Annotated in this window: 81 protein-coding genes, 1 pseudogene and 1 riboswitch (1 of these 83 running past the window's edge); of the genes and pseudogenes, 34 read left to right on the forward strand and 48 right to left on the reverse strand. The window is 72.3% G+C overall.

Going from position 1 to position 92,487, the window contains the following annotated elements; all coding sequences use genetic code 11:
• Positions 1-726: the 3' portion of an esterase family protein gene (locus ABH937_RS26150; protein WP_280691531.1), read on the forward strand. The gene continues 435 nt to the left of window position 1, outside the view; only the last 726 of its 1,161 coding nucleotides appear in the window; its start codon lies beyond the left edge, outside the window; the stop codon is at positions 724-726.
• 43 nt (positions 727-769) lie between these two features.
• Here the strand turns inward: ABH937_RS26150 and ABH937_RS26155 are convergent, their stop codons facing one another.
• Positions 770-2,362, reverse strand: coding sequence for a PucR family transcriptional regulator (locus ABH937_RS26155; RefSeq protein ID WP_280691532.1), 1,593 nt, complete (start codon positions 2,360-2,362; stop codon positions 770-772).
• Between the two features lie 486 nt (positions 2,363-2,848).
• On the opposite strand from ABH937_RS26155, the gene ABH937_RS26160 reads away from it, so the two are divergent.
• The 9 genes from ABH937_RS26160 to ABH937_RS26200 all read left to right on the forward strand — a co-directional run bounded on the left by ABH937_RS26160 (position 2,849) and on the right by ABH937_RS26200 (position 14,012).
• Positions 2,849-3,736 (forward strand): xanthine dehydrogenase family protein subunit M, encoded by an 888-nt coding sequence (locus tag ABH937_RS26160; protein ID WP_370219676.1) that lies wholly within the window; start codon positions 2,849-2,851, stop codon positions 3,734-3,736.
• Positions 3,733-4,218 (forward strand): (2Fe-2S)-binding protein, encoded by a 486-nt coding sequence (locus ABH937_RS26165; protein WP_280691534.1) that lies wholly within the window; start codon positions 3,733-3,735, stop codon positions 4,216-4,218. Before ABH937_RS26160 ends, ABH937_RS26165 begins: the two co-directional genes overlap by 4 nt.
• Entirely contained in the window at positions 4,215-6,575 is a 2,361-nt protein-coding gene (pucD, locus tag ABH937_RS26170) for a xanthine dehydrogenase subunit D (RefSeq protein ID WP_280691535.1), read from the forward strand. Before ABH937_RS26165 ends, pucD begins: the two co-directional genes overlap by 4 nt.
• Positions 6,576-6,837: 262 nt before the next feature.
• Positions 6,838-8,334: an NCS2 family permease gene (locus tag ABH937_RS26175; RefSeq protein WP_280691536.1), complete on the forward strand. Its 1,497-nt coding sequence runs from the start codon at positions 6,838-6,840 to the stop codon at positions 8,332-8,334.
• Positions 8,335-8,445: 111 nt separating this feature from the next.
• Entirely contained in the window at positions 8,446-9,627 is a 1,182-nt protein-coding gene (locus ABH937_RS26180; protein WP_370219677.1) for an XdhC family protein, read from the forward strand.
• A gap of 194 nt (positions 9,628-9,821) precedes the next feature.
• Entirely contained in the window at positions 9,822-10,562 is a 741-nt protein-coding gene (locus ABH937_RS26185) for an RNA polymerase sigma factor (protein ID WP_370146168.1), read from the forward strand.
• Entirely contained in the window at positions 10,559-11,656 is a 1,098-nt protein-coding gene (locus ABH937_RS26190; RefSeq protein ID WP_370219678.1) for a hypothetical protein, read from the forward strand. The genes ABH937_RS26185 and ABH937_RS26190 overlap by 4 nt, the downstream gene beginning before the upstream one ends.
• A 497-nt stretch (positions 11,657-12,153) precedes the next feature.
• On the forward strand, positions 12,154-12,774 hold the full coding sequence (locus ABH937_RS26195) for a pyridoxamine 5'-phosphate oxidase family protein (RefSeq protein ID WP_280691539.1): 621 nt from the start codon (positions 12,154-12,156) through the stop codon (positions 12,772-12,774).
• A 17-nt stretch (positions 12,775-12,791) separates the two neighbouring features.
• Positions 12,792-14,012 (forward strand): globin domain-containing protein, encoded by a 1,221-nt coding sequence (locus tag ABH937_RS26200; RefSeq protein WP_370219679.1) that lies wholly within the window; start codon positions 12,792-12,794, stop codon positions 14,010-14,012.
• A gap of 31 nt (positions 14,013-14,043) precedes the next feature.
• Here ABH937_RS26200 and ABH937_RS26205 read toward each other — a convergent pair whose 3' ends face one another.
• From ABH937_RS26205 to ABH937_RS26225, 5 genes are all read right to left on the reverse strand, one after another.
• Positions 14,044-15,762, reverse strand: coding sequence for an SDR family oxidoreductase (locus ABH937_RS26205; RefSeq protein ID WP_280691541.1), 1,719 nt, complete (start codon positions 15,760-15,762; stop codon positions 14,044-14,046).
• A complete protein-coding gene (locus ABH937_RS26210) occupies positions 15,759-16,592 on the reverse strand; it encodes a M24 family metallopeptidase (protein WP_370219680.1) in 834 nt (277 codons plus the stop codon). The genes ABH937_RS26205 and ABH937_RS26210 overlap by 4 nt, the downstream gene beginning before the upstream one ends.
• Positions 16,593-16,595: 3 nt before the next feature.
• Positions 16,596-17,780, reverse strand: a complete 1,185-nt coding sequence (locus tag ABH937_RS26215) for a 2Fe-2S iron-sulfur cluster-binding protein (protein ID WP_370219681.1) — start codon at positions 17,778-17,780, stop codon at positions 16,596-16,598.
• A gap of 20 nt (positions 17,781-17,800) precedes the next feature.
• Positions 17,801-18,685: a metal-dependent hydrolase gene (locus ABH937_RS26220; protein WP_370219682.1), complete on the reverse strand. Its 885-nt coding sequence runs from the start codon at positions 18,683-18,685 to the stop codon at positions 17,801-17,803.
• A 215-nt stretch (positions 18,686-18,900) separates the two neighbouring features.
• A complete protein-coding gene (locus ABH937_RS26225) occupies positions 18,901-19,635 on the reverse strand; it encodes a polyprenol monophosphomannose synthase (RefSeq protein WP_280691545.1) in 735 nt (244 codons plus the stop codon).
• A 232-nt stretch (positions 19,636-19,867) separates the two neighbouring features.
• Between ABH937_RS26225 and ABH937_RS26230 the strand changes: the two genes are divergently transcribed.
• Complete coding sequence (locus ABH937_RS26230; RefSeq protein ID WP_280691546.1) at positions 19,868-20,302, forward strand: CBS domain-containing protein; 435 nt, start codon at positions 19,868-19,870, stop codon at positions 20,300-20,302.
• Between the two features lie 114 nt (positions 20,303-20,416).
• Here ABH937_RS26230 and ABH937_RS26235 read toward each other — a convergent pair whose 3' ends face one another.
• The 7 genes and pseudogenes from ABH937_RS26235 to ABH937_RS26265 all read right to left on the reverse strand — a co-directional run bounded on the left by ABH937_RS26235 (position 20,417) and on the right by ABH937_RS26265 (position 29,050).
• The gene (locus ABH937_RS26235; RefSeq protein ID WP_370146179.1) at positions 20,417-21,169 is read right to left on the reverse strand and encodes an IclR family transcriptional regulator; all 753 of its coding nucleotides are present in this window, start codon (positions 21,167-21,169) and stop codon (positions 20,417-20,419) included.
• Positions 21,170-21,440: 271 nt separating this feature from the next.
• On the reverse strand, positions 21,441-22,901 hold the full coding sequence (locus ABH937_RS26240) for a catalase (protein ID WP_370219683.1): 1,461 nt from the start codon (positions 22,899-22,901) through the stop codon (positions 21,441-21,443).
• A gap of 308 nt (positions 22,902-23,209) precedes the next feature.
• Positions 23,210-24,271: pseudogene (gene alc, locus ABH937_RS26245) on the reverse strand (allantoicase); the annotation flags it as partial.
• A gap of 30 nt (positions 24,272-24,301) precedes the next feature.
• Complete coding sequence (allB, locus tag ABH937_RS26250; protein ID WP_280691549.1) at positions 24,302-25,654, reverse strand: allantoinase AllB; 1,353 nt, start codon at positions 25,652-25,654, stop codon at positions 24,302-24,304.
• A gap of 138 nt (positions 25,655-25,792) precedes the next feature.
• Positions 25,793-26,938, reverse strand: coding sequence for a glycerate kinase (locus ABH937_RS26255; protein WP_280691550.1), 1,146 nt, complete (start codon positions 26,936-26,938; stop codon positions 25,793-25,795).
• A 319-nt stretch (positions 26,939-27,257) separates the two neighbouring features.
• Complete coding sequence (locus tag ABH937_RS26260) at positions 27,258-28,151, reverse strand: 2-hydroxy-3-oxopropionate reductase (RefSeq protein ID WP_280691551.1); 894 nt, start codon at positions 28,149-28,151, stop codon at positions 27,258-27,260.
• Positions 28,152-28,192: 41 nt separating this feature from the next.
• A complete protein-coding gene (locus ABH937_RS26265; protein ID WP_370219684.1) occupies positions 28,193-29,050 on the reverse strand; it encodes a TIM barrel protein in 858 nt (285 codons plus the stop codon).
• A gap of 173 nt (positions 29,051-29,223) precedes the next feature.
• Between ABH937_RS26265 and ABH937_RS26270 the strand changes: the two genes are divergently transcribed.
• From ABH937_RS26270 to ABH937_RS26300, 7 genes are all read left to right on the forward strand, one after another.
• Positions 29,224-29,496, forward strand: a complete 273-nt coding sequence (locus tag ABH937_RS26270) for a thiamine-binding protein (protein ID WP_280691648.1) — start codon at positions 29,224-29,226, stop codon at positions 29,494-29,496.
• The gene (locus ABH937_RS26275; RefSeq protein WP_370219685.1) at positions 29,493-29,876 is read left to right on the forward strand and encodes a helix-turn-helix domain-containing protein; all 384 of its coding nucleotides are present in this window, start codon (positions 29,493-29,495) and stop codon (positions 29,874-29,876) included. The genes ABH937_RS26270 and ABH937_RS26275 overlap by 4 nt, the downstream gene beginning before the upstream one ends.
• Positions 29,877-30,062: 186 nt before the next feature.
• A complete protein-coding gene (gene uraD / locus ABH937_RS26280) occupies positions 30,063-30,593 on the forward strand; it encodes a 2-oxo-4-hydroxy-4-carboxy-5-ureidoimidazoline decarboxylase (protein ID WP_280691554.1) in 531 nt (176 codons plus the stop codon).
• 81 nt (positions 30,594-30,674) lie between these two features.
• On the forward strand, positions 30,675-31,010 hold the full coding sequence (gene uraH / locus ABH937_RS26285; protein WP_280691555.1) for a hydroxyisourate hydrolase: 336 nt from the start codon (positions 30,675-30,677) through the stop codon (positions 31,008-31,010).
• A 17-nt stretch (positions 31,011-31,027) separates the two neighbouring features.
• The gene (gene pucL / locus ABH937_RS26290) at positions 31,028-31,948 is read left to right on the forward strand and encodes a factor-independent urate hydroxylase (protein ID WP_280691556.1); all 921 of its coding nucleotides are present in this window, start codon (positions 31,028-31,030) and stop codon (positions 31,946-31,948) included.
• Between the two features lie 194 nt (positions 31,949-32,142).
• Positions 32,143-33,525: an 8-oxoguanine deaminase gene (locus ABH937_RS26295; RefSeq protein ID WP_280691557.1), complete on the forward strand. Its 1,383-nt coding sequence runs from the start codon at positions 32,143-32,145 to the stop codon at positions 33,523-33,525.
• Positions 33,526-33,745: 220 nt separating this feature from the next.
• Positions 33,746-35,386 carry an MFS transporter gene (locus ABH937_RS26300; protein WP_280691558.1) on the forward strand — a complete coding sequence of 547 codons (1,641 nt, stop codon included), beginning with the start codon at positions 33,746-33,748 and terminating at the stop codon, positions 35,384-35,386.
• Between the two features lie 125 nt (positions 35,387-35,511).
• Here the strand turns inward: ABH937_RS26300 and gcl are convergent, their stop codons facing one another.
• The 3 genes from gcl to aceB form a co-directional block, all read right to left on the reverse strand.
• Entirely contained in the window at positions 35,512-37,299 is a 1,788-nt protein-coding gene (gcl, locus tag ABH937_RS26305; RefSeq protein WP_280691559.1) for a glyoxylate carboligase, read from the reverse strand.
• A gap of 327 nt (positions 37,300-37,626) precedes the next feature.
• Positions 37,627-38,016: a gamma-glutamylcyclotransferase gene (locus ABH937_RS26310; RefSeq protein ID WP_280691560.1), complete on the reverse strand. Its 390-nt coding sequence runs from the start codon at positions 38,014-38,016 to the stop codon at positions 37,627-37,629.
• 82 nt (positions 38,017-38,098) lie between these two features.
• Positions 38,099-39,748, reverse strand: a complete 1,650-nt coding sequence (gene aceB / locus ABH937_RS26315; protein ID WP_280691561.1) for a malate synthase A — start codon at positions 39,746-39,748, stop codon at positions 38,099-38,101.
• Positions 39,749-39,942: 194 nt separating this feature from the next.
• On the opposite strand from aceB, the gene ABH937_RS26320 reads away from it, so the two are divergent.
• Complete coding sequence (locus ABH937_RS26320; RefSeq protein WP_280691562.1) at positions 39,943-40,740, forward strand: IclR family transcriptional regulator; 798 nt, start codon at positions 39,943-39,945, stop codon at positions 40,738-40,740.
• Between the two features lie 88 nt (positions 40,741-40,828).
• Here the strand turns inward: ABH937_RS26320 and ABH937_RS26325 are convergent, their stop codons facing one another.
• The gene (locus tag ABH937_RS26325) at positions 40,829-42,043 is read right to left on the reverse strand and encodes a glycoside hydrolase family 16 protein (protein WP_280691563.1); all 1,215 of its coding nucleotides are present in this window, start codon (positions 42,041-42,043) and stop codon (positions 40,829-40,831) included.
• A 2-nt stretch (positions 42,044-42,045) separates the two neighbouring features.
• A riboswitch (cyclic di-AMP (ydaO/yuaA leader) is annotated at positions 42,046-42,236 on the reverse strand.
• A gap of 245 nt (positions 42,237-42,481) precedes the next feature.
• On the opposite strand from ABH937_RS26325, the gene ABH937_RS26330 reads away from it, so the two are divergent.
• The gene (locus tag ABH937_RS26330; protein ID WP_280691564.1) at positions 42,482-42,874 is read left to right on the forward strand and encodes a ribonuclease domain-containing protein; all 393 of its coding nucleotides are present in this window, start codon (positions 42,482-42,484) and stop codon (positions 42,872-42,874) included.
• Positions 42,875-43,396: 522 nt separating this feature from the next.
• Here ABH937_RS26330 and ABH937_RS26335 read toward each other — a convergent pair.
• The 3 genes from ABH937_RS26335 to ABH937_RS26345 form a co-directional block, all read right to left on the reverse strand.
• Positions 43,397-44,146, reverse strand: a complete 750-nt coding sequence (locus ABH937_RS26335; protein WP_280691565.1) for a helix-turn-helix transcriptional regulator — start codon at positions 44,144-44,146, stop codon at positions 43,397-43,399.
• 73 nt (positions 44,147-44,219) lie between these two features.
• Positions 44,220-45,278 carry a class I SAM-dependent methyltransferase gene (locus ABH937_RS26340; RefSeq protein WP_280691566.1) on the reverse strand — a complete coding sequence of 353 codons (1,059 nt, stop codon included), beginning with the start codon at positions 45,276-45,278 and terminating at the stop codon, positions 44,220-44,222.
• 200 nt (positions 45,279-45,478) lie between these two features.
• Positions 45,479-45,673: a DUF1059 domain-containing protein gene (locus ABH937_RS26345; RefSeq protein WP_280691567.1), complete on the reverse strand. Its 195-nt coding sequence runs from the start codon at positions 45,671-45,673 to the stop codon at positions 45,479-45,481.
• A gap of 189 nt (positions 45,674-45,862) precedes the next feature.
• On the opposite strand from ABH937_RS26345, the gene ABH937_RS26350 reads away from it, so the two are divergent.
• Positions 45,863-46,198 (forward strand): MoaF N-terminal domain-containing protein, encoded by a 336-nt coding sequence (locus ABH937_RS26350; protein ID WP_280691568.1) that lies wholly within the window; start codon positions 45,863-45,865, stop codon positions 46,196-46,198.
• An 86-nt stretch (positions 46,199-46,284) separates the two neighbouring features.
• On the opposite strand, the gene ABH937_RS26355 is transcribed toward ABH937_RS26350, so the two are convergent.
• From ABH937_RS26355 to ABH937_RS26365, 3 genes are read right to left on the reverse strand one after another with little or no spacing between them, the layout of a single operon-like run.
• Positions 46,285-47,244, reverse strand: a complete 960-nt coding sequence (locus tag ABH937_RS26355) for a phosphotriesterase (protein WP_370219686.1) — start codon at positions 47,242-47,244, stop codon at positions 46,285-46,287.
• Complete coding sequence (locus ABH937_RS26360) at positions 47,241-47,651, reverse strand: carboxymuconolactone decarboxylase family protein (RefSeq protein WP_280691570.1); 411 nt, start codon at positions 47,649-47,651, stop codon at positions 47,241-47,243. The genes ABH937_RS26355 and ABH937_RS26360 overlap by 4 nt, the downstream gene beginning before the upstream one ends.
• 59 nt (positions 47,652-47,710) lie before the next feature.
• Entirely contained in the window at positions 47,711-48,289 is a 579-nt protein-coding gene (locus tag ABH937_RS26365) for a DUF4865 family protein (RefSeq protein WP_370219687.1), read from the reverse strand.
• A 401-nt stretch (positions 48,290-48,690) separates the two neighbouring features.
• Here ABH937_RS26365 and ABH937_RS26370 point away from each other — a divergent pair, with 401 nt between their 5' ends.
• Positions 48,691-49,587 carry an NAD-dependent epimerase/dehydratase family protein gene (locus ABH937_RS26370; protein WP_370219688.1) on the forward strand — a complete coding sequence of 299 codons (897 nt, stop codon included), beginning with the start codon at positions 48,691-48,693 and terminating at the stop codon, positions 49,585-49,587.
• A gap of 64 nt (positions 49,588-49,651) precedes the next feature.
• Here ABH937_RS26370 and ABH937_RS26375 read toward each other — a convergent pair whose 3' ends face one another.
• From ABH937_RS26375 to ABH937_RS26400, 6 genes are all read right to left on the reverse strand, one after another.
• Positions 49,652-50,455, reverse strand: coding sequence for an ABC transporter permease subunit (locus ABH937_RS26375; RefSeq protein ID WP_280691573.1), 804 nt, complete (start codon positions 50,453-50,455; stop codon positions 49,652-49,654).
• Positions 50,452-51,399, reverse strand: a complete 948-nt coding sequence (locus ABH937_RS26380) for an ABC transporter ATP-binding protein (RefSeq protein WP_370219689.1) — start codon at positions 51,397-51,399, stop codon at positions 50,452-50,454. The genes ABH937_RS26375 and ABH937_RS26380 overlap by 4 nt, the downstream gene beginning before the upstream one ends.
• Positions 51,400-51,453: 54 nt before the next feature.
• On the reverse strand, positions 51,454-51,921 hold the full coding sequence (locus ABH937_RS26385; protein WP_280691575.1) for a GbsR/MarR family transcriptional regulator: 468 nt from the start codon (positions 51,919-51,921) through the stop codon (positions 51,454-51,456).
• A 98-nt stretch (positions 51,922-52,019) separates the two neighbouring features.
• Positions 52,020-52,514: an LURP-one-related/scramblase family protein gene (locus ABH937_RS26390; RefSeq protein ID WP_370219690.1), complete on the reverse strand. Its 495-nt coding sequence runs from the start codon at positions 52,512-52,514 to the stop codon at positions 52,020-52,022.
• A gap of 494 nt (positions 52,515-53,008) precedes the next feature.
• On the reverse strand, positions 53,009-53,359 hold the full coding sequence (locus ABH937_RS26395) for an ArsR/SmtB family transcription factor (protein ID WP_370219691.1): 351 nt from the start codon (positions 53,357-53,359) through the stop codon (positions 53,009-53,011).
• Positions 53,356-53,802, reverse strand: a complete 447-nt coding sequence (locus ABH937_RS26400; protein ID WP_280691578.1) for an SRPBCC domain-containing protein — start codon at positions 53,800-53,802, stop codon at positions 53,356-53,358. Before ABH937_RS26400 ends, ABH937_RS26395 begins: the two co-directional genes overlap by 4 nt.
• A 261-nt stretch (positions 53,803-54,063) precedes the next feature.
• Between ABH937_RS26400 and ABH937_RS26405 the strand changes: the two genes are divergently transcribed.
• From ABH937_RS26405 to ABH937_RS26425, 5 genes are all read left to right on the forward strand, one after another.
• Entirely contained in the window at positions 54,064-54,564 is a 501-nt protein-coding gene (locus tag ABH937_RS26405; RefSeq protein ID WP_280691579.1) for a pyridoxamine 5'-phosphate oxidase family protein, read from the forward strand.
• Positions 54,565-54,806: 242 nt separating this feature from the next.
• Complete coding sequence (locus ABH937_RS26410) at positions 54,807-55,583, forward strand: hypothetical protein (protein WP_370219692.1); 777 nt, start codon at positions 54,807-54,809, stop codon at positions 55,581-55,583.
• 1 nt (position 55,584) lies between these two features.
• Entirely contained in the window at positions 55,585-57,267 is a 1,683-nt protein-coding gene (locus tag ABH937_RS26415; RefSeq protein ID WP_370219693.1) for a DNA polymerase Y family protein, read from the forward strand.
• Positions 57,268-57,338: 71 nt separating this feature from the next.
• Positions 57,339-60,617, forward strand: a complete 3,279-nt coding sequence (locus ABH937_RS26420) for an error-prone DNA polymerase (protein WP_370219694.1) — start codon at positions 57,339-57,341, stop codon at positions 60,615-60,617.
• Positions 60,618-60,763: 146 nt separating this feature from the next.
• Positions 60,764-61,753 carry an aldo/keto reductase gene (locus ABH937_RS26425; protein ID WP_370219695.1) on the forward strand — a complete coding sequence of 330 codons (990 nt, stop codon included), beginning with the start codon at positions 60,764-60,766 and terminating at the stop codon, positions 61,751-61,753.
• A 91-nt stretch (positions 61,754-61,844) separates the two neighbouring features.
• Here the strand turns inward: ABH937_RS26425 and ABH937_RS26430 are convergent, their stop codons facing one another.
• From ABH937_RS26430 to ABH937_RS26450, 5 genes are all read right to left on the reverse strand, one after another.
• Positions 61,845-62,579 carry a winged helix-turn-helix domain-containing protein gene (locus ABH937_RS26430; protein ID WP_370219696.1) on the reverse strand — a complete coding sequence of 245 codons (735 nt, stop codon included), beginning with the start codon at positions 62,577-62,579 and terminating at the stop codon, positions 61,845-61,847.
• 500 nt (positions 62,580-63,079) lie between these two features.
• Positions 63,080-63,691: an ATP/GTP-binding protein gene (locus tag ABH937_RS26435; RefSeq protein WP_280691585.1), complete on the reverse strand. Its 612-nt coding sequence runs from the start codon at positions 63,689-63,691 to the stop codon at positions 63,080-63,082.
• Complete coding sequence (locus tag ABH937_RS26440) at positions 63,672-64,142, reverse strand: DUF742 domain-containing protein (RefSeq protein WP_370219697.1); 471 nt, start codon at positions 64,140-64,142, stop codon at positions 63,672-63,674. The genes ABH937_RS26435 and ABH937_RS26440 overlap by 20 nt, the downstream gene beginning before the upstream one ends.
• Positions 64,139-64,546, reverse strand: a complete 408-nt coding sequence (locus tag ABH937_RS26445; protein WP_280691587.1) for a roadblock/LC7 domain-containing protein — start codon at positions 64,544-64,546, stop codon at positions 64,139-64,141. The genes ABH937_RS26440 and ABH937_RS26445 overlap by 4 nt, the downstream gene beginning before the upstream one ends.
• Positions 64,543-67,254: a nitrate- and nitrite sensing domain-containing protein gene (locus ABH937_RS26450; RefSeq protein ID WP_370219698.1), complete on the reverse strand. Its 2,712-nt coding sequence runs from the start codon at positions 67,252-67,254 to the stop codon at positions 64,543-64,545. The genes ABH937_RS26445 and ABH937_RS26450 overlap by 4 nt, the downstream gene beginning before the upstream one ends.
• A 446-nt stretch (positions 67,255-67,700) precedes the next feature.
• Here ABH937_RS26450 and ABH937_RS26455 point away from each other — a divergent pair, with 446 nt between their 5' ends.
• On the forward strand, positions 67,701-69,527 hold the full coding sequence (locus ABH937_RS26455; protein ID WP_370219714.1) for a long-chain fatty acid--CoA ligase: 1,827 nt from the start codon (positions 67,701-67,703) through the stop codon (positions 69,525-69,527).
• Positions 69,528-69,728: 201 nt separating this feature from the next.
• Entirely contained in the window at positions 69,729-71,039 is a 1,311-nt protein-coding gene (locus tag ABH937_RS26460; protein WP_280691590.1) for a carbohydrate-binding protein, read from the forward strand.
• A gap of 126 nt (positions 71,040-71,165) precedes the next feature.
• Here ABH937_RS26460 and ABH937_RS26465 read toward each other — a convergent pair whose 3' ends face one another.
• The 4 genes from ABH937_RS26465 to ABH937_RS26480 all read right to left on the reverse strand — a co-directional run bounded on the left by ABH937_RS26465 (position 71,166) and on the right by ABH937_RS26480 (position 74,474).
• Positions 71,166-71,960: an SGNH/GDSL hydrolase family protein gene (locus tag ABH937_RS26465; RefSeq protein ID WP_370146155.1), complete on the reverse strand. Its 795-nt coding sequence runs from the start codon at positions 71,958-71,960 to the stop codon at positions 71,166-71,168.
• Positions 71,961-72,202: 242 nt separating this feature from the next.
• On the reverse strand, positions 72,203-72,562 hold the full coding sequence (locus tag ABH937_RS26470; RefSeq protein WP_280691591.1) for a glyoxalase: 360 nt from the start codon (positions 72,560-72,562) through the stop codon (positions 72,203-72,205).
• A 182-nt stretch (positions 72,563-72,744) separates the two neighbouring features.
• Complete coding sequence (locus tag ABH937_RS26475) at positions 72,745-73,353, reverse strand: hypothetical protein (protein ID WP_280691592.1); 609 nt, start codon at positions 73,351-73,353, stop codon at positions 72,745-72,747.
• Between the two features lie 182 nt (positions 73,354-73,535).
• Entirely contained in the window at positions 73,536-74,474 is a 939-nt protein-coding gene (locus ABH937_RS26480) for a hypothetical protein (protein WP_370219699.1), read from the reverse strand.
• A gap of 171 nt (positions 74,475-74,645) precedes the next feature.
• Between ABH937_RS26480 and ABH937_RS26485 the strand changes: the two genes are divergently transcribed.
• Both ABH937_RS26485 and ABH937_RS26490 read left to right on the forward strand, forming a co-directional pair.
• On the forward strand, positions 74,646-75,815 hold the full coding sequence (locus ABH937_RS26485; RefSeq protein WP_370219700.1) for an exonuclease SbcCD subunit D: 1,170 nt from the start codon (positions 74,646-74,648) through the stop codon (positions 75,813-75,815).
• Positions 75,812-78,856 (forward strand): AAA family ATPase, encoded by a 3,045-nt coding sequence (locus tag ABH937_RS26490; RefSeq protein WP_370219701.1) that lies wholly within the window; start codon positions 75,812-75,814, stop codon positions 78,854-78,856. The genes ABH937_RS26485 and ABH937_RS26490 overlap by 4 nt, the downstream gene beginning before the upstream one ends.
• Before the next feature lie 81 nt (positions 78,857-78,937).
• Here the strand turns inward: ABH937_RS26490 and ABH937_RS26495 are convergent, their stop codons facing one another.
• From ABH937_RS26495 to ABH937_RS26505, 3 genes are all read right to left on the reverse strand, one after another.
• Entirely contained in the window at positions 78,938-79,159 is a 222-nt protein-coding gene (locus ABH937_RS26495; protein ID WP_370219702.1) for a hypothetical protein, read from the reverse strand.
• Positions 79,160-79,167: 8 nt separating this feature from the next.
• A complete protein-coding gene (locus ABH937_RS26500; protein ID WP_280691597.1) occupies positions 79,168-79,590 on the reverse strand; it encodes a YjbQ family protein in 423 nt (140 codons plus the stop codon).
• Between the two features lie 111 nt (positions 79,591-79,701).
• Positions 79,702-79,968, reverse strand: coding sequence for a hypothetical protein (locus ABH937_RS26505; protein WP_280691598.1), 267 nt, complete (start codon positions 79,966-79,968; stop codon positions 79,702-79,704).
• A 779-nt stretch (positions 79,969-80,747) separates the two neighbouring features.
• On the opposite strand from ABH937_RS26505, the gene ABH937_RS26510 reads away from it, so the two are divergent.
• Positions 80,748-81,785 (forward strand): glycosyltransferase family 2 protein, encoded by a 1,038-nt coding sequence (locus ABH937_RS26510; RefSeq protein WP_370219703.1) that lies wholly within the window; start codon positions 80,748-80,750, stop codon positions 81,783-81,785.
• A 15-nt stretch (positions 81,786-81,800) separates the two neighbouring features.
• On the opposite strand, the gene ABH937_RS26515 is transcribed toward ABH937_RS26510, so the two are convergent.
• Entirely contained in the window at positions 81,801-83,378 is a 1,578-nt protein-coding gene (locus ABH937_RS26515) for a Na+/H+ antiporter (RefSeq protein WP_370219704.1), read from the reverse strand.
• A 104-nt stretch (positions 83,379-83,482) separates the two neighbouring features.
• Between ABH937_RS26515 and ABH937_RS26520 the strand changes: the two genes are divergently transcribed.
• The gene (locus ABH937_RS26520; protein ID WP_370219705.1) at positions 83,483-84,151 is read left to right on the forward strand and encodes a lysophospholipid acyltransferase family protein; all 669 of its coding nucleotides are present in this window, start codon (positions 83,483-83,485) and stop codon (positions 84,149-84,151) included.
• Here the strand turns inward: ABH937_RS26520 and ABH937_RS26525 are convergent.
• The 6 genes from ABH937_RS26525 to ABH937_RS26550 all read right to left on the reverse strand — a co-directional run bounded on the left by ABH937_RS26525 (position 84,124) and on the right by ABH937_RS26550 (position 91,488).
• Positions 84,124-86,025 (reverse strand): ABC transporter ATP-binding protein, encoded by a 1,902-nt coding sequence (locus ABH937_RS26525; protein ID WP_370219706.1) that lies wholly within the window; start codon positions 86,023-86,025, stop codon positions 84,124-84,126. The genes ABH937_RS26520 and ABH937_RS26525 overlap by 28 nt on opposite strands.
• 114 nt (positions 86,026-86,139) lie before the next feature.
• The gene (locus tag ABH937_RS26530) at positions 86,140-86,913 is read right to left on the reverse strand and encodes an SDR family NAD(P)-dependent oxidoreductase (RefSeq protein WP_370219707.1); all 774 of its coding nucleotides are present in this window, start codon (positions 86,911-86,913) and stop codon (positions 86,140-86,142) included.
• Positions 86,914-86,959: 46 nt separating this feature from the next.
• Positions 86,960-88,009 carry a glycosyltransferase family 2 protein gene (locus ABH937_RS26535; protein WP_370219708.1) on the reverse strand — a complete coding sequence of 350 codons (1,050 nt, stop codon included), beginning with the start codon at positions 88,007-88,009 and terminating at the stop codon, positions 86,960-86,962.
• A 115-nt stretch (positions 88,010-88,124) separates the two neighbouring features.
• Positions 88,125-89,021 carry an SDR family oxidoreductase gene (locus ABH937_RS26540; RefSeq protein WP_370219709.1) on the reverse strand — a complete coding sequence of 299 codons (897 nt, stop codon included), beginning with the start codon at positions 89,019-89,021 and terminating at the stop codon, positions 88,125-88,127.
• Positions 89,018-89,950, reverse strand: coding sequence for an alpha/beta fold hydrolase (locus ABH937_RS26545; RefSeq protein WP_370219710.1), 933 nt, complete (start codon positions 89,948-89,950; stop codon positions 89,018-89,020). The genes ABH937_RS26540 and ABH937_RS26545 overlap by 4 nt, the downstream gene beginning before the upstream one ends.
• On the reverse strand, positions 89,947-91,488 hold the full coding sequence (locus ABH937_RS26550) for a flavin-containing monooxygenase (RefSeq protein ID WP_370219711.1): 1,542 nt from the start codon (positions 91,486-91,488) through the stop codon (positions 89,947-89,949). Before ABH937_RS26550 ends, ABH937_RS26545 begins: the two co-directional genes overlap by 4 nt.
• A 153-nt stretch (positions 91,489-91,641) precedes the next feature.
• Between ABH937_RS26550 and ABH937_RS26555 the strand changes: the two genes are divergently transcribed.
• Entirely contained in the window at positions 91,642-92,397 is a 756-nt protein-coding gene (locus tag ABH937_RS26555; RefSeq protein ID WP_280691608.1) for a MerR family transcriptional regulator, read from the forward strand.
• The last annotated feature ends 90 nt before the right edge of the window (positions 92,398-92,487 follow it).

Below are 92,487 nucleotides of genomic sequence, written 5' to 3' on the forward strand. Positions count from 1 at the left end.
GAGGTCAACGTCTGGCTGCCGCCGCAGTACAACGACCCGGCCTACAAGAACACCAAGTTCCCGGTGGTCGAGCTCTTCCCGGGCTTCCCCGGCTCCTCGAAGACCTGGTTCGGCTCGCTGAACGTGTCCGAGCAGCTCAAGCCGCTGATGCAGTCCGGTCAGATCACCCCGTTCATCCTGGTCTCGCCGCGGACCCAGCTGATCAGCACCACGGTCGACACCGGCTGCGCCAACGTGCCGGGCAAGGTCAACGCCGACACCTGGCTCTCCACCGACGTGCCGCAGATGATCCTGGACAACTTCCGGGCCGACCCCTCGCCGAACAGCTGGGCGGTGGCCGGCTATTCGGCCGGGGCGCACTGCGCGGACCGGATGGCGCTGCTGCACCCCGATCGCTACCGCGCCGCGATCAGCCTTTCGGGGTACAGCGACCCGGGCGCGCTCTCCTCCTCGCTCACCGCGAAGGACTCCAAGCTGCGCCAGACCGCCAACCCGCTCTACATCCTGGAGCACGCCCCGACCCCGCCGAAGGTGGCGCTCTTCCAGAGCGGCGACAAGGGCGACGGCTACGAGGACGGCCAAGCGCTGGCCACGGCCGCCAAGGCGCCGACCACGGTGCAGGTGCAGCTGACCACCGGGCCGCACACGCCCTCGACCTGGCGGCCGATGGTGCCGAGCGTCTTCAAGTGGCTGAGCGGCATCATCCCGGCGCCCAAGCCGTCCTGACGGTGCATCATCCCGAGGACGGTGCCGCCGGCCTGACCGACCGTCAGGCCAGCTCCAGGGCAAGGTAGAAGTCCACCCGGTCCTCCAGCCGGGACAGGTCACGCCCCGTCAGCTCCTCGATCCGGCCGATCCGGTAGCGCAGCGTGTTCACGTGCACGTGCAGCTGGGCGGCGCAGCGGGTCCAGGAGCCGTCGGAGCGCAGGAAGGCCTCCAGGGTGCGGACGAGGTCGGCCTGGTGCTCGATGTCGTAGCCGATCACCTTGTCGAGCAGCCGGCTGCGGAAGGCCCGGCGCACCTCGTCGGGCACCGCGGCGAGCAGCAGCACGTGCGAGGCCAGCTCCTCGGGGCCGGCCACGCAGACCCGGCCGACGCGGGCGGCGGCGATCCGGCGGGCGTGCCGGGCCTCCTCCAGGGCGCCGCGCAGACCGCCGGCCTCCAGCGCGGGGGCCGAGACGCCGACGGTGATCCGCCCTTCCGAGCCCAGGCCCGCCTCCAGCGGCGCGAGCAGCTCGCGCAGCGCGTCGGCGGGCACCGCGGTGCCCGGTGCGGGCAGCACGATCACCGCTCCGGCGCCGGTGCCGGCCACCAGCGCGCGGTCCGAGGTGTCGGTGAGAGCTTCCTCCAGGATTGAACGCACCGCCCCGTCGGGTAGACCTGTTCCTTCGGCGCTGAGCACCAGCCAGGAGCCCTGCGCCTGCTCGCCTTCGGGCGTGCTCCCCTCGTAGCGGGCGGCCATCGCCGAGGAGGCGAAGAGGGTGCGGCTGATCTCGGCCGGGTCGGCGTCGCGCTGAAGCAGCGTCAGCACCTCGTCGGCCAGCCGGCGGCGCAGCCGTCGGCTCTCGTCGCGCCGGTTGCGCTCGGCGGCCACCAGCCGGGCCAGGTTCTCGGCGAGCTGCTGGCGCTTGGTGGTCCACTCGGTGACGTCGCCGGCGACGGCGAGCACCCAGTCGGCCAGCGGCGCCTCCTCCTCGGGGTGCGCGGGCGCGGGCAGCAGCGAGTAGGAGCCGGAGACCAGGCGGGCCCGGTGCGGGGGGCGGCGGCGCTGGCGCTGGGCGGCCAGATGGGCGCGGACCAGCTGGTCGCGGTCCTCGGCGCTCAGGTGCTCGGCGGGCCCGGCGACCACCCGGCCTGTGGGGGTGAGCACCCAGCAGTCCAGGTCGAGGTCGCCGCCGAGCAGGTCGAGCACCGCGTGCAGGCCGCCACCACCGGCCGCCGAGACCAGCATCCGGTGCCGGTCGACCAGCGCGGCCAGGTCGGCGGCCCGGTCGGCGGAGACCTGCCGGCCGATGAACTCGGTCAGGGTCGAGAAGGCGATGTCGTCGGGCACCGCCAGCAGCGGCATCCGGTGCCGGCGGCAGGCCTCGATCAGGTCCTCGGGGATCGGTCCGACCTCGGCCTCGCCGGCCGCCAGCGCGACCGCCCCGCCGGCTGCCAGGGTGCGCACGAAGCGCTCGGAGTCCTCCGGCCCGGTGCGCCAGAGCATGCCGGTGAGGACCAGCTCGCCACCGTGCAGGTAGCGGCCGGGGTCGTACAGGTCCGTGGTCATCACACCGCTGACCTGTCGGTCGAGCTCGTCCTCGGCCGCGAGCAGCCGAAGTCTCGGGGCACCGGGGGCGAGTAGGTCACGGACGCGCATCCGCTGACTCCTTCGTCAGAACCGAAACGTGCGGGCAAGGAAACACCTGGGGCGGATCCGCGCAGGTCGGGGTGACAGTGTGCCCGACTTCCAGTCGTTCGGCGGTATGTATCAGCGCCCATCCGGGTCACGGGCCCGTCGCTTCGTCGTCACGGCCGGATTACGGTCGTAAGCGGCGGTTGGCAGACCGCTCAGCAGCAGTTTCATCGCCCTTAGAGGAACGTACAGGATGCCGGGCGGCACCGGCGCACGGGCTTCATGCCATCGGTGACTGCCAGTGGGCCCCGTCACAGCGGTTCACTGGCAAACACGCCGCCGGACACACCCCGGTGACCAGGACTCAACGCCCCGGCAACGCTTCGGAGGCCAGTCCGAGCACCGGAGGTTTGCGAATCCCGCGCCGACGCCCCCAACCGGGCGATGATCCGTGGATTCCGGGCACAGTGCCCACTGGTTCGATTGGCGACGACTTGAGGAGACACCCGCATGGAGTTCCTGCGGCCCGCTACCTGGGACGAGGCTCTCGCGGCTAAGGCTGAGCACCCGACCGCGCTGCCGATCTCGGGTGGCACGGATGTGATGGTCGAGATGAACTTCGACGTCCACCGGCCATCCGCGTTGCTCGACCTGAACCGCATCACCGAGCTGACCGAGTGGTCGATCACCGACGGTGTGGTGAGACTCGGGGCCGCGGTCCCGTATTCCCGGATCATCGACGAGCTGTCCGAGCCCCTGCCGGGGCTGGCGCGTGCGGCGCACACGGTCGGCTCACCGCAGATCCGCAACCGGGGCGGCGTCGGCGGGAACCTGGGCGGCGCCTCGCCCGCCGGTGACGCCCACCCCGCGCTGCTGGCCGCCGGGCGCGACGTCTTCGTCGAGGCCTGCTCGGTGCGCGGCACCCGGCTGATCCCGATCGACGAGTTCTACGTCGGGGTGAAGCGCAACAGCCTGGAGAAGGACGAGCTGATCCGCTCGGTCTTCATCCCGGTGGCGGACGGCCCGCAGCAGTTCTCGAAGATCGGCACCCGCAACGCGATGGTGATCGCGGTCTGCGCCTTCGGCTTCGCGCTGCACCCCAAGAACCACACCGTCGGTACCGGTATCGGCTCGGCTGCCCCCACGCCGCGTCGCGCCGTCGAGGCGGAGCAGTACCTGCAGGGCGTGCTCGAGGAGCGCGGGCTGTGGGAGTCCGGTGACCTGCTGGGCACCGAGGTGATCCAGAAGTTCGGTGAGCTGGTGAAGGCCGCCGCCTCGCCGATCGACGACGTGCGCGGCACCGCCGACTACCGCCGGCACTCGCTGGCCGTGATGGCCCGCCGCACCCTCACCTGGACCTGGAACGACTACAGCAAGCAGATCAGGAGCGCGGCATGAGGGTCACTTTCACCGCCAACGGGAAGCCGGTCGAGGCCGACGACGTCTGGGAGGGCGAGAGCCTCCTGTACGTGCTGCGCGAGCGGGTCGGCCTGCCGGGTTCGAAGAACGCCTGCGAGCAGGGCGAGTGCGGCTCCTGCACGGTCTACCTGGACGGCACCCCGGTCTGCTCCTGCCTGGTCGCGGCCGGCCAGGTGCAGGACCGCGAGGTCCGCACCGTCGAGGGCCTGACCGACGGCGAGGAGCTGGGCCTGGTCCAGCAGGCGTTCGTCGACGCCGGCGCCGTCCAGTGCGGCTTCTGCACCCCGGGTCTGCTGGTGCAGACCGACGCGCTGCTCGACCGCAGCCCGCAGCCCAGCGACACCGACATCCGCGAGGCGCTCAGCGGCAACCTGTGCCGCTGCACCGGCTACGAGAAGATCATGGACGCGGTGCGGCTGGCGTCCGCCCGCAAGTGCCAGAAGGTGGGGACCTCCGAATGAGTGCTCGTACCATCCAGGGTCAGAAGAACCTTCAGGACATCACCACCGGCAGCCCGCACGGCATCGGCGGCTCGCCGCTGCGGCCGGACGGCACGCTGAAGGTCAAGGGCGAGTTCGCCTACTCCTCGGACATGTGGCACGAGGACATGCTCTGGGGCATGGCGCTGCGCTCGCCGCACCCGCGGGCCAACATCCTGAGCGTGGACATCTCCGAGGCGCTCAAGACGCCGGGCGTCTACGCGGTGCTGACCCACGAGGACATCCCGGGCTCGAAGTACTACGGCCTGGAGATCCAGGACCAGCCGGCGCTGGCGATCGACAAGGTCCGCTACCACGGTGAGGCGATCGCGCTGGTCGCGGCCGACCACCCGGAGACGGCCCGCCGCGCGGTGAAGAAGATCAAGGTCGAGTACGAGGTGCTCACCCCGATCACCACCGAGGAGCAGGCGCTCAACCCCGAGGTGCACGGCTACGTGCACGAGCCGCACGAGTACAAGTCGCACGGCTCGGGCAACATCTGCCACTCGCAGAAGCTGGTCTACGGCAAGGGCGTGACCGACGAGGTCAAGGCGCTGGCCGACGTGGTCGTCAAGGGCGAGTACGAGGTCGGCATGCAGGACCAGGCCTTCCTCGGCCCGGAGTCCGGCCTCGCGGTGCCCGCCGAGGACGGCGGCATCGACCTCTACGTGGCCACCCAGTGGCTGCACGTGGACCGCCAGCAGATGGCCCCGGTGCTCGGCCTGCCCGAGGAGAAGGTCCGCCTCACCCTGGCCGGCGTCGGCGGCGCCTTCGGCGGTCGCGAGGACCTGTCGATGCAGATCCACGCCTCGCTGCTGGCCCAGCGCACCGGCAAGCCGGTCAAGATCGTCTACGCCCGCGACGAGTCCTTCTTCGGCCACGTGCACCGCCACCCGGCCAAGATGAGCTACGAGCACGGCGCCACCCGCGACGGCAAGCTGGTCTACTCCGACGTGCGCCTGGTGCTGGACGGCGGCGCCTACGCCTCCGCCTCCCCCGCCGTGGTCGGCAACGCGGCCTCGCTGGGCAACGGCCCGTACAACATCCCGAACGTGCGGATGGAGGCCATCGCCCTCTACACCAACAACCCGAGCTGCGGCGCGATGCGCGGCTTCGGGGCGGTGCAGGCCTGCTTCGGCTACGAGACCCAGATGGACCGGCTCGCCGCCGAGCTGGGCATGGACCCGGTCGAGCTGCGCCAGCTGAACGCGATGTCGGAGGGCGACTACCTGCCCACCGGCCAGCAGATCGACTCGCCCGCCCCGGTCGCCGAACTGCTGCGCCGGGTCAAGGACATGCCGCTGCCGCCGCCGCTGGACCTGACCAACCTGGACATCCGCGAGCTGCCCGGCGCGCTGTCGAACACCTCGCACGGTGAGGGCATCGTGCGCGGCATCGGCTACTCGGTCGGCATCAAGAACGTCGGCTTCTCCGAGGGCTTCGACGACTACTCCACCGCCCGGGTCCGCCTGGAGGTCATCGGCGGCGAGCCGGTCGCCATGGTGCACACCGCGATGGCCGAGGTCGGCCAGGGCGGCGTCACCGTGCACGCCCAGATCGCCCGCACCGAGCTGGGCGTCGAGCAGGTCACCATCCACCCGGCCAACACCGAGGTCGGGTCGGCCGGTTCCACCTCCGCCTCGCGGCAGACCTACATGACCGGCGGCGCGGTCAAGCTCGCGGCCGAGGCCGTGAAGTACGCGCTGATCGAGAAGGGCCGCAAGCGCTACGGCTGGGCGCAGAACGACCTGAACCTGGTCGGCGGCAAGGTGGTCTCCGAGTCGGCCGGTGTGCTGGTCCCGATGGTCGACCTGCTCGGCGACGAGGCGATCGACCTGACCCGCGAGCACCACCACCGCCCGACCGAGGCGTTCGACAAGGAGACCGGGCAGGGCTTCGGCCACGTCCAGTACACCTTCTGCGCCAACCGCGCCGTGGTCGACGTGGACGTCGAGCTGGGCCTGGTCAAGGTGGTCGAGCTGACGGCGGCTCAGGACGTCGGCAAGGCGCTCAACCCGCTCTCGGTGGTCGGCCAGATCCAGGGCGGCTGCACCCAGGCGCTGGGCCTGGCGGTGATGGAGGAGATCATCGTCAAGGACGGCAAGGTGCGCAACGCCTCGTTCACCGACTACCTGATCCCGACCATCCTGGACGTCCCGCCGATCCCGGTGGACGTGCTGGAACTGCCGGACCCGAACGCCCCGTACGGGCTGCGCGGGGTCGGCGAGGCGCCCACCGTCTCGGCCACCCCTTCGATCGTCGCCGCGATCAGGCAGGCCACCGGCATCGCGCTCAACCGGATCCCGGTCCGGCCCGAGCACCTCACCGGGACGCTCTAGCCGCACCCCCACAACCTCCCCGGGGCGGTGACCACGTCTTCCCCACCGCCCCGGGGCGCACCAAAGGAAGTACCGAGCAAGTGTCCGTGCACCATCCCGCTGCCTCTCCCACGCCGGGGCTCTGCAGCGGTGCGCACCACCCCACGCACCGCACGCACACCGAGTGCACCTCGTGAGTCGAGCAAGTCCCCCTGCGCCGTCACCCCTCTGACGGGCGGGTCGGCTCGCCCACCCCAACCCCCTATGAACCTTGGGAGTGGACATGACCCGGATCCCCACGGAGCCCGGCACCACTGAATCCCCCACGACCGTCGACGGGCCCGACGAGGCCGGCACCCCCACGCCGCCCCCGACACCCGCGACCAGAAACGCGCTGGACGCGTATTTCAAGATCTCGGCCAGAGGTTCGACCTTCGGCAACGAGATCCGCGGCGGACTGACCACCTTCATGGCGATGGCCTACATCGTCCTGCTCAACCCGCTCATCCTGAGCGGCGCCGACGTCACCGGCGTCAAGCTGGACCACGCCCAGCTCACCACCGCGACGGCGCTCGCCGCCGCCGTGACCACGATCCTGATGGGCGTGGTGGGCAACGTGCCGCTGGCGGTCGCCGCCGGCCTGTCGGTCTCCGGGGCGGTCTCCGCACTGGTCGTACCGCACACCACCTGGGCCCAGGCGTTCGGCCTCTGCGTCATCTACGGTCTGCTGATCGTGCTGCTGGTGCTCTCCGGACTCCGCGAGAAGATCATGAACGGCATACCGCTGCCGCTCAAGCACGCGATCACCATCGGCATCGGCCTCTTCGTCTCGCTGATCGGCCTGCACAAGGCCGGTTTCGTGCAGAGCGGCGGGCCCACCCTGGTCTCGCTCGGCCCTGAGGGCGAGCTGGCCGGCTGGCCGGTGGTCTGCTTCGCCGTCACGCTGCTGATCATCTTCGTGCTGCTGGCCCGCAACGTCCGCGGTGCCATCCTGATCGGCATCACGGCCGGCACGGTCTTCGCCTTCATCGTCAACGCGGTCGGCCACATCCCCGGCAAGTCCTGGGGCAGCGCCCCGCCGGTCTGGCCGGGCAGCCCGGTCGCCGCGCCCAACTTCGGACTCTTCGGCCACGTCGACCTGTTCGGCGCCTTCGGTTCCAAGGGCATGGGCGCGATCAGTGCCTCGGTCGCGGTCTTCACCCTGGTGCTGGCCGGCTTCTTCGACGCGATGGCCACCATCATCGGCGTCGGCACCGAGGCCGGCCTGGCCGACAAGCAGGGCCGGATGCCGGGCCTGTCCAAGGCACTCCTCATCGACGGCTCCGGCGGCGCGATCGGCGGCCTGGTCGGTGCCTCCGGCCAGACGGTCTTCGTGGAGTCCGCCACCGGCGTCGGTGAGGGCGCGCGGACCGGTCTCGCCTCGGTGGTCACCGGCGGCGTCTTCGTCCTGATGCTCTTCTTCTCCCCGCTGGCCGGCATCGTGCCGGTCGAGGTCGCCTCCGCCGCCCTGGTGGTGATCGGCTCGATGATGATGAGTCAGGCCCGGCACATCGACTGGGCCGACCGCGACGTGGCCATCCCCGCCTTCCTGACCTGCACCATGATGCCGTTCACCTACAGCATCACGGCGGGCGTCGCCGCCGGTGTGATCTCCTACACGGTGATCAAGGCCGGCAAGGGGCAGTGGCGCGAACCAGGTCCGCTGATGTGGATCCTGACCGCCGTCTTCGTCCTCTACTTCGCCCTCACCCCGGTCAAGGAGTGGCTGGGAGTCCACTAGGAGTTCGCCGGCGCGGCGCGCGGGGCCGTCGGCCTCCCCGCGCCGCGCCAGACCGGCTGCCAACCCCCGACATCACCGACACCCTCGACACCACCGATAGGAGCCACGGACATGCAGGACATCGCCGAGCAGTTGCAGGCCTGGCACGCCTCCGGGCGCTCCTTCGCGGTGGCCACCGTGGTCGGCGTCTCGGGCAGCGCGCCGCGCGACCCGGGCGCGGCGCTGGCCGTGGACGCGGACGGCGAGGCCGTCGGCAGCGTCTCGGGCGGCTGCGTCGAGGGCGCGGTGTACGAGCTGTGCCGGGAGGCGATCGACTCCGGCCGACCGGTCCTGGAGCGCTTCGGCTACAGCGACGAGGACGCCTTCGCGGTCGGGCTGACCTGCGGCGGCATCCTGGACGTCTTCGTCCAGCCGGTGGTCCCCGGCGCGGATGCCGGGCTGGACGCCGGGATCACCTACATCGCCTCGGGCACGCCGGTCGCGCTGGTCCGGGCGATCGAGGGGCCTGCCGGGCTGCTCGGCGCCACCGTCGCGGTGACCGCCGGCACCCATCACGGCACCCTCTCCCCCGGCGGCCCGAGCACCACCGGGGCGCTGGAGCGCTCGGTGGTCGCCGAGGCCCGCGCGCTGCTGGACGCCGGCAAGACCGCCACGGTGACCCTGGCGCTGGACGGCCGGCCCTGCGACCCGACGGCAGCCAGCACCGTCACCTTCTTCGTCGAGTCCTACGTCCCCAAGCCGCGGATGCTGGTCTTCGGCGCGATCGACTTCGCCGCCGCCGTGGTGCGGATCGGCAAGTTCCTCGGCTACCACGTGACGGTCTGCGACGCCCGGCCGGTCTTCGCCACCGCACGGCGCTTCCCCGAGGCCGACGAGGTGGTGGTCGACTGGCCGCACCGCTACCTGGACTCCCAGCTCGAGGCGCTGGACGGCCGAACCGTGCTGTGCGTGCTGACCCATGACGCCAAGTTCGACATCCCGCTGCTGGAACGCGCGCTGCGGCTGCCGGTCGGCTTCGTCGGCGCGATGGGCTCGCGCCGCACCCATCTGGAGCGCAACGCCAAGCTGCGCGACGTCGGCCTGAGCGAAGCCGAGATCGCCCGGTTGCGCTCGCCGATCGGCCTGGACCTGGGGGCCCGCACGCCCGAGGAGACCGCCGTCGCGGTCGCCGCCGAGATCGTCGCCAGCCGGCGCGGTGGTGGCTGCCTGCCGCTGTCTTCCGGCGCCGGCCCGATCCACCACGACCTGCAGCGCGCCGACGCCGGCGCACCGAAGGCCTGGCGGGTCGCCTGACCCGTCCGACCACGCCTGACCACGCCTGACCCATGCCTGACCCATGTCCCACCCACGCCTGACACTGCGTCAGTACCCAGCGAACTCCCAGGAAGCCGCTCGTTCACGGCAGCCGGCTTCGAATGTCCCGCCCGGATGATCTCTCCGGGCGGGACATTGCATGTTCAGGCCCAGCGAGAGGGGATGATGGCCCGGTGCAAAACGCAGATCAGTTCGGGTACGCCGACGCCGCCGGCCCACCACCGAGCTCACCGACCTCACCGACCACGCCGACCGCCGATCCCTCGGAGACCGAGAGACTCGGGCGCGCGGTACGGGAGGCGCAGGCCGGCGACGAGCAGGCGTACCGGCTGGTCTTCCGGACCGTGCAGCCGCTGCTGCTGCGGTACCTGCGGGTCATGGTCGGCGGGGACGGCACGGACGCGGAGGACATAGCCTCCGAGGCCTGGCTGCAGATAGCCCGGGACCTGCACACCTTCCAGGGCGACGGCGACGGCTTCCGGGGTTGGGCGGCGACCATCGCCCGGCACCGGGCGCTGGACCACCTGCGGGCCCGGCGGCGCCGGCCGACCGCCGATCTGCCGGTGGAGGAACTGCTCGACCTGCCCGCCCGCGACGACACCGAGGGCAGCGCGCTGGCCACCATGGGCACCCGCGAGGCGCTGGACCTGATCGCCGGGCTGCCCAAGGACCAGGCCGAGGCGGTCTTGCTGCGGGTGGTGCTGCAGCTGGACGCGGAGAGCGCGGCACGGGTGCTCGGCAAGCGGGCCGGCAGCGTCCGGATGGCCGCCCATCGGGGCCTGCGCAAGCTGGCCAAGCTGCTGGACTCCCCCGCCACCGTGCCGGTCCAGCGGGGTCCCTCGAGGCGGCTCGAAAAAAAATCCGCCGAAGGTGTGACACAGCCCGGAGCTTCGACGCTGAAGGACATGAGATGAGCACCAACCGATCCCGTCGGATCGACCGCGACGCCGCCGAGCAGCTGCTGGCCGGCGCCGTGGACGATACGCAGGGCGGTCTGGACGCCCTCTCCGGATTGCTCGCCGCCGCGGCCGCTCCTGCCACGACGCGTGAACTGGCCGGGGAGGAAGCGGCCGTGACCGCGTTCCGGGAGGCCGCCCGCCTCACCGCGCCCCACCAGAACGCCGTGCCGCACCAGAACGCTGTGCCCCACCAGAACAACACCGCCCCGTCCCTGTCCCGGGCCACCAGGTCCAGCACCAACTCGCCCGCCTCGTCCAAGCCCCGGAGTCGCCCGATGGCCAGCTGCGCACCGCAGAGGTTCCGCGTGCCCACGCGGTTCCTCAGTGCGAAGGCCGCCGCGGCAGCGTTCGCGGTGACGGCGATCGGCGGGGTCGCGGTGGCGGCCGGGACCGGGCACCTGCCGGCCGCACTCGGCGGACCCGGCCTCTCGGGCAGCACCGGGCGCGCCGACAACACGGCCGCCACCGGATCGGCGTCGGCCGCCCCGACCAGCAGTTGGGCCGGTCAGGCCGCCGGGCAGCTGCCCGGTACCGGTCGAGCCTCCGCCGGCGCCCGGCCGCTGCCCGGCGGCTCGAGCACCGGTCCGAGCGGTGGCGCCGCGAGCAGCGGGTCCACCCGCGGCGGTACGGACGGTGGCAGCACGCCGGCCACGGCCGATCCCTCGGGCGCCGGGCAGTCCGGCAAGGGCGTGCCGCCCGGGCAGCAGGCGACCGGCGGGGCCGACATCCCGTCGATCCTGCTGCCGCTCTGCCAGTTGTGGCCGGGCACCAGCCAACCAGGCGCCGCCGACTCCCGGTTCGAGCCGCTGACGCGCGCGGCGGGCGGCTCGGACCGGGTCCGCACGTACTGCGCCGCGCTGCGGAGCGAGAGCGGCAAGCAGACGTCGGGGACCTCCCCGCTGCCCGTGCTGCCGGGCGGTACGCCCACCGCGGCCCACCCGCCGACCCCCGACCCCGGCACGTCCACCGCGTCCCCGCCCGGCGGGGACGGCCACGGCCACACCCCGCAGGGGCAGGCCATCGGCGGCAACGGCCCAGGGGGGTCCTGAGCCGCACCGAGCAGGACCAGTAGTACCCCTCAGACTCCGGGACGGGTGGTGGCTTCCCCGGGCACACCACCCTCCCGGAACTCCGGCGGCCCCGACTGTGCATGAGTTTCGGTCGCCGGTGCCGACGGGGTGACGGACTCCCCCGGGTCCGTCACCCCGCGGCGCGAGTTCGGGCCCGGCCAGGTTGGGGTCGGCCGGGCCGGGTCCGGACTCGCCTTCGCCGCTCTGCCCTGCCTGCGCTCTGCTGAGCAGAGCCCTGACGCCCGGGTATCGCTCACACCCTGCCTGCCCTGCCCGACCGGCGAGGAACTCGCCGCCGGTCCCGGCCGGTTGGCCGCGCGCCGACCGTCTGCGGCACGGCCGACCCACCCGCAGGTGACGCTCCATCGCGCTACGTGTAGGGTGCGCTGAGGAGTTCGAACGGGGGTGCGCTCAACGGCACTTGTGGAGGTCCGGGGGATATATTGTCATGCCCTTGACATAGACACGGAGAGTCGATGCCCGAGCACCTCCTGCACCAACCCGGTTCGGCCGGCGAGCACCGCCTGCAGCAGGCGTACGGTTCCACCGAGCGCGCCGAACGGTTCTACCGGGACCAGGTGTTGGACCACCTCAACGCGCGGATGCGGGAGTTCGTCGCCCGCCAGGAGATGGCCTTCGTCGCCAGTTCGGACGCCCACGGCGAGTGCGACGCCAGCTTCCGGGCCGGACCGCCCGGCTTCCTGCACGTGATCGACGAACGGACCCTGGCCTACCCCGAGTACCGCGGCAACGGCGTCATGGCGAGCCTGGGGAACATCAGCGAGAACGGCCACGTCGGGCTGCTGCTGGTCGACTTCGTCCATGACCTGATCGGCCTGCACGTCAACGGCCGGGCCCGGATCGTTTCGGACGCCGCATTACGCCCCGCGGCCCCCGGGCTGCCACTGGAGACCGCCCCCGGCCGAAGGGCCGAGCACTGGGTGCTGGTCGACATCGAGGAGGCCTACCTGCACTGCGCGAAGCACATCCCCCGGTTCATCCCCGCCCCCCGCACCCGGGCCTGGGGCACCGACGACGTACGACGCAAGGGCGGCGACTTCTTCGGCGCCAAGGAAACCAGCGGACAAGGAATCTGACCCAGCGTCATCAAGCCATGACTGATCAGAACGACAACCTCACCCTGATCTGCGAGAGCTTCGCGCTGGTCCAGCAGCACGCGGACAAGCTCACCGGCCACTTCTACGCCACCCTCTTCCTGCACCACCCCGAGGCCCGCGCCCTCTTCCCGCCCGCCATGGACATGCAGCGTGACCGGCTCTTCCGGGCCCTGGCGGGCGCGGTCCGGATGCTCGACCGGCCCGCCGAACTGACCACGTTCCTCCAGCAGCTGGGCCGGGACCACCGCAAGTACGGGGTGCAGAGCGCGCATTACGACGCGGTCGGCGCGGCGCTGCTGAGCACCCTGCGCCGGTTCGCCGGCGAGGCCTGGACGCCCGCCCACGAGCAGGCCTGGACCGAGGCCTACGGCCAGATCGCCGCGGCGATGAGCGGGGCCGCCGAGGCCGACGCCGCCGGCAGCCCGGCGAGTTGGCTGGCCGAGGTGGTGGGCCACGAGCAGCGCTCGGCCGACCTGGCGGTGCTGACCCTGCGCCCGGAGTCGCCGTTCCCCTACCGGGCCGGGCAGTACACCACCGTCGAGACCGCCCGCTGGCCGCGGGTCTGGCGCCCGTACTCGATCGCCAACGCGCCGCGCCGAGACGGCCTGTTGAACCTGCACGTGCGGGCCGTCCCGGCCGGCTGGGTGAGCAACACGCTGGTGCACCACACCCGGGTCGGCGACGTGCTGCGGCTCGGCCCGGGCCGCGGCGCGATGACGCTGCCCGAGCGGCCGGCCCGCCGGGTGGTCTGCGTGGCCGGCGGCACCGGGTTGGCGCCGGTGAAGGCGCTGGTCGAGGAGATGATCGCGCGCAACCGGCCGCTCACCCTGCACCTGTTCGTCGGCGCACGGCGCGAGAGCGACCTGTACGACCTGCGCAGCCTGCGGCAACTGGCCAGCGTCTTCCCCCGGTTGCTGCTGGTCCCGGTGGTCTCCGAGCAGATCGAGTACCCGGGCGTGGTGGGCCGGCTGCCCGAGGTGGTGCCGGCCCAGGGGCACTGGGTGCACCATGAGGTCTTCGTCAGCGGGCCCGACGACATGGTGGTCAGCATGGTCGAGCGGTTCCAGCGCGACGGCGTGCCGGCCGACCGGCTGCACTACGAGCTGAGCACCACGCCGGCCGAGCTGGACATCACCTCCGGACTGCTGGACGGCGGCGTCCCGCCGTTCCAGCAGCAGCCGCAGCAGCGCACCCGCACCGACGGCCCGTCGCGCTAGAACAGGGCGGCCCGGGTCAGCTGACGATCCGTCAGCCGGCGTTGATCCGGGCCGCCCGGCGCAGCAGTCCGGGCGAGATCCGGCCGGCCCAGCGCGCGAGCTTGGCCTCCACCGTCACGGGCACCACCGGCTTGCCGGTCCGCACCGCCTTGACGATCTCGGCCGCCACCTTCTCGGGCGGGAAGCCCCGGCGCGCGTAGAGCCTGGCCGCCCGGTCCTGCTTGGCCGTCTGCTCGCTCGCCGAGAGGCCGGAGAAGGTCGAGGTCCTGGTGATGTTGGTGTTGACGATGCCGGGGCAGATCGCGCTCACCCCGATGCCGCTGTCGGCGAGTTCGGCCCGCAGGCAGTCGGAGAGCATCAGCACGGCGGCCTTGCTGGTCGCGTAGGCGGCGAGCACCTTGGACGGCAGGTAGGCGGCCGCCGAGGCCAGGTTGACGATGTGGCCGCCCCGGCCGCGCGCCACCATCAGGGCGCCGAAGGCCCGGCAACCGTGGATCACGCCCCACAGGTTGACGTCCAGGACCCGCTGCCACTCCTTCTCGGTGGTCTGCAGGAAGGTGCCCGAGTGCCCGATCCCGGCGTTGTTGACCAGCACGTCCGGCACCCCGTGCTCGGTCGCCACCTGCTGCGCGAAGGCGTCCATGGCCGCGCCGTCGCTCACGTCCACCCGGTAGGCGTGGCCCGCGCCGCCGACCAGGGTGACCAGCTCGGCGGTCCGCTCGGCCGCCACCTGGTCCAGGTCGCAGACCACCACGGTGGCACCCTGCTCGCCGAAGGCCAGCGCGGTGGCCCGGCCGATCCCGCTGCCGGCGCCGGTGATCACCACCAACTTCTCGCCCGGGGCCGGTGGTTGGCCGGTGCTCTCGATCCGTGCGGTGAACTCGCGCACCAACCCCGCCACCACCGGGCCCTGTTCGAGCAGCGCGGACCAGTGGGTGGCGTTCAGCTCGCGCCGGGTCAGTCGGGGCACCCAGCGCTCCAGGCCCTCGGAGAGGAACGGGCTGACGTAGTGGTCACGGCGCAGCGTGATCAGCTGCACCGGGACCTCGGTGTGCCGCTCGCGCGGGTTGCGCAGCGTCGGGCGCATGTTCGCCCGGTACAACTCGATCCCGCGCACGGCATCCTGACGGATCGTCGGCTGGGGATGCCCGGCCCGTGGCCGCACGCCCTCCAGATCGCGCAGCACCCGCGGCCAGGCCCGGGCCAGGCCCAGCCGCCAGCCGGCGGGAGCCAGGAAGGGCAGGTGGAAGGCGGTGATGTACCAGGAGTGCGCGCCCTGGACCAGGAGTTGGCGCAGGTGCCGGGGGGTGGGGCGGCGCAGCCGGTACCGGATCCAGTGGCCCATGTGATCCAGGCAGGGCCCCGACATCGTGGTGTAGGAGGCCAGCCGGCGCTCGGCGCCGGGCTCGGTGACCGCCTCCCAGGACTGCAGCGAGCCCCAGTCGTGCGCGACCACGTGCACCGGGCGGTCGGGGCTGACCGCGTCGGCCACCGCGAACAGGTCGGCGGCCAGCAGTTCCAGGCGGTACTCGGCGCGCCCGGCCGGCACCGAGGACTCCCCGGCGCCGCGCACGTCGTAGCGGACCACGTGGTGGTCGGCGGCGAGGTCCTCGGCCACGTCGTCCCAGACCCGGTGGGTGTCCGGATAGCCGTGCACCAGCAGCACGGTGGGCGCCGCGGGGTCGCCCTGCTCGAAGACGGCCAGGTCGACGCCGGCGCTGTGCACCGTACGACGTGTCACCGGGCTCATGCGGCGGCCTCCTCAAGGCTCGTCCAGCGCCGCACGTGCGGCAGATCGTCGTCCAGCCAGTAGGCCTCGTCCTCGGTGACCACCAGCAGTTCCTCGAACTTGATACCCACCTCGCGGAACCCGATGTGCGGCTCGACCGCCCACAGGCCCGGCGTGGGCGCGTGCCGGGAGGCGCGGCCGTCGGCCCAGAGCGGGGAGCGGCCGTGCAGCCGCTCGCTGATCAGCTCCCGGCCCAGCGTCTGCAGGGTGCGCAGGCCGAAGCCGAACAGGTTGACGCCCTTGGGCGCGCGGCTGGTGTTGCGGGTCACCTGATGGCCGATCACCCGCCCAGGGTAGACCTGGTGGCGGTTGTCGTAGCCGTGCGCGGCGAGCTGGGCGTCCACCGCCGCGTAGACCTCGTCGAGCGGCTTGCGGGCCCGCACCTCGCGCAGGATCAACTCCCGGTAGACCCTGAGGTCCTGGGCGAGCCGGTCCCAGACCGGGTTGGCGCCGACCTTGCCGCCGTAGCCGATGTCGGCGGTGTAGCCGTCCACCACCGGGGCGCAGTCCAGCACGTAGGGCATGCCCTCCTGGAGCACCCGGGAGCCGGCGAAGAACTGCAGCGGGGTGTGGAAGTGCCGGAAGGCGGTGCGGTCGCCGAACCAGGCGAACGGCACGTGGAAGAAGTCGTCCACGCCCTCGGCCACCAGGCACCGGCGCAGCTTCTGGGTGGCCTGCCGCTCGGTCACCCCGGGCTCGATCCAGGCGGCGACCTGTTCGGCGCAGTGGTAGGCGAGTTGCTGGACCTCGCGGAACCGGTCGAGGTCGGCGGCGGAGTAGTCGAACGCCATCGGTCAGTCCTCCAGGACCAGGGTCTCGCCCTCGGCCGCGCGGGAGACGCACGGCAGCAGGGCACCGCTCGCGCGCTCCTCGGCGGTGAGCCGGCGGTCACGGTGTTCGGGGGTGCCGGCCAGCAGCTGGACCCGGCAGGTGCCGCAGAAGCCCTGGTGGCAGGAGTACGGCAGGTCGGGCCTCGCCTCGCGCAGCACGTCGAGCGCGGAGCGGTCGGCGGGGACGGGCAGCCGCGGTCCTTCCTGGCCGAGCTGGAGGGTGAACGGGCGGCCGTCCAGGATCGGGGCGGCGCCGAACCGCTCGTAGTGCAGGGCGGTGGCGGGTGAGGCCTCGAAGGCGGCTTGCACGGCGGCCAGCATGGGGGTCGGGCCGCAGCAGTAGACGGCGGTGCCGGGGCGGGCCTCGGCCAGCAGCTCGGCGCCGGTCGGCAGGCCCTCGGCGTCCTCGGTGCGAAAGCTCACCCGGTCGGGTGCCAGCGCGCGCAGTTCCTCGGTGAAGGGCATCGAGGCGGCGCTGCGGCCGGCGTGCACCAGGTGCCAGTCCAGGCCGCGCCGCTGGGCCTCGCGGGCCATCGGCAGCAGCGGGGTGATGCCGATCCCGCCGGCCACCAGCAGCAGCCGCGGCTCGCCACAGAAGGCGAAGCCGTTGCGCGGCCGACGGACCGTCAGGCGGGCGCCGAGGTGCAGTTCCTCGTGGATCTCGCGGGAGCCGCCGCCACCGTCGGCGATCCGGCGCACGGCGATCCGGTAGGTGGTGCGGTCGGCCGGGTCGCCACAGAGCGAGTAGTGGCGCTCGCGTCCCGAGGGCAGGATCAGCCGCAGGTGGGCGCCGGGCTGCCAGGACGGCAGGCGGTCGCCGGACGGGTCGGCCAGCCGCAGCTCGACCACCTCCTCGGCGACCGCCCGGTGTCCGGTGATCACCAGGGACAGCGGTGCCCGCGCCCGAGGCGCCGGCAGCCGCGGGTTGCGGCGCAGCAGCGGGCGGCCCATCGCCGGGGTGTAGAGGTCGCTGAAGGTGGTGACGGCGCGCATGAAGCGGTCCGGCTGCGGGCGGCCGTAGAGGTCCGGCGGCGGGTTGTCCACGTCCAGCTGGGTGGTGCGGCCGAAGACGGCGGTGGGTGCGGGCGCGGTCTCGCGCGAGGGCGTGCTCGGCTTCTTCGGGATCTTCTTCATCGGGTGCCCGTTCATCGGTCGGCTGCCTGGCGGCGTCAGCGGGCGGCGGCGCGGGCGGCCGGCGAGCTGGCGAGGTAGCTCAGCGCCTGCGCGCTGGAGCCCTCCTGGGTCGGGTGGTAGCCGCGCCTGAGGTAGCGCAGGCCCGAGCGCAGCGACGCCATCGGCTCCGGCAGCAGCCCGCGCCGGGAGATGTCCAGGGCCTCGCGCCAGGTCGGCACGAGCCGGCCGTCCAGCGTCGGGTCGGCGGCCAGCAGGAACCGCACCCCGCGCACCCACAGGTGCACCAGCAGCGGCCCGGAGACCGCCATGCCGCGCACCCGCCGCAGGTAGCCCGGGTCCAGGTGGGTCATCAGGTCGAACGCCACGCTGCGGTGCTCGACCTCCTCCGCGCCGTGCCAGCGCAGCAGGTCCAGCATCGTCGGGTCGGCCTCGGCGCGGTCCAGGCCGGGCGAGTTGAGCGCCCAGTTGCCGAGGAAGGCGGTGAAGTGCTCGATCGCGGCGACGAAGGCCACCCGCTCGATGATGTTCTCCCGGCGCTGCCGGGGGCCGAGCTTCGGCTTCTCCCCCAGCACCCGCTGGAAGAGCCAGGCGATCTGCCGCACGTACGGGCGCGGGTCGAGCCCCTGGGCGAGCAGGTGGTCGAGCACCTCCTGGTGGGCCTCGGCGTGGATGGACTCCTGGCCGATGAAGCCGAGCACCTCCTCGCGCAGCTGCTCGTCGGTGATCAGCGGCAGCGCGTCCTTGAACACCTTGATGAACCAGCGCTCGCCCTCGGGCAGCAGCAGGTGCAGCACGTTGATCGTGTGGGTGGCGAGCGGCTCGTCCGGGATCCAGTGCAGCGGCAGCCCGCTCCAGTCGAACGTGACGTCGCGCGGCTCCAACACGAGGTCGGCGTGCACCTCGGGGGCGGTTCTGGGCATGGGAGGACCCTCCTGACCTGCGGGGGTGGCGTCAGGACCTCAAACTACTGGCGGGTATCGCGGGCCACAAGGGTTTCGACCGTTCTTATCGACATCGAGTCTAATAAGCCGATCAAGGCCGGCCCTGGACCCGGACCCCGGAGGGGGCGGACACGCGGCGGGGCGGGCGACGCCCCGCGCCGTCACCCGCCCCTGCCGCGCACCCGCCCGACGGCTCAGCCCTGGGTGACCCCGCTGTGCTTGGCGCGCAGCCGCCACGGCATCCAGGCCGACTCCAACTGCGTGCTCAGCGACATCTTGGAGGTCCCGGCGACGCGCTGCCCGAAGCGGATCGGCACCTCGGCGATCCGCACCCCGGCGCGCGAGGCGAGGTACTTCATCTCCACCTGGAACGAGAAGCCGTTGGACTCGATCCGCTCCAGGCCGACGGCCGCCAGCGCGTCCCTGGACCAGAGGTTGAACCCGGCGGTCACGTCGGCGGCGGGCACCCCGAGGATCGTCTTGACGTAGAAGTTCGCCCACTGGGAGAGCAGCCGGCGGTGCAGACCCCAGGCCTCGTCCAGCGAGCCGCCGGTCGTGTAGCGCGAGCCGATGACCAGTCCGGCACCCCGCTCCGCGGCCTCGATCATGGGCGCCAGCGCCGTGGGCGGGTGCGAGAAGTCGGCGTCCATCTGGACCACCAGGTCGGCGCCGTCCTCGATCGCCTTGCCCATGCCGGCCCGGTAGGCCCGGCCGAGGCCGTCCTTGGTCGTCCGGTGCAGCACGTCGACCACGCCGGGGTGGGTGGCGGCGAGCTTGTCGGCCACCTCGCCGGTGCCGTCCGGGCTCCCGTCATCGACCACCAGGACACCGAGGCCCGGGACGTCCTGGCCGAGTATCTCCTGGACGATGCGCGGGAGATTCTCGACCTCGTTGTAGGTCGGGATCACCACGACGGTCTTGAGGGTCAAGGAACGCTCCGTTCAACGGGAAGGCAGTGGTCACGCGGTCGACTCCCAGGCGGTGCACCGCGCCGGCTAACTCACATATTCGCAAAGGCACATGAGAGCCGATCATGCCACCCCGGCCTCCCGGGCCCCGCGCCGCGGGCACCGCCGAACGGCCTCGGCTCCGCTCGCGGGCCCTCCGATCGCCACCTACCGTGAACGAGCCGGTACCCTCCGGCAGCGGAAGGAGAGAACAGTGATCACAGCGCGTGACATCATGCACCGCGGGGCCCAGTGCGTCGACGCCAGTCAGACGCTGATGGCGGCGGCCAAGATGATGCGGGACAAGGGCGTGGGCGCCCTCCCGATCTGCGGGCCGGACAAGAAGCTCAAGGGCATCATCACGGACCGCGACATCGTCACCCGATGTATCGCCGAGGGCAAGGACCCGTCGACCATGACGGCGATGGACCTGGGCGGCCACCTGCACTGCGTGCGCGCCGACGACGACATGGCGACGGTGCTCAAGAAGATGGAGCAGCACCAGATCCGCCGCATGCCGGTGATCGAGGACGGGATGCTGGTCGGCATGATCACCGAGAAGGACCTGGCCGACGCCCACAAGACGTCCAAGGGACTGACCGACAAGCAGATCATCGAGTTCATGGACAGCATGTTCGTCACGCACTGACGCGCTGTCACCCGGCGGTCGTCGCACGGGTGCGGGCCGGGTCCGGAGTTCCGGACCCGGCCCGCACCCGTGTCGCTGCCCGACCCAGGTCGCCTCAGGCCGCCTCAGGCCGCTCTACACCGCCATCGCGAGCATCAACGGGGCGGCCCGCTCGGCCAGCAGCTCCGCGGCCGCGCGCAGCCGGTGCGCGTTGTCGACCGGGAGCGACATCGCCAGGCAGCCCACCGTGCTGCCCGCGGTGACCGGGACGGCGGCGCAGACCGTGCCCAACGCGTACTCCTGGAGGTCCAGCATCGGGACGGTGGCGGGCTGCCGCTCCAGACGCTGCATCAGCTGGTCGGCGTCGGTGATGGTGCGCGAGGTGAGCCGGGCGATCGGATGCCGGGCCAGGTGGTCCAGGCGGCCGTCGTGGTCGAGCTGGCTGAGCAGGCACTTGCCGATCGCGCTGGCGTGGGCGGTGGCCTTGAAGTCGACCCACTCGTGGACGGCGGGCGCGTGCGCGGCCTCGGCCACCGCCTCCACCCGCAGCTCGCCGTCGTGGTAGCGGCTGAAGTAGACGGCGGCGCCCAGCTCGTCGCGCAGCTCGGTGAGCTTGTGCTGCAGCCGGATCCGGATCAGCTGCTCGCGGTTGTACTGGCCGAGCATCGCGAAGGTGCCGCCCAGCACCCAACCGCCGTCGCTCGGCTGCAGGTAGCCCTCGGCGCAGAGCACGCCGACCAGTTCGCGCACCACCGGCTCGGGCAGCGCGGTCTCCCGGACCAGGTCGGGCAGCCCCGCGCCGTAGGGGTGGCGGTCGGCGGCCTCCAGCACCCGCAGGGCTCGCCGCAGCGAGGTGTGCGGGCCGGACTCGCCCTGGTCCAGCATGATCTGATGACCTTGTCCGTGTGCCGGCATGGCCTCCCCTTCCGCCGTCCCCGGGTATCCTCCCCCAGCCTATCCACCGAGCCGTCGTCGTACCCGACGGTCGGGCGAGAATCCCGCAGGTGACGGCTATTGGCCGAATGGCATATGCCAGACGGTCGACCGGGGCGTGAAACAGGCGATGGGCCCCTCCCCCACTGCCCGGGGGGAGGGGCCCATCTGAGGGTGCGTCAGTCAGCCTCTGGTCCTACGCGTCCTGACGGAACCTGAGGGTGGTTCAGCCCTCATCGCCGGCACGGAGCTTGGCGACGGCCGCCTCCAGGCGGGAGCCGTACTCCTCGTCGGCGGCGTGGAAGTGCGCCAGGTTCTTCTCGATGATGTCCTCACGGCTGACCTGGGCCAGGAAGCCGGCCAGGTTGTCGATCAGGCGGCTCTTCTCGCCCTCGGACATCACCCGGTAGAGCTCGCCGGCCTGGAAGAAGTCGTCGTCCTTGGTGTGCGCCGGGGTGGTGTAGCTCCCGGTGTAGCCGTTCAGGGCGACCGGTGCGGCCAGCGCCCGGTCGGTCTGCGCCGGGCCGTCGTACGAGTTGGGCTCGTAGTTCTTGCCGCGGCCGGCCTTGTTGACGGCCGAGAAGCCGTCGCGGCCGTAGTTGTTCGCCTCGGTCGCCTTGGGGGCGTTGACGGCGAGCAGGGTGTGGTTGACGCCGAGGCGGTAGCGCTGGGCGTCGGCGTAGGCGAACAGGCGGCCCTGGAGCATCTTGTCGGGCGAGGGGCCGATGCCGGGCACGAAGTTGTTCGGCGAGAAGGCGGCCTGCTCGACCTCGGCGAAGACGTTCTCCGGGTTCTTGTTCAGGACCAGGCGGCCGACCTTGACCAGCGGGTAGTCGGCGTGCGGCCAGACCTTGGTGAGGTCGAACGGGTTGAAGCGGTACTCGGCCGCCTCGGCCACCGGCATCAGCTGGACGTAGAGGGTCCAGGACGGGAAGACGCCGCGCTCGATCGCCTGGTGCAGGTCGCGCTGGTGGCTGTCGGCGTCGCCGCCCACCAGCTCGGCGGCCTGGGAGCCGTCCAGCGAGCGGACGCCCTGGTTCGTCTTGAAGTGGTACTTGACCCAGAAGGCCTCGCCCGACTCGCTGACCCACTGGTAGGTGTGCGAGCCGTAGCCGTTCATGTGGCGGTAGGAGGCGGGGATGCCGCGGTCGCCGAAGAGCCAGGTGATCTGGTGGGTGGCCTCGGGGGCGTGCGCCCAGAAGTCCCAGACGTTGTCGGCCTCGGTGATGCCGGTGAACGGGTCGCGCTTCTGCGAGTGGATGAAGTCGGGGAACTTCAGCGGGTCCTTGATGAAGAAGACCGGGGTGTTGTTGCCGACCAGGTCGTAGTTGCCCTCGGCGGTGTAGAACTTCAGCGCGAAGCCGCGCGGGTCGCGGACCGCGTCGTTGGCGCCCAGGTTGCCGGCCACGGTGGAGAAGCGCAGGAAGACCTCGGTGCGCTTGCCGATCTCGGAGAGGAAGTCGGCGCGGGTGTACTGGGAGACCTCGTCGGTCACCTCGAAGTAGCCGTAGGCGCCGGAGCCGCGGGCGTGCACCACGCGCTCCGGGATGCGCTCGCGGTTGAACCGGGCGAGCTTCTCGATCAGCTGCTGGTCCTGGATGAGCAGCGGGCCGTACTCGCCGGCCGAGGCCGAGTTCTGGTTGTCGGCGATCGGGGCGCCGGACTCGGTGGTCAGGTTCTTGGGCATGGGGGTCCTTCAGGTACGAGAGTTGCTGGTCTGCAGACCTTGCAAAGCCACCGGAACGCGCTTGGCAAAGTCTGCAAAAGCCAAGAGAGGGAAGGTCAGACGCCCAGCAGGCGCCAGATCGCGGCGGCCCGCCGCGAGGTCTCGGTGCCGTCAGGGCCGTCGCTCGGCTGCAGCGCCGACACGGCCGTGGTCAGCTCCGCAGCGTCGGCCAGCGGGCGGACGGCGGTCAGCGTCCACGCCTCGGCCTCGGCCAGCCCGGCCTCGGTCAGCGCCTGCGCGGCCTCGGCGGCCGGCAGCGCGTTGAACCAGCGCAGCGCCAGGGCGCCGCGGCCGGCCTCGGTGAGCTTGCCGGTCAGCCGCAGCCGGGCCAGGCCGCCGTCCGGGTAGACGTTGATCCGCACATGGGTCACCGGACGGGCGGCGGACGACGCGCCCAGCCGCAGCCGGTGCCGGGTGTCCGGCTGCAGCCGGGTCCGCGGCAGCAGCTCGAACCAGCCCGCGGCGTCGGTCCGCGGGTCACCGCCGTTCGAGGCGTCGTAGCCCATCAGGTCGGCCCAGCCGGGAGCGTTGGCGACGAAGTGGGTGGTGTCCACCTCGACGGCAAGGACCTCGCCGCCCCCGGCCAGGGCGATCTGCACCCAGTCGTTGGCCTTGTCGCGCCGACGCCGGGTCTCCCAGCCCTCGCCCATGACGGAGGCGCGGCCGGGAGCGTTCAGGTTGTGCGGGGAGGAGAAGTACCGGTCCGAGGCCGCCTCGGCCACGCCGCCGTACTCCTGGGCGGCCAGGTCGAAGGTGAGCCCGTCCAGGTCGCGCGGGTCCGGCAGCACCTCGCCGTGCACCCGCAGCCGGGCCACGCCACCGTCCGGCCAGATGTTCAGCCGCACGTGGGTGTACCGGGTCGGGTCCTCGACCGCGAACTCGTGCGCGGTGTCGCCGCGCAGCGCGGTGCGCGCCACCAGGTCGGTCCACTCGGCCGCGGCCAGTTCCTCGACCGAGGGGATCCCGGGTATCGAGGCGGCCTGCACCGAGGCGGTCTCCGGGTAGTTGCCGGTGAAGTGCGCGGTGTCCACGATCACGCCGTGGATCCGGCCCGCGACGCCGAGCCGGACGATCGCCCAGTCGTGGTCCTCGTCGGTCGGGTGCGGCTGCTCGGCGCTGACGCCGCGGCGGCGCTTGCTCTCCCAGCCGTCCATGATCTGGCCCTTGTGGCCGAAGGTGTGGGCCCGGAACTCGGCGGGCTTGGCGACCAGCAGGTTCTCCGCGTCCGCGAAGGTGTCCTCGTTGGTGGCCACCACACCGGCGCCCAGCAGGCGGGAGGCCAGGTTGACCAGCTCGGTGAAAGGAGCGGCCGGGGTCTGACTGTCACTCATGTCGTCGTCGCTCCTCAGCGAGATCAGGGGTCAGCGGGTGCGCAGGAGCTGGCGGCCGAAGGGCTCGGCGTGCACGTCCACCACCCGGCCGCGCAGCCAGGTGGTGCGGACGGAGCCGGTCAGCGTCTTGCCGGCGTACGGGGTGACGGGGTTGCGGTGGTGCAGCCCGGCCGGATCGACCGAGAAGTCGGCATCCGGGTCGAAGGCGACCAGGTCGGCGTCGTGCCCGACGGCGATCGCGCCCTTGGTGCCGTCCAGGCCGACCAGCGAGGCCGGGCCACTGGACATCCAGCGCACCAGGTCGCCCAGCGTGTGGCCGCGCTTGCGGGCCTCGGTCCAGATCGCCGGCAGGCCCAGCTGCAGCGAGGCGATGCCGCCCCAGGCCTTGGCGAAGTCGCCGCTGCCGCCGTACTTCTGAAGCTGCTTCAGGTCGGGCGTGGAGGGCGAGTGGTCGGAGACGATGCCGATGAACTCGCCGCGGGCGAGCGCCGCCCAGAGCTGGTCGCGGTTGGACTCGTCACGGATCGGCGGGCAGCACTTGAAGGCGGTGTCGCCGTCCGGCACCTCTTCGGCGGCCAGCGTCAGGTAGTGCGGGCAGGTCTCCGCGGTGACCTGGACGCCGTCGGCGCGGGCCTGGGCCAGCAGCGGCAGCACCGCCGCCGAGGAGACGTGCAGGATGTGGACCCGGGCGCCGGTGCGCCGCGCGGTGTCCAGCAGCCGGGCGACGGCCGTCGTCTCGGCGTCGTCGGGGCGGGAGGCGAGGAAGTCGCGGTAGTGCGTGCCGGGTACCTGCGGGGCCGCGTCCAGCACCGCCGGGTCCTCGGCGTGGATGATCGCCAGCGCCCCGATCCGGGCCTGCTCGGCGAGCACGGCCGTCAGGTCGGCGGGCCCGACGTGCGGGAACTCGTCCACGCCGGACGGGGCCAGGAAGCTCTTGAAGCCGAACACGCCGGCCTGGTGCAGCGGTTCCAGGTCGCCGGTGTTGCCCGGGATCGCCCCGCCCCAGAAGCCGAGGTCGACCCAGGCCTGGCCCTCGGCGGTGCGCCGCTTGGCCGCCAGCCCGGCCACCGTGGTGGTCGGCGGTATCGAGTTGAGCGGCATGTCGATGATCGTGGTGACGCCGCCGGCCGCGGCGGCCCGGGTGGCGGTGGCGAAGCCCTCCCACTCGGTCCGGCCCGGCTCGTTGACGTGCACGTGGGTGTCGACCAGGCCGGGCAGCAGCGCGATCTCGCCGAGGTCGGTGAGCCGGGCGTCGCCTGCCGGGACCGAACCGTGAGCGGCGATCCGCGCGATCCGACCGTCCTGGACCAGCACGTCGGCCGGGCGCTCACCGTCGGGGAGGACCACGCGACGGGAGCGGATCACCGCGGTCGACTGCTGCATCAAGACCTCCGGACTCAACTGCTGCGGTGGGAGTGGCTCGGAGCCTAGGCCCGCCTTCAACAAAACGTCAATGTAGGAAAATACGATGAACGCTTGGGGACTTAACGACGCGGGGACTTCATGCCGGACCGCGCGTTCCTACCGACCCACGAGCAGGTCCCTGGCCAGCGTCTCCCCCGCCAGCTCGGCCAGCTCCGCCGCCTTGGTGATGCTGTCCCCCGGCTGCTCGGCCAGCTCGACCAGCGCGTACGCGGCCGCGAAGCCGGCCCCGCGCCACTCGTCCTCGGCCAGCTCGAGTCGACCGGCCACAGCGGCCACCGGAACCCCCGCCCCGGTGGCCGCCGCGGCTACTCCGGCGGGGGCCTTGCCATGGAGCGTCTGCGCGTCCAGGCATCCCTCGCCGGTCACGACCAGGCGTGCCCCACGCACGGCCTCGTCGAAGCCCAGCAGTTCGAGCAGCAGCTCGATGCCGGGCCGCATGGTGGCGCCGAGCAGGGCCAGGGCGGCGAAGCCGACCCCGCCTGCGGCCCCGGCGCCGGGGGCGTCACGGAAGTCTGTTCCGGTGCTCTCGCGCACCACGTCGGCCCAGCGGGTCAGGCCCGCCTCCAGCACCACCAGGTCCTCGCCCTCGGCCCCCTTCTGGGGACCGTAGACGGCGGTGGCACCACGGGCGCCGAGCAGCGGATTGTCCACGTCGCAGGCGACCACGACCTCCACCCCGCGCAGCGTGTCGGCCAGCGCGCCCGGATCCAGGCGGTGCAGCCGGCGCAGGGCCGCACCGCCTGGCGGGAGCTCGGTGCCCTGGGCGTCGAACAGGCCGACGCCCAGCGCCTGGACCATGCCCGCGCCACCGTCGGTGCAGGCGCTGCCGCCCAGGCCCAGCACGATCCGCTTGGCGCCCAGCTGGACCGCCCGGCCGATCAGCTGACCGACCCCGAAGGAGCCGGCCGCGAGCGGCGCGGTGCGTCCGCCGGGCAGCCGGGCCAGGCCCGAGGCCTGGGCGAGCTCGACCACGGCGAGATCGCCCTTGACGGCGATCGCGGCGTCCACCGGCAGACCGGTCGGACCTGCCACCTTCGCCGGGATCCGGACGAAGCCGGCCGCGAGGGCCGCGGCCAGGGTGCCCTCGCCGCCGTCGGCGACCGGCAGTTCGCGGACCTCGACGCCGGGGACCACCCGGCGGATGCCGGCGGCCAGCCGGGCGGCGACCTCGGCGCCCTCCAGGGTGCCCTTGAACTTGTCGGGAGCTACGACCACATGGCCCTGAGTGGGGGTGGCGGGCATGGTGCTGGCCTCACTTCCGGGATGAGCTGATGGTCTTTCAATCATGCGGACTCACACCCGCCGAAGCGGGGTGCGACCCCCTCCCCGCCGTTCCTCCCGTCCCGCTTCCGACGTACGGGAGGCTCCCCTCGGCGAGGGAGGGGGCCGGGCGGCGCGTCGCGCACGACCGAAGTGCGCTTGCGCCGCCGGTTGGCACGACCAGCAGGCGAGGGAATATGAGCCCCACGGTCGCCTGCTGGTCGAAAGTGCCCTCCTGGTGACGCGGGCACGACCGGACAGGTACACGCCACCAGGAGGAGTTCAGTGGTAACCCTGCGGGTTACTTGACCTCGCGGCCCGCCAGGCGCTCCACACCGCGCAGCAGCGCCGAGTGGTCCAGCGAGCCGTCACCGTTGGCGCGGGCCGAGGCGACCAGCTGGGCGACGAGCGAGCCGACCGGCAGCGGGGCCTCGACGGCGCGCGCGGCGGCCGTCACGATGCCCATGTCCTTGTGGTGCAGGTCGATCCGGAAGCCCGGGGCGAACTCGCGGTCGACCATGTTGGCCTTCTTGCGGTTCAGCACGGTCGAACCGGCCAGGCCGCCCGCGAGCACGTCCAGCGCGGCCTGCAGGTCGACGCCCGCGTTCTCCAGGAAGACCACGGCCTCGGCCACCACCTGGATGTTCACGGCCACGATCAGCTGGTTGGCCGCCTTCACGGTCTGGCCGGCGCCGGCCGGACCCACGTGGATCACGGTGGTGCCCAGCACGTCGAAGAGCGGCTTGGCCTCGGCGAAGTCCTCGGCCGCGCCACCGACCATGATCGAGAGCACTGCCTCGATCGCGCCGGCCTCGCCGCCGGAGACCGGGGCGTCCAGGGTGCGGACGCCCTTCTCCTTGGCGGCGGCCTCGACCTTGATCGAGGTCTGCGGGGTGATCGAGGACATGTCGATCACCAGGGCGCCGGCCTTCGCGTTCTCCAGCACGCCACCCTCACCGAGGATGACCTGCTCGACGTGCGGGTCCGCCGGGACCATGGTGATGACGACCTCGGCGTCCTTGACGGCCTCGGCGATGCTGCTCGCACCGTGACCGCCGGCCGCGACCACGGCGTCGATCGCGGACTGCTCCAGGTTGAAGCCGGTGACGTGGTGGCCGGCCTTGACCAGGTTGATGGCCATGGGCTTGCCCATGATGCCCAGGCCGATGAAGGCGATCTTGCGGGAGGCGCTCATCGCGTCAAATCCTTTTGTACGAGGGGAGATTGTCCGATGGGTCAGCTGGCGCGCAGCTCGCGCGGCAGCCACCCGAAGCTGTCGGCGCTGACGCCGCCCGCGGGCTTGTACTCCAGGCCGATCGGACCGGTGTAACCGGCGGCGGTCAGCCGGTCCAGCAGCGCGGCGAGGTCGAGGTCGCCGGTGCCGGGCTCGTTGCGGCCCGGGTTGTCGGCGATCTGGACGTGGCCGATCTTGTCCGCGTGGGCGTCGATGACGGCGTTCAGGTCCTCGCCGTTGACCGACAGGTGGTAGAGGTCGCAGAGGAACTTGGCGTTGCCGAGCCCGGTGGCGGCGTTGACCCGGTCGACCACCTCGACGGCGGCCTTGGCGGTGTGCAGCGGGTAGTCGGGCGCGTCGTTCCGGTTCAGCGCCTCGATCAGCAGGACCGCGCCGATGGAGTGCGCGGCCCGGGCGGCCAGGACGAGGTTCTCCAGCGCGAGCGCGTCCTGCTCCTCGGCGGAGACGCCCTCGGTCCGGTTGCCGTAGATCGCGTTCAGCGCACCGGCGCCGAGCGACTCGGCCAGCGCGGCGGCGACCGGGACGTTGGTGCGGAAGCGCTCGCGCTCGGCCGGGACCGAGGCGGTGCCCTTGGCGCCCACCGAGAGGTCGTCGAGGAAGTTGAGGCCGGTGAGGCGGACACCCGCGTCGCCGAAGGCCTTGCGCAGCGCGTCCAGCTCGGCCTCGGCGGGGGTCGTCTCGGTGCCGAAGGGCCACCAGAGCTCGGCCGCCGTGAAGCCGGCGGCGGCAGCCGCGGCGGGGCGCTCCAGGAGCGGGAGCTCCGTGAAGAGGATGGACAGGTTGATCGTGGCGCGTCCATTCACAGACGCGTACTCGGAAGCGGCCGTCACGTCCCTCACCTTTCAGTTCACCATCATCACAACTTCCATGATGCGGAAGAGGGATTCTGCTTGGTGGAAGCTTGCCACGAGTACCCGAGGAAGTGTCAAGGGCAATGCAACAGTTTGTTGAATCTCTTTCGCCCAACCGGTGCCACGGACCACCCGCTCGCTACAGTGACCTGGTGCGATTGATGGTGGAGTTCACGACAGAACCGTTCGAACTGGTCAACTTCCCGGACCACGCGGTCGCGGCCCGGCGGGTGGTCGACGAGGCGGGCCTCGCCGTCTCGGTCGGCCCGTTCGGGACCAGCGCCGAGGGCGACGCCGAGCAGGTGCTCACCGCGGTGACCCGACTGCTGCACGACTCCCTGGACGCCGGCGCCAGCCGGATCTCGTTCCAGGTCAGCGTGGTTCCCGATGCCGAAGCCGGCCCCGAGACCCCCGAAGGAGTGGGTACACCGTGACCGACGCCCTGGAGCACCCGCTCAGCCGAGCGATAAAGCCGCTGCTGGACGCGGTCGGGGCGACCGCCCTCGACCTCGCCGAGGCGAAGCCGGACGACGTGGTCCTCGAGTGGGACGGCGAGGCGGCACTCGCCGTCCGCCTGCCCCACCTGAGCAGTGCGCTCGACCGGCTGCTGGCCGAGATGACCCGCCAGTTCGACGGCCGACCGCTCAGCGAGCTGGACCGGCTGGAGAAGCAGCGGGTCGTCGCCCTGCTGGAGGAGCGCGGCGCCTTCACCGTGCGACACGGTGTGGAAACCGTCGCCTCCGCGCTGGGCGTCAGCCGCTTCACGGTGTACAACTACCTCAACCGTCAGGTGGACGGACCGAAGAGCGGCTGACACCCCGGCCGACCAGGCAATTCTCACCGAGGGACGAGTCCGGCACACTTGGCGGATCGCACACGAAAGCGGTCGGCGAGCACCGGCGGTTCGAAACGTAACCACCAAGGCTTCAACAAAGTGTTGACGGCCGGGGGTGGTGGATCTAGCTTGTGCGGGTGGCACCACTCTTCAGGAGGTCCACCCGTGACCAACCACCCTCACGCGTCAGTTGACGCACCCGGCGCCCTCGGGGCGCTGGCGGCGGCCCCGGCCGCCGAGCTGGAGCGGACTCTGTTGGAGGTCTGCTCCAGCCCCACCTGGGCCGCCGCCGTCGCCGGCAGCCGGCCCTGGTCCGACCGCGACGCCCTGCTGGCCGCCAACGCGGCCGCCATGGCGGACCTCGCGGTCACCGACCTGGACGACGCGATGGCCGGCCACGCCCGGATCGGCAAGCCCAGGACGGGCGACGCCACCTCGGAGCGCGAGCAGGCCGGCATCCACGGAGTGGACCAGGCACTCCTCGATGAACTGCACGAGGCCAATGCCGCCTACGAGGCGAAGTTCGGCCACGTGTTCCTGATCTGCGCCACCGGGCGCACCGCGGCCACCATGCTCGCCGCACTGCGCGAGCGCTTCCCGAACGACGCGGCCACCGAGGCCGAGATCGTCCGCGGCGAGCTGCGCAAGATCAACGACATCCGGCTCAACCGCCTGCTGGACGAGCCGGCCGTCTGACCTACCGACGCACCGTCGGCCGGCTGTCGAACCATCAGCTGACGATCCGTCACTCCTGCCACCAGTAAGGTCACTTCCGCCATGACTGGCATCTCCACCCACGTGCTCGACACCAGCCTCGGCCGCCCGGCCGAGGGTGTGCCGGTCGAGCTCGCACTCAACACCGAGGGTGGCTGGACGGTGCTCGGCACCTCCGCCACGGACTCCGACGGCCGGGCCAAGGACCTGCCGGCCGTGGAGGCGGGCTCGGTCGTCCGGCTCCGCTTCGACACGGCGGCGTACTACGCCGCCAAGTCCAGCGAGACGCCGTTCTTCCCCGAGGTCTCGATCGTCTTCACGGTCGCGCCCGCGCAGCACCACTACCACGTGCCGCTGCTGCTGAACCCCTTCGGATATTCCGTCTACCGCGGAAGCTAGACAGCAAGGAGCCGACGATGGCCCACGTGCTCGGTCAGAACCAGTACGGCAAGGCGGAGAACCGCATCGTCCGGGTCTACCGTGACAGCACCCGTCACGAGATCAAGGACCTGAACGTCTCGGTCGCCCTCCAGGGCGAGTTCGAGGACGTCCACCTCACCGGCTCGAACGCCAACTGCCTGCCCACCGACACCACCAAGAACACCGTCTTCGCCTTCGCCAAGGAGCACGGCATCGAGTCGGCGGAGGCGTTCGGCATCACGCTGGCGCGCCACTTCGTCGACAACACCGAGCGTGGCGTGGTGCACAGCGCCCGGATCCGGATCGAGGAGTACACCTGGAACCGGATCAAGACCCCGGACAACACCTCGCGTTTCATCGGCTCGGAGGAGGTCGGCCACTCCTTCGTCCGCGACGGCGGTGAGACCCGCACCACCGAGATCGTGTACGACGGCGAGACCGTCCAGGTGATCTCCGGTCTCAAGGACCTGGTCGTGATGAACACGACCAACTCCGAGTTCTGGGGCTACATCAAGGACAAGTACACCACCCTCCAGGAGGCGTACGACCGGATCCTTGCCACCCAGGTCACGGCGCGCTGGAAGTACTCCTACAGCGGCCGCGAGGACGAGGCCCAGCCGAACTGGAACCGCTCCTACCAGCACGTGCGCCGCCACATGCTGGAGGCCTTCGCCGAGACCTACTCCTACTCGCTGCAGCAGACCCTGCACGCGATGGGCACCCGGGTGCTGAACAACCGCGCCGAGGTGGACGAGGTCCGCCTGGAGCTGCCGAACAAGCACCACTTCCTGGTCGACCTGTCGCCCTTCGACCTCAAGAACGAGAACGAGGTGTACTACGCCGCCGACCGGATGTACGGCCTGATCGAGGGCACCGTGCACCGCGACGGCGTCACCCCGGTCATCCCGGTCGTCTGACACCTCCCGGCTCACGACCGGCCCCCCACCCGAGGGATTCTCGCTCCGCCGTCCCGCCCTCGGGACTCCGGTACCGCTGACGGCGGTGACACCCTGGCCGGACCGCGCGGCCTGACGGCAGGCCTCCCGCCTCCCCGGCGCGCCGTCGGATCGCGCGGTCCCGCACAACGCCCCCCACTCCACAGGAGTCACCCATGGCAGTCCAGCCCCCGCCCGCCGATCAGCGGATCGTGATCGAGAACGTCGCGATCGCCACGGTCGACGCCGCCGACACCGAGTACGCCCGCGGCCACGTGGTGATCAAGGGCAACGTCATCGAGTCGGTCGGCGACGGCCCCGCGCCGCAGTGGCTGGACAACGTGGTACGCCGGATCAACGGCGAGGGGCACCTGGTCACCCCGGGCCTGGTCAACACCCACCACCACTTCTACCAGTGGATCACCCGCGGCCTGGCCCAGGACAACATCCTGTTCGACTGGCTGGTCGCGCTCTACCCGACCTGGGCCCGGATCGACGACAAGCTGGTGCACGCCGCCACCCTCGGCTCGGCCGCCGCACTGCTCAAGTCCGGCTGCACCACCGCCTCGGACCACCACTACGTGTTCCCGAAGGACGGCGGCGACATCCTGGGCGCCTCGATCGAGGCCGTCCAGTCGCTCGGCATGCGCTTCACCGCGCTGCGCGGCTCGATGGACCGCAGCAAGAAGGACGGCGGCCTGCCGCCGGACCACGCGGTGGAGACCACCGAGGACATCCTGATCGCCTCCGAGGCGGCCGTGGACACCTACCACGACGCCTCGTTCGGCTCGATGCTGCACGTCGCCATCGCGCCCTGCTCGCCGTTCTCGGTCTCCACCGAACTGATGCGCGAGGCCGCCGTGCTGGCCCGCCGCAAGGGCGTTCGGCTGCACACCCACGGCTCCGAGACGGCCGAGGAGGAGCAGTTCTGCAAGGAGCTGTTCGGCATGGGCCCCACCGACTACTTCGAGTCGACCGGCTGGCTGGGCGAGGACGTCTGGATGGCGCACTGCGTCCACATGAACGACTCCGACATCGCCAAGTTCGCCGAGACCGGCACCGGTGTGGCGCACTGCCCCTCCTCCAACGCGCGCCTGGCGGCCGGCATCGCCCGGGTCCCGGACATGCTGAAGGCCGGCGTCCCGGTGGGTCTGGGCGTGGACGGCACCGCCTCCAACGAGTCCGGCGAGCTGGGCACCGAGCTGCGCAACGCGCTGCTGATCAACCGGCTGCACGGCCGCCCCGACGCGCTGACCGCGCGCGGCGCGCTGCGCCTGGGCACCATGGGCGGCGCCCGGGTGCTGGGCCGGCAGCACGAGATCGGCTCGATCGAGGTGGGCAAGCTCGCCGACCTGGCGCTCTGGAAGGTCGACGGGATCATGCACTCCTCGATCGCCGACCCGGTGGCCGCGCTGACGCTGGGCGCGCTGCCGCCGCTGGCCGCGCTCTTCGTCAACGGCAACGCGGTGGTGGAGAAGGGCAACCTGACGACCGCCAACGAGGACCAGATCGCCCTGGCCTGCGCCCGCGCCGCCAAGGAGCTGGCCGCCCGCGGCTGACCGCCACTCAGCAGGCTCCCAGCTAAATCCCCCAGACTCCGGGCCGCCCAGGGACGGTGCGTGACCCGGACTCCGGACGACCGTCAGGTCGGCCGGAACGCAGCCCCGGACCCACGGCGAGGGTCCGGGGCTGTGGCGTACCGTGCGGGACGGCACCGTAGGTTACTGCTACTCAGCCCAGCTGACCGCACACCGCTCCTCGACGGCCGAAAGAGACCATATGACCACCGTGGGGTCGGCGATTCCCGCTGCCCGCCTGCCCGCCGCACTGCGCCACCCGGTGTTCGCCGCCACCCTGCTGGCCGCTGTGCTGCACCTGATCTGGGCCGTCGCCCTGGCCAACGACGCGGGCGATCTGGCCGCCCAGTACGCCTGGACCGAGTTCACCCGCCAGCACCCGGACGCGGCCTACAACCTGTCCTGGTACGGCGGAATGCACACCGCCTCGTACAGCGTGCTGTCGCCCTATCTGATGGGCCTGCTGGGGGTCAGGACCACCGGCATGCTGGTCGGCACCGCCTCCGCGGCGCTGGCCGCCACCCTGCTGACCCGCTCGGGTCTGCGGCGGCCGCTGGCCCCCGCGCTGTGGACGGCGTTCGCCCTCTGGTGTGACGTCGCCTCAGGACGGGTGACTTTCGCGATCGGGGTGGCCTTCGGACTGGCGGCCACCGTGCTGGCCGTCGACCGCGGCGGCCCGCGGCGGCTGCGCGGCACCTGGCTCTTCGCGCTGGCGGCGCTGGCCACCATGGGCAGTCCGGTGGTCGGTCTCTTCCTGGAAGTGCTGGCCGCCGCGCTCTTCCTGACCGGGCGTCGCCGGGAGAGCTGTCCGCTGGCGGCGGCCCCGGTCCTGGTGGTGGCCGGCACCTCGGTGCTCTTCCCGTTCTACGGGGTGCAGCCCTTCGACTGGTGGGCGGCCGCGCCGGTGGTGGCGGCCGCGCTCGCGGTGGCCCTGCTGGTGCCGGGCGACTGGCTCGCGGTGCGGCGCGGGGCGCTGGTCTACTCGGCCGGGGTGGTGCTGGTCTGGCTGATCCCCTCGCCGGTGGGCAGCAACGTGGAGCGGCTCAGCCTGCTCTTCGCCGGCACCGTGCTGCTCGCGGTGCTGCTGAACGTCCGGCTGGCCCGGCGTCGGTCGCTGCTGGTGGGGGTCGCCTTCATCTCGGTGGCCGCCTGGCTGGCCGGGCGGACGCTGGGCGACCTGCTGGTGACCGTGCCGGTGGCCAGGGCGGCCTCCGACGGCAAGGCGCTGATCAACGAGTTGCACACGGTCGGCGCGGACCGCACCCGGGTGGAGGTGGTCCCGCTCGCCTCGCACTGGGAGGCCAGCGGGGTGGCCCCGTACGTGGACCTGGCCCGTGGCTGGAACCGGCAGACGGACGTCACCCGCAACCCGCTCTTCTACGCCGACAAGCTGGCCCCGAGCGACTACCACGCCTGGCTGCAGCGCTGGGGCGTCGGCTATGTCGCGCTCTCCAGCGACAAGCCGGACGACGCGGCGAAGGAGGAGGCGGCGCTGGTCGCCGCCGGGCAGCCCTGGCTGGACCCGATCTGGCAGCACGGCAGTTGGCGGCTGTACCAGGTCACCGACGCCACCCCGCTGGCCGCGCCGCCCGCCGTGGTGCAGCAGGCCGGCCCCGCGGCGCTGACCGTCCAGGTGCCCAGCGCGGGCTCGGTCCACCTGCTGCTGCCCTGGTCGCCGTGGCTGGGCATCGCGGGCGACCAGGGCGACGCGAACGGCTGCCTGGCCCAGCAGGGCGAGTGGACGGTGCTCTACGCGCCGGCCCCCGGCACCTACCGGATCACCGGGAAGTACTCGTTCGACCGGGGCAACCCGTGCCCGTCGGGCCTGGCCAAGGCGCGCTGAGCCGCGCCGAACCACGCACGGCCAGAAGGCCCGTCGACTCCCCCGGGAGGTCGACGGGCCTTCGGCTTTCGCTCGGTCGGACTTTCAGCCAGAGCTTCCAGTCCGACCTTCGATCAGATCCTCGATCAGACCTTGAGCGTCTTGATCGCGGTCGGGGCGTGGCCCGGCTCGGTGGCCAGCTCCTCGAACTCGCTGATGTCGCTGATGTCGGCCGTCTTGCTCATCGCGATGTTGGTGATCCGCTCCAGGATCGCCTCGACCACGACCGGCACCTGGAACTCGGCGGCGAGCTTCTTGGCCTGCTCGAAGGCGGCGCCCAGCTCGTTCGGGTCGGTGACCCGGATCGCCTTGCAGCCCAGGCCCTCGACCACCTTGACGTGGTCGACGCCGTAGACGCCCAACTCCGGGGAGTTGATGTTCTCGAACTCCAGGTTGACCTGGAAGTTGATGTCCAGGCCGATCTGCGCCTGCCGGATCAGGCCCAGGTACGCGTTGTTCACCAGCACGTGCACGTACGGGATCTTGTGCTGGGCGCCGACCGCCAGCTCCTCCAGCATGAACTGGAAGTCGTAGTCGCCGGAGAGCGCGACGACCGGGCTCTCGGGGTCGGCGGTGGCGACACCGAGGGCGGCCGGGATGGTCCAGCCGAGCGGGCCGGCCTGGCCGCAGTTGATCCAGTGGCGCGGCTTGTAGACGTGCAGCATCTGCGCGCCGGCGATCTGGGAGAGGCCGATGGTGGTGACGTAGCGGGTCTCCGGACCGAACGCCTTGTTCATCTCCTCGTAGACGCGCTGCGGCTTCATCGGGATGTTGTCGAAGTGCGTGCGGCGCTGCAGGGTCGCCTTGCGCTCCTGGGTGGCGGCCACCCACTCGCCGCGGTCCGGCAGCTTGCCGGCGGCCTTGAGCTCCTTGGCCACCTCGACGAAGAGCTCCAGCGCGGCCTTGGCGTCGGAGGCGATGCCGAAGTCCGGGGCGAAGATCCGGCCGATCTGGGTGGGCTCGATGTCCACGTGGACGAACTTGCGCTCGCCGCGGTAGACGTCCAGCTTGTAGCCGGTGTGGCGGTTGGCCCAGCGGTTGCCGATGCCCAGGACGAAGTCCGACGCCAGGAAGTTCGCGTTGCCGTAGCGGTGCGAGGTCTGCACGCCGACCATGCCGGCGTTCAGCTCGTGGTCGTCGGCGATGGCGCCCCAGCCCATCAGGGTGGGGATCACCGGGGTGCCGGTCAGCTCGGCGAACTCGACCAGCAGGTCGGCGGCGTCGGCGTTGAGGATGCCGCCACCGGCGACGATCAGCGGCCGCTCGGACTCCAGCAGGAAGCCGATCGCCTTCTCGATCTGGGCGCGGCTGGCGGCCGGCTTGTAGACCGGCAGCGGCTGGTAGGTCTCCGGGTCGAACTCGATCTCGGTCAGCTGGACGTCGATCGGCAGGTCGATCAGGACCGGGCCGGGACGGCCCGAGCGCATCAGGTGGAAGGCCTGCTGGAAGACGCCGGGGACCTGGGCGGCCTCCAGCACGGTGGTCGCGGCCTTGGTGACCGGCTTGGCGATCGAGGCGATGTCGACGGCCTGGAAGTCCTCGGTGTGCAGCTTGGCGACCGGCGCCTGGCCGGTGATGCACAGGATCGGGATCGAGTCGGCGATCGCCGAGTACAGGCCGGTGATCATGTCGGTGCCGGCCGGGCCCGAGGTGCCGATGCAGACACCGATGTTGCCGGCCTTGGTGCGGGTGTAGCCCTCGGCCATGTGCGAGGCACCCTCGACGTGGCGGGCCAGCGTGTGCTTGATCCCGCCGCCGGCCTTCAGCGCGGCGTAGAAGGGGTTGATCGCGGCGCCCGGCACGCCGAACGCGACCTCAACGCCTTCGCGCTTGAGGATCTCCACTGCCGCACGGGCGGCTGTCATTCGTGGCATCGGGGTACTCCTGCGGGTCGGCTCTTATTCCACAATACGGAATATTGCTTTTAGGATGCGAAATAAAAGGTAGGCGGCGGCCCGACGGGGCGTCAAGGGTTCCGAGCACCCATCTTCAACAACTCGTTGAATCCGTGGCTATTGGCGATCCACCCAGCGCAGCCCCCGCGACCAGCCGACTCTTCGGAGCGAACACACCATTCGTATACGCACCCCTGGGGTGTGGTGGGCCCCCGATCCACCCCGAGGCCCGCTGGCAGGCCAACGGCCACCAGCGACCCGGTCATGGTGCCCGGGTCGCTGGTGGCCGTACTGGTGGTCAGGGGGTCAGAAGGTGCGCCCCAGCGTGGCCAGGTAGGCGCGCCAGCCGCCGAACTCGGTGATCTCGCGGTGGACGCCACGCTCCAGCTCGCCGCGGGCCAGCACCATCGAGAAGCAGGCGCTGCCGTCCGCCAGCTTGATCACGCCGAACTCGAGCTCTCGCGGCTCGCCCGGGAGCAGCTCGTCCCGCAGGAGCTCCAGGCTCACCTCGTACAGCTCGCCCTCGATCGCGGTGTCCGCCTTCGGGTCGGGCAGCACGCCCGGGCAGACGTCGCGGATGGAGAAGAAGCGGTGGCCGGGCGCGGTGCGGACCACGCCGAGGAAGGGGGCGTCGGCGACCAGCGGGTGGAACTCGCCGCCGCGCATCGCCTGGCCGTTGAGGAACATCCGGACCATGGGTGGAGCCTTTCTGGAAGGACGTGCATGGTCCACCGGGGCGTGTTCGCTCCGGTGGACCGTACGAAACGGCAGTAAGTGCTCAGCCGAGCAGTGCGTAGCCTGGCAGCGTCAGGAAGTCGACGAAGTCCTCGGCGAGCGAGACCTGCTCGAAGAGGTCGCGCGCCTCGGTCCACCGGCCGGCCGCGTACGCCTCGTCACCCAGCTCGGCCTTGATCACCGCGAGTTCCTCGGCGACCAGGCGGCGGGTCAGCTCGGCGGTGGCCTTCTCCCCGGTGTCGGCGAGCACCACGCCGTTGTGGATCCACTGCCAGATCTGCGAGCGGGAGATCTCGGCGGTGGCCGCGTCCTCCATCATGTTGAAGATGCCGACCGCGCCCAGTCCGCGCAGCCAGGCCTCGCAGTAGCGCAGGCCCACGGCGACCGCGTTCCGCAGACCGGCCTCGGTGCAGGAGCCGCCCGCGCCGGCGATGTCCAGCAGCTGAGCGGCCGTCACCTGCCCGGCGGAGCCGGGGTTCTCCTTCTGGTGGGGCCGCTCGCCGAGCACCGCGTCGAAGCAGGCGCGGGCGACCGGCACCAGGTCGGGGTGGGCGACCCAGGAGCCGTCGAAGCCGCCGGCGGCCTCGCGCTCCTTGTCCGCCCGGACCTTGACCAGCGCGGCCGCGTTGACCTCGGGGTCCTTGCGGCTCGGGATGAAGGCGGCCATCCCGCCGATCGCGTGCGCGCCGCGCCGGTGGCAGGTCTGCACCAGCAGGCCGGCGTAGGCGGCCATGAACGGCGAGGTCATGCCCACGCTGTTGCGGTCGGGCAGGATGAAGCGCTCGCCGGCGTCCCGGAAGTTCTTGACGATCGAGAAGAGGTAGTCCCAGCGGCCCGCGTTCAGCCCGGCTGCGTGGTCGCGCAGCTCGTAGAGGATCTCCTCCATCTCGAAGGCGGCCAGGATCGTCTCGATCAGCACGGTGGCCCGGATGGTGCCGTGCTCGATGCCCAACTGCTCCTGGGCGTAGGTGAAGACGTCGTTCCAGAGGCGCGCCTCCAGGTGGCTCTCGGTCTTCGGGAGGTAGAAGTAGGGCCCGGAGTTGGGGTCCTGCGCTCCCTTGGCGAGCAGCCGCGCGGCATTGTGGAAGAAGTAGAGCCCGAAGTCGAAGAACGCGCCGGCCACCGGCACGCCGTCCACCATCAGGTGGTTCTCGTCCAGGTGCCAGCCGCGCGGGCGGACCACCACGGTGGCGAGTTCGGCGGCGGGCTTGAGCCGGTACTCCTTGCCCTCGGGCGAGGTGAAGTCGATCCGGCCCTCGAAGGCGTCGATCAGGTTGACCTGCCCGGAGACCACCGACTGCCAGGTGGGCGAGGTGGCGTCCTCGAAGTCGGCCAGCCAGACCTTCGCGCCGGAGTTGAGCGCGTTGATCACCATCTTGCGGTCGGTCGGGCCGGTGATCTCCACTCGGCGGTCCTGCAGCGCCCGGGGGGCCGGGGCGACCTGCCAGTCCGCAGCGCGGATCTCGGCGGTCTCGGGCAGGAAGTCGAGGGTCCCGGCCTTGGCGATCTCGGCCCGACGGGTGTGGCGTCGGGCGAGGAGTTCCTGCCGGCGGCTCTCGAAGGTCCGATGGAGGCCCACGACGAACGCGACCGCCTCGGGCGTGAGCACCTCCTCCGCACGGGGGACGCGCGGACCGGCGACAGTGACGACCGGAGCGGCGGAAGTACCGACGGGTCCCTGGTCTGCAGCCATGGGCAGGACACTCCTTGAACGGTAGAACCTGTGTAGGGAGCTCCGGTAGGGGCTTCCCTCATCTGATCTGACCCACCTACTGGCGAGTTCGATTCTGTAAGGTGGACACTAGTTTCCGCGATACAGAATTTCAACGGTTTGTTGAGGTAGATCGCTGGGACTCTACTCCTCCCCCGACAGCAAAGGGAACGCCGGTGGCAAGCACCCCCGCCGCAGCTTCGACCGGATCCGAGCGCGCCGCCGCGGGCGGCGTGCAGTCGGTCGATCGCGCCTTCCAACTCCTGGAAGCACTAGCCGACTCGGGCGGCGTCGCGACCCTCAGCGAGCTGTCCACCACCTCGGGCCTCCCGATGCCGACCATCCACCGATTGGTTCGTACCCTCGCACAGCAGGGCTACGTCCGCCAGGACACCGCGCGGCGCTACACCCTGGGGCCGCGGCTGATCCGGCTCGGCGAGACCGCGGGCCGGCTGCTCGGCAGCTGGGCCCGCCCCTACCTGGCCGAACTGATGGAGGCCACCGGCGAGACCGCGAACCTGGCCGTCCTGGAGGGCGGCGAGGTGGTCTACGTCGGCCAGGTGCAGTCGCGCCGCTCGATGCGGATGTTCACCGAGGTCGGCCGCCGGGTGCAGCCGCACTGCACCGGCGTCGGCAAGGCGCTGCTCGCCCAGCTCACCGAGGACGAGGCCCGCGCCGTGCTCGGCACCCAACCCCTGCCCGCGCACACCGAGTTCACCGTCACCGATCCCGACGCCCTGCTCGCCCAGCTCGTCACCGCCCGGGAGGCCGGCTACGTGGTGGACGACCAGGAGCAGGAGATCGGCGTGCGCTGCATCGCCGTCGCGGTGCCGGGCGCCCCGACGCCGACCGCACTCTCGGTCTCCGGCCCGGAGGCGCGGATCCGGGCCCTGGAGGAGCAGATCGCTTCGACGGCGCTGGTGCCGGTCATGCGGCAGATCGCGCAGCGGCTGGGCGGCGTGCTGGCGCCCTGATCCTTCGCCCGTCATGACCGTGGCCCGGATCCAGGAGCGGATCCGGGCCACGGTCATGACGGCACGCCATCTGACGGTGCGTCAATTGTCAGCGGTACACCCGCACGTAGTCCGCGGCGAAGCTGATCGGCGCGGAGCCGCTCGGGGCCGGGTGGTACTGGCCGGCGCTGATCGACAGGTTGAGGATCAGGTAGGCCGACCAGTTGGCGCCGACGCCGGTGTTGTCGGAGAAGACCTTGACGCCGTTGACGTAGTAGTCGACGGAGTTGGCGCCGTAGTAGGTGCCGATGGTCACCCACTGGCCCGGCTTCACGGCGTTCGCGTCGGTGTAGTACTTCTGCGCGAAGTTGACGTGGTTGGTCAGCTCAAGCAGGTTCGGGTTGTCCGGGTGGTACTCGAAGGAGTCGATCTCGCTGCCGCCGTTCGACCAGGTCCACAGCGCGGGCCAGGCACCGGGCGCGGACGGCATCTGGACCCGGGCCTCGGCGTAGTCACCGGTCTTGACCTTGAAGCCCTGCCCGCTGCCCTCGGTGGTGAGCAGACCGGTGGTCCAGGCCTGCTTGCCGTTCTCCAGGGTGTGGCTGGACGGCTGCGCGGTGAAGGTGGCCACGCCGCCCGCGACCGAGACGCCGGACGGGTCGATCCAGTCGAGCTTGTTGTCGTCCGGGTTGTGGTTGCCGTACTTGTACGAGGTGGTGGAGCTGTCGTTCCACTTCGTGCTGTCGAGCGCGCCGTTGAACTCGTCGGACCAGGTCAGCGACTTGCCGGGGACGGGCGAGCTGCTGGGGGCGGGCGCCGGAGTCGGGGCGGGGGCGGGGGTCGGCGTGGGGGTCGGCGCGGGTGCGGGGGTCGGCGCCGGGGTGCTGCCGCCGCCGGCCGAGACCGTCAGGGTCTGCGACGCCAGGTTGTGCCAGGCACCGGCCTGGTCCTGGTAGAAGCCGAACATGGTGTACGTCCCACCCGCGAAGGTCCGCGCGGCGGTGGTCAGCGACAGCCCGCTCGGGCAGATCTGCTGGTTGCTGAGGTTCCCGGGGAAGTCCAGGTTGTTGCCGGCGGCGTCCCGCACGCCCACGCCCACCGTCTTCGCGGTGAAGCAGGAGCTGGCGTGCAGCGTCAGGGCGGCGGTGGTCGCCGCGCCGGTGGTGGCGGTGGCCGGGGTCAGCCGGTCCTGGGTCACGGTGGGCGCGGCGCTCGTCGACGGGTACCAGCTGAGGGCGTTCGCCTGGCCGACCATCGGGACGGCGAGCAGGCCGAGCGCACCGGCGAGGATGCCGAGGCGCGCAGGGGTGGCGGAAGGGATCACGGAGGTTCCTCTTGCGACGCCTACGAGGTGAGCTGTCGGGTTCGGACCGCAAGATGGCCCGGCCGAGTCGGCGACTGCCGGTCGGCCTCACCCCGAGCCGCACCCTCACCCGGCCTGGCGGTACGCAGGCGAGCGGGGACACGGCAGTACTACCTGGGTCCCCCGCTCCTGCCTGGTGCGGTGCTCTGGTTCCGACCCCGGGCAGGCAGGACTAGGCGTCCCGGGACTGGGCCCGCCGCTGCGTGGCGAGCAGCCTGCAGAGTAGGCAGATGACATGATCATCATCAATGTCACACGAGTCACACCGGCCACCCCGCGCATCGAAAGCGACGCACACCTGGCGCCTGCCCCGCGCGCTAGTTACATGCACATGAAGACTCTCTCAGCCCCCTCCCAGCACCTTCCCAGGCTTCCTGACGCCCCCTCAAACTGCTGTCCATGCAGACTCTTCTACGCGCGTTGAAGTCGCGTACCGCGTCCGTCGTCACCGTCGGCCTGCTCACCCTGGCCCCCACCGCCATGTTCGCCTCCGCCGCCCACGCGGACGTCAGCGGCAACATCTGCCAGACCGCCCTGCCCAGCCAGGCCGACGACACCCTCAACCTGATCGCCCAGGGCGGCCCCTTCCCGTACTCCCAGGACGGCGAGACCTTCCAGAACCGCGAGGGCGTCCTGCCCAGCGAGCCGAACGGCTACTACCAGGAGTACACGGTCATCACCCCGGGCGCCCCGACCCGCGGCACCCGCCGGATCATCACGGGCGAGGACGGCTCGGACTACTACACCTCGGACCACTACGTGTCGTTCTACCTGATCGACACCACTTGCTGAGGTAGCAGGGCCCACCGCTGCGTGAGGCCCGCACGGCCACCCGGAACGGGTAGCGCACTGGCCCGCGGTTCGCGAGACCGCGGGCCAGTGGGTGCCTAGGGCAGATAAGTGGTGAGGTGGCCGTCCTGCGCGGGGTCGGGGATCGGTCGTGCCTGGTCGAGCGACACGGTCGGCACGGTCGGGGATCGGCGACGCGTCGCGCGCGGGGCCCGGTGGGCGTCCGCCGTGCCCGGCGGGGCTCACTGATGAGGTGAACACGTCCCCACCCCTGGGGGCGTGCCGTTCATGGTGTCGAAAACGCTGTGAACGCGATCCCAGGTACACCGCGGAGTCGCTTGATCGCCATACCCCTCGGGCTCCACGGAGCCGGCGCCCGGATGCCGGATCACGCGCGGTCGCCGTCGGGCCCCGGGGTTCGTCTCCTCCGGGTGGATGTGGCGGCCGCGGTCGCCGAAGTTCGTCTCCTTCGGCACCCCTTCACCTCCATGGTGCCACCGCGGTCAGGTCCGCTCAATGCCGCGGTCAGGCCCGCTCAATGCCGCGGCTCACGTCCCGCCACACCGCGGCGGCCGCCACCCGGCTGTGCACCCGCAGCTTGGCGTAGGCGTGCTCCAGGTGCTTGTCCACGGTGCGGGCGGAGACGGCGAGCCGGTGCCCGATCTGCACGTCCGTCATGCCTCGGGCCAGCAGGTCGAGGACGTCCGCCTCGCGGGCGGTGAGGTCGACCGGCGGCGCCGCGACAGGCGGCGCCAGGCGGTCCAGGGCGTGGGTCAGCCGGGTGCGGAGCAGCACGGCTGAGTCCAGGTCGGCGTCGGGGAAGTCGCTGCCGGTCCGGTTGACGATCAGTGCGACGGTGCGACGGCCGCCACCGGGTGCCCAGCCGGCCGGGAAGGCCATCGCCAACTGGTACTCGGCGCCGATCGGACCGAGCGTCGCACCATAGGTGCCCAGACGGTGGTACTCGGTGCGGGACATCAGGTCGGAGCGGCGCAGCGGGACGCCGCTGCCGCTGTTGGTGTGCCGGAACAGCGCGTCCTCGGGGGCGTACCGGAAGAAGTCCGCCATCGCCTGCGGGGTGAAGAGCGCGCCGGGCAGGGTGACCGGATGGCGCCCGCTGGGGGTGCGGGTGGACCAGGTGAGGCTGTCGCCCGGAACCGCGCGGAGCAGCACGGGGAACAGCGCCGGCAGGAGGGTCTCCTCGTCGACGGCGTCGAGCAGCAGGTCGATCACGGCGCAGATCCGCCGCAGCCCGGCCTCTCCGGACGGTGTCACGCAACGAGCGTGCTCCCGTGGCGGAGGCCGGGTCAAGCCGGGTCCCGACAAACCCGGCCGGAGCGGGACTGCGCTACCGGGCGGCGGCGTAGACCCGGTTGACCGGGCTCTCGGCGGCCAGCTTCCAGTGGTGCAGGCCGGCGTCGTCGGCGAGGTGGCGCATGGCCTCCTCACCGGCGTGGTTGCCCATCGCCTGCGGCCCGTGCTGGGCGAGGGCGGAGGGCAGGCAGATGGCCACCGAGGCGGAGACCAGGGCGCGGCCGACCGGATTGATGTTCTCCTCGACCTCCGCCGAGGCGTTCGGCTCGACGATCATGCAGGCGCCGTCGGTGGCCAGCGCCCGCTCGGCGTGGTGCAGCGCGGCGCCGGGGTCGCCCATGTCGTGCAGGCAGTCGAAGAAGGTGATCAGGTCGTAGCCGTCACCGGGGAAGTCCTGCGCGCCGGCCACCTCGAAGCTGACCCGGTCGGCCAGGCCCTGCTCCGTCGCGAGCTCCCGGGCGCGGTCGATCGAGGGCTGGTGGAAGTCGAAGCCGTGGAAGCGCGAGGCCGGGTAGGCCTTGGCCATCAGCATGGTGGACCAGCCGTACCCGCAGCCCACGTCGGCGACCTCGGCACCCGCCATCAGCCTGCGCTCGGTGCCGTTCATGGCGGGGATCCAGTCGGCGACCAGGGAGCCCGCGTAACCGGGGCGGAAGAACTTGGCGGTGCCGGCGAACAGGGCGTCGCTGTGCTCCTCCCAGCCCACCCCCTGTCCGGTGCGGAACGCGTCCATCAGCAGGTCCTCGGTGCCGTAGAGCGCCTGCATCATCGTGAAGAACCCGGCCGCGTAGGTGGGCGCGGTCGGATCGGCCAGCACGGCCGCGTGCTCGTCGGGCAGCAGGTAGCTGTCGGTGTCCCGGTCGTAGCTCACGTACTCACCGGCCACCTGGGCGGCCAGCCACTCGCGCAGGTAGCGCTCGTGCAGTCCGGTGCGCGCGGCGAGTTGGGCGGCGGTCATCGGCCCGGCGCCGGCCATCGCGGTGTACAGGCCGAGCCGGTCGCCGAGCGAGGTGCACAACCCGGCCACGGCGGCTCCGCCGTCGGTCACCACCCGGCCCAGGAACTCCATCACCTTGTCCTCGTCAACCGCCATCGGACCCACCTCCTCGGTGCTCCTCCCAGCCCAGCAGAAGGCGCCCGCTCCGGGCCATACGGAATTCTCCGTACGGACCCGGGGCGGGGCGTGTGCTGTTGACCGTCCGTCCCCAGATGGAACCGGTGTGCCAGGTGTTCCAGGTGCATCCGGTGTGCCAGGTGGGACAGATGTGTCAGGTGTTCCAGGTACATCCGGCGTCAGGTGTGCTGAAGGATCAGCTCGTCCTTGAGTCCGGACCGGATCTGGTCGCGGAGCTCCTTGGAGTCGGTGTGGCTGTGCACCGAGACCGCGTGCTCGGCGGCGGCCCGCACGACCTCTTCCTCCTCGCCGGAGATGGCGAGGGTGCAGTTCATCTCACTCGGGAATTCCCGGCAGTCGGCGACCTTGCGCATGATCGACCTCCCGACCGCGCCGTGCCGCACCCGTCGGCGGGCCACCCGCTGGCCGGAGGACCGGCGCGCGGCAGCACACGCGTGTCGCGGAACCATTGTCTCTCCGCCGGGCCGGTCGGATAGCTTTGGGGGCGCACGACCTCCGGGCTCCGGACCGGACACCCGCCAGAGAAGAGGACCTCCCCCAGCATGACCGAGACCGCTGCCCTGCCCGGCTTCGCCGGCCGGACCTACCTCTTCCAGGTCGACAACGGCGCCACCTTCCGCAACGCCTACTCGGCCGACGGCCGGCGGCTGCGCTGGGAGGGCCTCGGTGAGTCGGCGGGCCAGTGGGAGGACGTGGCGCTGCACGTCGCGCAGGTCGCGCCGGAGGTGTACTTCGTGAGCTGGACCGAGCAGAGCGGCATGACGATCAGCCACGTGATGGATCTGGCGGCGCTGACGGTCCGGGTGTTCTGGACCTACGAGGGCGAGGGCGGCCGGGTCGGCGAGCTGCACACCGGGACGCTGCAGCCGGTGGCCTGACGCTCCGGACAGTCCTGATGTTCCGTCAGGTCTGACCGCCCGAGCCCGCGTGCGGCTGTCGTCGCCATTGCCACTTCCGCCGCCGCTCAGCGCCACTCGGCCGCGAAGGCGCGGGCCGGGTTCTGCCGGAAGATCAGGTCGGTCCGCTCCTCGCCCAGCGCGCGGTGCAGCCTCGGGCGCAGGCCGATGAGCAGGAACGGCATCCCCGGGCCCGCACCGTCGGCCGCCCGCGCCGACCTGACCACGGTGTCCCCGCCGAGCAGCAGGCGCTCGCCGTAGCCTGCCTCGGCGAGCGTGACCAGGCAGTCGAGCAACCGCCAGTCGGTGGCGTGGTGCGCGCGGGAGGGTCCGTCGAAGGCCAGGTAGGCGCCGGTGGCGGCCAGGTCCTGGTGGACCCTCGGCTCGGGGTAGCGGTTGAGGTGGCCGAGGATCAGGCTGCTCGGCGGCACGCCGAGGCGGTCGCAGAGCAGTTCGGCCACCTCGGGGGCGGCGGTGCCGTGCTCGTGGTGGACGGCGATCGGCGCGCCGGTGGCGTGGTGCGCCTCGGCGGCGGCCGTCATGGTGCGGCGGGCGTGCGCGTCCAGGCCGTGGTAGCCGCCCGCGACCTTGATCAGGCCGGCCCGGGGAGCGTCGGGTCCGGTGCCGATGCCCACGGTCAGCTCGCGGACGAAGAGTTCGGCGAGGGTGTCGAGGTCGGGGAGCCGCTCGTAGTGCCCGGCCTGGTGCAGCCCGGTGGCCGCGACCAGGTGCACGCCGGCCGCCCGGGCCAGGGCGGGCAGTTCGGCGGCGCGACGGCCCATGCCGTACGGCGTCCACTGGATCACCGCCTGCCCGCCCGCCGCGCGGAACGCCACGAGTTCGGCGCCCGCGGCGACCGGGTCGTCCAGCTCCTGACCGGGGAGCCTGGGGCTGCGGAGGAAGAGATGGTCGTGCGCGTCGGTGACGCCCAGCTCGGCCGGATCGAGATCGCCGAGCACGGTGCGGACGGCGGCGGTGCTTTCGGCGGTGGCGGTGCTTTCGGCGGTGGCGGTGCTTTCGGCGGTCATGCCTGCTCCCGCGCGTCCAGCGCCTCGAAGGTGGCCGCCGCGACGCGCAGCGCGGCGAGCGCCTTCGGGGTGCCGAGGTAGGGCGCGAGGTGGACGAAGACCTCGACCACCTGCTGCCGGGTCAGCCCGACCCGCAGGCCGCTGCGGATGTGCCCGGTGAGCTGCGGGTCGACACCGCCGAGGGCGGCCAGCGCGGTGATGTTGATCAGCTGACGGTCGCGGTGCTCCAGGCCCGGGCGCTGGTAGGTGCCGCCGAAGAGGCTGGTCACGATCCAGTCCGGGAAGCCCGGGGCGATCCGCTCCAGCGCGGGCAGGGCGGCCTGCTGCGTCTCGCGGTCCTGCAGTTCGTCCAGCAGGCGGTAGCCGGCCGCGCGATCGAGGCGGGCCCGGGTCAGATCGAAGTCCATGGGGATGCTCCTGGCTCTTGAGGTCGGGGCGGCTGTGGCTGTGGCGGGGTGACTGTTCGTCACCAGTGCCGGCCGCGCGGCAGTTGAGCCAGTTCGGGACGGCTCAGGTGCAGGACCTGGTAGCGCTCGCCGTACTCGGGGCCGGGCGTCGCGGTCCAGAGGGTGAAGGTCAGCAGCTCCCAGCAAGTGGTGTCGACGGCCAGCGCGGTGGTGTGCGCGCCCGGGCGGTCGGCGGGCAGGTCGGCCAGCGCCGACTCGATCGCCTCGGCCGGGTCCTGGTCGGGCCCGATGGGTGTACGGAGGCGGGTGGCGGCGGTCGGGGCCCCCTCGCGCCCAGGTCCGTCCTGGACGGCCAGACCGAGCCAGGAACGGACCACCGGCCGCCCGAAGTCCTCGCTGAGGCCACGGAATCCGGGTCCCCAGAGAAAGCGGTTCGCCCCCTCGTCCGCCCGCCAGAGATAGAACGGCGCGTACTGGTTGACCGGTGAACCGGCCACCCCGCGCTCCCGGAGCAGATAGGCCTTCAGCGCCAAACCCGGGAACTGGTCCAGCAGTTGACCCTTCGTCGCGACCCGGCGGCGAATGATGTCCAGGTCGTAGTCGGCCGGCAGCGTGATCTCGTACTGCATCGCGTGCATCGGGTGCGTCCTCTCTCCTGCCTTCGGCTGCTTCGCAAGGCTACTGTACATACTGGTAGGTACAGTAGGTGCGCGTTAATGTTCGAAAAAGGCTGGACAGGGACATGCAGACACGGAATAGTGTGATCTGAATTGTTGAATCTTCACGCGTTGTTCGCCACGCCCACCCATCTGCGTGGTGCCGCTCGACGCGTTCGCCCGAACTGCTGCTCCCCCACCTGACCGCCGCCCGCCCGCACCCCCACGCGGGCGGGCGGCTCGCTGAGCGGCGAGCCGAGCCAGCTGCCGAGCAGCCGGGCTGACACATCACCAGGTCGACATGCCGTCAGACCGACATGCCACCTGATCGACATGCCGGATCGACATATCGGCATCACCGTCAAGCGAAAGAGAGCACCATCATGCGCATCCTGCTCGCCGGGGCCACCGGCGCCATCGGCCGCCGGCTGCTGCCGTTGTTGCTGGACTCCGGTCACCAGGTCGTCGCCACCTCGCGCTCCGCCGAGCGCCTGGCCCGGCTGCGCGAGCGCGGGGCCCAGGCGGTGCCGCTGGACGTCTTCGACCGGGCGGCGGTCGAGCGGGCCGTCGCCGAGGCCGCGCCGGACGCGATCATGCACCAGCTGACCGCGCTCGCCGACGTCGACCTCGCCGCGAACGCCAGGATCCGCCGCGAGGGCACCCGCAACCTGGTGGATGCCGCGCAGCGCGCCGGGGTGGGCCGGATCGTCGCGCAGTCCATCTCCTGGGCGTACCAGGGCGGCGATGCCCCGGCCACCGAGGCCACTCCGCTGGACGACACCATCGAGGAACCGCGCGCCACCACGGTCGGCGGGCTGCGCGCGCTGGAGCAGGCCGCCGCCGAGCTGCCCGAGCACGTGGTGCTGCGCTACGGCACCCTCTACGGCCCGGGCACCTGGTATGCGCCCGGCGGGCTGATGGCGCAGCGGCTGCACCGGGGCGAGCTGGCCGCCGGCGCCGCGGTGAGCTCGTTCCTGCACGTCGAGGACGCGGCGCTGGCGGCGCTCGCGGCGCTGGACTGGCCCAGCGGGACGGTCAACATCGTGGACGACGAGCCGGCCCCGGCGCGTGACTGGGTCCCGGCGCTGGCCGCCGCCCTCGGGGCACCGGCGCCCGCGGCGGTCCCGGCGACGGGGGACGCGAGCGGGGACGGCACCGGGCGGGCCGGCTGGGAGCGCGGCGCCGACAACACGCTGGCCCGGGTGACCCGGGGCTGGCGCCCGACCCGGGCGTCCTGGCGGGACGGGTTCGCCGACTACCGCTCCGGCAAGGACCGGTGAGAGGTGGTCAGAGACCGGGGAACCGCCCGGCGGTGGACGTGTGCGCCGAAGTCCGGGTCGGGCGTCAGCCTCCCTGCGCCACGTCCCGCCGGTCGAAGCCCCGGATCCCGACGGCGGCGCAGCAGAGGCTCAACCCGGCGAGCAGCGCGCAGTGCGTCCACTGGATGCCGTTCCGCAACGGGTCGCCTCCCAGGTACCAGGAGAACGGTGAGATGGCCTGGACCCAGTGCAGGCCGTTGATCTGCGGCAGGAACGAGTCGCACAGGTAGGACGCGACCGTCGCGTAGGCGCCGCCGACGACGGCGTAGAGCCGGCGGCCGGTGTAGGCGCCGATGCCGAAGGCGATCGAGGCGAAGCAGCATCCGAACAGGACCAGTTGGAAGGTCATGGCGGCCAGGTTCGCCGTGCTGATCGTGGTGAACTCGGCCGGTACCCGGATGGCGAGCTCCACGAGCAGCAGCACCACTCCGACCAGGACGATCGCGGCCAGCACGGCGAGCCAGCGGGCGGCCGCCAGCCGCACCCGCCGGACGGGGTGGGCCAGCACCAGGTCGAGCGTCCCGGCCTCCTCGTCACCGGCGATCGACTTCGTCCCGGCGGCGACGGCGAACACGGCGAGCAGGATCGGGACGAGCAGGCCGAAGACCGTGGAGCCGAAGTAGCCTGCGGCGGTGCCGTAGTCCTGGAGGTGGAACGCGTCGCGCATCGCCGTCGGGAACGAGTTGATCGCGCTGGACAGGCTCGAGTTCCGCCCCAGGACCGGCCACATCGACGAGTACATCGCCGCCACCGCGGTGATCGCCAGCGCCCAGCCCAGGAAGCCGCGCCGGTTGTCCGTCAGGTGTTTGCGGAAGACGGTGCTGCTCATGCTGCGAACTCCTTCGATCCGTTCCCGGTGGAGCCGTGCTCGTAGAAGGTGAAGAAGATCTCCTCCAACTCCGGCTCCTCGGCCAGCAGACTGGTCACCTCGAACCGGGCGGCGGCCTTCAGCAGCGCGTCCGGGCTGCCGGTCAGGATCGCGCGCAGCACGCTCGCGCCGTCGGGGGTGTCGGTGACGACGGTGTTCTGCAGTCCGGGCAGTGCCTCGAAGACCTCGGCGCCGACCCGCTCGGCGAAGGCGATCTCGACCTTGCGGTGCGCCGACTGGCGCAGCTGCTCGACATCCGCGACGGTGACCAGTTCACCGTCGCGGATGACGCCGACTCGTCGGCACGTCTGCTGCACTTCGCTCATCACGTGGGAGGAGAGGAAGACGGTCTGGCCGTTGGCGCTGGCCTCCTGGACCAGCTCGACGAACCGCTGCTGAAGGAACGGGTCCAGGCCGCTGGTCGGCTCGTCCAGGATGAGCAGTTCCGGGGCGTGCATGAACGCCTGGACGACGCCGACCTTCTGCCGGTTGCCCTTCGACAGGGTGCTGATCCGGCGGGTCAGGTCGAGGTCGAGGCGCTCGGCGAGCTCGGCTGTGCGGGCGGCGGGGACGCCGCCGCGCAGGTCGCCGAGGTACGTCAGCGCCTCGCGTCCGGTCTGGCGGCCGTCGATCCGGAAGTCCCCGGCGAGGTAGCCGATCCGGCCCCGCAGCCGCGCGTTGTCGCGCGGATCGGCGCCCAGCACGCGGACCGTTCCGGACGTGGGCCGGATGAGGTCGAGCAGGAGGCGGATCGTCGTGGTCTTCCCGGCGCCGTTGGGCCCGAGGAACCCGAACACCTCGCCGCGCTCCACGGTCAGGTCGAGGCCGACCAGGGCGGTCCTGCCGGTGCGGGCGTTCCCGTACCGCTTGGCCAGCCCGGCCGTTTCGACGGCGATGTCGGTCATCGCCACCCCCTTCTTCCTGCTTCTGGCTTCCGGCTCCGGTTCTGCCCGGTGCCGCTACAGCCCGTTGTCCCGCTTGAATTCCTCGATGAGGTCCGGCACCCGCTCGGCGATGAAGGCGAAGAAGTCCCTCGCGATGCGCACCCGCCGGGCCTCCGGCGCGTCCTCGTCCCCGATCAGCTCAACGCCCTTGGCCATCAGGACACTCAGGGCGCCCCAGATGGCCTTGCCGTTCATGGTCCCGGTGATCAGGGCGTCGGGGAGCACCTCGTAGGCATGCCCCCGCTGCCCCGGCCGGGTCACCCGCCGGGCGAGTTTGGCGCCCTCCAGCATGCGCATGCCGGTGGACACCGAGCCCTTGGAGAGCTGGAGCGCCCGGGCCAGTTCGGTGCTGGTCTGGTCCGGCGGGTCGCAGATCATCAGCCAGCCCAGGAGCTTGCCGTACGCGGGCGGCATGCCCAGCGTGGAGTAGAGCAGGCCGAACTCCTCGGCGTAGCGCTGTTTGGCTTCCCGATCCATTGCCATCGCATCCGGTTTCGAACGTTCAGAATCTACTGAACATTCAACGCCTCCGGCAAGCCCAGGGCAAGAGCTGGAGCGGCGGGGCGGATCCCGACGCCGCGTCAGCCGCCGTTCTCCTGGTGCACCAGGTGGTCGACGCAGACCGCCACCGCGAGCAGCAGAGCGGTGTCCGCCTCGTCGGCGATCCGGACTCCGTAGGTGTCGCGGAACCGGAACCACTTGCGGGAGATCTCGGCGACCTTCTCGCCGTGCCGCTCGATCCGGTAGTCCTTGTCGATCAGGTCGCCGTGGATCTCCAACTCCCCACCGTCACGCAGCTCGACGTGGTACTTGTCGCGGAACGGCGTGAAGAGCTTCTTGCGCACCGTGGCGACCACCTCCCCGTGCGCGTCCTCGATCTTCATGGCGTCCCGGATCGACAGCGCCTTCGCCTTGATCACCGCCGCCACCCGGCCGTTCGGGTCGCGCAGCTCGAAGGTGTCACGGATGCGCAGCACCTTGGCGTCCACCAGGAACGCCTTCTCGCCGTGCTCGTCCTCGATCCAGTAGTCGTCCCCGATCGCGAAGATCTTCTCCCTGACCTGGTACTTCCCCACCGGCCCGCTCCTCGTCTCGTCCTCGTCGCGCGGCACCACCGCGCCAGGGACATCCTGGCCCATCGCGCGCGGAACACCCGGCTACCACGGTGTGACCGCGATGCGCGGCGCCGCTCGGCGGTTCGCGGTCAGGGTGCGGGTGGCGGCGCAGCCGGCCGGGGGGAATCCCGGCCGGCTGCGAGCCGCTGTTCACGGTGGATCCGGTGCGCGGCTGACACCGGTGACCGCTGACGGTCACTCACCGGGACCCGTTCGGGTGCCGACGCCAGCTCGTGCGGGGTGCTGCTGAACGGTCTTCCGGCTAGGGCCTCTCGTACGGATCTTGCCGGGCGCGCGACGCCGGACATCCCGCCTGGACGCACCGGCGAATCATCCAAGTACGACCCAGTACGAGGACGATCCGCCGGCACGCCCAGCCGGGCGCCGTGGGGGCACCTCCCGGCCGAAGGCTGGGGGAGCCGCGCGCTGATCCGACAAGATCCGTAAGAGAGGCCCTAGGACGAATCCTGTTCCGCCGCCTCGGCGAGGCGCTTGATGGTTGCCAGTCGCCGATCCCAGTCGGCCGCGAGCGAGGCCACCCAACGCGCGGTCGCGTCCAGCGCTGCGGACCGCACCGCGTACCGCACCTCGCGGCCGACCCGGCTTCCGGAGACCAGCCCGGCGGTGTCCAGGACGGCGAGGTGCTTGACCACCGCCTGCCGCGAGACGGGAAGCCTTTCGGCGAGCGTGGTGGCAGTGGCCTCGCCCTGGGCGGCCAGCAGATCCAGCAGCTGACGCCGCGTCGGGTCGGCCAGTGCGGCCAGGACGCTGTCGACCGGCCCGGCGGCGCGGGGTTCCTCCGTCACGCGGACGACTCCTCCGCGCGCTTCTTGAGCGCGTCGAGCTCCAGGGGCCAGCCGCCGGTGTTGTCCGTGACCGCCTTGCCGCGCAGCTCCTCGGACCCGGCCAGCGCCGCGAACCCGCTCTCCACGACGCGCAGCCTCGTCCTGTCGCCTTCCGGGGTCAGCGTGAACTCCACGAGGGTGCTGTTGTCCTCGCGCAGCTCCGCCCCGGGGAACGCGCTGGCCCAGCGGTACGCCAGGTACGTCGGCGGTTCGACCTTCTCCACGCGCACCGGAAAATCGCCGTACTCGGAGTTCTTCGCCACCATCGACTCGCCCGCCCTGGCCACGGTGCCGGGCAGGCTGGCCTTGTCGGCCACCCAGAAACCGGGTTGGGCCACCAGCGACCAGACCCGCTCCAGGGGCGCCCCGATCAGGGTTTCGCGTTCGATCCGGTCCTCGCTCATGAGGGGATCTCCTTTCCGTCCACTACTTCCGCCATTGGATGCAACTTCAGAGTTGCACATCGTCTCTTCAGGTGCAACCTAGAGGTTGCACAGCGATCGAGAGCCGCTCTCCATCGGCCTCATCGGATGCGGCCGGCATCCGGCAGCGGGGGCCAGGGCTGCGCAGATCCGCACCAGCACTCTCGCGACCAGGGCCCGGGCTCCCGGGACCTCCTAAGCTGGGGAGACTGGTGGACGACCGTTGGAAGGTGGGTCCGAACCATGCGGCCGAGCGAGATTTCCGAGGTCCTGAACCGTCCGATCAGCCAGGAACTCCTGGCCCGCGACCTGACCCGCCTGGCCTACGTCGCCAAGGACGGCACACCCCGGGCCATTCCGATCGGCTTCGTCTGGAACGGCTCGGAATTCGTCATGTGCACAGCGAAGAACGCCGCGAAGCTACCGGCCCTGCGCCACAACCCGGCGGTTGCCCTGACGATCGACACCGAGGTGCACCCACCGAAGATCCTGCTCATCCGCGGCCGGGCCGAGCTGGACGCCGTCGAGGGCATCCCGGACGAGTTCCTCCAGATGAACGGCAGTTACACGATGACACCCGAGCAACGGGTCGAGTGGGAGGCCGGCGTCCGCTCGCTCTACGACGGCATGGTCCGGATCGTGGTGACCCCGACGTGGGCGAAACTGATCGACTTCGAGACGACCCTCCCGAGCGCGGTCGAGGAGCTGGCCCGGCAGCGGGACGAGCGCGAACGCGGCGCCTGAACACCCTCACTCACGAGTCGCGTTGACCTGTGTGGACCGGCGTCCCGTCGCAGCGGAGGTCGACCTGACCGCAGGTAGCCCCGCCGGGAGGAGACCGAGCCACCGACGACCTCACGCCCTGGTCGATCCCGGTGACAGTTTGCGCCGGCGCTGTGACACCGAGCGTGACCGCGCCCATCGAATTGGCGCACTAGTTCGATTCTGACTTGAATCTTTGCGAACGGATGTTCGATCCTGGACCCATGGCCACCCCCGTCCTCCTCCAGCCACAGGCAGCACCGGCGCCGGCGCCCGTGCCGGTGCCCGCCGCGCTGGCCGGGATGCTGCCTGCGGGCGGATTGCGGCGTGGGGTGGCGGTGTCGGTGCAGGACGACGCCGGGTTGCTGCTGGCGCTCGCCTCGGGGAACCGGGACGGGTGGTACGCGGCGGTGGGGCTGCCCGAGCTCGGGTTGCTGGCGGCCAGCGGGTACGGGATCGACCCCGGGCGGCTGCTCCTGGTGGACGCGCCCGGGCGGCAGTGGCCCGAGGTGGTGGCGGCGCTGGCGGGGGCGGTGGAGGTGATCCTGCTGCGCCCGTCCGGGGTGGTGGCGCCGCAGCTGGCGGCCCGGCTCGGGGCGGTGCTGCGGCGGAGCGGGTGCGTGCTGCTGGTGGCCGGCGAGTGGCCGGGGGCGGAGCTGCGGCTGAGCGTGCGGGAGAGCCGCTGGGTCGGGCTCGGGCCCGGGTACGGGCTGCTGGCCGGGCGGCAGGCGCTGGTTCAGGTCGAGGGCCGGGGCGCGGCCGCGCGTGGGCGGACGGCGCGGGTCTGGCTGCCGGACGAGCACGGGGTGGTCCGGGCGGCGGCGGAGGCCCCGGGGGCGGCATCTGGTGCGGCCCCGGGGATGACCTCCGGGGCGGCCTCCGGGATGACCTCCGGGATGGACGAGACGCGGGACGGTGCCCTCGGGCCCGCCGCCGTCGGGGTGGGGCTCGACGAGGAGTCGGGCGACGCGGTGGGACGGGGGCGGCTGACGGCGGTGTGAGATGACTGCTGTCGAGAAGAGTGACGCCGCCGGTACCGGTGAGGCCTTGGCCGATGACGTCCTGGTCGACCCGGTGCGCGTGCTGGTGATCTGGTACCCGGACTGGCCGATCGTCGCCACCGGCGGAGTGGCGGAGCCCGGCCAGGCGGTGGCCGTGGTGGAGGGCGGCCGAGTGCTGGCCTGTTCGAACGCGGCGCGGCTGGCCGGGGTACGACGCGGGCAGCGGCTCCGGCTGGCCCACCGGCTCTGCCCCGAGCTGCGGCTGCGGGAGCGGGACCCGGCGGGCGAGACCCGCTGCTTCGAGCCCGTGCTGGTCGCCGTCGAGTCGTTCACGCCTCGGGTGGAGGTGCTGCGGCCCGGGCTCTGCGCGATCCAGGTGAAGGGACCGGCCCGCTACTTCGGCGGGGAGCGGGCACTGGTCGCGGCGGTGCTGGCGGCGCTGGCCGAGCTGCGGGTGGGCGAGGGGGCGGAGGCGGACCGCGACACGGACTGGGGCGGGCCGGTGACGCCGGTGACGGCGCCGGCTGCCGCCCCTGAGCCCACCGCTGCCCCAGCCCCGCAGGCCGGGGTGGCGGACGGCGTCTTCGCCGCCGCGCTCGCCGCCCGCGCCGGGGTGCTGGTGCCCGCCGGCCGGACGGCCGAGTTCCTGGCCCCCTACCCGGTCGCCGCGCTGGAGGACGAACCGCTGGCCGAGCTGCTGGTGCGGCTCGGCGTGCCCACGCTGGGCGACTTCGCCCGGCTGCCGGCGGCCACCGTGGCCGACCGGTTCGGGCCCGCCGGGCGAGCCGCGCACCGGCTGGCCCGAGGCCGGACCGCCCGCCCGCCGGCCGGTCGAACGGCTGGGCCCGACCTGGCGGTCGAGCAGCGCTTCGACCCGCCCGAGTTGCTGGTCGAACCGCTGGTCTTCGTCGGCCGCGCACTCGCCGAGCGCCTGCACGAGGCGCTGGCCGGGGCCGGGCTGGCCTGCCGCCGGGTGGCCGTGGAGGTGACCTGCGCGGACGGCAGCAGCGCCGCCCGGCTCTGGCAGCACGAGGGGAGGCTGTCCGCGCCCGCGCTGGCCGAACGGGTGCGCTGGCAGCTGCAGGCCTGGCAGGGCTCGGGGTTCTTCGCGCCCACCGCCGGCGGGTTCACCGCGCTGCGGCTGGCGCCGGACGAGCTGGTGGCCGACCACGGGCGGCAGTTGGCGCTCTGGGGCCAGGCGGTGGTCGAGGACCGGGTGGAGCGGGCGGCGGCCCGGGTGCAGGCGCTGCTGGGGTACGGCGGGCTGAGCCGGGTGGAACGGATCGGCGGGCGCGGTCCGGACGAGGTGCTGGTCAGGGTGCCCTGGGGCGAGCGCCCTGCGCCGGCCGCCGACCGGGACGCGCCCTGGCCGGGACGGCTCGGCCACCCGGCGCCCGGCGTGGTGCCGTCGGCGCCGGTGCCGGTGACCGTGCTGGACACGGCCGGGCTGCCGGTCACCGTGACCGGGCGGGCCGAGGTCTCCGCGCCGCCGGTCCAGTTGGTGCTGGACGGACGGGTGACGGTGATCACCGGCTGGGCCGGGCCGTGGCCCGCCGTCGAGCGGTGGTGGGACCCGGACCTGGCGCGGCGCCGGGCCCGGTTCCAGGTCACCCTCGCCGACGGGCGGGCGCTGCTGCTCGTCCTGGAGGGCGGGGGCTGGGCGGTGGAGGCGGCCTATACCTGACGATCCATCAGTCGACGGCGAGATTTCAAACGGAACTTCCGAGCAGCACGAAGAACGAACGGCCCGGCACCATGGGATTCGACAGTCAGTCCAAGCTCCCCTGGAGCGAACTCCGGGACCGGATGCACGGCCGCGACCGGACGCACGGCCGGGACGGCGGCCACCACCCGGACCCGGGTGCGGGCGCCGACGTGCTGCGCCTGCCCGGGCCACCCCGGCCGTCCGGGCCCCGTAAGGGCGTCCCCTGGGCCGAGTTGCACGTGCACTCCGCGTTCAGCTTCCTGGACGGCGCGAGCGAACCGGAGGACCTGGTCGCCGAGGCGCTGCGGCTGGGCGTGGAGACCCTGGCGATCACCGACCACGACGGGCTCTACGGTGCGGTCCGGCTCCATCTGGCCGCCAAGGACACCGGCCTGCGCACCGTCTTCGGCGCCGAGCTCAACCTGCGGGGCTCCCCCGACGCGGCCCATTCCCCCGGCGTACCCGGCATGCCCACCGCACCTGGTGCGCCAGGCCTGCGTGGCGAGCACCTACTGGTCCTGGCCCGCTCCGCCGAGGGCTACCAGCGCCTGTCCGCCGCGATCGCCACCGCCCAGCTGGCCGGCGAGGGCAAGGGCCGGCCCGCCTACACGTTCGAGGAACTCGCCCAGGCGCACGGCGGCGAGTGGGCGGTGCTCACCGGCTGCCGCAACGGCCGGGTGCGGCGGGCCCTGGAGGAGCGCGGACCGGACGCAGCGCTGCGCGAACTACTGCTGCTCACCGAGGCGTTCGGGACGGCGAACGTCTTCGTCGAACTGATCGACCACCGGCTGCCCGGGGACGACCCGCGCAACGACGCGCTGGCGGCACTGGCCGCCCGGGCCGGCCTCGCGGTGGTCGCCTCCAACAACGTGCACCACGCCTCCCCCGCCCAGGGGCGGCTGGCGCAGGGGCTGGCCGCACTGCAGGCCCGGAAGACGCTTTCCCAGGCCGCCGGGTGGACCAGGGCGGCGGGCACCGCGCACCTGCGCTCGGGGGCCGAGATGGCGGCCCGGCTGGCCCGGTTCCCCGGGGTGCGGGCGGCCACCGCCGAACTCGGCCGCGCCTGCTCCTTCGAATTCACCACCTTGAAGCCGGAGTTGCCGGTCTTCCCGGTACCGGACGGGCACACCGGGTTCAGCCGCCTGCGCGAACTGACGCTCCAGGGCGCGGAGCGCCGCTTCGGCCCGGGCCACCAGGCGGCTCAGGCTCAGCTGGCCAGGGAACTCGACGTGATCCGCCAGCGGGACCTGGCGGGCTACTTCCTGATCGTCCACGACCTGGTGGAGTTCTGCCACAAGCAGGACATCTGGTGCCAGGGGCGCGGTTCGGCCGCCAACTCGGCGGTCTGCTACGCGCTCGGCATCACCGCCGTCGACCCGATCCACTACGGGCTGCTCTTCGAACGCTTCCTCAGCATGGAGCGGGACGGCCCGCCCGACATCGACCTGGACATCGAGCACCGGCGCCGCGAGGAGGTGATCCAGTACGTCTACCAGCGCTACGGCCGCGCGCACGCCGCCCAGGTGGCCAACGTGATCACCTACCGCCCGCGGCTCGCGCTGCGCGACGCGGCGCGGGTGCTCGGCTACCCGATGGACCAGGTGAACGCTTTCTCCCGGCAGGTCGACTTCCACTCCGCCCCCGGCGCGGACGCCGTGATCCCGGCCGACGTGCTCGATCTGGGGAACCAACTCAGCGGACTCCCACGCCACTTGGGCATCCACTCGGGCGGCATGGTGCTGACCGGACAGCCGATCGGCCAGATCTGCCCGACCGAGTGGGCCCGGATGCCGGGCCGTTCGGTGCTGCAGTGGGACAAGGAGTCGACGGCCGGTGCGGGCCTGGTCAAGATCGACCTGCTGGGGCTCGGCATGCTCTCCGCCCTGCACGACGCCTGCACCCTGGTGGCCGAGCACCACGGTCGCCGACTCGACCTCGACAGCATCCCGAAGGAGGACGAGAAGGTCTACCGGATGCTCTGCCGGGCCGACACCGTCGGGGTGTTCCAGGTCGAGTCGCGGGCCCAGATGTCCACCCTGCCGAGGCTGAAGCCGACCGAGTTCTACGACCTGGTGGTGGAGGTCGCCCTGATCCGGCCCGGTCCGATCCAGGGCGGCTCGGTCCACCCCTACCTGCGCCGCCGGGCCGGGCAGGAGAAGGCCGACTGCCCGCACCCGCTGATGAAACGGGCCCTGGACAAGACCCTCGGAGTCCCGCTGTTCCAGGAGCAGATGATGCAACTGGCCATCGACTGCGCGGGGTTCACCGGCGCCGAGGCCGACCGGCTGCGCCAGGCGATGGGCGCCAAGCGCTCGCACCAGCGGGTGGCCGAGCTGCGCCAGCGGCTGCTGGACGGGATGGCGGAACGCGGCATCCCGTCACAGATCGCCGAGGACATCTTCACCAAGATCGAGGCCTTCTCCAACTACGGCTTCCCGGAGAGCCATTCGATCAGCTTCGCCTACCTGGTGTATGCCAGCGCCTGGTTGAAGTACCACTACCCGGCGGCCTTCACCTGCGCACTGCTGGCGAACCAGCCGATGGGCTTCTACTCGCCGCTCAGCCTGATCACGGACGCCCGTCGGCACGGCGTGACGGTGCACCCGGTGGACGTCAACCTCAGCGCGGCGGGCCCGACCCTGGAGGGATCTCGGGACGACCCGGCGATCCGGCTCGGGCTGGCCACCGTGCGCGGTCTCGGCGAGGAGCAGGCGCAGGCGGTGGCCGCCGGGCAACCGTACCGGGGGCTGGAGGACTTCGCGCACCGCACCGCCCTGTCGGCTCCGGTCCTGGAGGCGCTGGCCACCGCAGGGGCGTTCCGCTGCTTCGGGTTGACCAGGCGTCAGGCCCTGTGGTCGGCTGGCGCCCTGGCCCTCGGTGGCGACAAGGGCCTGCTGCCCGGCACCACTCCGGGGACGGTCGCGCCCGAACTCCCGGCGATGACACCCGTCGAGGAGACCATCGCCGACCTGTGGGCCACCGGATCCTCCGCCACCAGCCACCCGGTCGAGCACGTCCGCCCCGACCTGACCCATATCGGCGCCACCTGCGCGGTCGACCTGCCCGCGCTGGCCCACGGCAGCCCGGTCCTGGTCGGCGGACTGGTGACGCATCGTCAGCGACCGCCCACGGCGGGCGGGGTGCTCTTCCTCAGCCTGGAGGACGAGACCGGTCTGATCAACGTGGTCTGCAACCGCCCGGTCTGGGAGCCCCAGCGTCGCACCGCCCTCGACCGGGCCGGGCTGCTCATCCACGGCCATGTCGAACGCAACCAGGGCGCCACCAACGTGGTCGCCACCAGGATCCGGCCGCTGCGGGTGGCGATCTGATCCGGCACCGACGAGACGAAGGAGCATCGTGCGGCGCCACGTCCTCACCGGCACCGCCTTCCCGGGAGTCCGCGATGATGACGCCGGCGTGCGACAGGGCCGTGGCGCCGCTCCCGGTACCTGGCACGGCCTGGCAGGATGCCGCTATGAGCTACCTCGCGGTCGACTCCCGCTACACCTCGATGACCTACCGCCGCGCCGGGCGCAGCGGCGTGCAGCTGCCCGCCGTCTCGCTCGGGCTGTGGCACAACTTCGGCGACACCCAGCCGCTGGAGGTGCAGCGCGCCGTGCTGCGCCGTGCCTTCGACCGGGGCGTCAACCACTTCGACCTGGCCAACAACTACGGCCCGCCGTACGGCTCGGCGGAGCGGAACTTCGGCACCCTGTTCGCCCAGGACTTCCGCCCGTACCGCGACGAGCTGTTCATCGCCTCCAAGGCCGGGTTCGACATGTGGCCGGGCCCCTACGGGGACGGCGGCAGCCGCAAGTACCTGCTGGCCAGCCTGGACCAGTCGCTGGCCCGGATGGGCCTGGACTACGTGGACGTCTTCTACTCGCACCGCTACGACCCCGACACGCCCCTGGAGGAGACCATGGGCGCCCTCGCCTCGGCCGTCCAGCAGGGCAAGGCGCTCTACGCGGCGATCTCCAACTACCCGGCCGAGCAGCACCGGGAGGCGGTGGCGATCCTGCGCGAGCTGGGCGCTCCGGCGCTGCTCAACCAGTCCCGCTACTCGATCCTGGACCGCTGGGTCGAGGACGGCGTGCTGGACGCGGTGGGCGACACCCAGACCAGCCTGATCGCCTACTCCCCGCTCGCTCAGGGTCTGCTGACGGACCGCTATCTCAGCGGCGAGGTGCCGGCCGGCTCCCGGATGTCGGTCGGGCACTTCCTCAAGGAGGAGGCGCTGACCCCGGCCAAGCTGGAGCAGCTGCGGGCCCTGGACAAGCTCGCCCAGCAGCGCGGGCAGAGCCTGGCCCAGCTCGCGCTGAGCTGGGTGCTGCGTGACCCCCGGGTGGTCTCGGTGATCATCGGCGCCAGCAGCGTGGCCCAGCTCGACCAGAACCTCGACGCGTTGGCGGCCGGACCGCTGAGCGCCGAGGAACTGGCCGAGATCGACCGGCTGAGTAACTGAACCACTGAACCGCTGAACCACTGAGTCGCAGTGCTGCCGAGTTCGGCTCCGCAAGGCCGGCAGCACTGCGGCACTGCGGCACGACTGAACGTCAGAACTGGTTGATCGGCGTGTACTTGTAGCCGACCCGCCGCACGGTGACGATGCTGTCCCGGTGCCCGACCCCCAACTTGCGGCGCAGGCGGGCGACATGAACGTCCACCGTCCGGCCGTCGCCGACGTGGCCGTAGCCCCAGACGGCGGAGACCAGGTGGTCGCGGGTGTGCACGCGCTGCGGGTACTGGGTCAGGTGGGCGAGCAACTCGAACTCCAGGTAGGTGAGATCGAGCAGCTTGCCGTCGACGTGGGCGCTGCGCCGGTCCAGGTCGACGCTGAGCCCACGCGGGGCCGGACGGCCTCCGCGCTCCGGGGCGGCGAGCGCGATCGGAGCGGTGGGCGTCGCGTCGGCCATGGCAGGCGCCAGTTCAGCCGGTACCAGCACCAGGTAGCCCACCATCGCTGGGGCCGCCCCGCCCGGTGTGCCCAGCTGAGCCCCGTACTGCGCGAGCAGGGCCTGCGGCAGGGCGGAGTGCGGAAGCGAGGCGACCACGGTGGCACCCTGCGGCAGGACGCCGAGCAGTTCGGGAGTCACGCCCGGCTGCCCGGTCAGCTGGGCATGACCGATCGGCAGCAAGGTCGGCAGGATCGGTGCGGCTGGTGCAGCCGGCCCGGCCGCCGCCGGGTGCCGACGTTCGGCGGTGGTCGGCGCGGCAGTGACCGAGCGGACGGCGCGCAGGTGCGGGGTGGCGGCGGGAGCGGTCAGGGTGGCCGAGGAGGAGGAAGGCATGAGGCAGCTCTTTCGCACAGAACGATGGGTGGACGTCGTCTGCGCGTCGGACCGGACTCCGCAGCCCGTAGCTGACCGGAGGTCGTAGGACCTGGGGTCAGCGGTGGGCGAGCCGGGACGCGCGAGGCCAACCCGGACAGGTCTGGTCGAAGAGGTGCGGCTGCCGGGACGGCCAGAACGGCTCGAGGTCCTGACGGCCTCGGCTGCTGTCCACGGTGGCGTGCATGCCGCCAGTGAAGCAGATCCCCTGGGCACGGCGGTGCACCGGCTGTCGTGCGACAGATGAACGCTCCGCCGTCATGGTGCTGCCCTCCCCCGGGTGATCCCGCCGGACGCGTTGGATGCGGCGCGGCGTGCTGACCCAGAGGCTTCCATGCCGACCGGCTCCAGGGCAAGCACCGTTCCGATATTCGGACGCGATGCTGAGACGACGGCGCGGGCGACGGTGCGCGCGGCGGCCCGGGCGGCGGGCGTCCAGCAGCGCGCCCTCGAACGCACCGTCAACGGCGGTCGGCCGCATGGCGCACCAGCTGGATCAGCACCTCCTTGCCGTCCTCGCGCTGCCTGGCATCGCAGAGCACCACCGGCACACCGGAGTCGAGGTCGAGCGCGGCCCGGACGTCGTCCACCGCGAAGACCTGGGTGCCCTCGAAGCAGTTCACCGCGATCACGAACGGGATGCCGCGCTGCTCGAAGAAGTCCACCGACGGGAAGCAGTCGGCCAGTCGGCGGGTGTCGGCCAGCACCACCGCGCCGAGAGCGCCACGGGCCAGCTCGTCCCAGACGAACCAGAACCGGTCCTGGCCCGGGGTGCCGAAGAGGTAGAGGGCGAGGCCCGGGCGCAGGTCGAGCCGCCCGAAGTCCATCGCCACCGTGGTGGTGCGCTTGGCGACCACGGCGCTGGTGTCGTCCACCGGGCGGCCCAGTTCGCTCAGCCGCTCCTCGGTGCGCAGCGGGCGGATCTCGCTGACCGCGCCGACCAGGGTGGTCTTGCCGACCCCGAAGCCGCCGGCCACCAGGATCTTCAGTGCGACGGTCGGCGCACCGTCAGCAGTGCGCCAGGGAACCGAGCCTGATGATCCATCAGAGGCTCTAGAGTGCTCGGAGGCCATTGATCACTTCGAGAAGCAGGCGCTCGTCCGGCAGTTCGGCGAGCGGAACGGGGCGGGTGACGCCGATCAGCCCGGCATCGTGCAGGTCCCCGAGCAGCACCCGGACGATGCTGACCGGCAGGTCGGTGTACGAGCCGAGCTCGGCCACCGAGAGCGTTCCCTGGGCACAGAGGTCCAGGATCGCGTGGTGTTCCGGGTCCAGCACCGGCTCGGGCTGGAGGGGCTCGCGTTCCGCACGGTCGGCCGGGTCGGCGAGCGAGATCATCGAGATCAGGTCGAAGAACTCCTCGCCGGCCGGTCTGGTCCGACCCCTGGTCATCGAGAAGAGCCGCACCACCGGGCCCGCCTCGTCGTCGAACCACTGCTCCTGGTCGGAGAGTTCGGCGAGTTCGTCGAGGTCGGCGGCCTCGGCGGGCCCGGTCGGATCGCGATCCGGTGGCTGCCCGATCATCCGGCCGGATGCCGGGGCTCGGCGGCGAGGTGCTCCCCGACCCGCTTGACCAACAGGGCCATCTCGTAGGCGATCTGGCCGATGTCGGAGTCCGCGTCGCTCAGCACGGCCAGGCAACTGCCGTCACCGGCGGCGGTGATGAAGAGGAACGCCTCGTCCAGCTCGACCATGGTCTGCCGCACCCCGCCGACGTCGAAGTGCCGGCCGGCTCCCTTGGCCAGGCTGTGGAACCCGGCGGCGACGGCGGCCAGATGCTCGGCGTCCTCCCGGTCCAGTCCCTGCGACGCTCCGGTGGCCAAGCCGTCGCTGGAGAGGATGACGGCGTGCCGCAGCGACGCAACCCGCCCCACCAGGTCATCCAGAAGCCAGTTGAGGTCGCCGGACGGCTGGGTCATTGCGGTCATCGATCAGGTCCTTCCGCTGGTGCGGGTGGTGCTGGGCGTGGAGCAGCCGGCAGGGCCGGAGGTACGGGGGACGCCGCCAGCGCGCGGCGGGCGTCCGGGAGGGGTGGCCGCCGGTCGAACGGCGGCACTGCGACCGATCCGGGGGTGCCCGGCGACGGCACCGCGGGTGCGGCGGGCCGGGAGCCGGCGGGCGGGGGCGCTGCGGCCGAGGGCGTGGCCCGCCCCCGGCTGAAGCCGCGCTGGAAGGAGCTGAAGGTGGCCCGCGCCTCCTCGGGCGAACGCTCGCGCGCGGCCTGCGGGTCGCCCGCGCGGTCGGCCGACCGGTCCGCCTCGCGTGCGGCGGCCTCCTTCAACTGCGGTGCGAGATTGGCCTGCCGGACCCGGCGCGGCAGCAGTCCGCCGGCGGCCGGTTCGGACTGCTGTGGCAGCACGTCTGCTGACGCATCGTCAGCTCCGGGGAGGTCGGGCGCCGTGTCCTGGCGCCGGTGCCGCCCCGTGCCCCCGGACGCGGGCACCAGGACAGGCCCGCCGGACGCCCGGCGCCGCGGCAGTCCGCCAGGCGTCCGCGCGGGCTCGGCGCCGGCCGGCTGCGGCCCGGTGACCGCACGCTGCTGCACCCCGCGCTTGGGCTCGCCGGCACGCGACGTCACGCCGCCCGCCACGGCCACCAGATCGCGCTGCCTCGGCACGGCCGAGGCGCCCCCGGCACTACCGCCCGACAGGCCACCGGACCCGGCACCGGACCCGCCGCCCGCTGACACTCCATCGGAGGCGCCGCCCGCCGGAGCACCGCCGGACAGCAGCGCGCCGCCCGGCACCTCCGCCAGCAGCTCCCTGGGTATCAGCACCACGGCCGTGGTCCCACCGTAGGGCGAGGCCCGCAGGCTCACCCGGATCCCGTGCCGCCGGGCCAACCGGCTGACCACGAAGAGCCCGAGCCGGTCGGTGTCCGTCAGGTCGAAGGCCTGCTCGACCTCCAGGCGCTGGTTGATCTCCACCAGCGCGGGCTCGCTCAGCCCGAGTCCGCGGTCGTCTATCTCCAGCGCGAAGCCGTGCGCCACCACCTCGCCCTGCACCGTCACCTGGGTCTGCGGCGGCGAGAACACCGCGGCGTTCTCGACCAGTTCGGCGATCAGGTGGGTGACGTCGGCGACCGCGCTGCCGAGCAGCCCGGTGCTGGGGAACGGCCGCACGATGACCCGCGCGTAGTCCTCCACCTCGCCGACCGCCGCGCGCACCACGTCGACCATCCGCACCGGCTTGCGCCAGGCCCGCCCGGGCGAGCCGCCGGAGAGGATGATCAGGCCCTCGGCGTGCCGCCGCATGCGGGTGGTCAGGTGGTCGAGCTTGAACAGGTCCTCCAGCTCCGCCGGATCCTCGGTGCGCCGCTCCATGGTGTCGAGCAGGGTCAGCTGGCGGTGCAGCAGCACCTGGCTGCGCCGGGCCAGGTTGACGAAGACGGCCGAGACGCCGCGCCGCAGTTCGGCCTGTTCCACCGCGGCCCGCACCGCGGTGCGCTGCACCTGGTTGAAGGCCCGGCCGACCTGCCCGATCTCCGCGTCGCCGAACTGCAGGTCGGGTGCCTCGGCGGCGATGTCCACCGGTTGTCCGTCGCGCAGTCGCAGCATCACCGAAGGCAGCCGGACAGCGGCCAGTTCGTGTGCGGCGTTGCGCAGTCCGATCAGCTCCCGGGCCAGCCCGCGGCCGATCCGCAGCGAGACCACCACCGAGAGCGCGATCGCCAGCAGGCCGACCACACCGGCGATCGCACCGCGCCAGAGCAGGCCCATCGCATAGGCGGTGGCGCGGGTGCCGAGCGAGTCGGCCAGCTTGCTGTTCTCCTGGGCGAGGTCGTCGAGGATGTGGTCGGCGGTCGTCCGCCAGGCCGGCTCGCTGATGCTGGCCACCGCGTCGGCAGGTTCGCTGGCGCTCTGGAACTCGCGGTCGGCCAGGTCCAGCGCCCGCCAGTCGTCGCCGCCCTGCAGCGCCAGGTAGTCGCCCTGGTCGGGCTGGTCCAACTCGCCGATGTAGACCTGGAAGAGCGCCTGCTGGTCGTGCATCGGGTCGAGCACGGCCTGCTCCTGCAGCAGGATCGGGTTCTGGGTGCCGAGCAGGCCCTCCATCGCCGCGTCCTGCTGCGAGAGGTACTCCCTGGCCCGGGTCAGCTCGATCAGGATCGTTCCCTGGCGCGGCAGTTGGCCGCTCTGCTGGCTGACGAACGCGGCCCGGAAGTCGAACGCGGGCTGGATCAGTCCGCTGTACTGGGTGATCGCGAAGCCCCAACTGATCGACTGCTGCCCGACCTGGCCGCGCAACAGGGTCAGCTGGCTCGCAGCGTTCAGCAGGTCCTGCAGCCGGGCCCGTTCGCTGCCGTTCAGCCGGCCGGAGCCGGCGCCGGTCGCCTTCTGCCGCAGCGCCGCCAGGTCCTGGTCGGTGGCCTTCTGCGCGTTCAGGTAGTCGCTCTGCACGTCCGAGGCCTGCGGTCGGGCCAGCAGCACCACCGCGGTGCGACGCTCGCCCTGCAGATCGCGGACCACCTGGTCGACCGGGGCGCCGAAGGCCTTGTAGGTCGAGGCCACGTTCAGCTGGTTCCAGAAGTCGCTGGTGGTGACCAGGGTGGCATAGGCCCAGAGGCTCACAAGCGCCACGATGGGCACGAGGAGCAGCGCGATGATCTTCGCGCGGATCGAGCTGCTGCGCAGACGCATGGAGTCCTCGGTCGGGTGTGCCCGGGTGGGAGTCTGCGCGAGCTTACTACTCGATCCTGACTGGTTCGACGGGTCTTGGAGATCGATCCTGATCTGTTGTTCACGGGTTTCTGATCCGTTGTTGGCAGACGCATGATCCAGCATTGGCAGGCACATGTCGGCTGGCACGGGCGACCGCTGATGATGTCTCTCCCAGCGCGCTCCCATCGCGCTCCCACTCTGCTCCCGCCGCGCTCCCACGGTGCTCCCAGGCAGTTCTCTCCTGACTTTCAGACAGCCGGCAGCCCGACCAGCGGACGCGTGCGAACCCATCCGACCCGGCCCGGCTCTGGGCAGCGCCGCGACGATCCGCTACGGTCGCTACCGAGCCCCTGGAGATCACCGCCGGTCTCCGCACGGGCCACGGAGCGTGGTCGGCAGCGGGGCCGGAGAGGGCCGGTTGGATGCTGCGCGAGCTGAGCACCCCACCGCTGGCACAGCCCGCGGCCGGCGGGCTCGCCGACTCGGTTTACGAGACGGCCGAACTCACCCCCGCACTCGTGCAGTTGTCCCGCTGGGCGGGCGGCTCCGAGCGCTGGGTGCCGGTCACCGCGGCCGCCTTCCGGGACCAGGTGCTGGGCTTGGCCAAGGGTCTGCTGGCCCGCGGCGTGCGGTTCGGCGACCGGGTCGCGCTGATGTCCAGGACCCGCTACGAGTGGACGCTCTTCGACTACGCGCTCTGGTCGATCGGCGCGATCCCGGTGCCGGTCTACCCGACCGCCGCCCCCGAGCAGGTGCGCTGGATCCTGGCCGAGACGGACGCGGTGGCCTGCGTGGTGGAGAACGAGGACCACGCGATGACCGTCGGAGCGGTCTGCGACGCGCTGCCCCAACTGACCGGGATCTGGCAGCTCGACCAGGGCTGCGTGCGCACGCTGACCACCGAGGGCGCCGCGGTGCCGGAGAGCCTGGTGCACCGTCAGCGCGCCGCGGTCACCGCCGAGTCGATCGCCACCGTGATCTACACCTCCGGCACCACCGGACGCCCCAAGGGCTGCCTGATCAGCCACGCCAACTTCACCGCCGAGGCGGACAACCTGCTGGCGTGCTGGGGACCGGTCTTCAGCGACCGGGCCGATGAGCAGGCGGCCACCCTGCTCTTCCTGCCGCTGGCCCATGTCTACGCCCGGGTGGTGCAGGTGGCCGCGCTGCGCGGCGGGATCCGGCTCGGGCACCAGTCCGAACTCGGCGCCGAGGTGCTGCTGCCCGCGCTGGCCTCGTACCAGCCGACCTTCCTGCTCACCGTCCCCTATGTCTTCGAGAAGCTCTACGACTCCGCGCGGCGCAAGGCCGAGAGCGAAGGACGCGGCGAGCTGTTCGGCCAGGCGGAGGAGACCGCGCTGCGCTGGGCCCGGGCCGCCGAGCGGAAGGGCCTGGGCCACGGGGGCGGCCCGGGGCCCGCGTTGCGGATGCGCCACCTCGCCTTCGACCGGCTGGTCTACCAGAAGATCCGGGGCGCGCTGGGCGGGCGGGTGCGCAGCGTGATGTGCGGCGGCTCGACGCTCCGCCGCGAGCTGGGCCTCTTCTTCGCGGGCGCCGGGATGACCGTGTACGAGGGCTACGGGCTGACCGAGACCACCGCGGCGATCACCGCCAACCCGCCCGGCTGCCCCAAGTTCGGCACGGTCGGCAAGCCGATCCCGGGCGCGCAGGTGGCGATCGCGGACGACGGCGAGGTCTGGGTGCGCGGCGGCGGCGTCTTCGGCGGCTACCTCAACCATCCGCTCTGCACCGCCGATGCGCTGCGCGAGGGCTGGCTGGCCACCGGTGACCTGGGCTCGCTGGACGACGACGGCTATCTGACCATCACCGGGCGCAAGAAGGACGTGATCGTCACCAGCAGCGGCAAGAACCTGGCGCCGGCGGCGTTGGAGGACCGGGTCCAGGCGCATCCGCTGGTGGCGCACTGCGTGGTGGTGGGTGACAACCGCCCGTACGTGGCGGCGCTGATCACCCTGGACCCGCGGGCGCTGGAGCACTGGCACCTGTCGCACCGGCGGGCACCGGCCGACGAGTTGACGGCGCTGGCCGACCCGGAGCTGCACGCGGAGATCCAGCGCGCGGTGGCGGGCGCCAACACCGCCGTCTCGCGGGCCGAGTCGATCCGCGCGTTCCGGCTGCTGCCGGGCGGCTTCACCGTCGAGCAGGGGCTGCTGACGCCCTCGCTCAAGCTGCGCCGGCAGGTGATCGCCGAGTGGTACGCGGCCGACATCGAGGCGCTCTACACCCCCTGACGGGACGCCACCGGAGCTCGCGCGGCGCCGCCGCCCCAAGTCCGTCCTCGCCTCAAGTCCGTCTTAAGTCAGGGCCGAACCCTTGACCTCCCAGTTGGTCTAGTCCACTTTATTGGCAGGTCCGTACGACACCCCGCCCCCGCGCTCCCCCACACCGTGCGCGGGCCGGGTCCCCCACTGCCATTTCCTGGAGAGGTTCCGATGGAACGCGCCCAGCTACCCGCCGCTCCCGCCACCCCGACCGCCCCCTCGACCGACACAGCAGGGCGGCACCGCAGACGCCGCACCACCGCCGTCACCACCGGTCTGGCCACCCTGGGCCTGCTGGCGGGCACGCTCGCCGCGCTGGCCGGCGGCGGCTCCGCGCTCGCCTCCTCCGTCGCCCCGACCGCTGCCGGCGGCGCGCTGACCAGCAACTGGTACGCCTCCGCGCCGTATCTGATGCCAGAGGACAACAGCGCGCCGGACGCCGGCGCGGTGATGGACGCCAGCGGCCAGAAGGCCTTCCAGCTGGCCTTCATGCTCGACTCCGGCGGCTGCAACCCCGCCTGGGGCGGCACCTCCTCGATCGACACCGACACCACGATCCCGGCCGTGATCCAGCAGATCCGGGCCAAGGGCGGCGACGTCTCGGTCTCCTTCGGCGGCTACGGCGGCAACAAGCTCGGCCAGGGCTGCGGCACGCCGGAGGCCACCGCCGCCGCCGAGCAGAAGGTGATCACCAAGTACGGGCTGCACGCGATCGACTTCGACCTCGAGGAGCCGGAGTACGAGAACAGCGCGGCGATCCACAACGAGATCGGCGCGGCGAAGATCCTGCAGGCGAACAACCCCGGGATCTACATCTCGATCACCACGGCCGGCACCACCGCCGGCACCGGCTGGTTCGGCACCCAGATGCTGAACGAGGCCAAGTCGCAGGGCTTCACGCCGAACAACTACTCGATCATGCCGTTCGACGGCGGGTTCAACGGCGGCGCCGCCCAGGTCGCCGCGCTGACCTCGTTCAACAGCATCCTGCAGACCACCTTCGGCTGGAGCGCGGCGACCGCCTACGCCCACGAAGGCGTCTCGATGATGAACGGGCGCACCGACGCGGCCGAGTACTTCAGCCAGGCGGACTTCCAGACCGTGTTGAACTTCGCGACCGCCAACGGGCTGGCCCGCTACACCTTCTGGTCGGTCAACCGGGACCGGCAGTGCACGCCGGTGGTCGACCCCGGGCTGTCCGGCTCCTGCTCCGGTGTGGTGCAGAACCCCTGGGACTTCACCAAGTACACCGTGCAGTTCGCCGGGGCCACCCCGCCCACCACGCCGCCGACCAGCGCGCCGCCCACCAGCGCGAGCCCGGGGATCTGCACCCTGCCGGCCTGGAGCGCGAGCAGCACGTACACCAACGGCGACAAGGTCTCGTACAACGGGCACGACTACCACGCCAAGTGGTGGACGCAGAACGAGGTCCCGACCGCCAGCGGGCAGTACGGGGTCTGGGCCGACGACGGTCCGTGCTGACGAGGGTCTGACCTCGGCTCATGAACGGCGACCGCCCGGGCGAGAGAGCACCCGGGCGGTCGCCGTTCTCATGGTTGCGCCGTTCTCAGGGTTGCGCCGGTCCGAGGGCTGTCGGAGGGCTGCCGGTCAGGCGGCGTTCTCGAAGACCGGCAGGTAGCCGAGCGACTGGCCGTCGGCGGTGGGGTGGTAGCTCTCGTCGATGGGCAACGTGGTGCTGTGCAGCCACTCGTCGTTGCTGCAGATCTCGTGGCCGCTGAAGGCGCTGCGGACGTCCGCGAAGGTGAAGCCGGCGTTGGCCGCTGCCTTGTTGATCACCGTGTCGAGGGTGTCGGCGGCACCGTTGATCGCGGTGCGCGAGGTGTCGCTGATGCCGAACCAGCAGCTCCCGGGGACCTCGTAGAGGTGCGGGTAGCCGAGCACCACGACATGGGCGTTCGGCGCCTTGGCTCTGATCGCCGAGTACACCTGGCCGAGCTGGCCGGGCAGGGTGTTGTCGGCGTAGGACTCGTCGGTGGCGACCGAGCTCAGGCAGGCGCTGGTGCCTTGGAGCACGCAGGTCTCCATGGTGCTGGCGAATCCGGCGTCGTTGCCGCCGATGGTGATGCTGATCAGCGTGGTGCTGGAGTTCACCGCCGAGAGCTGGCTGTTCAGCACGTCACCCGTCTTCGCGCCGGAGCAGGCGACGAAGCTGAAACTGGCCGGGCTGTTGGCCGAGCTCCACAGCTCGGGGAAGGCGTTGTAGCTGCGGCTGCAGTTGCCGCTGGAGCTGTCGTAGTTTCCGGCGCCTACGCCGGCCGCGTAGGAATCACCGAGGGCGACGTAGTTGACCGACGCCGCGTTGGCGGGTGAGGCGAGAAAGAGGGTGGCCACGGCGAGCAGCAGAGCCATGACGCCGCCGGAGACAGCACGGATGGGACGCATTGCACCTCCATCGAAGCGGGAGCGTGACGCGGGTTACTCCGTGGTACCAGTGACGCCGAGTCTCGGGAAGTGCCCATGCCAAATATGTTGACGGGAATTCTCGTTCAGGGAGCTGAAGTTGGCCGCGATGTCGGTTCTGCGTCGAATTTCCGGAGCGAGGCTTGAGGCGGGCTCGAAATACGCCGGAAATACGCCGGCCGCCCGCCGCCCGTGTGCCGATCGTGTGGACGAGCCAGGAACCTTTACGCGCAGACCACTTCGAGTTCAAATCCTTGACGGTCCACCAGGTGCACGGTCTCGCCGGTGTCCACCCGCAGCGTCCAGCCGGCGGCGAGCGCGGCGCCCACGGCCGAGCGTGAGCCGTGCACCGCCAGATGGTTGAGCCCGGCGCGCAAGCGGTCGTGCCCGCCGGGGCGCAGCGCCGGTGACTGCTCCAGCACCAGGTAGGAGTCACCCAGTCGCCAACTGCGGCCGGCCTCCCAGCTCTGGAACGGCGCACAGCCGAGCGCGAGCATCACTGGTGCCCACTGCCCCTCGGCCGCCGCCAGGTCGTCGACCCAGAGTTCGACGTGATGGATGAGACCGCCGTTCGGCCCAGGCATGTGAACGTCCCCCCCTCGAATGGCCATCAGATGGTCACCGACCCTAACCGACCGTGCGTGGCGACTCACCGGAAAACCGCACGCCTCGCCGCACCTGTCGCCGGACCGATCGGCGCACCACGGCCACCACACGCACACCACACGCACACCACGGCGCCCTGGCGTCAGCTGGTGGCGACGCGTCAGCCGGCTGCGGGAAAGACCTCACACCCCGTCACCGGCAGCTCCTCGATCACCTCGTTGGCGGACTCCGGCACGCCGAGCCGGCTCACCGCCACCTGCACCGCGGCGCGCGCCTGCCGCAACCCCGGGGCACCCCAGCCGAGCAGTTCGACGGCCAGACCCGGGGCCACCAGCAGCCGCCGGTAGTGCCGCCCGGACGCCGGATCCGGCAGGCTCGGGCCCACCTCGCGCAGCGCGGCGGCCATCCGGACCCGGGCGCACTCATGGCCGCCGTTCGCCGAGCCGACCCGGTCGTACAGGTAGCCCAGGTAGTGCGCGGGACCGATCACCGCCTGCGCCTCCTCGGCCGCCTCCCGGGCCAGCGCCGCCCCGGGGTCGCCGGCGTCCTCCGCCTCCAGCGAACCGCCGGGCAGGCTGACGATGCCGTCCTTGGGGTTGACCAGGGTCAACACCCGCCCGTCGGGCGCGAAGAGCCAGCCCCAGGACTGCTTGACCGGCAGCCACTCCGGCACCGCCTCACCCGGGCGCCAGGGCCAGCCGGCGGCGGGGCGACGCCGGATGAGACCCAGCAGCTCGGCGATCTCCGCGCTGTACTCGATCCGCTGCATAGCTCCCCCTCCGGTGTCGGGCCCGTCGGGCCGGCTGGTCAGCTGCGGTGGTCGGCACTCCGGCGCGGGATCGGGGTTCGCGCGGGGTCCGACCTGTTGATCTTCCCCGAACAGGAGGGCGATGAACAGTCCTCACACCCGCTCGGGGCACGCCGGCGCGCCACCAGGAGCCGCTGATCAGCTCACGCCCACGGCTCATTCCCGCTCCACGAAGCGCCCGGCAGCGGGAACCCGGGCCGCACCCGGATCGGCCCGCCCGCCGCCGGCCCCGCCGCCCGGTTCGGCAGCCGGGCCAGCGCCACCCGCACCCCGCCCGCGTCCAGCGGCAGCAGCCGCCCGGCGTCGAGCGCCCACCCGCGCACCGTCGGCCCCCGGGCCGGCGGGCGCTCGCTGCGGGCCAGCAGCTCGCCGCCGCCGCGCGCCGCCAGCCCCGCCGCCAGCGCGGTCTGGAAAGCCGCCACCAGCCGCGGCCCGGCCGCCCAGCGCCCGCGCTCGACGCACGCCGCCAGCACCGCCGTCTCCCCCTCGCCCGGCACCAGGCTGAGCCGGTGGCACCCCTCCCCCAGCCCGGCGGCCAGCGCCCGGAGCAGCACACCGGCCCGTTCCAGGATCCGCGCCACCGGCCCGGCCGCCCCGCCCAGCGCCTGCCGCAGCCGCTCCCGGGCCAGCGAGATCCGCACCCGGGCCAGGTGGTCCTCGACCAGCTCGGGCAGCAGCTCGGCCAGCGGCTCGCCGCGGTACACGAACGGCTCGCCGGCCAGCTCCGGATCGCCCGCGTACGCGACCCGGGCCGACGCCTCGCCCGGTGCCAGGCCGCGCACCGCGCAGAAGTCCGCGTAGTCCGTCGGCTCCAGCACCCGCAGGTGCACCTCGACGCCCTCCGCCGTCATCGCCCGCAGCCGGCACTCGGCCCGCCGCAGGTAGCGGCCGAACTCCCCACCGGCGAACAGGCCGAGCCCGCGGAGCGCCCGGTAGTCCACCGGGTCGGCCACCACGGCGACGGCCACCGGCTGCGCGCCCCCGCCGCCGTGCCCGAACGGCCCCGGCAGGCCGAACAGCACACCCACCGCCGGCTCGCGAGGCACCGCCCGCACTGCCCGCACCGTCCTCGTCATGATCATCACGCCCTTCCGGGAGCCGCCCAGGTGATCCGGTCGATCGCCGTCGAACATACAGAGCGCCACTGACAGTCGACGCTCGGTCACCATTTCCGGCTCACCTGGGGCCCCTGGGGCGGTCGACCATCCGTGAGTTGGCCATCAGTGTCAGGGCTCCCCGCTAGGGTCGGGGCCATGCGACTGCTGCATACCTCCGACTGGCATCTGGGCCGCTCCTTCCACCGGGAGAGCCTGCACGACGCCCAACGCGCCTTCCTCGACCACCTGGTGGCCATGGTCGAGGCGCACGACGTCGATGCCGTGCTGGTCGCCGGCGACGTCTACGACCGGGCGCTGCCGGGCCTGGAGGCGGTCGCGCTCTTCGACGAGGCGCTGCACCGGCTCGCCGACCTCGCCGTGCCGACGGTCTTCATCAGCGGCAACCACGACTCGGCCCGGCGCCTGGGCGTCGGTGCCGGGCTGATCGAGCGGGCCGGCATCCACCTGCGGACCGATCCCGACTCCTGCGCCACCCCGGTGCTGCTCGCCGACCGGCACGGCGAGGTCGCCGTCTACGGCCTGCCGTATCTGGAGCCGCTGCTGGTGCGCGAGCGGTTCGGCCTGCCGCGCGGCGGGCACGCGGCCGTGCTCGAAGCGGCGATGGACCAGGTCAGGGCTGATCTGGCGGTCCGCCCCACGGGCACCAGGGCGGTGGTGCTGGCGCACGCCTTCGTCACCGGCGGCGCGCCCAGCGACAGCGAGCGGGACATCGCGGTGGGCGGCGTGGCGAGCGTGCCCGCGAGCGTCTTCGACGGCGTGCACTACGCGGCGCTCGGCCACCTGCACGGCGCGCAGACCCTGGCCCCGCACCTGCGCTACAGCGGCTCCCCGCTCGCCTACTCCTTCTCCGAGGCCCGCCAGCGCAAGACCATGTGGCTGGTCGACCTGGCCGCCGACGGCTCGGTGGCCGCCGAGCGGATCGACTGCCCGATGCCGCGCCCGCTGGCCTGCCTGCGCGGCCCGCTGGAGCAGCTGCTCGGCGACCCCGAGCTGGCCGAGCACGAGCAGTCCTGGGTCCAGGTCACGCTGACCGACCCGGCCCGCCCGAGCGAGCCGATGGAGCGGCTGCGCCGCCGGTTCCCGCACACCCTGCAGCTGCTCTTCGAACCCGAGCGGGCACCCGACCAGAGCCCGGCCTCCTACGCCTCGCGGGTGCGCGGGCGCGCCGAACTGGAGGTGGCCGAGAGCTTCGTGCGCCATGTCCGCCCGGGCGTCGAGCTGGCACCGCGCGAGCGCGACTGGCTGCGCGACGGGTTCGAGCGGGTCCGCACCGACCAGGAGCAGCGGGCGGAGCTGCCCCGATGAGACTGCACCGGCTCTCCCTCACCGCCTTCGGCCCGTTCGCCGGCCGCCAGGAGGTGGATTTCGACGCGCTCGCGGCCGGCGGTCTCTTCCTGCTGCGGGGCGCCACCGGCGCGGGCAAGAGCAGCGTGCTCGACGCGGTCTGCTACGCCCTCTACGGCGAGTTGCCCGGCACCCGCCGGGCGAACCGGGTGCGCAGCGACCACGCCGACCCGCAATGCCTGACCGAGGTCACCCTGGAGCTGACGCTGGGCGGCCGCCGCCTGGAGATCACCCGGCTGCCCGAGCAGCCGCGCCCGAAGAAGCGCGGCAGCGGCTGGACCGTCGAGAAGGCGCAGACCCTGCTGCGCGAGTGGGCTGCGGACGGCGACCGGGGCGAGCCGGGCTGGCGGGCGGCCAGCAAGTCGCACCAGGAGACCGGCGAGGAGATCCTGCGGCTGATCGGGATGAGTCGGGAGCAGTTCTGCCAGGTGGTGCTGCTGCCGCAGGGCGATTTCGCCCGCTTCCTGAAGGCCGACGCGACCCAGCGCGCCGAGCTGCTCGGCAAGCTCTTCGACACCGAGCGCTACCGCCGGCTGGAGGCCTGGCTCGGCGAGCGGCGCCGTGACCACGAGACGGCGGTCCAGGCCGACCGGCGCCGGCTGCGCGAGCTGGTCAGCCGGATCGAGCAGGCGGCGGGTCCGGCGGCCCGCCCCGCCGCGGCGTTCCTGCCCGCCGAAGGCGAGGTGGGCACCGACGACGGCGCGCTCACCCAGGCGGCGCTCGGCTGGGCCGCCCTGCTGCGCACCGACGCCGCCGAGTGGGCCCAGGTCAGCGCCTCGGCACTGACCTGGGCCGAGGCGCGCCAGCTGGCCGCCGAGCACGAGTTGACGGCCCAACAGGAGCTGGCCGGCCGTCAGCAGCGTCACGCCGAGGCGCTGCGCCAGGCCACCGAGCTGGCCGCGACCCGGGAGCAGGAGGAGTCCGAGCAGCGCCGGCTGACGCTGGCCCAGGCCGCACTCGCGGTCGAGTCCGCACTGCGTGGGCGCCGCGCGGCGGCCATCGCCGACGAGGGAGCCCGGGCGGGCGAGGAGCGGAACCGGCAGCGGCTCGCGGCGCTCTGGGATCCGGCGCAGGCCGTCGCCGCCCCCGTCGAGTTGCTGGCCAAGGTCGAGGGTGAGGTGCGGGCCGCGATCGGCCGGCTGGAGTCCGCGGCCGCCGACGAGCGGCGCGGCGCCGCGCTGGCGGCGGACCAGCGGCGCGAGGCCGCCGAGCTGCGCCAGGCCGAGGAACTGGCCCAGGAGGCCGAGCGCTGGCTGGCCGAGCAGCAACTGGCCGCCGAGAGCCGGGCGCTGCGCGAGGAGACGGCGCGCGCCGCCGCCGCCCGGGCCGAGCAGCTGAGCGGCCGGCGCGAGGAGGCCGAGCACTGCCTGGCCGCCGCCCACCGGCGCGACGAGCTGCGGGCGGCCGGCGAGCGCGCCGAGCGCTCCCTGCTGAGCCTGCAGCGGGTCGCGCTCACCGCCCGCGAACACACCCTGGACCTGCGGCAGCGCCGGCTGGACGGGATGGCCGCCGAGCTGGCCGACCGGCTGCGCGCGGGCGAGGCCTGCCCGGTCTGCGGCGCGAGCGAGCACCCGGCGCCGGCCGCCCCCACCGCCGCACCGGTCCGCGCGGCCGACGAGCGGGCCGCGGTCGAGGCCCAGCAGCGCGCCGAGCACGAGGCCGCGGCGGCCGAGGAGGAGCTGACCGGGCTCCGGGTCGCGGCGGCCGCGGCCGAGGCGACCGCCGGCGAGGAGCCGGTCGCCGCGATCGGCGCACGCCTGGACGAGCTGACCCTCGCGCACCGCGCCGCGCTGCGCGGCGCCGAGGAGCTGACCGCGCTGCTGCAGGAGCGCGAGCGGCTGGAGCGCCGGCAGCAGCACTACAGCACCCAACTGCACGAGAACCGCGAGCGGGTGGCCGCCCGGACCGCCCGGCTGGAGCGGCTGGCCACCGAACGGACCGAGCTGGCCGAGCGGGTCGCCGAGGCGCGCGGCGACGCCCCGTCGGTGGCGGCCCGCGCCGAGCGGCTGGGCCGGCTCGCGGACGCCCTCGCCGGCACCGCCCAGGCAGCCAGGGCCGCCGAGCAGGCGGCGGCCCAGCTGCGCGAGGCCGAGCGGGAGTTGGCGCTGACCGCGCGCAACGCCGGCTTCGCGAGCCCGGATCAGGCCGCGGCGGCCGGGCTGCCCGCCGAACAGCTGGCGGCACTGCGCCACCGGCTGGCCGAGCGCGCCGCCCATCGCCGCGCCGTCCAGGACGAGTTGGCCCGCCCCGAGGCGGCGGCCGCCGCCGCGTTGCCGCCGGCCGACCCGCCGGGTGCGCAGCAGGCGCTGCGCCAGGCCGTCGCCACGCTGCGCGGTGCGGCCGCCACCGAGCACGAGGCCCGTGAGCGGCGCACCGCCCTGGCCGGGCTCGGGCAGCAGCTCGGCCGGCTGGCCACCGAGTTGGGCCCACGGCTGGCGGCCTTCGGCGAGATCAGCCGGCTGGCCCAACTGGCCGGCGGTACCAGCGGCGACAACCGCCTGAAGATGCGCCTGGAGTCCTACGTGCTGGCCGCCCGGCTGGAGCAGGTCGCGGCCGCGGCCAGTGCCCGCCTGGTCCGGATGTCCGGCGGCCGCTACACCCTGGTGCACAGCGACGAGCGGGGCCCGGGCAGCCGCCGCTCGGGCCTGTCCCTGCTGGTGGTCGACGCCTGGACCGGCACGGAACGGGACACCGCCACGCTCTCCGGCGGCGAGAGCTTCTTCGCCTCCTTGGCCCTGGCCCTGGGCCTGGCCGACGTGGTGACGGACGAGGCGGGGGGCATGCCGCTGGACACCCTCTTCATCGACGAGGGCTTCGGCACCCTGGACGAGCAGGCCCTGGAGGAGGTGATGGACGTGCTGGACGGGCTGCGCGAGCGTGACCGCGCGGTCGGGATCGTCAGCCACGTCGCCGACCTGCGCCAGCGGATCCCGACCCAGCTGCTGGTCCGCAAGTCCCGCCACGGCTCGACCCTGCAGCTCACCGGGCCGGACGCGGCCTGACGCGACTCCCCGACCGGCCGGAGGTGCCCGCCTCGGACGGCGCGGATGACGCGGACGGCGCCCGGCGACTGCTGCTCGCCGTCAGCCCGAGCAGGCCCCGCGCTGCGCCTGCTGCCAGGCGCAGCGGGCGCACAGGGTGCTGCCCGGCGTACCCGCCGGGAACTCGGTGGGCTCGCCGCACAGGACGCAGTCCGCGCGGGGGCCGGCGGCCGGGTCGGCGGCGGCGAGGGCGATCAGGGTGGCGTCGGCCGCACCCGGGGCAGCGCAGTAGGAGGTGTCGGTGCTCTCGGCGGCGTCGGTCATGCCACCCATCATCCCAGGAACGAGAGCCGCACCGTCCGGCGCGGGTTGTCGCGGTTGGTGTCGATCAGCACCACCGACTGCCAGATGCCGAGGGCCATCCGGCCGTCGATCACCGGCAACGTGGCGTGCGGGGCGACCAGGCCGGGCAGCACGTGGTCGCGACCGTGGCCGGGACTGCCGTGGCGGTGGCGCCAGCGGTCGTCGGCGGGCAACAGGTCGCGCAGCACGGCGAGCAGGTCGTCATCGCTGCCGGCGCCGGTCTCCAGCACCGCCACGCCGGCGGTGGCATGCGGGACGAACACGTTGAGCAGGCCGTCCCGGCCGGGCGCGACCTCAGCCAGGAAGTCCGCGCAGCGGTCGGTGATGTCCAGGGCGACCTCGCGGTCGCCGGTGGTGATCTCGAAGGTCCGGGTCTGGAAGGTGTCGGCCATGGCGCCATCCTCCGTCGCGGGCCGGGCCGGCGACAAGCGTGGTCGCCGACGGCGGGACAGGGATTCAACTCCCGTCGACGGCGCCCGGCGACCTGGCCCCGGCCGGGTGACCTACCCCCGGCTGCCGAAGAGACTGCGCTTGAGCCGCCGCAGCGGGGCCAGCAGCAGCACCCGAGTGGTGCGGCGCGGCGCGGCATGCGGGCTCACGCCACGAGGCGTCAGCTCTCTTATCAGGCCGAGCGCCTCCGCGGTGTCGACCACGGGGACGGCAGGCGCGCCGAGTACGGACAGGTGGCGCTCGATGCGCCGCCCGGTCGTGCCCACGCCGCACTGAATGGCCGGCACGCGGGGCCTGTTCCGCACTTGCATCTGTTCCATGATTTTCCCACCCCTACGAGGCGCCAGGGCCGTGAGGCGAAGACTATCCGTGAGAGACGGTCCTCACGCAACCGTCCTGGTGTTCAGTCACCGTATCGCGTGATGACAACTCACGTGGCATCAGGGACCCCTGGCTCGGTCACGACTGAGCATCGATAAGCGTCCGCGATCCGGGCAAACCACCCGATCCCGGTCGGCATTCGCCACGTCCACGTCACTTCCGCAGCGCCGACGAGGTTTCTGACGGGCCGTCGAACCCGTGCCCTGACGTGACGTCAGACCGACAGACCGTCAGACCGTCAGACCGGCCGGACCGGCCGGACCAGCGAGCCTTCGGAACCGCCCACCCGAGCCCACCCGAGCCGCGCCGGGACGCGCCGAGCCCTGCCGCCCGGCGCGCCTCCAGGCCGGGTAGCTTTCGGAAACTGAATGCTCACGGGGGATTGACGCGCCCGTTATGTCCAAGCAGTATCTGTTCTGAGCCAGCACGAGTGGGCGGGATCACAGTATTCTCACTCAAGGTTTCGACTGGTGAACATAGAGCTTCCACCACTTTCCTGGGTCCACTGTCCGGCCGCCCCGATGTCGCGGCGGCCCGGCTTCAGGCGGTGGAGGATCGGCGGCCGGCCGCTGAGGGTCGGCCAGGCCGCCAACGGCCGCCGGTGTCGCCGCTTTCGGCGCGGCACCGGCGCCCGTCGTGTCCGGCGTCGTGCCGTGACATGCCGGAAGCATTTCACCGCCGTGCCGGCGCGTTCCACGGCCTCGATAGAGTGACGGACGTGCCTCCCCTCCTCAGCATCGTCGTCCCCGTCCATGGCGTGGAGCAGTTCCTGCCGCGCTGCCTGGACTCGATCCTGGCCGGCCAGCGGAGCGAGGACTTCGAGGTGATCGCGGTCGACGACCGCTCCCCCGACGGCTGCGGCGCGATCCTGGACGACTACGCCGCCCGCGACCCGCGCCTGCGGGTGCTGCATCTCACCGAGAACCAGGGCCTGGGCGGCGCCCGGATCGCCGCGCTGCCCGAGGCGCGCGGCAGCTACCTCTGGTGCGTGGACAGCGACGACTGGCTTCCCGAGGGTGCTCTGGACGCCGTCCTCACCGAACTGCGCGCCGAGCGACCCGGCGAGCTGGACGTCCTGTTGACCGGCTTCAGCCACGTCTACCCGGACGACAGCACCGAGCCCAACCCCTGGCGCCACCTGCTGGCCGGCTCGCCGCTGGAGCGCCCCGAGGGCGCCACCCTGCGCGAGCACCCGGCGCTGCTGCGCACGGTGCTCTCGGTCTGGAACAAGATCTTCTACCGCGAGTACCTGGACGGCCTGGACGTCTCCTTCGGCCGCGGCTTCTACGAGGACATCTCGGTCACCTACCCGGCCCTGCTGGCCGCCCGCCGCCTGCGCTACCTCGACCGCGACTGCTACAACTACCGCCGCGGCCGCCCCGGTGCGATCACCGCCACCGCCTCCGCCAAGCACGCCGACGCGTTCGCCCAGTACGAGGCGATCTTCGCCTTCCTGGACCGCCGCCCCGACCTCGCCGACCTGCGCGGCCTGGTCTTCGATCGGACCGTCCGGCAGGCGCTCACCATCTACGACACGCCCGGCCTGGTCCCCGCCGAGCTGCGCCGGGACTTCTTCCACCGGATCGCCGCGCACTTCGCCGCCCACCGCCCGCCCGGCTACCGCTACCCGGGCGGCGTGCAGGGCATGCAGTACCGGCTCGCGGCCCGCGACGCACGCCTGGGCTACGACGAACTGCGCCGGGCGGGGCGGCTACCGCGCACCCTGAAGGCGAGCCTGCGCGGAAGCCGCGGCTGAGAGCGGCCGAGCGTTTCAGGCCTCCCCCAACCCCGCCTCCTCCAGGTCCAGCGCGTGCTGCAGGGCCGCCCGGGTGGCCTCGCTGATCCGCCGGTCGGCGTACAGGCGGTGCAGCTCGCCGCTCTCCAGCGCGATCAGGTCGCGCCGCAGCCGGCGGTAGTCGAGCACGGTGGCCTCGTCCTCGGGCGGCTCCTCGTCCGAGAGCCGCATCCGGGCGTGGTCGAGGCGGGCCTCCAGGTCGCGTCGCATCCGCTCGGCCACCACCTCCTGGACCGCCTCGGCGTCCACCATCGACTCCAACCGCTCCAGCGCGACCCGCAGCACCGCCTTGGCGGCCCGCGCCTCCTCCCGCGCGGTGGCCTCCGGCTCCAGCGCGATGCCGGAGGCCCGCACCACCGGGGCCAGTGTGAAGCCCTGGACGATCAGGGTGCAGGCGACCACGGCGGTGGTGAGCACCAGGACCAGCTCGCGATAGGGCAGCGGGGCGCCGTCCGGACCCAGCAGCGGGATGGTCAGCGCCGCCGCCAGCGGCATCACGCCGCGGGTGCCGGCCCAGGTCATCACCGCCGGCACCCGCCAGTTGACCGGGGGACCGCCGGCCGCGGCCCGGCGCCGTTGCAGGAACCAGGCCATCGGGAAGACCCAGATCAGCCGGATCAGCAGCACCGCCACGGCGATCAGCAGGGCCTGCCAGAACCAGCCGCCCTCGGCCGCGGTGAGGTCGTGCAGCAGCCCGGGCAGCTCCAGGCCGATGATCGCGAAGACCACGCTCTCCAGCATGAAGACCACCGTGCGGTAGACCGCGTGCACCTGGAGCCGGATCCGGGCGTTGGTCAGCCGGTGCCCCTGGGCGCCCAGCGCCACGCCGACGACCACCACGGCGGTGACTCCCGAGGTGTGCAGGTCCTCGGCCACCACGTACGCGGCGTACGGGGTGACCAGGGCGATCACGGTCTCCAGCACCGGGTCCTCGGTCCGGGCCCGGATCGCCGCGATCACGCCCGCCAGCAGGCCGCCGACCGCCGCGCCGCCACCGGCCAGCAGCAGGAACTCGCCGCCGGCGGCAGGCAGCGACAGGGCCCCGGCCGTGGTCGCCAGGCCGACCGCGACCTTGAAGAGCACCAGGCTGGTGGCGTCGTTGAAGAGGCTCTCGGACTGCACCAGGGTCTGCACCCGGGCGGGCAACGAGAGCTTGCGCCCGAGCGCGGTGACCGCGACCGGGTCGGTGGAGGCCAGCACGGCGCCCAGCACGAAGGCCATCGAGGACGGCAGCGGGGTGAGCCAGGCGGCTATCGCGCCGACCGTGAAGGCACCGGCCAGCACCAGGCCGAGGGCGAGCAGGGTGACGGGCCGCCAGACCGCCTTCAGCTCACGCCAGGAGATCTCCTCGGCGGAGGCGTAGAGCAGCGGCGGCAGCACCACCACGCTGATCACCTCGGGCGGCACCTGGAATCGCGGCATGAACGGCAGCAGGCCCGCCAGTACCCCGGCCACCACCAGCAGCGAGGGCGCCGGGATGCTCCAGTGCCGGGCCCCGGTGGCGACCGCCGTGGCCAGCACCACGAGCAACAGGACCGTCGTGACTCCGCTCACCCTGCCGCGTCCTCCTGCCTAGCTGATGGTATGAAAGGTCATTCTAGAAAACGTGTCAGTCGGCGCCGGGACGGTCCAGGACCGGGTGCCCGGGGAGGGTCCGCATGATCAAGATCGTCACCAAGCTCGTACTCAAGCCGCTCGCCAAGGCCGTCTACCGGCCGACCGTCGAGGGCCTGGAGAACGTGCCGCGCAAGGGTGGGGTGATCCTGGCCAGCAACCACCTGTCGTTCATCGACAGCGTGGTGATCCCGCTCACGGCACCACGTCCGATCAGCTTCCTGGCCAAGGCGGAATATTTCACCGGGACCGGCTTCAGGGGCCGGATGTCCCGGGCTTTCTTCAAGGCGATCGACGCCGTCCCGGTGCAGCGCGGCGAGATCCACCTCGCCCAGGCCGCTTTGAACGCCGCGCTGGAGATCCTGGAGGAGAAGAACGCCTTCGGGATCTACCCCGAGGGCACCCGCTCACTGGACGGGCGGCTCTACCGGGGCAAGACGGGCGTCGCCTGGCTGGCGCTGACCGCGGGCGTCCCGGTGGTGCCGGTGGCGCTGGCGGGCACCGAGGAGATCCTGCCGGTGGGCAGGCGCCGGCCCCGGCTGCGCAAGGTGACGGTGCGCTTCGGTGAGCCGCTGGACTTCTCCGAGCTGCACGGCCAGGCCCGCTCGGCCAAGGTCCGCCGCCAGGTGACCGACCAGGTGATGGCCGCGATCCACGAGCTGTCCGGGCAGGAACTCGCCGAGGTCTACAACGAGTCGCCCAAGGCCGCCTGAGCCGAGGCGCCCACGGCGACCGGCTCGCCGCCCGCCGCCCCGACCGCCGCCGGCTCGACTCCCGCCGGCTCGCCCTCCCCCGGTGCCTCCCGGCGCAGCAGCGCCGCGTAGCGGCCGCCGCGGTCGAGCAGCTCCTGGTGAGTACCCAGCTCCACCACCCGGCCGGCGTCCAGCACCGCGATCTGGTCGGCCTGCCGGACCGTGGAGAGCCGGTGCGCGATGGTGATCGTCGTGCGCCCCACCGCCAGCGCGTCGATCGCCTGCTGGACCGCCCGCTCGGTCTGGTTGTCCAGCGCGCTGGTGGCCTCGTCCAGGATCAGCACCGGCGGATTGCGCAGGATGGTCCGGGCGATCGCCAGCCGCTGCTTCTCGCCGCCGGAGAAGCGGTAGCCGCGCTCGCCGACCAGGGTGTCGTAGCCGTCCGGCAGACCGGCGATGTGGTCGTGGATCTGCGCCGCCCGCGCGGCCTCGACCAGCTCCTCGTCGGTGGCGTCGGGCTTGGCGAAGCGCAGGTTCTCGGCGACCGAGGCGTGGAACAGGTAGGTCTCCTGGGAGACCACGCCGACCGCCGAGGAGAGCGTCTCGAAGGCCAGCTCGCGCACGTCCACGCCGTCGATGGCGACCCGGCCGCCGGTCACGTCGTACAGGCGCGGCACCAGGTAGCTGAGCGAGGTCTTGCCGGAGCCGGTCTCGCCGACCAGGGCCAGCGAGCTGCCCGCCGGCACGGTCAGGTCGATGTCGGCCAGCGTGCCGGCCGGGCGCTCGGGGTCGTAGCCGAAGTCCACGTGGTCGAACCGGACCTCGCCGTGCACGGCGGGCAGGCGCACCGCGTCGGCGGGCTCGGCGATCTCCACCGGCAGGTCCAGGTACTCGAAGATCCGCTGGAAGAGCGCCAGCGAGGTCTGCACGTCCACGCCGGTGGAGAGCAGCTGGACGGAGGGGCGGAAGAGCGCCTGCTGGAGCGTGACGAAGGCGACCAGGGTGCCGATCGAGACGATCGGCGCGCCGCCGCTCGCGGCCAGGCCGGCCGCCCAGTAGATGACGGCGGGCATCGCGGCCATCACGATCTGGATCACGTTCATCCGCCAGCGCCCGGCCATGCTGGCGCGGACCTCCAGCTCGGCCAGCTCGTCGCTCTGCTCGGTGAACTCGCGGGAGAGCGAGCCGGAGCGGCCCATGGTGCGGCCGAGCAGGATCCCGCTGACCGACAGCGACTCCTGGACGGCCGAGGAGAGCCGGGCCAGCTGCCGCTGCCGCTCGGTGGTGATCTTGCGACGCTCGTTGCCGACCCGGCGGCTGATCCAGACGAAGAGCGGGAGCAGCAGCAGCGAGACCACGGTCAGCCGCCAGTCCAGCGCGGCCATCGCGACCACGGTGGCGACCACGCTGGTCAGGTTGGAGACCAGCGAGGTGGCGGTGGAGGTGACGGTGGACTGCATGCCGCCGATGTCGTTGGCGATCCGGGACTGCACCTCGCCGGTGCGGGTCCGGGTGAAGAAGGCCAGCGACATCCGCTGCAGGTGGGTGTAGACGCCGGTGCGCAGGTCGTGCATGACCCGCTGGCCGACGGTGGTGGAGATCAGCGTCTGCAGCACGTTGAAGACGCTGTTGACCACGGCGGCCGCGATCATGCCGAGCGCGAGCAGGCTGAGCAGGCCGGTGCGGCCCTGCGGTATCGCCACGTCGAGTACGGCTCGCAGCAGGAACGGGGTGGTCACCGAGACCACGGCGGAGGCGCCGACCAGCAGCCCGACCACCGCCAGTCGCCCTCGATAGGGACGGAACAGCGCCAGGATCCGGCGCATCTGCGCGGGTGGGCGCGGCTCGTCCGGTTCGCGGGCGGGCGGTGTCCAGTTGATGGTGTCGGGCCTCATGAAACCTCCGAGGGGACGGCGATATGAAGAGGATAGCTCATTGTTAGCTGACCTAATAATGAGCTACGCCCACTCGTTATTCCGAGCCTCCCCACTTCGGTCTACAGAACACTGTCAGTCCGCCCGATATGTCCGGGCCGCCTTCGAGGAGAGGCCGCCGAGCCCGCCCGCCGGCAGCAGCCGGGCGATCGCCACCACCAGCTTGTACCGCCTGCTCGGCACCGACAGGCTGCGGCCCCGGGCCAGGTCGCGCAGCGCCTCGTCCACCACGCGCTCGGCCGAGAGCCAGCCCCAGGCCGGGATGTTCCTGGTGCCCATGCCGGCCCGCTGGTGGAACTCGGTACGGGTGAAGCCGGGGCAGAGCGCCAGCAGCCGCACCCCGCTGCCGGCCAGGTCGCGTGCCGCGCCCAGGGTGAAGTTGACCATCCAGGCCTTGCTCGCCCCGTAGGTCCCGCGCGGCACGAAGGCCGCGACGGAGGCCACGTTGACCACGCCGCCGAAGCCGCGCTCGCGCATCCCGGGCACCGCCGCCGTGGTCAGCCGCAGCACCGCCTCGATGTGCACCTTGACCATGTCCAGCTCCTGCTCCAGCGGGACGCTCAGGTAGGCGCCCTTGTTGCCGAAGCCGGCGTTGTTGACCAGGATCCCGATCGGTCGCTCGCCGTCCCGCAGCCGCTCCTCGACCGCGCCGATCCCCGCCTCGGTGGCGAGGTCGGCGGTGAGCACCTCGGTCCGCACGCCGAAGCGGTCGGCCAGCGCCGCGGCGGCCGCGGTCAGCCGCTCGGTGTCGCGGGCGACCAGCACCAGGTCATGGCCGTCACCGGCCAGGCGGCGGGCGAAGGCGGCGCCGATACCGGCGGTCGCGCCGGTGATGAGAGCAGTTGTCATGGCGCGACGCTAGCGGGTCGCGCCGACCCGCGTCACTGACGGGTCGTCAGGCCTTCGCGGCCGCCGCCCGGGCCCGCAGCTGGCGCATCCGGCGCCGGTACAGGCGGTGGAAGCGCTGCAGCGCGACGAACTCGTCCATCCGGTTCGCCAGCGTCAGCTGGTACTTGACCCGCAGCGGGGTGCGCAGGTCGCGGATCCGCTCGACGCCGATCGCCTCCAGCAGCCGGCTGACGTGCTGCTGGTAGAGCGCGCGGTACGCCTTGTCGCCGTCCGGCACCCACCAGAAGAACATCGGGATCTCCTCGACCAGGCAGTTGTGGTCGTAGGAGCGCAGGTGCTCGGCGAACTTCGGCTCGGGGCGGGCCAGCAGCCACTCGCGGACCAGCTCCATCGAGCGGACCCGGTCGACCAGGCCCCTGGGGTTGGTGCGCCCCTGGGTGATCGACGGGTCGTCCAGCTCGCGCTCGCGCCAGTGGTAGATGTGCTCGGCGAGCACGTCCACGGCGCCGGCCAGGTAGTGCAGCGGCACGCTGACCGGGGCGTCCTCGTACAGGATGCCCTCGGGGTACAGGATCCCGGCGCCGTCGAAGAAGTCGCGCCGGTAGACCTTGTTCCACGCGGTGCGGTCGGTGACCAGCGACGGTAGCTCGGTGACGTGGGTCTTCAGCCGGGTCTGCCGGAACGGCTTGACGTGGGCGCCGGACTGGTAGGAGCCGGTGGAGCGGAAGCGCAGCACGTTGCCGGCCGCGAAGTCCGAGCCGGTCTTGTCCAGCGTGCCGATCATCAGCTGGTAGGCGCCGCGCGGCAGGGTGTCGTCGCTGTCCACGAAGGCCAGGTACTCGGTGCCCTCGGTCAGGTGCCGCCAGCCGGTGTTGCGGGCCGCCCCCAGGCCCTTGTTCTCCTGCTGGACCAGCCGGAACCGCGCGTCCTTGGCGGCGTACACCTTCGCGATGGCGGCGCTGGTGTCGGTCGAGCCGTCGTCGACCATGACGCACTCGAAGTCCTCGAAGGTCTGCGCGGCGATCGAGTCGAGGCACTCCTCGAGGTAGCGCTCGACGTTGTAGATCGGGACGACGACGGAGAGGCGAGGGGCCATCGGCTGCGCGGGCCTTTCGACGATCAGGGGGCGCGATCGGACGATCGAGGGCGTGCGATCGGCCGGTGGCCGGTCGCCGGAGAGCGACCGGCCGACGGTGGGACGACGGCCGATCCTACCGCTCGGCCCGACTGCCCCGGGACGCCTCGTCGGCGGCCCCGCCCGCACCCACCGGGCGCAGCCGGGCGGCGGCGGTGGCGGCCAGCCGGGGCGCCATCCGGGCCACCTCGCGGGAGCCGACGGCGGCGACCAGCGGCGGCAGGATCCAGCGCACCGGCTGCATGCCGCGCAGCCAGGCCTGGGCGTAGACGTGCGCGGAGCGGCGGGCGATCCCGGCCACCAGCCGGTCCACCGCGGGCCCGATCGGGTAGGTCCGGTTGGCCGGCCAGGGCAGCTTGGCGCGCATCTCGCGCATCACGTCGTCCTGGTCGGCGCCGCGCACCATGTCGGTGTCGGTCCAACTGAGGTAACCGACCCCGACCTTGACGCCCTGGTACGCCACCTCGGCGCGCAGCGCGTGCGCGAAGGCCTCGACGCCCGCCTTGCTCGCGCAGTAGGCGCTCATCAGCGGCGCGGGGGTCATCGCGGCCAGTGAGGCGATCTGCAGCAGGTAGCCGCGGGTCTCGGTGAGCGCGGGCAGGAAGGCGCGGGCGGTGGTGACGCTGCCGAGCAGGTTGACCTCGATCACCCGGCTGTAGGCGGCCGGGTCGCTGTCCAGCAGCGGTCCGCCGATCGCGATGCCGGCGTTGGCCACCACGGTGTCGATCCGGCCGTAGCGCTCCTTGATCTGCTGGGCCACGGCGCTCAGCGCGACCAGGTCGGTGACGTCGGCCTCCCAGCTGGTGGCCTCGGGGCCGCACTGCTCGGCGGCGGCCTTGAGCTCGGCGGGCTCCAGGCCGACCAGGGCCACCCGGGCCCCGCGGTCGGCCAGCCGGCGGGCCATCAGGGCACCGAGGCCGCGGGCGGCGCCGGTGACGACGACGACCTGGGCGTTCAGCGGCGGAACAGTCATGCGACGTCGGTCCTCTCGCGGGTCACGTCAGTGGTCAGGTACGTGGTGACGAGGCGGCGGATCTCGGCGCCGACCTCGTCGGGGCGCTCGACGGGGGCCATGTGCCCGACGCCGGGCAGTTCGGTCAGGCCGTCGGACCGGCGCAGCGCGGCGCGCATGGCGTGGGCGTGCACCGGCGGGGTGAGCTTGTCGTGGCTGCCGACCACGATCGCGGTGGGCGCCTCGATCATGGTCAGGCCGGGCCGGACGTCCAGTTCGCCGAGCACCCGCGCCCAGTGGGCGCGCACCGGGGTGGGGCAGGTGTGCACGATGGCGGCGCAGGCGGCGACCCGCTCGGCGGGGGTGGCGGGCCCCATCGTGCCGTACTTGAGCAGCGCCTTGGAGAGGCCGGTGACCGGGCCGAGCGGCAGCCGGGACTGCAGGACCTGACGGTGCAGCAGGCGCCGCACGGCCGGTGCGCGCACCGCCGGCGGGACCAGGAGCAGCAGGTCGGTCAGGTCGTTCGGGCCGGTGCTGCAGAGCAGCACCGCCGCCGTCCGGGCGGCCACCGCACCGCGGCCGCCGGCCGCCATGATGGTCATCCCGCCCATGCTGTGACCGGCCAGCACGGCCCGCTCCCCCTCGGGCAGCACCCGGGTGACCACCGCCTCCAGGTCGTCGGCCAGGGCCCGGGTGGAGTAGCCGTCCCGGGTGGCGGGTATGTCGCTGCGGCCGTGGCCGCGCTGGTCGTAGGCGATCACCCGGTGGTCGGTGGCCAGCCGGTTGACCACCGGGGCCCAGAACGCGGAGTTGCAGGTCCAGCCGTGGGAGAGGACGACGGTCGGGGCGCCGGCGGGGCCGAAGGCCTCGACGTTCAGCCAACTGCCGTCGGCGGAGCGGACCCGCAGGCGCTCGGCGGGCTCGGGCAGCACGAGATCGGAGTGGTTCACGCGTGGACCTCCACGGGGGCGGCGGGCACCTGACGCTTGATCAGGTCGTACTCGGCCAGGTCGATCCGGCGGGTGGCGCGGCGGAAGGCGCCGGTGGAGCCGGGCCACAGGGTGGTGTTCTTGCCGTCCTCGGTCAGGTACCAGCTGCGGCAGCCGCCGGTGGTCCAGACGGTGCGGGACATCTTGTGCTGCAGGCGCTGGTTCCAGTGCCGCTGGGCCCGTTCGGTGGGCTGCAGGGCGGTGGCGCCCACCGAGCGCAGCGTGCTGAGCGCGTCGATCAGGTAGTTCAGCTGGGACTCGATCATCAGGATCATCGAGCTGTTGCCGAGCCCGGTGTTCGGACCGATCACGAAGAAGAGGTTGGGGAAGCCGCGCACGGTGGAGCCGCGCAGCGCCTCCATTCCCTCCTTCCACTCCTCGGCCAGGCTCTGTCCCTGGTCGCCGAAGACCTTGGCGCCGATCGGCATGTCGGTGACGTGGAAGCCGGTGCCGAAGATGATCACATCGGCCTGGTGCTCGCTGCCGTCGGCCGCCACCAGGGTCGAGCCGCGCACCTCGCGCAGCCCGGACGCCACCACCTCGCTGTTGGGCGCGGCCAGCGCCGGGTAGTAGGTCTGGCTGAGCAGGATCCGCTTGCAGCCGATCCGGTAGTCGGGGGTGAGCTTGGCCCGCAGCCGCGGGTCGCGGACCTGCTGGGCCAGGTGCCGCTCGGCCAGCTTCTGCACCAGCTTGAGCGCGCCCGGGCGGCGCACGAAGGCGTCCACCTGCAGCTCGCGGGTCGCGAAGAGGGCCGCCCGGCGCAGCGCGGTGGTGGCCGGCAGGGCCCGGTGCACCCGCTTCTCCAGCGCGCTGATCTCCCGGTCGACCTTCGGCAGCACCCAGCCGGGAGTGCGCTGGAAGAGCGTCAGCTTGCCGACCCTGGGCTGGATCGCGGGCACGATCTGGACCGCGGAGGCGCCGGTGCCGACCACCGCGACCCGCTTGCCGGTCAGGTCGAGGTCGTGGTCCCACTGCGAGGAGTGGAAGACCTGGCCGGGGAACTCGGCCAGCCCCGGCACCTCGGGGACGGACGGGTCGGAGAGCGGCCCGGTGGCGGAGACCAGCGCGTCGGCGGTCCACTCGCCGCCCGTGGTGGTGACCCGCCAGCGGGTCCGCTCGGCCTCCCAACGGGCCTCGGTGACCTCGTGGTTCAGCCGCAGGTGCGGGCGCAGGCCGAAGGTGTCGGTGACCCGCTCCAGGTACGCGCGGATCTCCCCCTGTCCCGAGAAGCTGCGCGGCCAGTCGGGGTTGAGCGCGAAGGAGAAGGAGTAGAGGTGCGAGGGGACGTCGCAGGCGCAGCCCGGGTAGCTGTTGTCGCGCCAGGTGCCGCCGACCGCGTCGGCCCGCTCCAGGATCACGAAGTCGGTGATGCCGGCCCGGCGCAGCCGCACGCCGGCGCCGATTCCGCCGAAGCCGGAGCCGATCACGGCGACACTGACGTGCGGGGTGGCGTCGGGTGACTGCGGGCTGGTGCGTTGCTCGGAGCTGCTGGCTGCCATGCGGCGGGTCCTCTCTGGGGGGCGCCTAAGCGTACGAGGAGGCCAATCGCGCCAGTGATTACTGGCACGATTGGCAGGGTAGCTGTTGACAGCGCGTCTAGGAAGACGTCCGACCGAGCCGATTTCCCGCCCCTGGCGCCCTATGCTGACGACGTGGCGGAGATCGAGAGCGAAGCGGCCGGTCCGCGCGAGTACCGGGTGGCGGAGCTCGCGGCGGCCGCCGGCATCACCACCCGCACCCTGCGCTTCTACCGCGAGCGCAAGCTGCTGCCGCCACCGCGCAAGGAGGGCCGGATCGCCTGGTACGGCGAGGCGCACCTGGCCCGGCTGCGGGTGATCGCCGAACTCCTGGAGCGCGGTCACACGTTGGGCGGCATCGCCGAGCTGATCGGCGCCGGCGAGCGCGGCCGGGACGTGGCCGAGCTGATCGGCCTGGAGGCCGCGATCATCTCCCCCTGGTCGGACGAGACCCCCGTCTCGCTGAGCTGGGACGAGCTGCGCGACGCCTTCGGCGATCAGCTCACCGAGGCCAACACCGCCGAGTCGCTGGCCCAGGGGTACATCACGGTCACCGACGACGGCATCACCCATGTCAGCCGGCGGCTGATGGACGCCACCGTCGCGCTGATCGAGGAGGACATCCCGCTGGCCGCCGTGCTGGACGCCAGCCGCAAGGCGCAGGAGTACGCGGACGCGATGGCCGAGGTCTTCGTCGGCCTGATCCGCGACCAGCTGCTCGCCGCGCTGGCCGCCGACCAGCCGCTGCCGCCGGGCGAGGCCGCCCACCTGACCGAGCAGGTCACCCGGATCCGCCCGCTGGCCCGCACGGTGGCGGACGCCCAGTTCGGCCTCGCGCTGGACCGCCGGGTGCACGCCGAGTACGACGGGCTGCTGCGCCGACGACGCTAGCTTGATCTTTAACCTGTGCGGCGGGGGCGAGGGGTGTTGGACTTCTTCGTCTTCTTCGCTGCTGGCTTCGTCGTGCCTGTCTTGCGGGCT

This window comes from Kitasatospora sp. GAS1066B (genome assembly GCF_041262605.1).
GTDB lineage: Bacteria > Actinomycetota > Actinomycetes > Streptomycetales > Streptomycetaceae > Kitasatospora.

Bases quoted from the DNA above. Each gene is read 5' to 3' on its own strand.
- ABH937_RS26155 (WP_280691532.1), bottom strand. From the start codon at position 2,362: ATGCGCGTCCGTGACCTACTCGCCCCCGGTGCCCCGAGACTTCGGCTG.
- ABH937_RS26160 (WP_370219676.1), top strand. From the start codon at position 2,849: ATGGAGTTCCTGCGGCCCGCTACCTGGGACGAGGCTCTCGCGGCTAAG.
- ABH937_RS26165 (WP_280691534.1), top strand. From the start codon at position 3,733: ATGAGGGTCACTTTCACCGCCAACGGGAAGCCGGTCGAGGCCGACGAC.
- pucD (WP_280691535.1), top strand. From the start codon at position 4,215: ATGAGTGCTCGTACCATCCAGGGTCAGAAGAACCTTCAGGACATCACC.
- ABH937_RS26175 (WP_280691536.1), top strand. From the start codon at position 6,838: ATGACCCGGATCCCCACGGAGCCCGGCACCACTGAATCCCCCACGACC.
- ABH937_RS26180 (WP_370219677.1), top strand. From the start codon at position 8,446: ATGCAGGACATCGCCGAGCAGTTGCAGGCCTGGCACGCCTCCGGGCGC.
- ABH937_RS26190 (WP_370219678.1), top strand. From the start codon at position 10,559: ATGAGCACCAACCGATCCCGTCGGATCGACCGCGACGCCGCCGAGCAG.
- ABH937_RS26195 (WP_280691539.1), top strand. From the start codon at position 12,154: ATGCCCGAGCACCTCCTGCACCAACCCGGTTCGGCCGGCGAGCACCGC.
- ABH937_RS26200 (WP_370219679.1), top strand. From the start codon at position 12,792: ATGACTGATCAGAACGACAACCTCACCCTGATCTGCGAGAGCTTCGCG.
- ABH937_RS26205 (WP_280691541.1), bottom strand. From the start codon at position 15,762: ATGAGCCCGGTGACACGTCGTACGGTGCACAGCGCCGGCGTCGACCTG.
- ABH937_RS26210 (WP_370219680.1), bottom strand. From the start codon at position 16,592: ATGGCGTTCGACTACTCCGCCGCCGACCTCGACCGGTTCCGCGAGGTC.
- ABH937_RS26215 (WP_370219681.1), bottom strand. From the start codon at position 17,780: ATGAACGGGCACCCGATGAAGAAGATCCCGAAGAAGCCGAGCACGCCC.
- ABH937_RS26220 (WP_370219682.1), bottom strand. From the start codon at position 18,685: ATGCCCAGAACCGCCCCCGAGGTGCACGCCGACCTCGTGTTGGAGCCG.
- ABH937_RS26240 (WP_370219683.1), bottom strand. From the start codon at position 22,901: ATGCCCAAGAACCTGACCACCGAGTCCGGCGCCCCGATCGCCGACAAC.
- allB (WP_280691549.1), bottom strand. From the start codon at position 25,654: ATGCAGCAGTCGACCGCGGTGATCCGCTCCCGTCGCGTGGTCCTCCCC.
- ABH937_RS26255 (WP_280691550.1), bottom strand. From the start codon at position 26,938: ATGCCCGCCACCCCCACTCAGGGCCATGTGGTCGTAGCTCCCGACAAG.
- ABH937_RS26260 (WP_280691551.1), bottom strand. From the start codon at position 28,151: ATGAGCGCCTCCCGCAAGATCGCCTTCATCGGCCTGGGCATCATGGGC.
- ABH937_RS26270 (WP_280691648.1), top strand. From the start codon at position 29,224: ATGGTGGAGTTCACGACAGAACCGTTCGAACTGGTCAACTTCCCGGAC.
- uraH (WP_280691555.1), top strand. From the start codon at position 30,675: ATGACTGGCATCTCCACCCACGTGCTCGACACCAGCCTCGGCCGCCCG.
- pucL (WP_280691556.1), top strand. From the start codon at position 31,028: ATGGCCCACGTGCTCGGTCAGAACCAGTACGGCAAGGCGGAGAACCGC.
- ABH937_RS26295 (WP_280691557.1), top strand. From the start codon at position 32,143: ATGGCAGTCCAGCCCCCGCCCGCCGATCAGCGGATCGTGATCGAGAAC.
- ABH937_RS26300 (WP_280691558.1), top strand. From the start codon at position 33,746: ATGACCACCGTGGGGTCGGCGATTCCCGCTGCCCGCCTGCCCGCCGCA.
- gcl (WP_280691559.1), bottom strand. From the start codon at position 37,299: ATGCCACGAATGACAGCCGCCCGTGCGGCAGTGGAGATCCTCAAGCGC.
- ABH937_RS26310 (WP_280691560.1), bottom strand. From the start codon at position 38,016: ATGGTCCGGATGTTCCTCAACGGCCAGGCGATGCGCGGCGGCGAGTTC.
- aceB (WP_280691561.1), bottom strand. From the start codon at position 39,748: ATGGCTGCAGACCAGGGACCCGTCGGTACTTCCGCCGCTCCGGTCGTC.
- ABH937_RS26330 (WP_280691564.1), top strand. From the start codon at position 42,482: ATGCAGACTCTTCTACGCGCGTTGAAGTCGCGTACCGCGTCCGTCGTC.
- ABH937_RS26340 (WP_280691566.1), bottom strand. From the start codon at position 45,278: ATGGCGGTTGACGAGGACAAGGTGATGGAGTTCCTGGGCCGGGTGGTG.
- ABH937_RS26345 (WP_280691567.1), bottom strand. From the start codon at position 45,673: ATGCGCAAGGTCGCCGACTGCCGGGAATTCCCGAGTGAGATGAACTGC.
- ABH937_RS26350 (WP_280691568.1), top strand. From the start codon at position 45,863: ATGACCGAGACCGCTGCCCTGCCCGGCTTCGCCGGCCGGACCTACCTC.
- ABH937_RS26355 (WP_370219686.1), bottom strand. From the start codon at position 47,244: ATGACCGCCGAAAGCACCGCCACCGCCGAAAGCACCGCCACCGCCGAA.
- ABH937_RS26360 (WP_280691570.1), bottom strand. From the start codon at position 47,651: ATGGACTTCGATCTGACCCGGGCCCGCCTCGATCGCGCGGCCGGCTAC.
- ABH937_RS26365 (WP_370219687.1), bottom strand. From the start codon at position 48,289: ATGCACGCGATGCAGTACGAGATCACGCTGCCGGCCGACTACGACCTG.
- ABH937_RS26370 (WP_370219688.1), top strand. From the start codon at position 48,691: ATGCGCATCCTGCTCGCCGGGGCCACCGGCGCCATCGGCCGCCGGCTG.
- ABH937_RS26375 (WP_280691573.1), bottom strand. From the start codon at position 50,455: ATGAGCAGCACCGTCTTCCGCAAACACCTGACGGACAACCGGCGCGGC.
- ABH937_RS26380 (WP_370219689.1), bottom strand. From the start codon at position 51,399: ATGACCGACATCGCCGTCGAAACGGCCGGGCTGGCCAAGCGGTACGGG.
- ABH937_RS26385 (WP_280691575.1), bottom strand. From the start codon at position 51,921: ATGGCAATGGATCGGGAAGCCAAACAGCGCTACGCCGAGGAGTTCGGC.
- ABH937_RS26400 (WP_280691578.1), bottom strand. From the start codon at position 53,802: ATGAGCGAGGACCGGATCGAACGCGAAACCCTGATCGGGGCGCCCCTG.
- ABH937_RS26405 (WP_280691579.1), top strand. From the start codon at position 54,064: ATGCGGCCGAGCGAGATTTCCGAGGTCCTGAACCGTCCGATCAGCCAG.
- ABH937_RS26410 (WP_370219692.1), top strand. From the start codon at position 54,807: ATGGCCACCCCCGTCCTCCTCCAGCCACAGGCAGCACCGGCGCCGGCG.
- ABH937_RS26415 (WP_370219693.1), top strand. From the start codon at position 55,585: ATGACTGCTGTCGAGAAGAGTGACGCCGCCGGTACCGGTGAGGCCTTG.
- ABH937_RS26420 (WP_370219694.1), top strand. From the start codon at position 57,339: ATGGGATTCGACAGTCAGTCCAAGCTCCCCTGGAGCGAACTCCGGGAC.
- ABH937_RS26425 (WP_370219695.1), top strand. From the start codon at position 60,764: ATGAGCTACCTCGCGGTCGACTCCCGCTACACCTCGATGACCTACCGC.
- ABH937_RS26430 (WP_370219696.1), bottom strand. From the start codon at position 62,579: ATGCCTTCCTCCTCCTCGGCCACCCTGACCGCTCCCGCCGCCACCCCG.
- ABH937_RS26435 (WP_280691585.1), bottom strand. From the start codon at position 63,691: ATGGCCTCCGAGCACTCTAGAGCCTCTGATGGATCATCAGGCTCGGTT.
- ABH937_RS26440 (WP_370219697.1), bottom strand. From the start codon at position 64,142: ATGATCGGGCAGCCACCGGATCGCGATCCGACCGGGCCCGCCGAGGCC.
- ABH937_RS26445 (WP_280691587.1), bottom strand. From the start codon at position 64,546: ATGACCGCAATGACCCAGCCGTCCGGCGACCTCAACTGGCTTCTGGAT.
- ABH937_RS26450 (WP_370219698.1), bottom strand. From the start codon at position 67,254: ATGCGTCTGCGCAGCAGCTCGATCCGCGCGAAGATCATCGCGCTGCTC.
- ABH937_RS26460 (WP_280691590.1), top strand. From the start codon at position 69,729: ATGGAACGCGCCCAGCTACCCGCCGCTCCCGCCACCCCGACCGCCCCC.
- ABH937_RS26465 (WP_370146155.1), bottom strand. From the start codon at position 71,960: ATGCGTCCCATCCGTGCTGTCTCCGGCGGCGTCATGGCTCTGCTGCTC.
- ABH937_RS26470 (WP_280691591.1), bottom strand. From the start codon at position 72,562: ATGCCTGGGCCGAACGGCGGTCTCATCCATCACGTCGAACTCTGGGTC.
- ABH937_RS26475 (WP_280691592.1), bottom strand. From the start codon at position 73,353: ATGCAGCGGATCGAGTACAGCGCGGAGATCGCCGAGCTGCTGGGTCTC.
- ABH937_RS26480 (WP_370219699.1), bottom strand. From the start codon at position 74,474: ATGATCATGACGAGGACGGTGCGGGCAGTGCGGGCGGTGCCTCGCGAG.
- ABH937_RS26485 (WP_370219700.1), top strand. From the start codon at position 74,646: ATGCGACTGCTGCATACCTCCGACTGGCATCTGGGCCGCTCCTTCCAC.
- ABH937_RS26490 (WP_370219701.1), top strand. From the start codon at position 75,812: ATGAGACTGCACCGGCTCTCCCTCACCGCCTTCGGCCCGTTCGCCGGC.
- ABH937_RS26495 (WP_370219702.1), bottom strand. From the start codon at position 79,159: ATGACCGACGCCGCCGAGAGCACCGACACCTCCTACTGCGCTGCCCCG.
- ABH937_RS26500 (WP_280691597.1), bottom strand. From the start codon at position 79,590: ATGGCCGACACCTTCCAGACCCGGACCTTCGAGATCACCACCGGCGAC.
- ABH937_RS26505 (WP_280691598.1), bottom strand. From the start codon at position 79,968: ATGGAACAGATGCAAGTGCGGAACAGGCCCCGCGTGCCGGCCATTCAG.
- ABH937_RS26520 (WP_370219705.1), top strand. From the start codon at position 83,483: ATGATCAAGATCGTCACCAAGCTCGTACTCAAGCCGCTCGCCAAGGCC.
- ABH937_RS26525 (WP_370219706.1), bottom strand. From the start codon at position 86,025: ATGAGGCCCGACACCATCAACTGGACACCGCCCGCCCGCGAACCGGAC.
- ABH937_RS26530 (WP_370219707.1), bottom strand. From the start codon at position 86,913: ATGACAACTGCTCTCATCACCGGCGCGACCGCCGGTATCGGCGCCGCC.
- ABH937_RS26535 (WP_370219708.1), bottom strand. From the start codon at position 88,009: ATGGCCCCTCGCCTCTCCGTCGTCGTCCCGATCTACAACGTCGAGCGC.
- ABH937_RS26540 (WP_370219709.1), bottom strand. From the start codon at position 89,021: ATGACTGTTCCGCCGCTGAACGCCCAGGTCGTCGTCGTCACCGGCGCC.
- ABH937_RS26550 (WP_370219711.1), bottom strand. From the start codon at position 91,488: ATGGCAGCCAGCAGCTCCGAGCAACGCACCAGCCCGCAGTCACCCGAC.